Consider the following 115,343-nt stretch of genomic DNA (forward strand, 5'->3'; position numbering starts at 1 on the left):
TAATCCTGCTACAGGTAAGGTTTACAGTCAGATCCCGGATTCTGACGAGTCAGATGTAGAAAATGCAGTAAGAGCTGCTAAAGAAGCTTTTCCGCTTTGGAAGAACACGACAAAGCAGGAGCGTTCCAGGATTATGGTACGCATCGCGCAACTAATTTTTGAAAAGCGCGATGAATTAGCAGCAGCTGAATCTAAAGACAACGGTAAATCTTTGAAACTTGCCGAAACTGTTGATATTCCCAGAGCACGCGAAAACTTCGAATTCTTTGCATCAGGAATTTTACATTTTGCCAGCGAGTCGCATCAGATGGAAGACACAGCTATCAATTACACGTTGCGCGAACCGCTGGGAGTTGTTGGCTGTATTTCTCCCTGGAATTTACCGTTATACCTCTTTACATGGAAAATAACTCCGGCCATTGCAGCCGGTAACTGCGTAATAGCAAAACCTAGTGAGGTTACGCCAATGACGGCTTATTTGCTGAGTAAAATTTGCATTGAAGCCGGATTGCCAAAGGGTGTATTGAATATTGTTCACGGCTATGGCCACAAGGTTGGTAATGCCATCACTGAAAATGATGACATAAAAGCAATCAGCTTTACAGGAGGCACGAAAACCGGTCAGATTATCGCATCAAAAGCTGCTACTAAATTCAAAAAATTATCACTCGAGTTAGGTGGTAAAAACCCCAACATCATTTTTGAAGATTGTGATTTTGACAAGGCATTGAGCACATCAATGCTTAGCAGTTTTGCCAACCAGGGACAAATTTGCCTTTGTGGTTCACGCATTTTTGTTCAAAAGCCGATTTACGAGAAATTCAAAAAAGCCTTTATTGAAAAGGTAAATCAATTAAAAATAAGTTATCCGTCAGATCCTGATGCACAACTGGGTGCAATTGTTTCAAAAGAACATATGGATAAGGTTCTGTCTTATGTTGAACTCGCAAAAGAAGAAGGCGGAACAATTTTAACCGGTGGCAAAAAATATGAGATGGAAGGCGAATACAAAGATGGTTTTTACCTGGAGCCTACTGTAATTGAAGGCCTGTCATACACATGCCGAACAAATCAGGAAGAAATATTTGGACCGCTTGTTACTATAACTCCTTTTGAAACTGAAGAAGAAGTTCTCAAAATGGCTAATAGCGTTGAATACGGACTTGCAACAACAATTTGGACGCAAGATGTGACAAGAGCACACCGTGTAGCTCAAAAAATTGAATCGGGAGTTGTGTGGATCAACTGTTGGTTGATTCGTGATTTAAGGACTCCCTTTGGTGGAATGAAAAACTCAGGATTGGGACGTGAAGGCGGTTTTGAAGCTTTGCGTTTCTTTACTGAACCAAAAAATGTATGTGTGAATGTGAATATATAAAACAAAAAAAGCTCCCTCAGGATTGAGGAAGCTTTTAAATATATCGATTAATCAGAGCCTATTTTATTTATCTTCACCTTCTGTCATTTCGTTCCAGGCATCTTTCAAATCCATTTTCGTTTTCTTTAGAAACTCTTCCGTTTCATTTTTCATTTCTGTGAATTCTGTTTCACCAGAAGCTTTTACTTCTTTAATCTTTGCATCGAGTTCTTCAATTTCGTTCTCGATTTTCGTTTTTTGCATCTTCATCTTGTCTTTCGCATCATCGCTAGCATCAGCCATTTTTTCATCAATTTTACTCAATTGATTGTTAGCGTCAGACTTTAATGCTTCTAACTTTTCTACTACTTTTTGTTTTTGTTCTTTGAACTCTTTTTTAGCATCTTTTGCTTCTTTTTTCATTTCTTTTTTAGCTTCAGACTTCTCACCTCCATTATCAGAGTTTTGAGAATTTCCTGAACAACTAATAGAAAGTGCAGCGATTGCTAAAACTGGAATTAATCTTCTTGTCTTCATAATGTGTTAATTTTAATTAGTTAGTTACAAGTACATCTCCAAAGATACAAAACCTGACAAACAAGCATTTACACGATTGATTTATTGTAGCTGTTTAGCTTTTTACACACCAAATAAAATCAGCCGTGCAAAATAATTCACACATGGAGAAAACAATATGTAGCCTAGTCTATTCGAAGATAGCCAAACTGTCTACATTTTTAGAATAGGACTCAATTCTCTCACGACCTTCTAAAAACGCCAGTTCAACTAAAAAGCAATATCCGTAAACCTGAGCATTCATCTTTTTAGTAAGCTCGGCAGCTGCCATGGCTGTTCCTCCTGTCGCCAGTAGATCATCGTGGACTAGGACATTCCAGTTTGGTTTAAGAGCATCCTTATGCATTTCTACTTCACTTGAGCCGTACTCCAAATCGTATATAAAGGTAACTGTTTCATAGGGTAGTTTCCCCACTTTTCTAATTGGAATAAATGGTTTTTGAAGTCTCTCAGCTAACGCTGCTCCCAACATAAACCCTCTACTCTCGATCCCGATGATCGCGTCAATTGGTTCTGACCGATAAACGTTTTCCCAATAATCAAGAATTTCAGAAACCAGTTTAGGCTCTGATAAAATTGGTGTTATGTCTTTGAATTGAATTCCTTCCTTTGGAAAGTTGGGAACGTTCCTTATGGCTTTGCGTACTTTTTCAGATAATTCCATGCTCATAAAATGTTGAGCGAATTTACAAAATCATTGATTCGTCAAACAAAACAAGTTTACAGTTGCTAATTTTGTAGTATGTGTGAAAATAAAATCCTCGATGTTTTGATCATCGGAGCAGGCCCAATCGGTTTGGCTTGCGGAATTGAAGCAGAAAAAAACGGCCTCAGTTACCAAATTGTTGATAAAGGAAAACTGGTCAACTCTATATACAACTATCCGCACGGAATGCGCTTTTTCTCGTCCTCTGAAAAACTGGAAATTGGCGGAGTTCCATTCATTTCTCACACTCACAAGCCAACGAGAGCTGAGGCTTTGGAATATTACCGCAGGGTAGCTATGTCGTGGGATCTGAATATTACACTGTATAATAAGGTAGAATCTGTTGAGAAGAAGAACGATCTTTTTAGGGTTAAAACTGCAAAAGGAACTTACACCGCTCAATCGGTAGTAATTGCTACAGGCTTTTACGATTTGCCTCATAAAATGGGTGTCCCGGGTGAAGAGTTGTCCAAGGTGATGCATTATTATAAAGAACCTCATCCGTTTTTCGGTCAGAACCTTGCGGTAGTGGGCGCCAGCAACTCAGCTGTGGATGCAGCACTTGAGTGCTATCGCAAAGGTGCAAAGGTCACGATGATTGTGAGAGGTGAAGAAATTGGAAGAAGAGTGAAATACTGGGTGAAGCCTGATATTGAGAACAGAATAGCGGAAGGAAGCATCAAGGCTCTTTTCAACTCACAAATTGAAGAAATCAAAGAGGATTCGATCAAGGTTGACCACAATGGTGAAAAGATTGAGTTTGAAAATGACTTTGTGCTGGCTCTGACCGGTTACGAACCTAATTACTCATTTTTGGAAGAAATGGGAATTACTTTTTCAAAGGATGGTAAGCGCGTCCCCACTCACAATACTGAAACGATGGAAACGAATATTGATAACATATTCCTCGCTGGTGTTATTTGTGGCGGTATGGAAACCCACAAGTGGTTCATTGAGAACTCCCGTGTACACGCTGAGCAAATTATGAAGGTACTCAAGGAACGATCAAATAAAGTGATTGCTTAAATTGGTCGCGACAAAAAGCTAATTATGAATATCATTTCCTGGAATGTAAACGGTATTAGAGCCGTAATGCGCAAAGACTTTGAGCAGCAATTGAAAGATTTAAATCCTGATATCTTGTGTTTGCAAGAAACCAAAGCTCAAGATCATCAGGTTGAAGAAACTTTAGAAAAAATCAACGGATATCATATTTATTCAAATTCTGCAGAGCGTAAAGGATACTCCGGAACAGCTATTTTGTCTAAAAAGGAGCCCCAGAAAGTCACCTATGATATTGGTGTTGAGGAACACGATAAAGAAGGTCGAATCATCACTGCCGATTACGGTGATTTTTATCTCGTTACTGCTTATGTACCAAATTCAGGAAATGAGCTGGTAAGACTCGACTACCGAACAGACTGGGACAAAGGATTACGAAAATTTATTTTGAACCTGGAAAAAGAAAAACCAGTCATTTTGTGTGGCGACCTCAATGTTGCTCATCAGGATATCGATATCGCAAGACCAAAACCAAACTACAATAAATCAGCAGGTTTTACTCAAAAAGAAATTGACGGTTTATCAGCTTTGCTCGATGAAGGATTTATAGATGTGTGGCGCAGCCAACATCCTGATGAAGTCAAATATTCATGGTGGAGTTACCGTTTTGGAGCCCGCAAAAAGAACATCGGCTGGCGGATTGATTATTTCATAGCAAGTGAAAAGATTGCCGATAAAATTAAGAGTTCATCAATCATGAATGATGTGATGGGAAGTGACCATTGCCCGGTTTCAATCGAGCTCGATCTATAAAAACCAATAATCTTTCCCTTTCTCAAAATCATGTTTTTGGAGAAAATCTTCAATCTGTACTCGCTCTTTTTTTGGAGGATAAACAGCTATCAGGATTTTGGGGTTTTTAATTTCAGGGAGTGTGGAATAATGATAAATGTTTTCAGTTTCTTTTAAATCGAGCTGTGAATAACTTCTCTCTTTTTTGTTCAGAACCTCTTTAGCCAGATTAGCTTTCCGTCCCGATCCAAAAATCACCAATTGGTCATTATCATCAAGCACATTTTCGACAAAGAACGCCACCTTTAAATCAACAAATGCTTTTTGCTGATAATGTGAGCTGTTTCTGGATGTTCTTCCTGGATGTTCGCGCCATAAGTGCGTCACTTCTTTGACAGATTGAAACTCGACTCCTGCCTTCCAAAGTAAAAGCATCATGTGATAATCCTCAGGATACTCCAATCTCTCAAAAATTTCCAATTTCTCAAGAAGCTCTCTAGAAATCAACCAGTTTGGAGAAGCGACAACACACTCTCTAAACATGTTTTCTGTAAACTTTTCATTGGCTACAGTATCATTCAGCCACCTCTCGTAATCAAGATAACCGCTACTTACTTTGCCATCATCGCTAAAATATTTTACCAATCCGGTTGTCAGCGCTCCCTTATTTTTAACTGCGTTTTCAACCAACAATTCCAGTTTGTTTTCAGGCATAATATCATCTGCATCCATTCTGGTAATAAAATCACCTTCGGTTTTGGTCAGAGCCAGTTGCAAAGCCGGTATTATCCCCATAGCTGAGTTTTGGTAATACGTTATTGCTGGGACTGACTGTGAAAAGGACTGAAGAATTGAAAATGAGTCATCTGAAGAATGATCATCAATAGCGATCAATTCCCAATTTTCATAGGATTGATTCTGAATACTGCGGATAGAGTCACCGAGCCAGGCTGCGGCATTCTTCACCGGCATGATAATGGAAACCTTATTTTGACACTTAGTTGTCACAGATGAATTGTATTGTGGGCTTAAAATAAAAAAAGCCGATCAAATTTGATCGGCTTTTAAAGCTTGATATTACAAGAAGTTTAGAATCTTCTTTCTCTGCGAGGTCTTTCTTCAGCTTGTTTTACAACCATTTCGCGACCGTGGACTTCTTGTCCGTTAAGGTCAGCGATTGCTGAATTTGCTTCGTCATCGTTATCCATTTCAACGAATCCAAAGCCTTTAGAGCGACCAGTTTCGCGATCGATAATGATTTTAGCGCTAGTTACTTCGCCAAAGTTTTCAAATAGATCAAGTAATTCATCTTCCTGAAGTTTGAAGTTCAGGTTTGCTACAAAAATGTTCATAATAAAAAATAAAAAAGTTAATACTACTGAAATAAGAGAGAGGAAGAGCTAGATCGAAGATTACTTACAGGAAGATAACTACGGTCACAACAACCGTCTTTCAAATTTCATGACAAATGTAGAACAAGATATTGGTCATATAACCATTTGTATCTTAATTTTTTATTAGCTCATTATAAACTTTGTTCAAGAATACAAATAAAAAAAGCCGCAATCTACTGACTGCGGCTTGATACAATGATAAAAGTGAATCGCTTACATCACGACAAATTTGTGAGCAATTGTGTTTTCACTTCCTTTTATGAAATAAGTTCCTTTTGTAAGATCACTTACATCTAGCATAACAACATTTGAATTGAGCTCTGTTGAATTAACAACTTTCACAACCTGTCCAGAGATGTTCATGATTGTAAGTTGGTTTACATCTTCAGGAATATCAGTTATTCTGATGTTTGAAGTTGTTGGGTTTGGATAAACAGATAATTTACTTTCTACTAGGTCTTCTCTAATTGAAGTTGTAGTCGTATCAATTGGTTCATCACCTGTGTAAGTGATGCTTAAAGTAGGCCTAAAAAGTGTGTTCGAAGATTCGTATGAAAAAAACTCTCTCAGGTTTCCATTAGCTGGAGTAGCCTCTTTAAGAAGCACACCATAGTTTGTAGAAGGGCTATCTACCCAACTCTGTACAAGAGTAACAAACTGAGAACTATTAAATGAAAGGGTTGTTTTACTTGCTGAAAGGTTGTCTCCCTGATTATCGATTGGAGAAAAACTATATCCTGCTTCAATATTACTTCCATTAGGCCATGAGTCATTAGGATGAACAGCGTTATTATATGTTACATCTCCTGATGAAGCAGAAGCTCCTATAGTTATATCAGTTGGATTAGCACTCCCCTCACTCCATATATTCTCGACTACATGTAACAAATATGTAACTGAAGCTATTTCTGGATTATCAGCTTCAATTACCAGCTCTGCACTTGTTATTGAAGCATTAGCAGGTATTTCTACAAGGTCAAAATGTAATAAAGAATATGTTGCCTGTCCATTATCATCTGTACCACTAACAAGGTTTGCTTGCCCATTTGCATTATCAGGCTGACCTGCATATACTGATGCATCATTTAAAGGATAAACATCAATAGTATGTGATTGTGCAAAAGCTGTAATTGAAATAGCTACAGATGCTAAAACTGAGTAAATTTTTTTCATAATAACTGTGTTTTTAAGTTAATAAGGCTGCAATTTAAAAGTTTAATTATCAATTTCAAAGTAAGACGGGTTTCTTATTGCATAGTTGTTTCAATTGTTGATGCATTATTAAGTGTTTTGTGAACAGGACATTTATTGGCTATTTGCAAGAGTTTACGCTTTTGTTCATCATTTAAATCTCCTATAAATTCTATTTTCCTGTCAAATACATCAATTTTTGAATTTGAATCTTGTTCCTCTTTACAATCGTGAGCGTGATCTTTTGAGTGATCAATGTGTACTTTAACATCGGTCAGAGCCCAACCTTTTCTTTGAGCATACATTTTTACTGTCATTGCAGTGCAGGCAGCAAGCCCTGATGCTATTAATGCATAGGGGTCAGGTCCGTAATCATCACCTCCCACTTTTTCTGGCTCATCAGCAACGAGATCATGCCGTCCAGCTTTGATGTATGTTGTGAAATTATCTTCTACATCGAGTTCGGCTGCTACATGACTTTTGGATCTGACCGCTACTTTATCTTGCTCTTCAACATATTTTTTAACCCATTCGGCTACAATTCTCCCAGCGTACTGTGCATCGCTTTTTTTGGTGAGTAAGTGATCAGCTTTATTCAGTGTTATAAATGATTTAGGGTGATGTGCACTTTCGTATATCCTTCTAGCATTAGCTATTTCAACTACTTTGTCCTGGGGAGAGTGCATCACAAGTAGAGCTTTCCCCCTATTCCCTTTCATCACCTCTTCAATTGTTTTACGTTTTAGCGATTCTAAGAAGTGTTTTTCTATTTCAAATTCTCTTCCTGCTAAATTTACTTTAGCATATCCTTTTTCTTCTATCTCTGGTATTTTATCCTTTATAAGGTGTGTGACATGATCTGGAGTTGAAGGGGCTCCAATGGTTACTATTGCTTTTACTTTTTCGAGTTCTGCTGCTGCGTAAAGTACTGCCGCTCCTCCAAGTGAATGACCCAATAGAATTTCAGGCGCTTCGTATTCATCTTCCATGAATTGATATGCAGCTTTAAGGTCTTCAATATTGGTAGTGAAGTTAGTATCGCTGAATTCTCCTGTACTTTCACCAAGACCTGTAAAATCAAACCTCAGTACTGCGATTCCATTTTGCGTGAGTCCATGACTAACATTTCTAACTCCATTAAAATTCTTACTACAGGTAAAACAATGCGCTAATATTGCGTAAGCTGCCGGTTTTTGATCAAATGGAAAATCGATTACGGCTGCTATTTTTTCACCTTTAGAATTCTTAAACCCAATTTTAGTAGTAGACATTATTGAATGTATATTTACTGTTATGATTTATCTTTAAGCATGAAATGTAAGGATTGTTTATCATTTATTAACAAATCATAAAATCAAAACTCACGTATTATCTTACTCAATTAAACGCATCTATGAAAAAAAACCATGTTGTTAAATTTCCAGCAGGCCTGAGCGATATCACTCTCCCCCACTTTATAAGTGGCTTAGATGGTGAAAAAACTCGTTATGGGATGAAATTTGACAACGAGCTAGGGAGCGGTCAAATTGATAATATCAAACTATCAGATAGTCTAGAAGTATCTCTTCAAAAAGCATTATTCAACGAGCCTGTGAGGTTTATTCAAAATCCTAACCAGACTAAACCTTATTTTGCAGTATCATTTTGTAATTCTGCTGAAATAGGGCATAAAACACAGGATGTAGAAAAGTTTTTTGGTGCAAAATCAACTGATGGCGTATTCTTCAGTAATATAAAAGAGATTCAGGAGTTTAGTTTTCCCGAAAACCAAAATATAAATTACGTTTCATTTCGTTTTTATGGTGACTTTGCCGCCACTTTACCTCACTCACCCCATGCTGATGACGAGCTTTATAAGCTCATCAATCAACAGGATAACTTTGTGATTTATGAACATCTCAGGTTGGAAATGACTGAGTTGATGAACGATTTAGAAAAACTAAATCCTGAAGATTCAATAGACCTTCTTTCAATAAAAGGTAAGGCCTATGAATTGTTAGGCTGTTTTTTTAAAACATTCTACGAACGCAAACTTTCTTCGCAAGGTCCCAGATTACCAAAAGAAGATATTGAAGTTGCTTTCAAAGTAAAAGATGAAATATTGAGCGATCTCAGTCAATCACCAACTATAAATGAACTTGCAGAAAAGTACGGTGTGAGTCAATCAAAACTCAAACAAATTTTCAAACAGGTTTTTGGAAATACAATTTACCAGCTTTACCAGGGTGTGAGAATGGAAAAAGCAAAAAAGCTGCTCTCCACTAGAGAATACAAAGTTTCACAAGTAGGTTACGAGCTCGGGTACTCAAATTTATCACACTTTAGTGAAGCTTTTAAGAAACAATTTGGTATCTTGCCCACCCAATACATCGAATCTCTGTAGGTACAAACTTTTCGGGTACAAATAAGTCCTTTTCGGTTATTGTCATTCAAAATCTCATCATACATTTGCACTGTACTTAATCAATAGGACGTCCATCACGGGCGTCTCTTCATAGGTTAGGTTTTTTCATAGTGTAGGGTTAGGTTTGATTTTCGAAGGGGTTGCATCTGCAACCCCTTCGTTATTTTTATCCCTTTTGTCATACAACATCTCCTTCATTTCTTTCCATAAAGTCAAGTTGTCAGTTTCAAATGTCATGGCACATCCTTTGACATTAGTATTGTCAACTTTCAATCAGACTAAAATTAAAATTGAATAAAAATGAGTACTGGAAAAATTAATGTACAAACGGAGAACATATTTCCGATTATTAAGAAGTTCCTCTATTCTGATCACGAGATTTTCTTGCGTGAACTTGTATCCAATGCAGTAGACGCAACATCAAAACTTAAAACACTTCATAAATTAGGAGAATACAAAGAAGATCCGGGAAACTTAAGGGTCAACGTATCTATCGATAAAGACAAAGGGACTCTCACTATTAGTGATAATGGTGTAGGAATGACTGAAGATGAAGTGCAACGTTACCTCAACGATATCGCATTTTCAGGCGCTGAAGAATTCCTCAAAAAATACGATGATAAAGCTAAAGACTCTGGTATTATTGGTCACTTTGGACTCGGATTCTACTCAGCTTTCATGGTTGCCAAAGAAGTTGATGTGATCACGAAGTCATACACTGGCGGAGATGCTGTAAAGTGGAGCTGTAAAGGTGATCCTGAATATACACTTGAAAAAGCTGATCGGTCAGAACGCGGTACTGACGTAGTGCTGCACCTCGATGATGAGTCGCAGGAATTTCTCGAAGATAACCGCATCTCCGGGATTTTGGAGAAATACTGCAAATTCTTACCGGTAGAAATCAAGTTTGGAACAAAGACAATCAAGGTTGACGATCCTGACGGGAAAAAAGATGATGATGGGAATATCAAAAAAGTTGATAAAGAAGTCGAAAACATCATCAATAACCCCACTCCGGCCTGGACGAAGCAACCTGCGGATCTGACCGATGAAGATTACCATAATTTTTATCGCGAACTCTACCCGATGAGTTTCGAAGAACCGCTTTTCCACATTCACCTAAATGTAGATTACCCATTCAATTTGACCGGAATTCTCTACTTCCCAAAATTGAAGAATAACATTCAGATCCAGCGCAACAAGATTCAACTCTACTCCAACCAGGTGTTCATCACTGATTCGGTGGAGAATATTGTTCCTGAATTTTTAACCCTGCTACACGGTGTTATCGATTCACCTGATATTCCGTTAAACGTTTCGCGTTCTTATCTTCAGGAAGATGGAAACGTGAAAAAGATCTCTAACCACATCACGAAAAAAGTTGCTGATAAACTCTCTTCAATGTTTAAGAGAGATCGCGATGATTACCAGTCGAAATGGGATGATATTAAAGTATTCATCGAATACGGAATGCTCACTGACGACAAGTTTTTCGACAAAATGCAAAAAGCGTTATTGCTGAAAAACACTGAAGGTGAATTTTTCACGATTGATGAGTACCGCGAAAAAATTGAGGAAAAACAAAAAGACAAAAACGATGCTATCGTTCACCTCTACGCAACAGATGCTGATGAACAGGATGCATTTATTGAATCGGCTAAAAACCGCGGGTACGATGTACTTGTAATGGATTCTCCATTGACGAGTCACTTTGTTCAACAATTAGAATCAAAACTCGACAATGTAAAATTCGTTCGTGTTGATGCTGATGCGATCGACAAACTGATCGAAAAAGAAGAACAGCAAGAAGCAAACCTCACTGATGATCAAAAGAAAACGCTCCAGGAGGTTTACGAAGGTGTTGTTGAGAAAGACAAGTTCACCGTTCAGTTCGAAAACATGAATGAAAAGGATAATCCTGTAGTGATTACGCAACCCGAGTTCATGAGAAGAATGAAGGAACAGCAGCAAGTTGGTGGCGGAATGATGGGCATGAGTAATATGCCAGATATGTTTAACCTCATGATCAACGCCAATCATCCGCTTGTGAGTAAAATTCTTACTGAACAAGATCAGGACAAGCAAAAAAGCCTTGCTAAGCAATCAGTTGATTTGGCAATGTTGTCGCAAAATATGCTTAAAGGTAAGGATCTGACCGCGTTTATTAAGCGCAGTGTCAATATGATTGACTAAATTTCCAATTGAAAAATAATATAACATGAAAAGAATACTCCACATAGCGTTAATGATGACAGTTGTAATGAGCATGAGCTCATGCGGCTACAACTCCATGGTAAAAATGCGCGAGGAGGTTGACGAAAAATGGTCTCAGGTTGAAACGCAATACCAGCGTAGAGCTGACCTGGTCCCAAATCTTGTCAACACAGTTAAAGGCGCTGCAGATTTTGAAAAAGAAACGCTTACTCAGGTTATTGAAGCACGCTCAAAAGCAACTTCTATACAAATCAATCCGGGTGAGTTGAACGAGCAAAATATGCAGGCTTTTCAAAAAGCACAGTCGCAATTATCTGGCGCTTTATCTCGCTTGATGGTTACTGTTGAGCGTTACCCAGATTTAAAAGCGAACCAAAATTTTCAAACTCTTCAGGCTCAGCTCGAAGGAACTGAAAACAGGATTGCTGTTGCGCGCAAAAAGTACAATGAAGCAGTACGTAATTATAATACGAAGACACAAACGTTTCCTGAAAACTTAACTGCTTCGATGTTTGACTTTGAAAAGAAACCGTATTACGAAGCTGATAAAGGTGCTGAAGAAGCTCCTGATGTTGAGTTTTAGGTTTTTATGTTTTTAAACAAATTGAAAAGCCACTTCTGTTGAGGAGTGGCTTTTTTTGTTTAGTAATTAGGGTTTTCACTTGTTCCTACAACATCCATTATACAACTCTACTATCTTCTACTCTATATAATATCTTTTTCTGCCTCTTCAAGTCGTATTTTAAACTCTTCTTTTGAAATTGGTTTACCATCAGGTCTATAACCTACAACATTTTGATCTAAGAGTCTTTCAATTTCGTATATAACCACTCTCCTCTTCAACCTTCATAAGCTCCAGAATCAACTTATATTTCCTTTCTTGAACACTCATTCCCTATGCATTTGTATCAAAGTTAATAAAAATCACTCTCAAAAAATCTTTAATCCTTAATTTCAAGTGTAAACAACTCCTCGACTTTAACTTTTAGTTCTCTGCTAAGCTTTAAAGCAAGGACAGTGGACGGAACATATTTCTCCTTTTCAATCGCGTGAATTGTTTGCCTGCTGACTCCAATTAAATCTGCCAGTTGAGATTGCGTCATCTCAGAAAACTGCCTGTATCGTTTTACTTTATTCTTCATCAACCAGTTTCTTTTGACGCATTAGTACGAAGTTGAATCTCAGTATAAACAAGAGATAAAAGAAAAATAGCTCAGTGATCATGACAAAATAAAAGTCCAAATCGTAAATCAGCCAAACTGTTATAAAAATCAGGATTCCATTAACGATTGCAGACCACAATAGTGACTCCAATCTCAACTTCATAATCATTTCATCTTCATTCTTCTCTTTGGCTAAAATTGAGAGTAATCCACCAATTAATAATAATGACAAAGCAATTTCATCGAATAAGTTGTTCTTTCTCATTTGAGGCCAACCTGTCTCAGAGCTACTTCCATTATTTAAAAACGAGGAGTTCCCGAAAAAATCCGGAACTCTCACATCTAAAAAGACCGGTTCATAACTACTCAAGACCCCTATAGTTCCTAAAGTCAACCCTATTATAAACAAGGTTAGTCCTATTGGCTTCCATTTATGTGAAAATAAGTATTTAGCTTTCATATTGTAAAGTTTATTTTACCAAATGTAAAATAAACTTTACTCTGAATCAAATAAAAAAACCCTTCAATATTTATTAAAGGGTTTTCGTTACTATAATTTACAATGATATATAGATTGACTTACTAATCTTAGTTCGTTTAAACATATCTGAAATTGTAACAGGCATTCCTGAGAGCTCAATCATCAATAAATCATTTTCTAAAGCATGAACTTTACTTAAAGTTGGAACATAATTAAATCCAAGTTCATGTTTCAATCCCATTGAATTTGGAGGTACCATAGATAACTCTTCAAACTCACCATCAAAAACTGTCCCAACTTTAAACTCATGATCAGCGTTGTAAAAACCTAAAATTGGTCTATTTTTATTTCTAGAATATGATATTACAGATCTAACAGAGCCTCCACTTGCTCTATATTCTTTTTGATTTATCGTTTTTTCAAATTCAAGATTTCCATTTTCAATATTAACTCCAACAAAAGCGACTTCATACTCAATATTGTAAACTGTTGTACTTGAAGTGCTCCCAAAACCAACACCCATTGTAGCTCCTCCGGTTGATGTTCCACCTATAGCAGCACCACCTGCGCCTGCTCCTGCCATACCTGAATTATGATGATGGGTTTGCACGTACCTTTCATAAAATTCGAATGACATGTAAGCCACATCATCACAAATAACTATTTTAGATAGGTCTTTTAAATCCATTTCAAATTTACCATTCATAGATTTAACAAGCTTAAAGTCAATCAAATCAAAGCTGTTTTTCTTGAAGTATTGCTCACCTGATTTATCATACCGGGCAGCGAAAAAACCCTGCTCTTTCCTGAATTTCTTCAGGGACTTGAATAATCCAGTACGCCTTTCCCTATAAAAACCCGAAACAAAAAAGCCTTCATCAACTTTTTCAATTTGATAACCAGTATATGATGTCTTTTCTTGATTAGGTAAAATATATTGATTGATAAATTTTCCATCGTAGTCATACATTAGGAAATTAGTCCTCTCTTTATGACCATCACCAGACTTCATCAAAACACCAACAACATTACTTTCAGGATTTAAAGATACGTAAAAGTCAGGTACAACATGCTCTACCTCATATTTATGATATACTGGAATAGTTGATAGTTTTACATTTTTCGTTTTTAAATCAACAATCATCAATTCATTGTTGACCTTCTTTTTTAAAAGTCCTTTCTTCATATTAACGCTCAAAAACAACTTATCATCATCTTTTTTGACATCATTAATATCAAATTCAAAACCTACTGGGATCGTTGTATTATCAAATGTTTTTGATTCAATATCATAGGAGCTCAAATACATTTCTTCATCAGCTCTTGTAATTAGATGCATTTTTCCATTCTCGTACAAAAAATGTAATGGTTTGAAAGTTCCAAAGTAGAACCTCGCCATTAAATCTACCAGTGATTTGCGGTCTTTCTTCGACCTAAAATTCTTTTTGTCAAGAGGGTATTCTAGTACTTCAGCAGGTTTTTTCTCTCCATTCTCATATCGATAAGCATAGAGATAGTAATTTCCATTTTTATCAGAAAAAGGTCCTTCATTTTGGATAAAGTCCCCTTCTTCTTCTCCAGGCGTCAAATACAATTGAAACATACCATACTCTTCACAGTTCAAGGTATAGCTTTTTCTTACTTTAATATCAGGCGAATCAATTTTGTAATAGTTCTGAGCAAGGCTAACTCCGAAAACAAATAGTGAAACGAATAAAAATCCTAATTTCTTCATAGTGCAGTTTTAGATTTTAATAATTCTTACCGTGCCAAAATATAACTTTTTAAGCGCCATTGAAAATTTGGCCTAAAACAAAAAGTCCTTCCCGGGATATCGAGAAGGACTTTCATTCACTAAATATTTTGAAAAAAGTTTACATATTTCTGCGGTATTGACCTCCCACTTCAAATAGTGCTTCTGTGATTTCACCCAATGAGCAATACTTGCATGCTTCCACCAATTCTGCAAAGATGTTCTGGTTCTGAATAGCAGATTCCTGAACACGCTTGATCATTTCCTCAGATTTCGCTTTTTGGCGGTCTTTCAATGAATTTACTGTGTCGATTTGTGCCTCTTTTTCATCTTTGGTCGCACGAATGATCTCTCCGGGAGTTACTGTTGGTGAACCTTCAGAACTCAAAAATGTATTCACACCAATGATCGGGTAGTCGCCATTGTGCTTGAGTGTTTCGTAATAGAGCGACTCTTCCTGGATCTTACTGCGTTGGTACATCGTTTCCATCGCTCCCAGTACACCACCGCGTTCAGTGATTCTGTCAAACTCTGTTAATACGGCTTCCTCAACTAAATCTGTCAGTTCTTCAATGATAAATGATCCCTGAATTGGGTTTTCATTTTTGGTCAGACCCAACTCCTTGTTGATGATCAACTGAATAGCCATTGCCCTACGAACCGATGCTTCTGTTGGCGTTGTAATAGCCTCATCATAAGCATTGGTGTGAAGCGAGTTACAGTTATCGTAAATCGCGTAAAGCGCCTGTAGAGTTGTGCGAATATCGTTGAAATCAATTTCCTGAGCGTGGAGTGAACGACCACTTGTTTGAATGTGGTATTTCAACATCTGCGCCCTGGGATTTGCCCCGTATTTCTCTTTCAGAGCCTTCGACCAAATTCTGCGAGCAACACGGCCAATAACCGCGTACTCAGGATCTACACCATTCGAGAAGAAGAATGAGAGGTTCGGACCAAATTTATTGATATCCATTCCGCGGCTCAAGTAGTATTCCACGTACGTGAAACCATTAGCCAGTGTGAAAGCCAACTGAGTAATCGGGTTGGCACCGGCCTCAGCAATATGGTAACCGCTGATTGAAACGGAATAGAAATTTCGAACTTTTTGATCGATGAAGTATTCCTGAACATCTCCCATCAACCTCAATGCAAACTCAGTACTGAAGATGCAGGTGTTCTGAGCCTGATCTTCTTTCAAAATATCGGCCTGAACAGTTCCGCGAACTGTGGCGAGTGTCTCCGCTTTGATCTTTTCGTAAACATCTTGCGGTAGTACTTGATCACCGGTTACACCGAGCAACATCAATCCGAGACCATCATTACCTTCAGGCAAATCACCTTTGTATGTAGGACGTTCCTGATTGTTCTCTTTGTAGATGGCGTCAATCTTCTTATTGACCTCATCTTCCAATCCGTTTTCTTTGATGTATTTCTCACACTGCTGATCGATAGCTGCGTTCATAAAAAAGCCGAGCAACATTGGAGCCGGACCGTTAATTGTCATCGAAACCGATGTTGTTGGAGCTGCCAAATCAAAACCTGAATAGAGTTTTTTGGCATCGTCCAAACAGCAAATCGAAACACCTGAATTCCCAATTTTACCGTAAATATCTGGTCTGTGTTCAGGATCATTTCCGTAAAGTGTAACCGAGTCAAAAGCTGTTGAAAGTCTTGCAGCCGGCATATCTTTACTCACGTAGTGGAAACGCTTATTCGTGCGTTCCGGTCCGCCTTCTCCGGCAAACATCCTTGTAGGATCTTCACCTTTTCGCTTAAATGGATAAATTCCGGCCGTGTATGGAAATTCGCCAGGTACATTTTCCTGCTTGCTCCACTTCAATACATCACCCCAACCATTGTATTTTGGTAATGCAACTTTAGGAATTTTCGTGTGTGACAAACTCTCAACATGAGTATCCATGCGGATTTCCTTGTCACGAACTTTAAATACGTACTCTTCAGCTTTGTAACGAGCGCGCTTATCTTCCCAGTTTTTGATGATTTCCCAGTTGTGGGGATTGAGATCGAGTCTCATCGCATCAAAACGAGATTTTAGCATTTTAGCCGTAGTCAGTTGATCTTCAGCTAAACCTGCACTTTCAATTTCTTCATCCCAGTCAGATCCGTCATTCGCAATATCGAGCGTTGTTTCCGTAATCGTTTCCAAAGCGCTGTGCAAGCCAAAAAGCTTGTCCGCAACTTTTCGTTGCTTTTCAACTTCTTCATCGTAGCTTCTATTATTTTCAGAGATCTCACTAAGGTAACGCGTCCTTTTGGGCGGAATGATGAAAATCTTTTCACTCATTTCCTTTGTGATCATGAAATCTGACTTGAGGTCAACACCTTCTTTTTCGCTCATCAGATCCATAATCTTGCGGTAGAGCTGATTCATTCCCGGATCATTGAACTGTGAAGCGATTGTACCGATCACAGGCAAATCATCATCTTTAGCATCCCAAAGCTGGTGATTGCGTTTGTATTGTTTGCGAACATCGCGAATTGCATCGAGCGCACCGCGTTTATCGAATTTGTTGATTGCCACAACATCGGCAAAGTCGAGCATGTCAATTTTCTCGAGCTGAGTAGCAGCACCAAACTCCGGTGTCATCACGTAAAGCGATGAGTCGCTGTAATCCATGATCTCAGTATCGCTCTGTCCAATACCTGAAGTTTCGAGAATAATCATATCGAATCCGGCAACTTTCATCACATTGATCGCTTCCTCAACATATTTTGAAAGTGCCAGGTTACTCTGACGAGTAGCGAGCGAACGCATGTAAACACGCTTATTGTTGATCGCGTTCATCCTGATACGATCTCCAAGAAGTGCTCCTCCTGTTTTTCTCTTAGATGGATCAACCGATACAACGCCTATCGTTTTATCTTTTTGATCGATCAAAAACCTGCGGATCAATTCATCTACCAGTGATGATTTTCCGGCTCCACCGGTACCGGTAATCCCGAGAACCGGAACCTGGCTCTGACCAGCGAGTTTATCGATCTCATCAAAAACAGCTTTGTGTTCTTCAGGGAAATTTTCTGCAGCAGAAATCATGCGCGAAATCGCATTGACATCACGCTTTTTCACAGCTTTTATATCGCCTTCTAATTCTTTTCCAATCGGGTAGTCAGATTGCTTAACGAGATCATTGATCATACCCTGCAAGCCCATTTCACGGCCATCATCAGGATGGTAAATCCTGGTAATCCCGTATTTGTGGAGTTCTTCGATTTCATCAGGCAGGATAGTTCCGCCACCACCACCAAAAATCTTGATGTGACTGGCTCCTTTTTCCTGAAGAAGATCGTACATGTATTTGAAATACTCGGTGTGTCCACCCTGGTAAGATGTCATGGCAATGGCCTGTGCATCTTCCTGAATTGCGCAATTTACAACCTCGTCAACACTGCGGTCATGACCGAGGTGAATCACCTCACAACCTGTGCTTTGGATGATTCTGCGCATGATATTGATTGCCGCATCATGGCCGTCAAAAAGTGAGGCTGCTGTAACGATGCGAACGTTATTTTTTGGTTTATAGATCTCGTTGTTCTTCATAGATCGACTGACTTTTCTGGACTGCGAAATTAACGTTTTTGAACTTGTTACACGAATAACCAACGACAAGCTTAGTGTGTTCGCCTAAATGTTGTATTACATTTGCCGTATGGTGAAAAAACTTATCATCATTTATGTGATTCTATGTCCGCTGATCTCGCTATGTCAGGAACACATCGACTTGTTTTCTACGCACTACAAACTGGTTCCGACCGCAAACAGTGCAAACACTAAAAATCTCACTGAACGCTCTTTTACTATAAATGCGTTGCTTCCCATTCAACGCGAAAACGGAGATGCTTTCATTACAGGGTTTTCGCTGGAGCAGGCTACTATTTCATTTGATAATGACTCAACTAACTTTGAAGAGAGCTATCTTCCCACCCGACTTCAACTGGGGTATCAATTCAGTTTGCCAAATAATTCATCTCTGATGGTAATGGCGCTGCCCAAAATCAGTTCAAACTGGAAAAGCCTCAATGAAAAACATTTTCAGTTTGGAGTTTACGCGCTTTACTCTTTCAAACCCAATCCTGATTGGAAAGTTAAGCTGGGTGGTTATTACAACAGCGAGTTGTTTGGACCCTTTTTTGTCCCGCTCATCAGTGCCGAATATTACGGTTTTGAAAACTGGCTCTTCTACGGAACTATACCGGTCAATTACAACATCATGTATATAGCCGGTGAAAAATGGCGGTTTGGCTTTCGTTATCAGGGACTCGTGAACACTATTTACAACCAAACGCAATTTCAGAACACGTATTGGGAACGCAAGCCTCAGGAGGCACTTGGCGTAATTGAATACTATTTGCAACCAAATATGGTACTCCGCGGAATGGCTGGTCACACAGTGCTGAGAAGTATTGATCTCTACGGTCAGAACCAGGGTGTAGATGCCCGCGTATCAGCCGTTGGAATTGGCGACAACAGAGAAAGTCTGCTCACAGCCAAAGACGCCCCCGTTTTTCAACTGAGTTTTATTTACCGTTACAACCTGAAATAAAGCTGGCTCAAAGCAACTTCTTTAGAGCTATATCCCAACACTTTATATTAATTTGGTTTCGAATTATTTAAAAAAGATTTTTAATCAGGAATACCGTTATATATTCGCGTCAAATTTTTGAGCTATGCCAGGTATATCAACAAAAGGGCACCAAATGCCCGAGTCTCCAATAAGAAAGCTGGTTCCATTTGCTGAAAAAGCAAAAAAAGCCGGCAAAAAAGTACTTCACCTCAACATCGGGCAACCTGATATCGAGTCGCCAAAAGAGGCGATTGATGCGGTGAAAAACATGGATCTGAATGTGATTGAATATTCGCATTCTGCCGGTTTTGAAAGCTACCGTAAAGGATTGGCAGAGTATTACCGCGGTGTCAACATTGACGTCAACTTTGAACAGATCATGGTGACTACAGGTGGTTCTGAAGCGCTCCTTTTTGCGTTCATGAGCTGTTTTAATCCGGGTGATGAACTCATCGTTCCTGAACCGTTTTACGCCAACTACAACGGATTTGCTGTTAGTGCTGGTATTAATGTTGTTCCGGTTCCTGCTACAATCGATCGCGGTTTTGCGCTTCCTCCGGTAAGTGAATTCGAAGATAAAATCACTGAAAAAACAAAAGGAATTCTGATTTGTAACCCTGGAAATCCAACCGGTTACCTCTACTCTCGCGATGAGCTTGAAACGCTTCGCGATATCGTGAAAAAACACGATCTATTCCTCTTTGCTGATGAAGTGTATCGCGAATTTGTGTACGATGGCGAATACCATACTTCTATTATGGAACTGGAAGGAATAGAAGAAAATGCGGTTCTCGTTGATTCTGTTAGTAAACGTTACTCGATGTGCGGAGCTCGCATAGGAGCAGTTGTTTCGCGCAATCAAGAACTTATGTCAACGATGCTCAAATTCGGACAGGCACGTTTGAGTCCGCCAACACTTGCTCAAATAGCAGCTGAAGGAGCACTCAAAACACCTAAAAGTTATTTTGAAAAAGTAAGCAGGGAATACAATGACCGCAGAAACCTCATGGTTGACGGACTCAATGAAATTGAAGGAGTTCGTTGTCCTAAACCATCGGGATCTTTTTACTGTGTGGCTGAGCTACCGGTTGACAATACCGAGCGCTTTTGCCAGTGGATGCTCGAGTCATTTGAGTACGAAAACGAAACTGTTATGATGGCACCATGTGCCGGCTTCTACTCTACTCCCGGAATGGGCGAAAAAGAAGTGCGCATAGCGTATGTTTTGGAAAAAGAAAGTCTCAAGCGAGCATTAAAGTGTCTTGAAGAGGGAATCAAAGCATATCCTGGAAAAGACTAAACAATTTAGTAAATAAGTGGTTTAGTAAAATAAATAAGGTTGCCTGCCAACCTTTTACGATTAATATCGTCTTAGTAGAAAGCTGTTGGGACACACGTTATTTCCTTGCTCAAAAAATATTCGTGTCTCAGCGGCTTTTTTTATTCGTATAAAGTCCAGCTACTCGTCTCGGGCTGAGAAAGTTCAACATCAGGGTTCAACATTACTTTAATCGTATTTTGAAGCAACTCTTCAAAGCGTTCAAAGTGTTCTTTTTGCAGAATACTTTCATTGCCGACTTTGAGTTTTAAAAATCCGCCCGATATCTTTTTCAGCGAATAAATACCGCTCTCAATTTGCTCGTAACCCTTCGTTTTGTGCACGAGCCAGGCGTAAAACATCACCTGCCGGGCCTTGTCTTTTCCCTGTTTTTCAAAGTTGAACAAATCATCAATCGAAGATATTCTCAAATCCTTTTGCTCAACAGAGCCTGTTTTGTAATCAACAATTCGGTGATGCGTATCAAAAGAATCAATGCGGTCTGGAAAACCCTTTATTTTTATTTTCTCGCCATCAACTTCTAAAAACACATCTTCAGGTGATTCCTGATGAGCTACAGCAAAAGATTTTCCATTCTCGATCTCATCAGCCTGTAACGACAAAAACTGATCAATCATTTTTTGAGCTGCGTGAAACGTGAGGTAATTACTGCCGATGCTCAAATCTCCTTTAAATCTCTTTTTCATCTTTTCGGTCAGAGCCGAACGAACCTTCGGTTTCAAAGCCAACACATCGTCTTTTTTCAAAAGCTGTTTGGAATTCACAAAACGTTTGAATAATTCTTCGAGAGTTTCGTGGACGGCCGTACCAAACGTGCTGACTTCAATATCTTTCTCCAACTCCGCTTTCTCTTTAATTCCGAGGGGATGACGGAAGTAAAAATCAGCAGGTGAGTTGAAGTATTTGTTGAGTGCTGATGGAGACAAGCCTCTGTCTTTTGAGGTGAGGTAATGCCGGATCTGACCGAGAACATTCTCTGTTTTTTGAATGGAATTCACCTGAAATTCGAGCGGTTCACGATCAAATGATATATTTTCTCTCTTCCATTTTCGATCTCCCGAAAGCCCCCACTCCACTTCTAACTGCCTGATAAACCGGCTTTCCTCATTCATTCCCAAGTCACTCACAGAGGTGTCGTAAAGGAGCGTCACTTTTTTTGCACGCTGCAAAACACGGTAAAAGTGATAGGCGAAAATGGCATCTTTTTGAATGTGAGTTGGTAAATGGAATTTGCGTTTTACTTCAAACGGGATAAACGAATTGCCCTGTTTGCCCGCAGGCAAAGTTCCTTCATTCACCGATGTCATGATTAGGTGATCAAAATCGAGGCACCGCGTTTCCAGCATTCCCATAAGTTGAAGAAAATCGCTCTTTTCTCCTTCGATAGGAATTGTTTCGCCCTGTGCGCTCAAAATCACAAATCGCCACAGCTCCTCAAAAGATATTTTAACGGTCAGATCCTCAAGGTAGTCTGCGGTTCTGATCAATACCTCTACCAATCGTTCAAGATGAAACTGCTCCAGCTTGTCATTGATTTTATTCTCGTCATTAGCTGTTTTAGCGAGTAAATCTATAGCAAAACTCAACCAACTACCGGGCGACTGATTGGGATTGAGAATATTTTTGGTGAATGGTTCATCAAACAGTCCATTATCAAACTGTAGTAACTCGGTGTGGGTAAAAGCCATTTTTTGCGATTCGCGCAGTTTTCCCAGTTTTTCAGAAACTGTGTTATGATCTCCAAAATAGTGAAATGCAGGATGTGCGTAAACCGATAAAAGATCTTCAGTAAACAAAGTATTGTTTGATGCCCGTTTCGCGTTGACAAGTGCATTGAGTACACTCTCTGTAAAGCTGTAAGTAAGGCTCGTTTGTAATGAATACCCGAGTGTAATGTTAATGTTATCAACTGATTGAGGCAAGCTACTCAAAACCGGATTGAGCAGATTTTCATCAGCCAGTACAAGGGCAGTATTTTTGCGTTTCCCTTCTTTTTCCAAAAGGGCTCCTGCTACTTTTGACATTCCTACTTTTCCCGAAACCCCAAATGTTTCGATCTCTTTTTGCGGATTGCTAAATCCGTTTGATGAGTAGGGCTCTGACTGTTGTGGCCAACGTTTTAAATACTGTCTGATGAATCTCCCGGCTTCGTGTTTTGTATTGTCGAGATAGTAGGGATCAACATCAAAATGAAGTTGACAATTCAACTTTTCAATAAAATAATCGACCAGCTCCTCCTCGCAGGTGTTGAGAGCATTAAAGCCAAGCCAGTGAATGTTTTGAATGAGCGGAAAACGATCGCTCATCATGGAAGAAACATTCTCGGCCGCCTGGCGGTAAATGAATCCCTGATAGCCCATTTTGTGTTCCTCAAAATGATTGGTTAGTTTTTTGTAAAGTGGTTCAAGGTGCTCCCAAAAATCGAGGTAGCGCTTTTGAAAATCGGTCATTTCGCTACCGTCAATATTCCAGGATTTGAGAGCTCTTTCATCACGTAAGTATTCAAAGAGCTTTTTGATCTCAATTTTGTAGGCGTCCACTTCGTTGAAATCGGCCAGTAGGATGGTGATCCAGTTCAGGTAATCCCGAAATGTTTCAGATTCACTACCAAAAACTTCCCGGTAAAACGGATAAGTTTCAAGGATGAGCTCAGGTGTGGGTAAATTGCGAAAATTGGTGAGTCGCTCAACGAAATCCTCCACCGATATTATTTGGGGTAACCAGGATATTTCCGTTAGTTGATCTTTGATCGCTTCTTCAAAAAAGAAACATGCTCGCCTTGATGGTAAAAGCACAAGTGTGTTTTCCATCTTTTGGTTTTGACGCAAAATATTTTGAGCTACTTCATCGAGGAAAGTACGCGGTTTATTTCTCATTCCTGCTGTAATTGGAACGGGCTAAGGTAAAGAAATTTGAATTTGAATCGCAGTTTATGAAAGTAATCAAATCAAACCTTAAACCCATTCTTCACAAACTTCCAAAACTCTTTACGACCCTTCTCTGTAGCAACAGCTTTCCACATTTCATTAAAGAGTGAACTCTCTGGGTTTTTCGATTGCGTTTCTTGCTCCTCGCCTTCCAGTTCTCCCATTTTCACGAACTTATCAGTAAAGTTATCGTGCTGCTTTTGACCGGGAAAATAGTCGAATTTTTCTGCTAACTTGTCTGCTTTTGTGTAGCGTTTCTTCGCATCTGCCTGATACCCTAGCTTCTCCTCTATCAAACCAAGGTTGTTGTGAGCGATAGCATCATCCGGATCTAACTTAATAGCTACCTGATAATCTTTGTAAGCTCCCTCAGTATCACCACAGGCATCGCGGATATATGCCCTACTCGAATAGCGATAAGGGTTTTCGGGTTCCAGTTCTGCCGCTTTATCAAAATCGACCAAAGCCAGACTCAATTTATTGAGATGAAAATATGATATACCGCGCTGATAGTGTATTTCAGCATCATTTGGTGATACCTCAATCGCATTGGAAAAATGCTCTACAGCTTTTTCAAAATCCTTTTCTTTGTAAGCCTTTACTGCTTTTTCAAAATGTTGGTTCATATACTACTAAACAAAAATGAGTGACGTAAAGTTTCCCGTATTCCGTAAGTATTCTAACGAGAGGTCATTTTTTAAAATTGAATCTGACCGCAAATTTACTGAACGTCAATTGATTGGTGACAAATATACCGAGTTTAAAATCGAAGCTACTCAATATCCTGAAATGTTGATGATTATGGAATTGATCAGTCTCGGTCAGAGCCACATTCTAGCCAGCTCAGCGATAGAATTCGAATCGATTGCCAACTCGCGAAAATCAATTTGACCGCCTCAGCATCTCGATGTGCGGAATATCATCTTCTAAATACATCTCACTCACTTGCTCGAACCCGAGATCAGAATAAAATTGTTTCAGGTATTGTTGCGCTGATATTCTGATTGCTTCTTCATTGTATTGCTCTTCAATGAAATCGATGGTTTTGCGCATTACTTCGTTCCCAATTCCGCTCATGCGGTAATCAGCATGGACGGCAACTCTCCCTACTGACGGCTCTGAATAGGAAACACCGGGAGGCAGAATTCGGGCACAGGCCACGATTTCTCCATTTTGGATCTGACCAAAAAGATGGACCGCCTCTAAATCTTTATCATCACATTCCTGATACGGGCAATTCTGTTCCACAACAAAAACGGAGATCCTGAATTGCAAGATTTTGTGGAACTCGCGGGCAGATAACTCATCTAACTTCTTGTAAAACCAATTAATTTTTGACATTCTTTACAACCAAATTGAATAAGCGCTGTTACAATTGAAACAAAGGACTTAGACAGCATGCGAATATACACTTTGAAGCGCGAACAGGTTTTACCGATATCACTGGAAAACGCCTGGGAATTTTTTAGCACACCGCTCAACCTCAACGAGATAACACCTGATGATCTCAAGTTTGACATTTTGACCAAAGGACTTGAGGGAGAAAAAATGTATCCGGGCATGATCATCAATTATAAAGTTAGCCCTTTTGCCGGTATCAAATTCAGATGGACAACTGAAATTTCTCATGTTAAAACTCAGGAGTACTTTGTAGATGAACAGCGTTTTGGTCCTTACGCTTTTTGGCATCACAAACACTTTTTTGAAGAAGTTGAAGACGGAGTGAAAATAATTGACATTGTGGATTATGGATTGCCTTTTGGCTTTTTGGGAAAAATCGCACACGCATTGATCGTGAAGAGTAAACTCAAACACATTTTTGATTTTAGGCACGAGATACTGGCAAAGGAGTTTGGGATTGACAAAAAATAAAAAAGCTGCCAACAAAATGCTGACAGCCCTTAAAATCAACCACTATGAAACCTAACCCTAAAAATTACATTCCTAATCCGTAATAGCCTCTCAAGCCATTCGGGTAAATTCCTTCTAACAATACGCCTCCTTCTTTATTGGAAAGAATCTCATTCAACTCTTCGCGATTTTCAATCGGTTTTTTATCCACTTTTAGTATGATGAAACCTTCTTTGATTCCGGCACTTCTTATTTTTCCTGAGTTGATGTCTGTGATTTGAACACCACCTTCAATATTGAGTTTCTCTTTTAACTCATTGTCAACTTCATTAAACGAAGCTCCTAAAACTTTCACCAAATCTTTTTCACGCTTTTCGATCAATTCGGTGTTACCAAATCTATTGCGCAATTCGATCTGTTTTTCAAGCAGTTCATCATCACGAATCAATTTCACATTGACTTTATCGCCCGGTCTGTAACGACCGATTTTTTCCTGTAGCTCAGCCACGCTTTTCACTTTTTGTCCGTTGACCTCAACGATGACATCTCCTTCTTCAATCCCCGCATCTTCAGCAGCTCCATCTTCCATGAGAGCACTTACATAAGCGCCCTCAGTTGTTGTCAATTCAACTTTATCGGCTAATTCGCCATCGATGTTGCGAATTGAAACACCTATGAATCCGCGTTGCACAGCTCCGTATTTCACGATATCGTCAACTACTTTTTTGACAATATTTACAGGTACTGCAAAAGAGTAACCCGTATAGGAACCGGTTGGCGATTTAATCGCTGTGTTGATCCCCACTAATTGTCCATTCGCGTTGACAAGTGCTCCTCCGCTGTTTCCGGGATTTACAGCAGCATCGGTCTGAATAAAAGATTCAATTGGAGCTACTTTATTTCGTTCATCAGGCGGTAATATGTTGATATTTCGCCCTTTGGCCGATACAATTCCGGCTGTTACGGTAGAATTCAGGTTGAATGGATTTCCTACAGCCAGTACCCATTCACCGAGTTTTAGATCATCTGAGTTTCCGTACTGGAGCGGACTCAGGTTTTGGCTTTCCACTTTCAGAACCGCAAGATCAGTACTGGGATCACGCCCAATGAGTTTTGCTTTTAATGATTTATTGTCATTCGTGATAACCTCAATTTTATCGGCATCTTCAACAACGTGATTGTTCGTTACGATGTAGCCATCGTCAGAAATCAACACACCAGATCCTGATGCTGCTCTCTTTGGTCCTTGTTTCAATTGAGGCTCTCGCTCCCCGTGGAAGAAATAGCGAAACGGATCTATTTGATAGTACTGTTCGCCTTCCATCACCGTTTTTACGTGCACTACTCCGTGAACTGATCGCTCGGCAGCACTCGTAAAATCGGGAGCGGAAAATGGTTGAACATTGGTAGTCTTTCGGCTCGGCTCTGACCGATAAGTGTTTTTTGCTAAAAGAGTTTGAACACTGTCTTTTTGATTGACAAGTTGGTTAGCATTTGGTTGGTAAAACCAGGTGAATGCACCCAGCGAAATGAAGCCGCCCAAAATGGCAGCTACTGATAATCCGGCAATATTTTTTAATCGTTTCATAGGCTTTAATTGAATTATTTATCACTCAATTTTACGCCTACAACCGATATTTAGTTATTCGATCTCGGTTAAAAAATGTTAACCCCTAAGATGCTATAAGTCGGGCTATAGCTTGTGCACAGCCATTCCTAATTCTTTGAGTTTCTGTTGCCATTTCCATGCCGATGCCATCATATCTTCAATGTCAAACTTCGGTTCCCAACCGAGGACTTCCTTTGCTTTTTGCGGATTGGAATAGATTGACTCAACATCGCCATCTCTGCGATCACCAACTTTATAAGGTGCTCTAACTCCGGTCGCTCGTTCAAAGGCTTTTATAGCTTCAAAAACGCTTACACCTTCTCCGCTACCCAGATTGATTACATCGAAGAATTTCTCATCATCCTGCTTTTTCAAAAACTCGTAAGCCAGGGTGTGTGCAGAGGCTATGTCGCTCACATGAATGTAATCTCTAATGCAGCTTCCATCACGTGTTTTCCAGTCAGATCCAAAAACAGTAAAAGCATCGATTACTCCGGCAGCGCTTTGCGTGATAACCGGCACGAGGTTGTTGACACGCTTGGCCGGCAACTCTCCTATTTCACCAGAAGGATGTGCACCTACCGGATTGAAGTAACGAAGAGCCATTATTTTCACGTCTTTCACATCAGAGAAATAATGGAGCATTTCCTCCCCGTTTTGCTTGGTATAACCGTAAGGCGACTCTGGTCGTTTCAGTTGAGTTTCTTCAGTAACCGGTAATTGATCTGCTGTCACATTTCCGTAAACAGAGCACGATGATGAAAAAATGAAATGTTTTACGCCAAATTGCGAACAGGCATCTGCAAGGTTGAGAGTAGAATTGTTGTTGTTATCAAAACAAAAAATGGGGTTATCCACAGAATCGGGTACAGATTTCAAAGCAGCAAAATGCACGACAGCATCTATGTCTTTCTCACTTTTAAACAGACTAAAAACCGCTTTTTTATCGCGAAGATCGATGTTGTGGTGTGCGATTTCCTTTCCGGTTATTTGGGCAATACGCTTGTAAGTTCCTTCCTCAGAATTGAGGTAATTATCCACGCCAATAACTTCATAACCTGCGTTGTGAAAGTCGACAACGGCATGACTTCCGATGTAACCTGCTGCTCCGGTGATCAAAACTTTTTTCATCTGTTCAATTGATTGTGCTTGTTTCCTGGTTCAAAACTAAGTTTCCTGTCAAAATAATACTGATTGAGTAGAAACTTAATTTCGATTTGATTATGCACGGGTAGTGTAAATCATTTTGTCTGCCACAAAGGCTCCAGGACTCAAAGGTATTCCTTCGTGTTCATTGTGTCTTTGAAGCTTTCGTCTCAACTTCAACAAAACTGAAATAGTTTGTGGGCCGTGCTTACAGCACTCGTTGGTAACGATTTGGCATTGAGCTCTGGGCTGAAGCCCAGAGTTATGCGAATTCGTGCCTACGGCACTAAACTTCTTCCCAAGACCTGACAGGTTTCGGAAACCTGTCAGGTCTAACGGCACAAAGCTCCTCAAACTCAGCCCTGCACTTTTCAGTTGGCTGAAACAAACTATCAAACCTCCCAACCTTCAAATCTTAGAGATTCTTAATCTGACTCTTGGTCAGATTCTAGAAGCTCTTAGATCCCGGACTTGTTACGGGACCCTTAAAAACTTAAGAATTCAATAATCCCAAACGATCTCGGCCTCAGCCTCAACCTCCTAACTCCCTCCTACTTCGACTCAGTCACAGCTCCGCACTTCGACTTCATCCTTCGTCTTCGCTCAGTGCACCGCTCAGTATCCGGGCTTTACACTTCACAACAACACTCAAAATAACTGATAACCCGAAACTTAACACAAAATAAAATCTATCACTCTACTATCTTGGTAGATTTATAGAATTAAAGTATGTTTGCCAGCCAAATAAAATTTAAAATGACCCTGACAAACGAACTATTACAAACCGCAATAGATGCTTCAATCGAAGCCGGAAAAGCAATCCTGGAAGTTTACAACACTGATTTTAATGTTGAAACAAAGGATGATAAATCTCCACTGACTGAAGCTGACAAGCGTTCTCATAATATCATCAAGAAATACCTCGATAAAACAGAAATTCCTGTTTTGAGTGAGGAAGGCAAACACGATGATTACAGCACGCGAAAAGACTGGGACAGCCTGTGGATTGTTGATCCGCTTGATGGAACAAAAGAATTCGTAAAGCGAAATGGCGAGTTTACTGTTAACATTGCCCTGGCTGAAGGAAATACGCCTGTAATGGGGGTGATTTATGTTCCGGTCACGGGTGATCTCTACTTCGCTTCTAAAGATCACGGAGCGTATAAAGTAACGACTAAAGATTCGGCTGAAGTTTCGGTTCTGACCGATAAAGCTGATAAACTACCGATCGATCAAAACCGTGATAAATTTGTGGTTGTGGGCAGCCGCTCACACATGAGCGAAGAAACAGAAGCTTTCATCAACGACATCAAAGAAAAACACGGTGATGTGGAAATCCTTTCTCGAGGGAGTTCGCTTAAGCTGTGCATGGTTGCTGAAGGCTCTGCAGATTTTTATCCACGCTACGCTCCCACAATGGAATGGGACACTGCTGCCGGACACGCTATTTGTACTGCTGCCGGGTTCAAAGTAACGCAGTACGAAACTGAAAAGCCCGTTATTTACAACAAAGAGAACCTACTCAATCCCTGGTTCCTCGTTCACCGTTAATGGAAGAATTCAAGCCATACGCGGTACTTGCGATCATTATCGCCATTGTTATTCTGCTCGTTTTGGACAGGATCAGGACCGCTTTAGTCTTTTTTGCGGGAGTTATTCTACTCTACGTTTCGGGGATTGCTGACACTGCTCTATTACTGGAAAGTTTTTCCAACCAGAGTATCATCACGATATTTCTACTCATCCTGTTAACCGCTGTCGTTCAGGATAATTACAATTTGATCGGGGCGCTGGATGCGCTGTTTAAAAAAGCTCAGAGTCCGAGGAAGTTCCTCTTTCGCATGACACTTTCGGTGGGGTCCGTATCCTCCATCATGAATAATACACCTATCGTAGCGCTCATGATTCCGTACGTTTATCAGTGGAGCCGGAAAGCAAAGACAGCACCTTCAAAGCTGATGATCCCACTGTCGTTTGCCGCGATTTTAGGTGGAATGATCACGCCAATCGGGACGAGTACAAACCTTGTTTTAATCGGTTTTTTGAGATCAGCAGGTGATCCATTGCTCGGCCTTTCAGATTTTATTTTACCCGGCATTTTGGTTCTGATCGTTGGTGTTATTTTCCTGAGCACAATCGGAACCAAACTGCTACCGAGTCACGATGATGTGGTAGATGATATGCGCCAAAACATTCGCGAATATCTCGCGGAGACGGAAATACCAACTGGATCAGACCTACACGGAAAAACTGTTGCTCAAGCAGAACTGAGAAATTTGGACGGAATTTACCTGGTTGAAATTTTGCGAAATGGTGATGCCATAAGACCTGTAACCCCAGATGAAAAACTGAGACAGGGCGATCGCCTGTTTTTTGCCGGAGATACTTCGCGCGTAGTCAGTTTAGTTGAAGATGTAGAGGGTCTAACATGGTCCAAAAAAGATAAATTTCAACTGGGCGATGAAATCGATATACTGGAAGTTGTGGTTCCGTACAACTCAAAATTGGAAGGAAAAACACTCAAAGAATCAGAATTTCGCGAAAACTACGATGCAGCGGTAGTGGCCATTCACCGTAATGGTGAACGCGTATCGGGGAAGTTAGGTGAAATAAAACTCGCATCTGGTGACTTGTTGCTGCTGATTAGTGGAAAGCAATTCAGTCGATTATCCAATCAGGATAAAGACCTTTACACTGTTTCAGTAATCTCAAAACGCAACCGCCAGCCGGCCTGGAAAAGATGGCTTTTTGGTTCGTTTGTGCTGGGCGTTATCGCGATCATTTTAGCAGGATTAGTAAGCTTGTTTAAAGGTTTGATTATTCTGTTTACAGCTGCAGTTGTATTGAGGCTCATCAATGCTGAGGGTATTAAGAAAAACCTCAACTTCGATTTGTTCGTGATTTTGGGTAGTGCCCTCGTCCTTGGAAATATTTTCATCGAAACAGGAGCAGCTGAATTAGTTGCCAAACCATTTATCGAATTTTTAAAACCATTTGGTACAACATGGATTTTGATCGGGATATTTGCGCTCACCGTGCTGTTCACGTCATTTATCACGAATGTGGCTGCCGTGAGTATTTTATTCCCCCTGGTTTTTCAAATCATTCATGACCTCAATCTCAATCCATTACCTGTATATTTGACACTTGCTTTTGCAGCATCAGCTGCATTCATTACTCCCGTGAGTTACCAAACAAACCTCATGGTTTACGGTCCCGGGAACTATAAGTTTAAAGACTTTTTGCGCATCGGATTGCCGTTCACATTGATTTACGGAGCCGTTGTGATTTTATTTATGCTAAACTTTTACGAAATCAATGGCTAAGGAAAAACTACATATCATCCCGCACGACCACGACATCAGTCAGGCTGATAGAGAAAAACTCAACGGCCACAAAGGACTGCTGATCTGGTTTACCGGATTATCGGGATCGGGAAAGAGTACGGTTGCAAATTTGCTGGAACGCAAACTCTACGAAAAAGGGATTCACACTTTCATCCTCGATGGCGACAACATTCGCAGCGGATTGAACTCTGACCTCGATTTCTCATCAGAGAGCAGGAAAGAAAACATCCGCAGGATTGGTGAAGTGAGTAACCTTTTTGTGAATAACGGGACGGTTGCACTCAGTGCTTTCATTTCCCCGTTTCGGTCAGATCGCGATCAGGTACGCAACATCGTGGGCTCTGACCGTTACCTCGAAATTTTTGTGGATTGCCCACTCGAAGTGTGCGAAGAACGCGATGTAAAAGGACTCTACAAAAAGGCGAGAGCCGGAGAGATCAGTAATTTTACGGGAATTAGCTCTCCTTTTGAAGCACCTGAAAATCCCGATGTACATTTGCGTACGGATAAAGAATCAAAAGAAGATTGTGTAACCAAAATAATGGATGTGATACTGCCAAAAATGGCACTTAAATAAACCCTGAATTATGCAGAAATACACGCTCAAACACCTCCAGGAACTGGAGTCGGAGTCGATTTATGTGCTGAGGGAAGTCTTTGCTCAATTTGAAAATCCCGCTATTTTATTCTCTGGCGGTAAAGATTCAATTGTGTTGACTCACCTCGCACGCAAGGCCTTTTACCCGGCCAAAATTCCTTTCCCTTTATTTCACGTTGACACGGGACACAACTTCCCTGAAACGATTAATTTCCGCGACAGCTTAGTTGATAAGTTGGGCGTTAAACTGATCGTGGGATCTGTTCAAAAGTCCATTGACGATGGTCGTGTGAAAGAAGAAAGAGGTATTAATGCCAGTAGAAACCAATTGCAAACGACTACTCTTCTCGATACCATTGAGGAGCACCAAATCGATTGTGCTATGGGTGGCGCGAGACGCGATGAGGAAAAAGCTCGTGCAAAAGAACGTTTCTTCTCACACCGCGATGACTTTGGTCAGTGGGATCCTAAAAATCAGCGTCCCGAACTATGGAACCTGTTCAACGGCAGAAAAGTGATGGGAGAGCATTTCCGCGTATTCCCGATCAGTAACTGGACCGAAATGGATGTTTGGCAATACATTCTCGCTGAAAAAATCGACATTCCCGGCCTCTACATCGCTCACGAACGCGAAGTTGTTTGGCGCAATGATACCTGGATTCCGGTAAGTGACTATATCAATCTTCGCGATGATGAAGAAGTGGTTAAAAAGAAGGTTCGTTTTAGAACACTAGGTGATATAACGATTACCGGAGGTGTGGAATCTGAAGCAGATACACTTGAGAAAATCGTGGAAGAAGTTGCTGCAGCACGTCAAACTGAACGCGGTAACCGTGCTGATGATAAACGATCAGAAACTTCAATGGAAGACCGCAAGAAGGAAGGTTATTTCTAAACAACAAAATTGAGATTGAACTATGAGCTCTTATTTAGATATGGAATTGCTTCGCTTCACCACAGCGGGAAGCGTTGACGATGGAAAATCGACTCTCATCGGGCGATTGTTATTCGACTCGAAATCGATTTTTGAAGATCAAATGGATCAGGTGAAAAAGACCAGCCAAAAGCGCGGTCTCGATCACACTGAACTGGCTTTGCTCACTGACGGACTCAGAGACGAACGCGAGCAGGGTATTACCATTGATGTGGCTTACCGCTACTTTGCCACACCAAAACGTAAATTCATTATTGCCGATACTCCCGGACACATCCAGTACACGCGCAACATGGTTACAGGAGCTTCAACGGCAAACTTAGCTGTTATCCTGGTTGATGCCCGTAACGGAGTAATGGAACAAACGTGCCGCCACTCGATTATCGCTTCTCTCCTTCAGATCCCACACGTAGTTGTGTGTGTCAACAAAATGGATCTTGTCGATTACAGCGAAGAGGCATTTGACAAAGTGGTTGAAGAGTACGAAGCATTTGCAGCAAAACTCGATGTCAAAGACATCCGCTTTGTGCCAATCAGTGCACTTCACGGTGACAACGTTGTGAACAGATCAAAAAACATGGACTGGTACGAAGGGCCTACTCTTTTGAATACGCTCGAAACCATTCACATAGGATCTGACGAAAACCACATCGATTGTCGTTTCCCTGTTCAAACGGTTATTCGCCCGCACTCTGATGAGTTTCACGACTACCGCGGTTATGCCGGTAGAATTGCCGGTGGCGTTTACAAGCCGGGCGATGAAGTTACGGTACTGCCGAGTGGCTTCCAGTCGAAAATCAAGGAAATCACGACATTTGACGGTGCACTCGAAGAAGCTTTTGCTCCGATGTCTGTGACCTTAACACTCGAAGATGATATTGATGTGAGTCGCGGTGACATGATCGTGCGCACGAACAATCAGCCCGACATGGAACAGGATGTAGAATTCATGATGTGTTGGTTGCACAATGAACCACCGCGTCCGCGAGCTAAATACATCGTGCGTCAAACAACCAATGAAGCTCGTGCTATGATCAAGGATATTCAGTACAAAATGGATATCAACACACTGCACCGCATCGAAGATGATAAAAGCATCGAGATGAATGATATTGCTCGTGTAAAGATCAGAACCACCAAGCCGTTGTTAACTGATCCGTATCGAAGAAACCGCCATACGGGATCACTCATCCTCATCGATGAGGCTACAAACGACACGGTAGCGGCTGGTATGATTATTTGATCTTACAAGTACGATTTAAAACAAAAAATCCCCTGTAGAATATAATCTGCAGGGGATTTTTTATTTCAATAAAAAAAGCCCCACTCCAACACGGAAAATGAGGCTTTCGTTTTAGGGGTACGTTAAACGTTAAGGAATAACCTGAATGGTTCCACCATACGATTCTCGCTGTCCTTCGTAATAAACGACTGCCCGCCAAAAGAACACGAGTTGTGTCCTGTTAAAACTATCTATGTTGCGCGGACCTTCCCATTTCTTGGATGGATCTGAGGTTCTGAATACAACATTATTACTTTGATCGAGTACTTCTAACTCAAAGCGGTATGCCGGATTTTCCAGCGCAACCGGCAACCACGTATCGTTTTTACCATCTCCGTTAGGCGTGAATGCATCAGGAGCGAGCAAGTTATACGATTCTTCAACAAAGATTACCTGTTGATTGGTATCAGCACAACCCGCATCATTTGATGTGATAAGGCTCGCGTTGTAACTTCCTTTTTTCAATAAGAAAACAGAAGTACTTTCATCCTTTGATACAATTTCATCGTTGAGCAACCACTTGTATGAAGCACCACCCGAACCGGTATTTTCAAAGTTGTAATGTGGTCGGCCGCCATCAATAAGGTCTTTTGAATATGTGAAATTTGCTGTTGGTTTTCCTTTCACTTCAACTTCAATCGGTTCAGTTTCACCAGTTGAATAAACCGCTACGAGATTTTTCGTTCCTTCATCAGCAAAAGACAATGAATGTTCATCATAAACTCGTCCACGGCTGTCTTTCAATTTGAAATCTGTACCGTTACTCAATTCAAATGAAACCTTTTCACCTTTACACACAACAGATTTTGAAACCGTCAAAATTGGAGTTTCGGTCTCTGTTTGCTGTGGCGAGTTCTGCGTGTTTTCAGTAACTACCGAATTGTTTTCACGGTCAGAGCCAACTTCGTTTTCCGCCTGCTTTTCATTTTCAGAAACGGGCTCAGAGGTTTCAGTCGTTGATTTCGTCTCGCTGTTCACTTCTGATTTTTCATCAGTCTGCAATTTAGCTGGTTCTGACGATGAAGCAACATCATTTTCAATTGACTCTTCAACCTTGCTTTCCTGATTTTCAACTTCATCAGATTGCTGATTTATTTCAGCCACCTGCTCAGTTTGGGTATCAGGATTGGTGCTCGGTTCTGACCATTCATAATTCACTGCAAAACCAATTGCTGCAGCAACTAAGGCCAACAACCCGAATTTCAGTGCTGAAGAGCCGGCTTTAGGTCCTGCATTTCCAGAACCTGCGGCATCCATTCGCTGTTGAAGATCATCCCAGGCGTTATCCCTACGAGGCCCCTCGTAGTTCTCCATCGCCTTTCTGACTTCCTTTTCAAAATTATTTAGTTCGTTACTCATCTATGATGAATCGTTTTCAGTTGTTCTTTTAGTTTATGTTTCGCTTTTGACAGGTTCGATTTTGACGTTCCTGTACTAATTCCCAACAATTCTCCAATTTCCTTGTGGGAATAATCTTCGATCACGTACAAATTAAAAACGGCTCGATAAGCCGGTGGTAAATCCTGAATGGCTTCCATCACGCGTTCGCGTTCTGAAAAAAGTGTTTCGTTCCATTCAATTTCATCGTTGTCATCGGCCTCAAGCCAGTCGTAATCTGTATCATCAATACTTATGTGATCAAACTTTCTTTTTCGCACAACATCAATGGCCGTGTTGACGATTACTCGTCTTACCCAACCTTCAAAAGAACCGTTACCATCGTACTTTTCAAGGTTTAGAAAGACTTTTATAAATCCTTCCTGCAACACATCCCATGCCTTATCCTTATCACCAATATAGCGCAGGCAGCTACCGTACATTTTGGGATACAAAGACTCGTAAACCTTTCGTTGAGCTTGTTTATCTCCCTTACGGCAACTGTCGATAAGATTTGCATAATTTGGTTGCTCCACGCTCATTGTTGTTGATTTAATGACGCATTTTTGCTGAAGGGTTGCTTAAAGCGAAGGTTAATTTGTGACTAAATTAACATTCATTTCAGTAATCCGTTCGTTATGTGTTTTTAATAATTGGGGTTTTTACCTTTGCCTGCCATGAGTACTGAAGTTCAAATAGACGAAGAAGCTGAAAAAAAAGCAATCATCAGGGAATACCGCAGATTGCTGCGAGCTGCCAATGTGAAAAAGGGCGATAAAGATTTTTCCCTCATCAGGAAAGCTTTTGATATTGCCCGTGAGGCACACAATGATGTGAGGAGAAAATCGGGTGAGGCGTATATTTTTCACCCGCTCGCAGTTGCGCGAATCGTTGCTGAAGACATGGGCCTCGGTACAACTTCAATCGCCTGTGCGCTTCTCCACGATGTTGTGGAAGATACCGATCTCGAAATCGAGGATATTGAGGATTTATTCAGCGAAAAGATCGCGCGCATCATTGACGGACTCACAAAAATCGAGGAAGTATTTGAACAGGGCGCTTCGCTACAAGCTGAAAACTTCAGGAAAATCATCCTCACACTTGCCGATGATGTACGTGTTATTTTGATCAAGCTCGCTGACCGACTCCACAACATGCGCACACTCGATCACATGCGCAAAGACAAGCAGCTCAAAATTGCATCCGAAACGCTTTACATATACGCTCCGCTAGCTCATCGTCTCGGACTGTACAACATTAAAAGCGAGCTGGAAGATTTAGCACTCAAGTACAAAATACCGAGTGTTTACAAAGATATTTCCACAAAACTGCAAAAGACCAAGGCGGTCAGAACCAGATTCATCAACCGCTTTACTTTACCAATTCGCAGAGAACTGGATAAAATCGGTATAAAATACGAAGTGAAAAGTCGTACCAAATCGATTTACTCCATTTGGAATAAGATGCGCGGCAAGAATATTCCGTTCGAGGAAGTGTACGACTTATTCGCCATCCGCGTCATCATCAACACCCCACTCGACCGTGAAAAGGCAGATTGCTGGAAAGTGTATTCTGTCATCACCGATTTTTACCAGCCAAACCCCGATCGACTTCGCGATTGGATTTCAACTCCAAAAGCCAACGGATACGAGAGTTTGCATACAACGGTAATGTCACCAACCGGAAAGTGGGTTGAAGTGCAAATCCGATCAAAACGGATGGATGAAATTGCCGAAAAGGGATATGCCGCTCACTGGAAATACAAAGAGGACAGCCAGCACGAAGGTGCACTTGACGAATGGATTTCACGCGTGAGAGAAGTTCTTGAAAGTCCGGAGACAAACGCTGTCGATTTCATCGATGATTTCAAACTCAACCTGTTTGCCAAAGAGATATTTGTCTTTACGCCAAAAGGAGACATCAAGTCATTGCCTCACAATGCTACTGCCCTCGACTTTGCTTACGAAATTCACACAGAGCTGGGCAACAGATGTGTAGGTGCTAAGGTGAACCAAAAACTGGTTCCAATCAGTCACCCGCTAGACAGTGGTGATCAGGTACAAATTGTGACTTCTAAAGCGCAAACACCAAAATTCGAATGGCTCGATTTTGTGGTTACAGCAAAAGCCAAATCCTCGATCAAAGCTTCAATTCGCGAAGAGAAAAGGAAAGTTGGAAGGAAAGGGCGCAAAATGCTGGAAGCAACTTTCAAAGAATTAGGTATTGAATTCAACGATCAGAACCTGCACACCCTCACGCAAATTCACAAAATCAGCGGAAAACTGGAACTGTTCTACCGCGTTGGAAACGGTTCAATCGATCCGGCTGAAATTGGAAAACTGACAGTTCACAACGGATTTATTCAGCAGCGCAGCAAAACGAAAAAGAACGCGAAAAGCCTTGAGGAAATCGTACAAAAAACCCGCGGGAAGAAAGATCCACTGGTTCTGAGTACAAACCAAAAACAACTCAATTACAAGCTTTCTACTTGTTGTAATCCAATTCCGGGCGATGATGTGGTCGGGTTTATCACCAATGACGGAACCATCTACATCCACCGCACAAACTGCCCAAATGTGGTTCCGATCATGTCAAACTACGGTTACCGGGTTGTAAAAGCAAAATGGGACAAAAAAGAAGCTGTTTCCTTTCTTGCCGGTATCCAGATGAATGGTTTTGACAGAACGGGAATTGTCAACGACATAACGAAAGTGATATCAAATGAAATGAACGTGAGTATGCGTTCCATCTCATTTGACAACAATGACGGAGTATTTGAAGGGAAAGTATTCGTTTATGTGAACGACACGTCACATCTCAAAAACCTGCAGGATAAACTCCGTAATGTTGAGGGAGTTATGAAGGTCAACCGCATTGAGTAAGAATCGCAATAAAATCAATACCTTTGTCAACTGAAGTTGAAAGCATGTCAACACCAGAAGTAAAGGAAAAAGTAAAACAAATATTCTCGAGTTTCCTCGAGCAAAACGGACACAGGAAAACACCTGAGCGTTTTGCTATCCTGGAGGAAATTTACAGCAACGATGGTCACTTTGATGTGGAGTCATTATACCTCCTCATGAAAAACAAAAACTATCGTGTTAGCCGTGCCACATTGTACAATACAATTGAGCTGTTGCTCGCCTGCAATCTCATCCGCAAGCACCAGTTTGGCAAGAACATGGCACAATTCGAGAAATCGTACGAAAACAAACAGCACGATCACGTCATCGATGTTGATACGGGCGAAGTCCGCGAGTTTTGTGACCCGCGTATTCAGCTTATCAAAAACACCATTGCTGAGCACTTTGGAGCTGAAGTTTTACACCACTCGCTCAATCTCTACGCTCGCTTTCCTAAAGACGAAAACAAACAAAAAGACGACAAGGGAAATCAACCCGACTCAACAAAATAATCCCGAACGATAATGACAAAAGCAGACGTACTTCTCGGCCTACAATGGGGTGACGAAGGCAAAGGAAAAATTGTTGATGTACTCACACCTGAGTACGATATTATTGCCCGTTTCCAGGGCGGACCTAATGCCGGTCACACGCTGGAGTTCAACGAGATAAAACACGTTCTACACACAATTCCTTCCGGTATTTTTAGACCCGATACGCAGAATATCATCGGGAATGGTGTGGTGATTGATCCGGTTACACTGGCAATTGAAATCGACTCGTTGAAAGAACTCAACGTGGATGTGCAGGAAAGTATCCAGGTATCGAAAAAAGCACACCTCATTTTGCCAACTCACAGGTTGCTCGATGCTGCATCTGAACGAGCTAAGGGAAAAGAGAAAATCGGTTCTACGCTGAAAGGAATCGGTCCAACGTATATGGACAAAACAGGCCGTAACGGCTTGCGCGTGGGCGATATCATTGAAGAGAACTTCAAAGAGCGCTACGAAAACCTCAAATCAAAACACCTTGAGCTTCTCAAGAATTACGACTATCCGCTCGATGAGCTGGCCGATATGGAATCGGTATTTTTTGAAAGTGTGAACTCAATCCGTGAATTGACGCTGATCGACAGCGAGCATACTGTGAACAGGGCTATGACCGAAAACAAAAAAGTACTTGCAGAAGGTGCCCAGGGATCATTGCTCGATATCGACTTTGGTTCTTATCCTTTTGTGACTTCATCGAACACGATTTGTGCCGGAGCCTGTACAGGTCTTGGCATTGCGCCCAATAAAATCGGTGAGGTTTACGGCATTTTCAAAGCTTACTGTACGCGGGTTGGTAGCGGTCCGTTCCCTACTGAACTCTTTGATGAAGACGGAAAACGACTGGCGACTAAAGGTCACGAATTTGGTGCTACAACCGGCAGACCAAGACGTTGCGGATGGCTCGATATTCCGGCTCTCAAATACGCGATTATGCTCAACGGTGTAACGCAGCTCATCATGACGAAGGCTGATGTATTGAGTGCTTTTGACGAGATCAAAGTTTGTACACACTACAAATACAAAGGCGAAACGATCGATTATTTCCCTTACGATGTGCTCAACAATGAAGTAGAGCCAATTTGGAAATCGATGAAAGCGTGGCAAAAAGATCTCACAAATGTTACTTCAATTGATGAGTTGCCACAGGAGTTGATGGATTACGTAACCTATTTGGAACAGGAATTGCAGGTTCCGATCAAAATCATTTCTGTTGGCCCAAGACGTAGCCAAACACTATTGAGAGATTAATGACAAAATCGCGGTACATAGAATTTTGGAGCTTGCTTTTACTGGTAAGCTCCTTTTTTTTGACTGCATCGGTTCACGGTCAGAACCGGGAAAAGATCAAGCTCATTTACGCCAAAGAAGCGATTATCGATAAAACCGGTGGTAAATCGGTGCGGAAATTAATTGGTGAGGTGGAATTCAAACACAACCAAACCAAAATGTACTGCGATAGTGCCTACCTCTATCCTGAATCAAATTCACTGAGAGCATACAGCAATGTGCGAATTGTGAAAGGAGACTCGATCGACTTAACAGGTGATTCACTCTATTACGATGGTAATTCTTCCTTCGCTGAGTTGCGCGGAAATATTACGCTCAATGATGGCAGCCAAAATCTGAGAACACAATACCTCGATTACGATGTGAGTAAAAACTTTGGCTACTATCAGGGTGGCGGCCTGGTTACAAATCTGAATGACAGTTCAACGCTCAAAAGTGACATCGGGTATTACTATGCTGATAACGACAAATTCAAGTTTAAGAATAATGTGAAGATGGAAAGTGAGGATTACACGATTACATCAGACACGCTTGAATACGATCAAAAAGGAGATATCGTCTACTTTTTTGGTCCAACTGATATTGTTGGAGACTCATCGAGCATCTTTTGTAAACGCGGATTTTACAACCGAAAAACGGAAGACTCTGAGTTTGTTCGCGATGCTAAAATCGTCAACAAAGATCAGCAGATTGAGGGCGATAGCATTATCTACAACCAGGAAACACAAAACGGAGAAGTATTTGGAAATTCGGTTCTGACCGATACCGTGAACAACATCATGCTCAAAAGCGACTACGCCTACCTCAACGGAACAGACAGTATTTCGTACGCTACCGGTAACTTGCTGATGGAGCAACGCTACGAGGATGATACGCTGTACCTCCACTCTGACACGTTGTACACACTTTACGACTCTACCCGTGAACACCGCGTGATTCGCTCATACCACAAAGTGAAATTTTTCAAGAGTGACATTCAGGGAAAATGCGATTCGCTGCTATACTCCACTGCAGACAGCACGATCAAGATGTTTATCGATCCGGTTATTTGGTCTGATGCGAATCAAATGACGGGAACCACAATCACGATCAGAACCTTTGACGGCAATGTGGAGTCGCTTTTCATCGAAGATAAAGCGTTTATCGTATCAATGCAGGACAGCACGAAACAGTTTTTCAACCAGGTAAAAGGGCGTACGCTGCTGGCTCATTTTAGGGATAACAAAGTTTACAAAATCGATGTCAACGGAAATGGCGAAACCATTTATTACGCTGAAGATGACGAGGACAAGGAAGCGATGGGCATGAACAGACTCGCTTGTTCTGAAATGACGGTTTACATGGACAGCAACCAAATCGATAACATCAGGTTTTACAACAAACCCGAGGCTACGCTGTACCCGCTAAAAGACCTCACCGATGAACTGCAGTTCTTCCGCTATTTTCAATGGCGAGCTGCTGAGCGCCCCAAAAAACGCGAAGACGTTTTTATTTGGCGGGAGGAGTGAAGTCCTGGAATTTTGAATGATGGATTATGAGTTATACATCGAGAATTGAATATTTGACTAATCTAAATTTCCTTTGAAAACCAAATATAATGGATAAAGATTTGAAAATTCAGTAAGAACTTTGTCAGTAATATTTTCCTCAGAAAATGAAAGGTTATTTGGATCATAATCTCGACCTATAACAAAATACTTTTTATAGTCATCGTCACGAGTAATCTTATATAATTGTGATGATGAATTGATATTACCTATTAAGTATTTCCCTCCACTTAAATCACTTGGTTGAATCCAATAATCATCATTTAATTCATTTAATTTCATATAGAATAACTCCCTAAACTCTTTTTCTTGCATTAGCTTCTTAAACCTAACACGCTCAGCTATTCCTCCTTTTTTATCTTTTCCTACAACTAACCAAATACCAATCTTGTTTGGTCTTAAAATGATTTGAATTCTGGGGTGATTTAAAAAAGATCCTCCTTGTAGTTCATCTTTTGAAAAGCCATAATGCAACCACATAGAAGCTAAATCTTTATTCGTAAAGTTTTTCCTATAAATATGCGAAGAAACTATATTTTGAGGATGGTAATGTGGATGTAAATCATGAAGATGAAATTCATTGAACCTATCTACTATTGAATAATGAAGCTGTTTAAACTTCTCTTTTACCTTTTTCCTTTGTTCATTGGCTTTATCTCCATAGTCATTCCAGTAAATAGATTGATAGGCATCAAAGTGCTCTTGTTTAAAGAATTGATTATCATCAACCTGAGTGTTTGTAGTTAAGGGCTCTTTCGAAAGAAAGTCGTTTAAATCAGCCTTTTCACGATATGCTCTTTGTTTAGATCTATCGAAGAACTTTTTATAATCCTCTACAAATTGAGTGGTAATCGGTTTTGATGTAGAATACACTTCTTGAAACCAATCTACTAATAAATTACATTGATTTTGATCATCTACTCTTGCACTGACTTCTACATTTTTCTCTAGACCTCCATCTGTAGTATTGGCAGAGCCAATAAAGGCAACAAGCTTCTGATCAATTTTAAGGATGTAAACTTTAGGATGAAAAATGGTTGATCCCAGAACTACTCTACCAACCCTATAGTTATGAGCCATCAAAAATTGATTAAGAATGACTGGATCGGTTGGAAGATGAACACCGATAAGGTATTTTCTATAACAGTCCTCTGGCAATAAACCCTCAATAAAACTAAAAGCACCTTTTTTAATTAGAGCCGAAGCAACATATACTTGCTGTGCTTTAGGCAGTAATTGCTCTAGCTCTTTTTTAAGGTTTAAGATCATTCTTCATTCAAGTTATCCCGTACATTTTTGAAGTTTTCTAAAGCACTCTGAATATTTTCTATAATCTCGTCAAGAATGACATCCGGTTCGGGTAGATTGTCTAAATCAATTACACTGGCATCTCTCAGCCAGAAAATATCCATATTGGTTTTGTTCCTTGACACAATATCATCATAGGTGTATTTTCTCCAACGACCCTCCGGATTTTCTTCGTTCCAGGTTTCTTCCCGGTCATCAATCTGACCAACCTTGTAACAGTCAACAAAATCCTTCAAATCATTATAGGTTAAGGGATTCTTTTTCGGGGTGTGATGCACATTGGTTCTGTAATCGTAAAACCATATTTCATCGGTTCCTATTTCTTTTGCAGGTTCTTTTTCCTCAAAAAACAGCACGTTTGATTTTACTCCCTGGGCGTAAAAAATACCAGTTGGAAGCCTTAGAACTGTGTGAAGATTCATTTCTTTAAGTAGTTCCTTTCTAATGGTTTCTCCTGCACCTCCTTCAAACAAAACATTATCCGGAAGTACTACTGCAGCACGTCCTTTCTCATTAAGCATTGAAGCAATGTGTTGTAAAAAAGAAAGCTGTTTATTGCTCGTAGTTACCCAAAAGTCATCTCTGTAAAAATATCTTTCCTTTTTAGCTTGCTCTTTATCTATTGTTGGAACATCACTACTACTTTTTCCAAAAGGAGGGTTAGCTAAGACAATGTCAAAATGCTCTTTTGCTTTTCCATTTTCATCTATGAACTTCAGACTATCCGTTACTAAAATATCCGGTGTTTCTTCCAGGTCTCCAATACCGTGTAAATAAAGGTTCATTAAGCAAAGACGAGCTGTGGCATTTTCAATTTCCCATCCATGAAACATTTCGAATTTTATAAATTCCTTTTGCTTTTCTGATAAGCCAGAAATTGTCTCCAAAAACTCTAAAGCTCCCAGAAAAAAACCTCCCGTACCACATGAAGGGTCAGCTATTGTTTCACTTGGCCTTGGTTGCGTGCATTCCACCATTGCCTGTATTACAGGTCTTGGTGTAAAGTATTGACCTGCGCCACTGTTTTCTGCATTTTTTTGTAAAAGTGACTCGTAGATTTCACCCTTTATATCTACTTCTGTGGAAGACCAATCTTCATCATCAATAAGCTTAATCAATCTTTTCAACTTAGCAGAATCATGGATTTTGTTTCTGGCTCCAGAAAATATCTTTTTCAGCATGCCTCCAGATTCAGCTAGTTTTAAAAGTGTTTGTTCATACTTATCTTGTAACTCACCTCCAGTTAGCCTCTTTAGAGTTCTCCATTCGTATATGTCTGGTAGTTTATATTTAGACTGGTTTTCATCAGCCATTTTTAGAAACAGCAAATAAGTGAGCTGTTCTAAGTAGTCATTGTAGCCTAAGCCATCATCTCTGAGGGTATCACAAAATGACCATATTTTTTGTGCTATGTTATTTGTTGTCATAAGGTTCTTACAAGGTTTTTAAGCCATTCTTTATATCCACTTATTTCAGCATAAATCATGAGACATGCCTTTGCTGTACTGGTAAATGCTTTCCTTTCCGAATCAACGAGCTTTCTTAATTCTTTGTAACATTTCTTAATCAAACTTCTTCTTTCTGCTGCATTTTGAGCATTATCAATTGCCTCTTTAGCATCCATTATTTGTTCCACACAATCATCCCAAACGATTTTACGATCTTTATTGAGTTGATCTAATTCTAGATGATAGTAAAAAATGGATTGTTTTACCCTATCAACGTCTGCAGGATCGTTTGTAGCAGGAATTGGAATTCCTTTATCAAATGTGATTAAACAGGCATCATCTGGCTCAAGAGGATCCAACAAAACAGGGAATTCACAATTACAATTTTCCTCATCATCTGCGACTCTACCATTTTCTAGATCGAGAGGGAAATAATCACCTTTTCCTTTCACTTCATCACAATCACTTAGTCGATCTCTTCTACGCTTGTTTGCCAAAGCTCCTGAAAGTCTATAATTATCCCAGTTGTATGCTAACCACCAATAGCCATTCTCTTTGTGTGTTGTAGAATTACTTTTAGGATTCGTGTAATCCACTTTTTGCTTGGATTTGCTTTTAGGTCGAAAGTGATCTACTTCGAGATCTCCATTACCTATTGGAGCTTCCGAATACCAACACTTATTGTGTGAAAGGCTCAGCATTATTGGTTGTAGTTTATTCCATACTGCATGAGTTCTTATATATTCTTTCTTCTCAGTAATAGTCATCCCATTCATAGCATTAAACTGAGCCTCTTTGAGTTGCTCCCATGTCGACCCATCATCATCTCTGAAGTGAGAAACAGCGTCTCTAAACCTATTTTTATCGATGTGCCTCATTCGCCCTTTTTCTCTTCTTTTAGAATTTCGTCTAACACCTCTTTGGCAATCTTATCAAGTTCCTCTGCTTCCTCTTTCGTGTATTTTCTGTCAACATAAGCTTTATTTTGACTTGTAAGCTTTATGAATTGATTATACCGACTATCTGCTGTTTCGTCATTAAAACCGATATGGTCAAAATACTTTTTAAGCCTCTCGAATATATGCTGCTCTTTATCACCTAATTCACCCTGAGACAACTTGGCTTGCAGAAACCGTTTTTGATTTAATAAATCCTCTAATTTTTTGCTCATTAGGGATGGAATCCCAAACAATTCACTTGTAAGAATTTTGGAGACAGACATTTCCCGTGGACTCATGTAGGGGTTAAAGGCCTCTGTCTTTCCTTGCTCATTCTTTTTGAAAATCTGAACTTGATTTTTTTTCAGGTTGCCAATAACTAAAGGGTCATGAGTACAGAAAATGATTTGAGTATTACTTTTTCTCTTCACCACTTTATCCAAATAATCCAAATATTTCCACTTCCAAACTGGGTTTAAATGAGTATCTGGCTCGTCAAGAAGTACTAATGATTCTTCATCCTTGGTGAATTTCAAAAGACCTAAAACAGTGAGAAATTGCTTTTCTCCTTCAGAGAGTTCAGCCATTGAGAGTTCTCCATCTACACTCTTTTTTTGCACTTTTATTCTTACATCATTGTCTTCTAGAAAATCTGAAATGTAAAGGCTTTCAAGAGCGTTAAACAATTCAATATTATTGGTATATTTTTCTTTAATCAGTTTTTCAACGGTAGCTTTGTCTTTCAGGAATAAGTAAAGTCGACTTATTGTAGCATTCTTTTTGTATGAAACTTCCATCCTTGCTTTATGCTCTATAGGGGCATAAGAAACTTCCAACAAGTCCTCTAGAAAATTCCTTACCAAACCTGTTGATTTCCAGAGATTTGAGGGTTTACGGCTCGACTCTTTAGCCCAATCAGGCTCTTTTAACATAAAAAGCGCTGAACCAAAATCTTCAATATTGATTTCCTCTTTTAAAAACCGAATAGTCTCTTTGGCTTGATCCTCGAAAAGGTAAAATGCAATCAGTGCAAAGCTGGCATGTATATTTTGAGCCAGGAATATCCTTCTAATAGAATCAAAGTTTGATTCCGCTGCATCCTTTTCAATAATTTGCTTGTAGTATTCTCTTTGATGCGGTACATATAAGCTTTTAAGTCGCTCACTAATTCCCGAATAGTAGATAAACACATGCTTTGGTAGATAGTCCTCAATGTTTTTGGTTATCCTGGTGGTCTCAGATTTACCATTTACTTTGAATACATATTTACCATCATCCAGATCAATTTCAATATTATTTCCTCTACACTCATATTTAATGTAATAGTCAAAATCATGATTCTTAACCTTTTTATTGTGATTGTAGATTAGATCTAAATCTCGATAAATGATTACAAGCGCCTCGAGAAAATTCGATTTACCTGTAGCATTCAAACCAAGCAAAACGGTTTCCCAGGCATTCTCTTCAATGTTTATCTGGAAATTTTTTAGATTCTTAAAACGAGATTTAATATGTACTGTATCTATTCTCATTTAGATAGTGATAGTAGTGACTCAGTTCCTTTTTTGACTTCATTAACCTGATCTTGAATCTTTTTAAGTTCTGCATAGAATTCCTCTATGTTTTCCTTGTGCTTACTTTGCTGCCATACATCTTTAGCCAGCATAGGTTTTTTTGATACTCTGAGCACATCTTCGATATTTAGCTCTTTATTCATCTTCTTTGTATTTTTTGGCACCTTTTTCTTTTGGCGTTTCTGTTCTTCCAAATACTGCTTTTTCTCTTCTTGAATACGTTTGAGTAATTCAGAAGCAGATTCATCTTTTGGGTCTTGATCTATTAGTTTCCCTTCGAATGCTTTTTTCAGAATGCTTTGTCTTAAGGCTTTCGATTTTTTGAAATTAGAGTCAATCTCATTTTCAAGATTATCAATGATCGATAATTGAGATTCAATCTCTGATACAATTTGTTCTTGTTCTTCTAAACTCATGAATGGAAATGGTAACCCTTGAATGATACCTAAATTCAAAACATCCATAGTTGCACCATGAGTATGAGTAGAATACAAACTCTTGAGAAAATAGCTCTCAAAAAAATACTTGAATATAAATGGCAAATAGTACTTCTGATCAAGCGACAATTTGATCAATCGTGGGTTGATTATCCCTTTTTCGCAATCCTCTGGAAGAACTAATACCTTGCCCACAGTTCCAACAAGACTTATTAGAACATCTCCTGGCTTAATGCTACAAGAAATTAGCTCATCATATTTTTCTTGGTCAACGTAATAATCACCCATGTACGCATCACCTGAAATCACTTGCTCTTGGCCATATATTTTATACCCAGCTTCGACATAAGATTCCTTTTTAAGTGAAGAACCAAAAGGTCCAGCCTTAATCGAATACTGTCCATATTCTGAAAGTAAATCAATTTTAGACCAGCTCCATTGCTTAGGTAAAGAAGGAAAATCTTCAATTTCACTTAGTGAAAATGAACCCAAGTCCTTTATTTTTCTAGGCTTCTCTGGCCTCTTCACTTTTTTCCCATCTTTCTCCCATTCCTTGATAGCAGCTTTCCAATCTTTTAGCTCTAGCTCATATCTAGTTTGTCGTTCTTCTTTGATGCGTTCGAGCAACACTTCTCCGGTTTCTGGATTATTTTCTGTCCTCCAGTCTTCCGTAAGTTTACCTTCAAAAGCATTCTTTAAAATAGCTTGACGGTAAACTTTAATCTTTGACAAAGATAGCTCTAGCAAAGCTTGAATATTATCTAATTCACTAAAGACACTATCTATTTTCTCCAGAATCTTATATTGTTCATTGATTGGAGGGATAGGGATACGAATATTCCAGAAAATCAAGGGATCTACATGAGGTATTCCTGTACCCTTAGCATTTGACCTTACGTAATCGGTTTTTGACTGGAGGAAATAATATAGAAAATCACTAGGTATATTAAATAAGGTTATACTCATTAATGTTGACCCTAAACCTCCTTTAATTCCTTTTAGGATTAAGCCACTTCTAGCTCCATCCCAAACAACTGCTAAATTTCTTTTATCAATTTCCAGCACTGATTCTCTATCAGCAAATTTTTCAATTTCTCCAAGTTCTAATGCCTTAATATCTAAGTAAGGAACGAAGTTATTTTTCGCTTTTGGTTCTAAAGTTTTAGGTCGTTTACCTTTTTTATAAACTACTATTTCTCCAAGTGGAATTTCCACCCATCCCTTTGGTAACCTATATTTTGTCAAATCCTCTTTCACTTCATTAAGTTATATTATAAACATCGCTTAGCAAACACAATCTAGTTAAAATGAAAACAAATAATTTTAATACTGTTTCACAAGCACCCAATTTAAAGTCAGTTCATTTTAAATATAGGAAATTAAACAAACATTTAAGTGCAATATAAAAAACACTTTCGAGATTTAGGGAAACTCCATATCACAACAAAAAAAAGCCCCATCCTAAATAGAATGGGGCTTTGAATTATAATGATTTTTAAAAACTCAATTATCGATAAACTGGTTGTGCCAGCTCTCTTTGATCGGTAATAACCAGCGCTCTTTGAGCTCGCCTACATTTGCCACGAGATTGTTGAAGACTTTCGTATCCTCAGAAACTTCTTTTTTCTTGGAAAGCCCTTCGAGTTCTGACAGTGAACAAATGCTTATAGAGCCGCCATTTTTGAGGTAAGCTACCTGCATGCGGTCAAAGAAATCCACTTCGAATTTCTTTTCCAGCTCTTTCACAAAGTAAACTGACGAGTCGATGCTGCATCCTGTAGCTTTAACTTTTTCTTCATCAGCTGCTATGATTAGAAAATGATCGAGGAGGAAATCTCCGGCAGCGGTCATAGATGACCCGTGTGCTTGCCAGGACTCCAAAAATTCATCGAGTGCAGCTTTTAATTTCTTTTGTTCATTTTCTGAAAGTGGTTCTTTTGACTGATAAGCCCAAACACGTGCGTGATCGGGAAGTTGGAAAACAGGTGATTGTAATTTCGTCAAATTTATTTCACTCATACACTACAAATCTTCAGCTGTTGCGATTAATTCTGCTACATCGTACACCTGTACGTTATCTTCTCTTTCTTTGTTTTTAACTCCATCGGTCATCATTGTGTTGCAAAACGGACATCCCGTTGCAATGACATCAGGCTCAGTTTCGAGTGCCTGTTCAGTACGTTCAATGTTGACTTCTTTATTTCCCTTTTCAGCTTCTTTGAACATTTGAGCTCCTCCTGCTCCACAGCACATTCCGCGCTCTTTACAACGCTTCATTTCAGAGAGCTCAACATCCAGCTTTTCTATGAGTCCGCGCGGAGCTTCAAAAACACCATTTGCTCTTCCCAGGTAACACGGATCGTGGAAAGTAATGCGCTTTCCTTTAAAGGTTCCGCCACCTTCGAGTTGTAGTCTGCCATCTTTGATGAGACTATTGATGAATTGCGTGTGGTGAACCACATCGTAACTTCCACCCAAATCAGGATATTCATTTTTCATTGTGTTGAAACAGTGCGGACAACCCGTCACAATTTTCTTCACTTCATATCCGTTCAAAACCTGGATGTTTGCCATGGCCTGCATTTGGAAAATAAACTCATTTCCTGCACGCTTGGCCGGATCTCCGGTACAACTCTCCTCGGTTCCGAGTACAGCGAATTTAACACCCGCTTTGTTCAATATCTTGACAATTGCTTTGGTAATCTTCTTCGCCCTATCGTCAAAACTTCCGGCACAGCCAACCCAAAACAACACTTCTGGAGTTTCACCTTTGGCATTCATTTCTGCCATTGTAGGAACTTTCATTGCTTCACTCATACCAATAACTTTTAATCTGTTTCTTCAGCCCATTTTAGTCTGTCAGCCTGGGCAAACTGCCACGGTGCTCCGTTGTTTTCCACATTAGTAAACATTCCCGCCAACTCACTTGGAGCAGCACTCTCTTCCATAATGAGGTAACGTCTCATCTCCATGATAATTGAGAGCGGATTGATGTTTACCGGACAAGCTTCAACGCAAGCGTTACATGTTGTACACGCCCAAAGCTCTTCAGGTGTGATGTAATCGTTTAGTAGAGCTTTACCGTCTTTGTGATCTTTTCCGTTTTTATCGATTCCCTTGCCAACCTCAACAAGTCTGTCGCGTGTATCCATCATGATTTTACGCGGAGACAATAATTTTCCCGTTTGATTAGCAGGGCATTCAGAGGTACATCTACCGCACTCTGTACAGGAATACGCATCCATGAGGTTTTTCCAGGTCAAATCCTGAACATCTTTTGCTCCAAATGTCCCCGGTTCCTCAGCTCCTTCTTCAGGAGCCGGAGCTGCAAATGGATCAGCATTTGGATCCATCATCAACTCAACTTCTTTTTTCACTTTATCATCATTCGTAAACTTGCCCTGTTCTTCGAGATCAGAATAATACGTATTTGGGAAAGCCAAAATGATGTGGAAATGCTTTGAATAAGGCAAATAATTCAAGAACGCCAGGATACCAACGATGTGCAACCACCATGCTGTTCTTTCAATTGCCGCTAAAGTGGTCAGATCCTGAGGGAGCATTCCGGTAAGGAACTGGCTCGCTACAAATCCGCCCTGTAAATCTGAAGTATATTTTTCAAGTCCCAGGCTCGCCAGTTGATCAGCAGATGCCTGTAATAAAACGCTATCAGCAGCATTCATCGTAAGAAAAGCTGCCATCAACACGAGTTCTATCCACAAGATGTTTAGCGCATCAGTTGTGGGCCAGCCTTTCATCTCGGGTTTGTAAAAGCGTTGTATACGCATTACTAACCTTCTCAGTAAAAACACGACTACACCCAAAACAACGAGCAGAGCCAAAATCTCAAAAAAGTTGATGAGGAAATAATAGAAATCCCCAAGAGCACTTGAGAAAATGCGGTGCGTACCAAAAATTCCGTCAATGATAATTTCCAGAACTTCAATGTTGATTATGACAAAACCAACGTACACGAAAATGTGCATGATGCCGGCAATGGGTCTGACCGTCATTTTAGATTGACCAAGTGCGACACGCGCCATTGTTTTCCAACGCTCACCGGGGTTATCACTGCGGTCTTCATCCCTACCGAGTAAGATGTTTCTCCTTATTTTCCCGACATTTTTCGCAAAAAAAACGACCGCTGCGATGAAAATCACAGCGAAAATGATATTTGATATTCCCATAACTACCGCTCTTTCTTTTTAGGTTTCTCTGCCGGCTTCTCCTTCCTTCCAAACACAGAGAAATGTACGTAACGTTTAGGATTCACACGCATATCCTCTAACAGCTTATCCAGCTCAAGTGTTGCAGATTCGAGGTTGCGATAAAGCGTATCGTTGTTGACGAGTAACCCTGCAGAGCCTTTTCCTTCATCGATTTTCTTCATCACTGAAGCAACGCTTTCCATGGCAGTACCCGCTTTATCAATTGTCCCAACAATATCAGCTTTGACGAGTGAATCACTTATAGAAGAAAAATTGCGCAAAATTGTATCAATGCGCTCATTGTTTCCTTCAATATTAGAAACGATCGAATTCATATTACTGACAATCGTATCAAACTTTTGGCGCTCACTAATCACCAAAGTATCAACACGCTTGAGTGTTGTTTCAAAGGTCCTGAACGAACGGTTGATACTCTCAAAACTCTGTGTAAGGTTAGTTCGTGCATCCTCGTTGAGAATTGCCTGTACGATCGTCACAACAGAATCGATTGAACCGATTAAATCATTCGTCTTTTTCTCCAGTGGTTGAAGGCGCTTATCAACTTCAGCTTTAAGATCACCCTCAATTGCTGAGTTCAGTGTATCACCAGCCTTTGCAGGAGTTCCTTTCATTCCGCCCTGAAGTGTAATAGCCTTAGAGCCAAAAAGATCTAAACTTGAAATGCGGGCAACTGTTTGCTCAGTCACTTTCACAGTTTTGTTGGTAACGCGAAAGCCCACAACAATTTTTCCCGATCCGTTAGAATGGAGTTTAATCGAGTTCACCTTTCCAACATTGTAACCGTTGAGTTGTACGTAATTGTCCTGAGACAAACCATCAACCCTCTCATAAACAGCATAGTACTGTTTACCGGTTTCAAAAAGACTCGAACCCTGCAAATAACTGAATCCTACTACTGCAACGACAAGCGTAATAATTGTTACGATGCCTATTTTTATTTCTTTTGAGATAGCGGTAATATTTTAGTTATTAATAATATCTACAGCTTCACGCAAAGAAATACGTTTTCCGCGATAAATCGCAATAACAAACGCATCTTTATAACCCTTTTCCCTCACTTCATCCTGCACTTCAGTAATTGAGTCAACTGAATTCTCAGCTCCCACAACATACTTGTAAACACCATCTATTTTGACCTCCTCAACATCGCCTAAATTATCAAAATATCCTGATACATCATCAATCGGTTCGGGTAATGACGCTAATTGAACGTGAAACACAGGTTTTTCATCATCAGCTTCTTTTTCACGGTCAGAGCCTGATTCAGCTTCTTCCTCCACCTCTTGTTCATCGGTTTTTTCCGCTTGCTTTTCTTCTTTATCAGGATCAACAGAAGTATCTTCACCTTCCATCGCTATTTTGTAACGTTTAAAAGCTCTGTAAACAGCTGAGGCCATGTAAACTTTACCGTTTTCAGAATTGAGAAAGTCCTCTTCAGGCGGGTTGCTGATAAAGCCGAGCTCGATAAGCACACTCGGCATCACTACTCTACTGATAACCCAGTAACCGGCTTGTTTCACACCGCGATCTCTACGATTAACACGTTCCCTAAACTGATCCTGAACGAGATCTGCAAAATAAATGCTCTGCTCGAGAAACTCTCGCTGCATCATACTGAGAGCAATCATACTCTCAGGTGAAGTTGGATCAAAATTGCCGTAGTTCTCCTCGTAATCTTCTTCCATTAACATCACGCGGTTCTCACGTTTAGCTACTTCAAGGTTTGCTTCGGTTTTGTGCATTCCCAAAACAAAAGTTTCAGATCCGTGAGCGTGTGTACTCCCAATCGTATTGCAGTGGATGCTGATAAAAAGATCAGCATCAGCCTCATTTGCAATTTTTGTGCGTTCAATCAGTTTGAGAAAAACATCTGTTTCACGCGTCATGATCACTTTTACATCAGGAAAATACTTATTGATGTAATCGCGAAGTTTTAGCCCCACATCCAGGACAATATCAGCTTCAGTAGCATCGTAACGCCCCGTACCAATAGCTCCCGGGTCTTTTCCACCATGTCCCGGATCGATCACAATTGTTTTAACGCCAAAACTGTTTCGCTCTTGTGCAATGATAGTGGCACTGAATACGTTCAACAGGATTGTAGCTAAAAAAGTGATGAAAATGACGTTTAATGTGGACATATATCCTTTTGCCATCTCTGTTTTGAATTTTTGTTGCTTAGTTTTGCTGCCCAACTTCATTATCTTACAAATTTAACACGAAAGATTGGGGCGTTATTTAAGGCACATATATTTATTTCACCTCATTTTGTTGATAGCCCTTTTCCTTTTTACAGGAGCTAACCAACAAGTTTTCGGCCAAAGTGAAACAGGCACTCAGGATTCCGCCAAAGTTGAGCAGGTTGTCGAGGACTCAACAGGCTCTGACCGTGAGGATAACAGCTTCCTTGAATCAAAAGTAGACTACAATGCTGAAGACTCGATGATCATTGATATGCAGCAACAAAAAGCATATCTCTACGGGAATGCGATTGTTACTTATGAAGATTTAAAACTCGAAGCTGATTACATTGAAATAGATTTCAATTCGAACCTCGTGATGGCTAAAGGCCTTCCAGATTCTACAGGTGAAGTGAAAGGGAAGCCTCTTTTTACTGAAAAAGGCCAGCAATACGAAGCAGGTCAAATGACCTACAACTTTAAAACGAAAAAAGGAAAGATTAAAGATGCTCTTACTCAACAAGGTGATGGCTATATTCACGGGCAGGATATCAAAAAAGAGAACGACAATATTTTCTTTATTAAAAACGGCCGCTACACAACCTGCAATAAAGAAGATCCCCACTTTTATATACTTGCCTCAAAGCTGAAAGTCATCAACAATGAAAAGATTGTGACGGGTCCTGCCAATATGTGGGTCAGCGATATTCCTACTCCGCTCGCTATTCCGTTTGGTTTTTTCCCAAACAAACGAGGTAGACAAAGCGGTGTGATGATTCCCAGTTACGGCTTTTCTCCTGAGCGTGGTTATTTCCTTCAAAACGGAGGATTATATTTCGGGATAAGCGATAATTTTGATGCTTCCATACGAGGTGATATTTACTCAAATCTCTCATGGTCTACTAATACGCGAATCAATTACAAAAAGCGTTATAAAAGAAAAGGCTCTTTTGATTTTCAGTATACTGATGCAAAAGATGGGGACCCTGAAACAACAGACTTCACTAGAAGAGAGAGCTTTTTTGTCAAATGGAATCATTCTCAAGATCCAAAAGCATACCCAAACAGTGACTTTAGAGCCACAGTCAACTTTGGTAGTACTGATTTTTATCAAAACACATTTAATAGCGAAATCAGAAATGTGGTAAGGAACGACTTTGCATCGAATATTTCTTACACAAAGAATTTCGCTAACTCCCCTTTCAACCTTACATTTAACGGTAGTCATAGTCAAAACAGCAGACAGGAAAGTGTAACAGCTACACTCCCTCAGGCTACATTAACTATGAGCCGGATTTTCCCCTTTAAACGGAAAGTGCGTGTAGGAAGTGAAAAATGGTATGAGCGTATAGGTTTTTCGTACAGTACAGATATGAAAAACACAGTTACAACTTCAGCATCTGAATTCAATCTCCCCAATATTGAAGACCGAATGCGATACGGTGTTCGTCACAGTATTCCTATTTCAACATCGATTAAAGCAGGACATTTCACATTTAGCCCAAACATCAACATCAACGAGGTGTGGCAGTTTCAAACGATCAGGAAACAATACGACCCTGAGCTGGAAAATAACGTGAGACAAGATACACTCCAGGAGTTTAGAAGATTCGGTAATTATTCTGCATCTATGGGACTCGCTACAAAGCTATACGGTATGTACAGCTTTGGTGAAAACAATAAAGTTGAAGCAGTGAGACACACATTCACACCAAACGTAAGCCTGCAATTCACTCCTGATTTCAGCAGCAGCGAAAGTGGTTACTTTGAAGAATATCAGGTTGACTCTTTGGGAAACACTCAACAATATTCTGTATTTGAAGGTGGTATTTACGGAGCTCCAAATCAGAACCAGAGAGCTGTCATCAATTTCGACTTGCAGAACAATGTTGAAATGAAATATAAATCTGAAAATGATAGTGGCGATGTTGAATTCAAAAAAGCTCCTATCCTTGAAATGTTGAGTGCCAACTGGAACTATGACTTACTGAGCGACTCACTCAATTGGTCACCAGTTAACCTCCAATTAAGAACGACAATTGCTAAAATCATAAATCTTCGCGGAGATTTGCGGTTAGATCCTTACGCCCTCAATGAAAATGGTCAACGCATCAATGAGTTTCAATGGGATGAAAACCAAAGACCATTCAGAATGACACAAGGCTCTGTTAATGTTGGATTCCAATTTCAAAGCAGTAATGTCAAAAACCGCTCAACTGATAAGGGCACAGAGGCTGAAAAGGAAGACGTAGAAAACAATCCTGACGCCTACGTCAACTTTAATATTCCGTGGCGTTTATCAGTGAATTATAATTTTCAGGTTCGCAAAACAGGAAACAGAACAAGCCAAATAAACAGTGTCAATTTCAACGGTGAAGTCAACCTCACTGAGAACTGGAGAATCTCATTCAGGAGTGGTTACGATATTGAAAACAAACAGCTCAATATCACATCATTTGATGTGTACCGCGATCTTCACTGCTGGCAAATTCGCTTTAATATCATACCGTTTGGTTCGCGTCAATCTTACAACTTTAACATTGGTGTGAAAGCTCCTATGTTACAAGATTTAAAGCTACAACGTAAACGTAGTTGGTTCGATAATCAGTAAATTTACAACATGAAATTTTCATTTATCGGTCAGATCCAATTTCGGTTCCTCATCATTTTGGGTTTATTTCTAACCAGTTGCGGAAATCAATCTGAAAAATCATCAGCTGAGAAATCTGATTCCACAATCAAAAAGCCAACTATTCAGCACAAACTGATCGAACGAACAGTTGACAACTGCAACACACAAAGCGATACGTGTACATATGCCAGCGTTAAGTACCCGGTTTTTTCCGGCTCTGACCGAGACAAAGAACTCAATAAATTTATTTTTGATTCAATCCTAAATGTCAATGACACTAGTGAATTGAGAAGTTCTTTGGATTCGTTCCTAATTCAATGGCGCAAAACTTATGAAATGATGGATGAAGCAATGCCATGGGTTAAGGAAAGTGCATTTATGGCTTCATTTGAAGATTCGTTGCTTCACATCGAACAGAGTCATTATTTGTACAGCGGAGGCGCTCACGGGAACTACGGAGAGTTTCACAGCTACTTTTCATGGCCTGAATTAAGACATTTAAGCTGGAAAAATTTCATTGATGAAAGTGAAAATGAGCTCATTGCTAAACTCAAAACTAACCACGCAAAAGCGATGAAAAGCAAGAGCTATAATGATTTGATAGACAAAGGATATATATTTGACGATTCGCTATATGTTCACAATAATTTCGTGATTGGGAAAGACAGCATTTCATTCCTTTACAATCCATATGAAATAGCCCCATACTCTGAAGGAATTGTAAAGATTAAAGCCGAGAGAACGAACAAATGAATATTATTCTTATCTTGGACTCGCTCAAAATACTAACCTCATTAAGATGTGCATTTTAGTTGTAGATGATGATCCAATTGCTCGCCTGATCATTGAACAGAATTTGAAATTAGCTCAAATTGACAATGAAATCCTTTCTGCTGAAAACGGAAAAGAAGCATTGAACATGATAAAATCTTCGAAACCTGAAATTGTTTTACTCGACCTGAACATGCCTGTCATGAACGGGTTTGATCTTCTCGATTCTATGACTGAAAATGGCATTGAAACCGATGTGTACATCATCACTTCAAGCACATTGCAAAACGATAGAACCAAGAGCTACAAATACCAATCGGTAAAAGGTTTTTTTGAAAAACCGATCAATAAAACAGATATCGATCAGGTGAAAAAATCGCTCAAAGGTTAAACATGTTCCTTTTTCTTCTCAAACGGCCTTATAATCAATCGGGCTCCTTTGTCGTATTTGACATAAGCATACGTCCAGTTAATTAAAGTCACCATTTTGTTGCGAAAGCCAACGAGCGCAATCAAGTGAATAAACATCCAAATAAACCAGGCTAAAGCTCCACCAAGGCTGATGTTATTCAGATCCACAACCGCTCTGTTTCGTCCAACAGTTGCCATTGACCCCAGATCTTTATATTTAAACGGTGTTGTCTTTTTGCCCTTTTCGAGTTTAAATAAATTCTTTGCGAGATGCTCGCCTTGCTGAATTGCCGGTTGAGCAACCTGCGGATGTCCGTTCGGGTACTGATCGGTTTGCATTGCCGCCACGTCTCCCAAAGCAAAGATGTTTTGGTAACCATCAACACGACTAATTTCATCCACTTTGTAGCGTCCATTTTTGAGTAGGCTCTCCCCATTTATTCCTTCAATAGGACGAGCCTGAACACCTGCTGCCCAAATAAGCGTTTTGCTTTCGAGCTCACCTTTTGATGTTTGAGCAACGTTTCCGTCAAAATCTTTCACCATGGTATTCAGCCAAACCTGAACACCTAATTCTTCGAGATAGTTTTCAGCTTTCTTTGCCGAGTATTTACTCATTCCGGCAAGTAATGAATCTCCCGCTTCTAAAAGGTGAATTTGCATCAAGCGCAAGTCGAGATCGGGATAATCGTTGGGAAGCACGTGTGATTTCAACTCTGCCAAAGCTCCGGCCAATTCGGTTCCGGTTGGTCCACCGCCAACAATCACAAAATTCATCAGCTTTGTGCGTTCCTCAATATCTTTGGTGAGAAGTGCTTTCTCAAAATTCTCGAGTATCAAGCTTCTCAGGTTGAGCGCCTCGGGAACAGATTTCATCGGCATCGCATGCTTTTTGATTTTCTCGTTCCCGAAAAAATTGGTTCCGGTTCCGGTCGCAATGACGAGGTAGTCGTAATGGATCGGACCAATACTCGTGTTTACGATTTGCTCATCAGTATTGACTTTTTCCACTTCAGCTACTCTAAAATGAAAGTGCTTTTTGCTGCTGAAAATTTTACGGAGTGGATAAGCGATGCTATCGGGTTCTAACCCTGATGTAGCAACCTGATAAAGAAGTGGTTGAAAAGTGTGGTAATTGTGTTTATCGAGTAAAACGGTTTGGAAATTTTTATCTCTGATTTCTCTGGCTATTGCCATACCACCAAAACCTCCACCAATGATAACGACACGAGGGAGATTTTTAACCGGAATGTTCATGAGACTACCTTTCTGATTTACTTTTTAATAATTCGATGCGCAATGAATCTGCCTCTTTTTGAGCTTTGTACTTATCGAGAAGCAGATTTTGCCTGTGTTGTGCCTGCTTGAGAATCTCGTTGTTCAACACGTCAATTATCGTGTTTTGATGATACGAGAAAAAGGCAAAGGCCACAATAATCAGCGACATAAAAAGGATGAGAATATTTTTTCTATCGCTCAGCATCCTTATTTTGCTTCTTTTGAAAGTTCTTCGAATAACTTCAATAACTTAGCCTTCATATCTGCACGAAGATTATTGAAGTATTCTGATTTTTCGTGATTGTGCTTGCCTTCATTCACACGAATGATGAGTTCATCGTATTCATTAACTGCTTTATCGATGATAGGCTCTAGCTTCGATCGCTTTTTAGGATATTGCATAATGCACTCATAGCACTCGTCAATAAAATCTGCAAATTGAAAATTGATCTCCTTTTTTAAACCGCGAATGTTTGCCATGGCCTTGATATTGAAATAAAAATAATTTTGTTCAAATTTAGCAATTCAATTGTAGCGTTCATGCAAAATGAAGAAAACAACGATATTTTAGGAAAAGCATTGATGGATTTCCTTCATAACAGGGATCCTGAGGATGTAGTTGTGATCAATGACCTCAACCATACAGACCTCTACCCTATCGATTACTTTTTCCGTGATTACGCCAGCTTGCCCGATTTAGAAAAAACAGCGCTCAAATACTGTGAGGGAAAAGTCCTCGATATTGGAGCCGGAGCCGGTGTTCATTCACTCATCTTGCAGGAGCAGGGATTTGAAGTAAGAGCCATTGACCGATCTAAAAACGCGTTTAAAGTGATGCGGTATTTGGGAGTTGAGAAATGCAGGCAAATGGATTTTTTCGAAATCGACAAAGAACGCTACGACACGCTACTCCTACTCATGAACGGAATTGGAATTGTGGGAAAGCTCAATCGACTCCCCGAGTTTTTTGAGAAAGCTAAAGAAATGCTGCATCCGGGCGGACAAATAATCCTGGACTCAACTGATATCGAATACATGTACAAAGAGCCCGATGAAAGTATCAGGATCGACAACAGCAAAGATTATTACGGGGAAATTGAGTACACCATGAAGTACAAAGGTGAAACCGGAGATCCTTTTCCGTGGCTTTTTATTGATTTTCGCACACTTTGTCAATACGCCAAAAAGAGTGGATTTACCTGTGATATCCTGAGCATGGAGGGCAAAAACCACTACCTGGCCAAACTAATTTTTCGAGCTTAGATACGGTTTAAAAGGCTCCAAATCTTTACTTCGCTGTTTTAAAACCTCCAAATAAGATTTAGCCAATCGGGAATCGTAATTTTCAATACAGCGCTCAGCCCATGTAATTGCTAGATCTAAATCACCGGCCATTTCGCTGGCAAGTGCCATGTTGTAACTCGCTTTTTCGGCAATTTTTTCACGGTCAGAGCCGGCCAACTCAAACCACAAATCGGTAGCTTGCGGCCAGTCGCCTTTAATTGCCAGGTTTCCCGCTTCAACGAGTTCATCATTGCCGTACAAATACATAGTCCGCTGTACATCTCTCCAGTGCAAGCTCACCATTTTAGCGATGTTACTCCCCACAAACAGAGCCGTTTGTTCGAGCATTGAAGCTTCATCTGGCATGTTGAAATGAACTTCCTGGGGCGATTCACCAGAAGCCATGCTCGTGAGTTGATCACTCACCTGACTTTGAGAGAGCACTTCTCCATTTCGGTTGTAAATTCTAAAAAAGATTGTCATGCTCACCGTTTGTGATCCATCAAAATACGGAACGCGCACAGTGCCGTATGATCTATCAACGGGAGCGCTGTAAGTGACCTGTCCGTTTGCATCAATCGAAGCATCATAACCTTCAAGAACGAGAACTAAATCAGCTTCAATTTTATCGAAAATCGCATCCAGCGCTTTCTTGGGAAGAGGCCCGCTTTTCATTCTGCTGAGCGGATTTACCTTAAACGAATCTGCAATTTGAGGCGTGTAGTAATTGACCTCCTTAAATGCTTTGCTTATTCCGACTAAAGTATAATGCTGGATGTAATTGTTTTGAGCATTGATTTGCTCGATGAAAGTTCCATTCCTGTAGAACTCAGTAAGCGCGAACTCACTATCGATGTTGTTGAAGAGCGCCATCGGTTGTGGGAGCTTCACCAACCCCGATTGGGGCGGGTGAAGCACCTCAATTTCCAATTTTGTTGTAGCGCAACTACCAAATAAAAAAAGACAAACCGCTAAACACGTAAAAAACCTCATTTACGCAATCGGTTTGTTTTCCATTTAGATACTGACGGATTATCATTTTCAGCCGTAACAGTAGATTTACGTCTGTTTTCAATAGCCGCACGCGTCCCGAATATTGCCGCAACTTTTTCAATAGCCGGATCTGACTGTTGTTCAAACTCTTCAGGATTCCAGTGTTCTTTCACAAAGTGCGTATCGAAATTTCCCGAGCGGAAAGCTTCGTGTTGAACTGCGTATTTGCAGAATTCCATTGTTGTAGTCACACCTGAAATACGGTATTCATCAATAGCCCTCACGAGACGATCAATCGCTTCATCGCGTGTCCTTGCGTGAACGCTCAGTTTACTGATCATTGGATCGTAATAAATAGGAATATCCATTCCTTCAACAAACCCATCATCAACTCTGATTCCCGGACCTTCAGGCGACCTGTAGGTCAACAGCTTACCAATATCGGGCAAGAAGTTATTCATTGGATCTTCAGCGTAAACGCGAGCTTCCAGAGCGTGACCGTGAATTGAAAGATCATCCTGCTCAAAGCTCACTTTTTCACCACGTGCAATGTTAATTTGTTCTCTAACGAGATCAACTCCTGTTATCAATTCAGTGACAGGATGCTCAACCTGCAAACGCGTATTCATTTCGAGGAAATAGAAGTTGTCATTAGCATCGTAGAGGAACTCAACCGTTCCGGCACCTACATAATCACAAGACTTTGCCACATCGATTGCACACTGTCCCATCTCTTCTCTTTTCGCATCAGTGAGAACCGCAGATGGCGCTTCCTCAATTACTTTTTGGTGCCTGCGCTGAATACTACATTCACGCTCAAAAAGGTGACGGTAATTCCCGTGCTTATCAGCCAAAACCTGGATCTCAATGTGACGTGGGCCTTTTACATATCGCTCGATAAAGACAGAGCCATCACCAAAAGAACTTTCTGCTTCGCTGACAGCCATTTTCAATTGTGACTCAAATTCATTTTCTTCTTCAACGATACGCATTCCTTTCCCGCCACCTCCAGCAGAGGCTTTGATCAAAATAGGAAAACCGATTTCACCGGCAATCTTTTTCGCTTCATCGATGTCATCAACAGCCTCATCAGTTCCCGGTACGAGCGGAATATCGTATTTCTTAACTGCAGCCTTGGCAGCGAGTTTTGATCCCATGATTTTCATTGCCTCAGCAGACGGACCAATAAAAGTGAGTCCGGCTTTTTCTACTGCATTGACAAACTCAGGGTTTTCAGATAAAAACCCATAACCAGGATGAATTCCATCAACATTCAATTCTTTAGCGAGATCGATAATCTCATTTATCTTCAAGTAAGATTCATTAGATGGTGGCGGACCAATGCATACAGATTGATCAGCAAATTGCACAAAAGGCGCATTGCGATCTGCCTCAGAAAAAATTGCCACCGTTTTAATTCCCATTTCTCTGCAAGTACGCATTACACGCAATGCAATCTCTCCTCTATTTGCTACAAGTATCTTGTTCATCTATTCAAGTTTATTTTCGATGATTCTAGTGGAATTCAATTATACATATTAATAGAGCGCTAAAATACGAGTTCGATATTCAATTTGAAAACGACAAATAAATTAAGTAAAGATTAAACCATAACAGTTCATAACATTAGCTTAACATAGGGTTCATGATTTTAAAACTATTGAATAATGATTGATAACAACTCTAACAATTATGTAACAATTTTGGAGTCATTCAAAAAGGCCTTTAATTCGTTTTAGGGGTTAGATTGATTAATTTTCAGTGGTTTAGTTTGTTAGGTTAAGGGAGCTACTAAGCTCCCTTTCTTTTTTGGTCTAAATTTCATCCAAAATAATTCAATTCCTCCACATTAACCCGAGTTTGGTTATCAAATACCACTGAATAAAATAGTACCTTTGCCAGCCCATTTAGCGCGAGTAACCGATAACGAACATTCATGGGCTCAATCAAAAAAAACTTTACGTCTCAACTCGAACTTTCTCTCTTTGGATATATTGCCAAAGCAGCTGAGGAAATAGATCAGCCGGCTTATGTTATTGGTGGTTGGGTTCGTGACTTACTCCTCGAAAGACCTTCTAAAGATATCGATATCGTTACGGTAGGCAGCGGAATTGAACTAGCTAAAGCAGTAGCCAAACAAAGTAAACGATTCACTGAAGTTTCACAGTTTAAAAACTTTGGTACTGCTATGATCAAGTTTGATGAATATGAGGTTGAGTTTGTTGGAGCAAGAAGAGAGTCTTACAGCAGAAACTCGCGCAAACCTGTAGTTGAAAACGGCACTTTACAGGATGACCAAAACAGACGCGACTTTACAATTAATGCTTTGAGCATTGGTCTCAATCGTGACGATTGGGGAAAAATCTACGATCCGTTTGACGGGTTAAAAGATCTAGAAAACAAAACGATCAGAACCCCGCTAGCTCCAGGTCAAACCTACTCTGACGACCCGTTGCGTATGATGCGAGCCATCAGATTCGCTTCTCAACTCAACTTTAAAATCGATACTGATTCTTACGAAGCGATAGCCAAAAACAAGAACCGAATCAAGATCATCAGTAAAGAGCGAATTTCAACCGAACTCAACAAAATATTATTGAGCGACCAGCCATCTGTTGGGTTGGAACTTTTGTATAAAACAGGTCTGTTGGAAATCTTTTTCCCCGAGCTTGTCGCATTATCTGGAGTTGAAGAGATTGACGGGCAAACACACAAAGAAAACTTCTACCACACTTTAGAGGTTGTCGACAATATTTCTCGTGAAACTGATAATCTGTGGTTGCGCTACGCGGCCCTTTTACACGACATCGGAAAGCCGGTTACTAAACGCTTTGACAAAAACATCGGGTGGACATTTCACGGTCACGAATTTGTGGGATCAAAAATGGTTCCCAAGATTTTTAAGCGACTCAAGTTACCGCTCGATGACAAGATGAAGTACGTTAAAAAACTCGTAGCCTTATCTTCAAGACCCATTGTTTTAGCGACTGAAAAAGCGACTGACTCTGGGGTAAGGCGCTTACTTTACGATGCCGGAAACGATGTGGAAGACCTGATGACACTCTGCGAAGCTGATGTTACCACGAAAAGTGAAAAGCGGAAAAAACGCTACCTCAACAATTTTAAAGTGGTGCGCAAAAAACTCAAAGAAGTTGAAGAGAAGGATCATGTTCGCAATTTCCAGCCACCGGTTGACGGAAAAGAAATTATCAAACGATATAACTTGCAACCCGGTAAAGAGATCGGGAAGTTGAAAAATGCTGTGAAAGAGGCTATACTCGATGGTCAGATCCAAAATGATTACGACCAGGCAATCGAATTCCTCGATCAGCAAGCTATGGAAATGGGGCTTTTAGCGGGCTCTGACCGAAAAAATTAAAACCGATATTTGAGCACTTAATTCATACAATATGGAAATCAATCATTCACTCCTGGCAATTTCACCTATTGATGGACGCTACGCTGGTAAAACGAAACAACTAGCTGATTACTTCTCAGAATACGCGCTTTTCAAATACCGTGTTTGGGTTGAAGTGGAGTATTTTATCGCGCTGTGCGAATTGCCTTTGCCGCAATTGAAGAACTTTCCAAAAGATCAATATGAAACGCTGAGAAATCTTTACAGGAATTTCAATCCGCAAGATGCTCAAAAGATTAAAGATCATGAGGCCATCACAAACCATGATGTAAAAGCTACTGAGTATTTCATCAAAGATGTTATGGAAAAAGAAGGTTTGGGTGATTATCTCGAATTTGTTCATTTTGGATTGACCTCACAGGACATCAACAACACCGCTGTCCCGATGAGCTTGATGCACGCTTTACAGGAAGAAACGATTCCGCAATTTGAAGAACTCATCGAGCAAATTGACGAACTAGCATCTAAGTGGAAAAATATACCGATGTTAGCCCGCACTCATGGTCAGCCCGCTTCACCAACAAACCTGGGCAAAGAATTACAGGTTTTCAGCGAAAGACTTACTATTCAGCTCAACCAACTTAAAAACATTCCTTTTTCGGCTAAATTTGGCGGAGCTACTGGAAACTTCAATGCTCATCAGGTTGCTTACCCACAAACTGATTGGGTGGCATTTGCTAATAAGTTTGTGAATGAATCACTCGGTTTGAACAGAAGCCAAACAACAACTCAAATTGAACACTACGATAATTTAGCTGCTACTTTTGATGCATTGAAAAGGTTGAATAACATCGTTCTCGATTTGGATAGAGATATATGGACTTACATCTCTATGGACTACTTTAAGCAAAAAATCAAAAAGGGTGAAGTAGGATCCAGCGCGATGCCACATAAAGTCAACCCAATCGATTTTGAAAACAGTGAAGGAAACATAGGCATTGCAAACGCAATTTACGAACATTTAGCTGCAAAACTTCCTGTTTCACGTTTGCAACGAGATCTTACCGATTCTACTGTTCTCCGCAATGTTGGAGTTCCGGTTGCTCACACAGCTATCGCACTAAAAGCCACAGCAAAAGGACTTAGCAAACTTGTGATCAATGAAGAAAAAATCGCGGCAGACCTAGAGCAAAACTGGGCTGTTGTGGCGGAAGCGATTCAAACGATTCTCAGAAGAGAGCAATTCCCCAAGCCTTATGAGGCGCTCAAGGATCTGACCAGAAAAAACAGTGTCATTACGAGCGAGAGTATAAGGCAGTTCATTGAAACGCTTGATGTAAGTGATGATGTAAAGAAAGAGCTCAAAACGATAACACCTCAAAACTATACTGGAGTAAATCTGGTTAAAAAATAACAGATCGCACAGTTAGAGTTCAAATTAGACTTATTAAATAATTTGCAAGAAGCGCTTTTTGCCAAATATTATTTTAAATAGACGGTTGTTTTTAATTAAAAAAGCACCAGAAGTACAGATAATACAAACTCATACTTTAAATTAGGCCTCAAAACCACAATGAGCTAATCGATGGTTAAGTTATTTAAAAGGGGAAAATATTTACTGACCATTGTAATTTCTTGTTTCGCCTTTATTTCTTCAGTTTTTGGTCAGAGCCAGGACTACTACATAGAATATTGGAACAGTCTCAACGGATTACCTCAAAATAGTGTGAACGACATCACACAGGACTCTGTAGGTAACATTTGGATAGCCACCTACAACGGTATTGTCAAATTTGATGGTGTAAACTTCAAGACCTTTAACTCTAAAAGTTTTCCAAACCTAAGGTGCAACAGATTTGAGTCAATTGTTAAAGGAAACGGCAACGAAATCTATGCTTTTTCAAGTGTTGGTTGCCTGGTTCACATTATAAATGACGATTCTATAAAAACGAGCGAAATTGACGTCAACTCTGTCAACACGCATGCCATTAGCTTCACAAAAAATTACGGCCTCGTTTTCAATGAATTTGAAAAGTTGAGATCTTTTAATAACGGAGAGAAAAAAACACTTTTCAACCTCAAAGGAAACATCAGGATTCAAGGTGCTACAATTTCAAATGATAGTGAATTTTATTTAGCCACTGAAAAAGACTTGTTCTTGCTTGATGGACAAAAAGAAAAGGTCATCAAGAACAATGATGACTCACCTATCATAGCTCTAGATTTGGTATCAAGAAATGACACCATTTTTGCCAATACTACTTTGAGTATTCTGTTTATTAAAGGTGATGAGGTTATTAAAGAAATCCCAAACAGCACAGATGCAAGCGTTTCAAATGAATTAATGCTTGATGGTGATTACCTGTGGCAAACAACCTCAGAGGGCTTGAGGAGGATCAACATCAACACTGGGAAAATCCATGTCATCACAGAAAAAGACGGATTGAGCGATAATATCGTTCGGTCCATTCATAAGGATCAGGAAGGAAACCTTTGGGTTGGTTCAATCATCAACGGAATCAATAAACTTACTCCCACATTTTTTCAAACGTTCAACAAGAAAAATGGACTCACGGGTAAGATTGTAAACCCAGTTTTTTATGACCGGGAAACAGGTGATATTTATGTGGGAGGTAATTGCACAGGTTATGATGTTATTCACCCAGATGGAACTGTTGAAAATACAAACTGTCAGCACGGAAACTATTTAGATCGGTTAGATCCCGGCCACCGTAATGATTGCATTTGGGCCATATTCATTGATAGTAAGCGCAATAAGTGGTTTGGACTCGCTACTGAGGGAGCTATGAAAATCAATAATGACGGCTCTAAAGAGTTTTTTTATAAAAATTTAGAAGGAAGAATTGTAAAAGCTATTACAGAAATTGATAGCTCTGTGTATCTAGGTACTTCAAATGGAATACACAAGTATATCGAAGAAGACGGTTCTCTTGAGCAAATTGCTCCTCACAACAATGCACTTGCACAATCAACTGTTACAACAATTCACCAGGATAAAAAAGGCAATCTACTTGTAAGCACGGCTAATAAAGGTTTCTTCATCATCAAAGAAAACAATAGCATTGAAAGGCTAACAACAAACAATGGTCTCCAGGTCAACCACACCAGAGATGTGTTCATCGATGAAAAAAACAATTACTTCATTGGCACATACGGTGGTGGAATCGTTTTTCACAATGATTCTATCACTAAAACCATCTCGATAGATGATGGCCTTTTCAACGAAGTAGCTTCAACGATTATTCTGCATAAAGGAAGGTTTTGGGTCACCTGCAATCAAGGACTCTACAGCATTGAAGAAAAAGAGATGTACGATTTCATCTTTGACAAAACAGATCGAATACACTGCTCCTATTTTGGTCATTCTGCCGGCCTTGAATCCATAGAGTTTAATGGTGGATTTCAACAAAGCGGGACTGTTGATGAAAATGGAAACTTGCTTTTACCAACTTTCAATGGATTAGTGAAATTCAACCCTGATGACATTCCCATTTTACCAATGCCAAATATCTTAATAGATGAGATAACTGTAGATGGTGAAAAAATCAAAAACTCAGGTAAACCGCTCAATTTAAGTAATGACTTTTTCAGGTTCCAGGTGCAACTATCTTCGCCCTCATTTTCTTTTCAAAAAAACAGGATAGTTGAGTATAAAGTTGAAGGTTATGATGACGTTTGGCTCCCAGTACCGGATGATTTCAAGCTGTCGTTCACATCATTCCCACCTGGTGATTATACGCTATTGGTCAGAACCAGACATTTGTTCTCTAATGACGCTGAACCCAATACGACACAACTATCCTTTTCTGTCCAGGCTCCATGGTGGCAACAAGCTGATTACATTCTAATATTACTACTGGTAGTTGTGGGGCTTTCGGTTTTGATCGTGATTATACTCAGGAGATCAAACAAGCTGCGAGAACGCAATATGCAGCTCAAGATTAACCAACAAACTGAGGAACTTCAAACGAGTAGAGCCAATTTACAGGCTATTATTGAAAATACTGATCAACTTATTTGGTGTGTCGATAACGAATTCAACCTCCTTGTAGCAAACGAAAATTACCTAAAAGTTCACCACAAAAAATATGGTAAATCTCTTGAGCAGGGAGAAAGTATTTTCGAATACAGCGATGAAGAAATCCGGAGTTTTTGGATGCCGTATTTTGAACAGGCCCTAAAAGGAAAAGCTGTAAAAGCTGAAGTTGAATCAAAATCTACCAAGCGCTTTAGAATTAATGAAGTTTCTTTTTACCCGATCATTAAAAATGATCAGGTTACTGGTATTGCAGGATTTACAAAGGATATTACAAAAAACAAATTGAGAGAGCGCGAATTGCGTGAAGCCAGAGATTTGGCTCAGGATGCAGCACAATCTAAAAGTGAATTCCTGGCTACAATGAGCCATGAAATTCGTACTCCAATGAATGCTGTCATTGGTATGACGAGTCTTTTGAGAGATACAGCTATAGATGAAGAACAGCAGGAATACATAGAAAACATTAGAATAAGCGGCCAAACTCTTTTAACCATAATCAATGATATTCTAGACTACTCCAAAGCTGAAAGCGGAAATATGGAGCTCGAAGAACATCAGTTTAGAATTGACAAATGTGTGAGGGATGCAATTGGGCTTGTTCAAAATCATGCCAGGCAAAAGAATATAACGCTTGAATACCACATTGATAAAAATGTTCCGGCTTATGCAAATGGTGATGAAACAAAACTGAGGCAGGTGCTTCTCAACTTGCTCAGCAATGCTGTGAAATTCACTAGAGATGGCGAAGTCACTGTCAATGTTGATCTTGTTAGCGATAAAAACGGATTCGTTATTTTAAATTACGCTGTAAAAGACACAGGAATTGGGATTGAGTCGGAAAAAATAGATCAGTTATTTCAGCCTTTTAAACAGGTGGATGCCAGTACAACAAGGAAGTTTGGAGGAACAGGACTTGGACTTGCAATAAGTAAGAAACTGGTTGAGTTGATGAATGGTAATATATGGGTTAATAGCATTTTAGGTGAAGGCTCTACATTTCAATTCAATATTGAACTCCAAAAAGTTGAAAAGGCTCAAATTGAAGAAAACCACTTTAGTCTTTTTTCAAAAATCTATGTACAGCTTGAAGATAAAGACGTTCAAGAAAAAATCTGCCAGGAACTTAGTTCACTACACCTTCACTTCGAGCAAGTTGACGATTTAAAAAACGCGATCAACCCGTCTCACGAATCACTTTTAATCACTGATAGTGAAACGTATGCAAATGTATTTTTGGATCTGACCAATGACATATCTTACTTATTGCTCTACAAGGTTGATAGTACCAGAATAGCAGAACAGCATCCCAAAAAGGCTATTTTCACCAATATTGAAGAAATTTCAAAAACCTCTCTCGATAAGGCATTTGGAACGATATTCAAGAAAGCCAAACCTGTTAATAATGAATTTGGTGTACTGGCTGAAAAATACCCTCTGAGAATATTAGTTGCTGAAGATAACCTTGTCAACCAAAAACTCATCAATATGATTTTGGGTAAACTCGGTTATGACTGTGATTTAGCGGCAAATGGTATTGAGGTTATTCAGGCACTCGACAGGATCAATTACGATCTCATTTACATGGATTGTCAAATGCCAGAGCTCGATGGTTATGAAACAACTTTAAAAATAAGAGAAGAGAACGATCACCAGCCGATTATCGTTGCTATGACTGCAAATGCAATGAAAGGTGATAAAGAAAAATGCCTTAGCGTAGGAATGGATGATTACCTTCCCAAACCGATTGACATGGAACTTGTTAAAGCCAATATCAATAAGTGGGGAAGCAGAATAATAAACGGGGAAGAATGAAAAACTTACTAATTGGAGTCTTAGCATTTTCATTAATTGGTTGTGCAGAAAGTGAAAATGTAAACTGTTCTAAGTTTAAAACCGGTGAATTTACATTTAGCGAAAAGAGCAAGGTGAGAATCCTACGATCTGATTCTATTCAAAAAGAATACAGCCAAAATTCTGGCGAAGAATTCATCGATGAATACTCCATCAACTGGATTGATAGCTGTACTTACAGCGCTAAACTCATCAAAACAAACCATCCTGAAGGTACATCGATGAGCATTGGCGACAGCATGGTTGTCACTATCATGCGTTCAAAAGATAACAAGTACGAATGGCAGGGAATGGTAAACGGAGAAATGAAAAAGGGCATCATGATCAAGCTCGATGAGTAATGGTCAGATCCATAAACCCGCTATTTCAATTGACCTCAGCTCGAAATCTGTTCGTTTTGCATAATAATCATTCCATCAGCCAGCCCGATTTTTGGAACGTGCATAATACTGCTATCACTCCACTTCATCGCGTTGAAGTAAATATCACTTGCCGGAACAATCACATCTGCTCGATCAGGGTTTAACTTGAGATTCTGCATTCGTTCCTCATAGCTCATTTTACTGAGCGACTGACGTGTGATTTTCAGCTCGTGATACAAGAGTGGTCTGGGATATTTTTTATCTGTGAGCTTGTATATTTTATTGATATTCCCCCCGGATCCGATCATTTCAACATGATTCAAATGACTGGTTTTTTCCTTGATCCATGATTTCATCTCCTTCCAGTCTGCATCTTTTGAAAGACCATTCAAAAGTCGCAATGTGCCCAGGTTAAAAGACTTTGCATCGTAAATCTCACTGTTTGATAAAATACTGATTTCAGTACTTCCTCCTCCAACATCAACATAAACATAGTTTGAATCTTCATCGATGTTTTCTTTGAAGTGCCCATTGAAAATGATCTCCGCCTCACGCTTACCATCAATGATTTCAATATCAATTCCGGTTTCATCTCTCACTCTTTCAGCGATGGCTCTACCGTTTTTAGCCTCACGCATTGCTGATGTTGCACAAGCTTTAAATGATTCTACATTATGAACTTTCATCAGATAAGAATAAGCCTTCATTCCATCGAGAAATCGCTCTTGTGTTTCATCGCTAATCTCTCCTTCAACAAAGGCCTCTTTACCCATTCGTATTGGAAGCCTGATAAGAGCTACTTTTTTGTAGTTGTGGTCTTTTGGATTTCCTATTACACCGCAAATCAAAAGTCTAATAGCATTTGATCCGATATCAATTGCTGCCAGTTTCTTGTATATCACCTATTTTCCCTCCTTAAGCTTGCCTTTGTAGTATTCGTACAACTCGAGTTGCGATCTTATTGGTTTATCTTTTTCTTTCCGTTTTCTCAACTTATTCTTCAGCGTTCCATCAAGAATTCTAGCCTTTACATTATCACGCCATTGAATATCAATAAAGTCTTTTATTTCTTTTTGTATTTCGCTGTCATAAATAGGGCAAGTCACTTCTACTCTAGCATCAAGATTTCGCCCCATCCAATCGGCTGATGAAATATATATTTTTTCATCACCTCCATTGGCGAAGATAAAAACTCGGGAATGTTCTAAAAAACGATCGAGAATACTAATAGCTTCAATGTTTTCGCTGTATCCTTTTCTACCTGCAACCAGAGAACAAATTCCTCTCACGTTCAACCTTATTTTAACCCCGGCATTACTGGCTTCATAGAGTTTGTGAATCAATTCCGGATCTACCAGGCTATTCATTTTTAACGTGATAGAAGCGTCTTTTTTCTTCTTAGCATTTTTGATTTCATTATCGATCAGATCCTTGAGTTTACCCCGCAGTGTCATCGGTGATGGTACGATATGTTTCAGGTTCTGAATGTTACTCTCCTCTCCTTCCAAATAGTTGAAGACCTCATCGATTTCACGTGTAATTTTCTGCTTTGAAGTAAACAGTGCAAGATCGCTGTAGAGTTCAGCAGTACTTTCATTGTAATTCCCCGTCCCTATGCTGGAATAAAAACGCGTTCCTTTCTCAGATTCGCGCTCGATCAAGCACAATTTGCTGTGAATCTTCAATCCCGGCATTCCAAAAAGAACCTTAACTCCTTCATCTCTCAAAACGCCAGACCATTTAATATTGGCCTCTTCATCAAAGCGAGCCTGAAGTTCTAAAATCACCGTCACTCTTTTGCCATTCTTAGCAGCGTTGATGAGTGCGTTAACCACTTTTGAGCGTTTTGCCAAACGGTAAATCGTGATTTTTATGGAGCGTACCTTTGGATCAATTGCTGCTTCTCTCAACAGTGAGATAAAGTAATTGAACGTTTGATAAGGATAATGCAGTAAAACGTCTTTCTTCCTAACTACATCCAGTATGCTCTGATATGGTTGAAGGTCCCTGTGAAGGAGCGGTTTTACATCATCATATTGTAATTGCCCACTGTCAAAATGCGGGAACTTCATGAAATCCTTGAAGTTGTGATACCTACCTCCCGGAATGATGTTATCGTTTTTATCCACTTCCAGGCTTTCAATCAAGTATGTGAGAAGGTCTTTGGGAATTTTACGATCGTATATAAACCTAACAGCCTCAGCTTTTTTTCGCTTTTTGAGGCTTTTTTTCATTTTTTCTAAAAAGCTTTTTGATACATCTCTGTCGAGATCGAGCTCAGCATCACGCGTGATCTTGATTGTGTAAGCTTCAATGATATCATAATTGAGAATTGCGTAAATCTCTCGTAAGCAATAGCGTATAATATCATCCAAAATAATGATATACCGCTTATTACTGATACTCGGGATAACTAAAAACCTGGGTAAAACAGATGATGGGACTTCTAAAATTGAGTACTGAACATCTTTTTTATTTGAACTTTTTGAGAGTTTAATAGCGAGATAAATAGACGCATCACGAAGTGTGGGAAAGCGGTTCGTTCCATCTAACATAATTGGAACCAAAGCCGGATAAACGTGTTGATGAAAATATTCTTTCACATATGCTCCCTGATCTTCCGTGAGCTGCTCTTCATCAACGAGATTAATTCCTTCTTCTCTCAACTCGTTTATTATTCCCCGGTAAATACGCTGAAAATCCTTTTGCTGCGAAAGCACAGTATCCTGAATTTTAGCCAACAACTCTTGCGGATTTTCCATGATGATTTCCTTCATGTACTTTTTCAGTGTCACCATCCTTTTAACTGTAGCTACACGAACACGAAAGAATTCATCGAGGTTATTGGAGAAGATACCGAGAAACCTCACTCTCTCCAACAGAGGATTTTCAGGGTCTTCAGCTTCCTGTAAAACACGTGCATTAAAAGCAAGCCAACTTATTTCCCTGTTGATAATGTGAATTTCATCATCGACTTTATTGCGCTGAATGTACTCTAAAACTTCAAGCATATCGGCTATTTCAATTCTTTGGGTTTGATGAAAAATTTGAGCTGGCTTTTAGCTTTTCCAATTTCCCGCCAGTTTTCAGCTTCAATTTCAATAGCTACCACAGCACATGTTGGAATCTTTTCTACTGAATTGTGCAATAACATATTGAAAAGATTGGTCAGAGCCGGATCGTGTCCAAAAATCATGAGACTCGATGCATCATTGCGCTGGTTGGCAATTACTTCGAGGTAGTGATGTGCTGATGATGCGTACAGATCGTCCTGAAGAGCAATATGCTGCAAGGAGTAATCCATTTTTCTGGCAATAATGACAGCGGTGTGGAAGGCTCTGACCGCGACACTGCTAACAATTAAATCTGGACAAATTTTATCTTTTCGCAAATGCTCGCCAATTAAATAAGCATCCTGCACCCCTCTTCTTTTGAGAGACCTGTCAATATCGCTTAAGTCTGTGTCTTTCCAACTAGACTTACCATGTCTTACAAGATAAATGGTTTTCATAGCTCAAATTCATAACGTTTATTAATTAGGACAAAAGTGTTACGGCAAGTTGGCTTGAGTTCTATTAAATCGTTACGTTAAAATTAAATTACCTCCTTCACATTCAGTATAAAAATAGTTGAAAACTTTGTTAACAAATGGTTCATTGTTGTTAATAAGTGCATTTTGATGCTTATTAAGTTTGCAATTAGAATTAGTGTAAAATCGGGGGGTTTAATGTTTCGTACGCTTTTTAAACGAAAAGTCTCAGAAGAAAAGTTAGTTGTTTACTTTATCAACTCAACTATTGAAATGGTTGACAACGGCTTTGGTGATGTGGCTGAACTGATCAATCAGGATCCTTGTTTTGTGGAATCACCAAACATTCAACCTAACCAAAACGATCAGTTTTTACTGATTGTTTTAGCAGGTAATATCAAACTTATCAGTAATAATTTTGAAAGTATCCAGGACAGGAGATTGTTGAATAAAGCGTACAATGTACTATCTCACACTTTCGACTTACCTGCTGATGAAGTTCAAAAGTTAATTTCAAACTACCAAAGTTATATCAGTAAGGTTAATTTCCCCTCAAAGAATACGCTTTATGGAATGTCTAAAGCTGTATTTCACAAATATGGCCTCAACGAATTCCAGGAACCTTACTTCAGGAATATGAAAGCCCCCAATCCATTATTCATAAAGCGGTTAGACTCAATCATTGAGAAGTTCATTTGGGACTGGACCGAGTTCCAGGAGAAGTATAAAATTGTAGAGCGTTAATCTTTTAATCCAAAGTGTTCAACGGCCATTTGGCTAACATCTTCTCCAATTGCAAGTGCTGCTGTTGCTGCCGGTGATGGCGCATTTAAGACGTGAATACTCCTGTCATTATACATGATCCTGAAATCGTCCTTAGTATCACCATTATCTTTTAGCAAAAGAGCTCTAACGCCACTTCTTCCTTCTTTGATATCATCCATGGTCAGATCCGGAATCAGGCGCTGAAGGGTTTTGAGGAAGAGTTTCTTTGAGAAAGCTCTGCGGTATTCATTAATACCAAAACTCATGTTTTTCATGAATAGATTCCATGTTCCTTTGTAAGATAGAGCATCAATAGTATCCCTGATATCGAAGTCTGTTTTTCCGTAGCCTTCTCTTTTAAAAGTGAATACAGCATTAGGTCCACATTCAATTTCACCGTTTGTCATCCTTGTGAAGTGAACACCCAGGAATGGGAAATCGGGATTAGGAACCGGGTAAATCAAGTTGCGGACTTTGTGTTTCGCTTGATCGGTTAATTCATAATAATCACCTCTAAAACCAACAACCTTTTCGTCTAAATCTACTTTATCTTTTCTCGCAAGTCTATCAGCCTGAAGTCCGCCACAAAAGATCAAGTGTTTCGCCTTGTATTTTGCTTTGCTGGTGTGCACAATATTACATTCAGAACCGCCCTCAATATCCTCTACTTTCTCTCCTAAAACGATCTTGCTGTTTTCCTGAATTTTTGTGACCAATTCAGCCATTTTCTCAGTAGCGGCACGGTAGTCAATTATTCCGGTAACCGGAACCCAAATTCCTTTTATTCCGGCACAATGAGGTTCAATTTCTCTCACCTGGTGACCATCAATTTTCTCAATCCCCTCAATACCGTTTTGCTGACCGATGTTAAAGATTTTATCCAAATGAGGAAGCTCTTTTTCATCAGTGGCAACCACGACTTTACCACATACATCATGTGGAATGTTGTGCTCTCGCGCAAATGTCACGAGCTCTTTTCTTCCTCTCACACAGTTGATAGCCTTTTTACTACCCGGCTTGTAGTAAAGTCCTGAGTGAATGACACCACTATTGTTTCCAGTTTGATGATCAGCCAAATGCTTTTCTTTCTCGATCAGAACTATCTTCTTATCAGGAAATTTCTTTTGTATCTTATATGCACTCGCTGTTCCAACAATTCCTCCACCGATTACAGCAACATCGTAAGTCGTATCCATTTCAAATAAATTTGGGGTGCTAAATTAAAGTATTCTACATTGATATTCGTTCACTTGACTTCAGGTAGAACATAGCTAAAAGGGCTAGCAGAAAAAATACACCTAAAGTCAATGCACTATAATGCATATCACCAGTCATTTGTTCAATAAAACCATAGGCGAATGTTCCCAGGACTATTGCCATTTTTTCTGTTACGTCAAAGAAACTAAAGTAAGTTGTGTGCTCGCCTTTTTCGGGTAGCATCTTGGAATAAGTACTTCTAGCGAGAGATTGAATTCCGCCCATGACCAATCCAACCGTTCCGCCAAGCATGTAGAACTTGATTGCTACATTTGGATCTGACCGTTGAAGTAAAAAAGCAGCTCCACATATCCCCAGCCATATTATTATGGCCAAAACGAGTCCTTTGAAGTTCCCAATTTTCTCAGATATTTTCGAGAACAATACGGCTCCTAAAATTCCCAAAAACTGGATGATTAAAATCGTGCTGATAAGCTGAAGTGTACTCAAACCCAAAGCTTTTTGACCAAATACGCTAGCTAACAAAATAACGGTTTGTACTCCCATGCTAAAAAAGAAAAAGGCAACGAGATATTTACGTAAGACGCCCAGTTTTTTAAGTTGAATCCAAAACTTTCTCAATTCTCTATACCCGTTAGTGAGTGTACGCCACTTAATAGATTTTCGCTCTACTGGCTCGGGCAGGTTGCGAAATGTAATTTGGGCGAAAAGTGCCCACCATGCACCAACTAGCAAGAAAGAAAGCCGGGTAGCAAAACTTTTTTCCAAACCGATAAATGAATGACCTTCAATCAAAGCAAGACAAAGAATTAGCAACAATGAGCTCCCTAAATATCCCAGGCTATAACCTCTGGCACTGACTTTATCCTGTAACCTTCTTGGTGCTATTTCAGGCAAATAGGCGTTGTAAAAAACCTGAGAGCCCCAAAATCCAACACTAGCTAAAATTGAGGCTAGAAGTGCCAGCCAAATCATATCGACATCATCAAAAAAGAATAACCCAGCACAACTGATTGCTCCCACGTAACAGAACCTTCTCAAAAAGGACTTTTTTCTTCCGCTGAAATCTGCTACACCTGAAAGCAGCGGACTCATAAGCGCAACGAGAAAAAAGCTTGTTGATAAAGCGTAAGAGTAGAGTGATGTATTGGTGAAAGTGGCACCTAAAAATTCTATTTGGTCAGATCCGTTAACTGTTGTAACCGAATTGTAGTAAATAGGGAAAATGGCAGTGGATATCACGAGCGAGTAAACAGAGTTTGCCCAATCATAAAAAGCCCATGCCTTGATAACTTTAGGCTTATACTGGTAGTGTGCCATGATGCAAATAAAAAGAAAAGGTCAATAGGAATTCCTATTGACCTTTATTCTTTGAAAAGATTGTCTGTTTATCTAGCTTCGAACGTAACTCTTCGGTTTTTAGCTCTAGCTTCATCAGTGCCGGCATCGTCCACTATTTGTGAATCGCCAACACCTTCAAAGGAAAGCCTCGATTCATCAATTCCCCTTTTGATAAGGTAATCGTGAATGTATTTAGCTCGCTTAGCGGAAATATCTTCAGAGATTTTTTCAGCTTCTTTTGCTGAACTGTGACCTATTACTTTTACCTGAAGGCCTTCATTTTCTTCGAGCAAGCGAATTACTTCAATAATTGCTGCTGGTGTACTTGGGCTTGTAGAGTTATAATCGAAGTAAACCTTTTTGAGACTCAGTTTTTTGGCTGCATCCATGTCTGCGTCTTCACTAACATTTTCGCTGTAAACAACCTGCATTTCATCACTTTTCTTTTCCTCTTCACATGTGCATGAAGAAATTTCTTCCATGTTGTAAACAGATACATCATCTACAAAATAATAAGCATCGTTTGTTTGGAGTTGATCGTATCCTTTTACTCGTCTCATCGATTCGTAATCGTCCCGGTCAGCTTCCTCAGGATTTGTAAAGTTCCCGATTGTCAGGTATTTCTCACCACCTTTTGCAGTGTAAGTTCCGCAAATTGTTTTCCACATATATTGATCCATGAAGATTTTATTTTCAGGATGCATGATTTGTGGCTTGATTTCCCAGTCATCGATTGTATTACCTCTTACTTTTCTATCACTCAAGTAACCACCAATGTTATTAGTCGCATATCGCGATATTTTAGATAGTACTATGTTGAAGTTTACACAATAGGTTTTGCCTTCAATCATATCATCTTTAAGGCGAACCTGAATAAAAGTGTTTTTTGTTCTACCTCTGTATCCAAACATGCGAACACCGGCATAATTTTGACCATCTAGAGGCATTTGGTATCCCATTTTATTTTCTGGAATTCCCCATTCGTCTTTTGCTTCTTTTGAATAAACATCTGCTCCATTTTCTTCATCTGGAGAAAACCACTCAATTACATCTTCTATTGCTTTGTCGCCTTTTCGTATGCGACCATCAGTTTGTTCAAAACTCCCGTTTGGAACGAGGTTGTTTTGCGCACTGAGCGAAAGAGTAAAAAAAGTACCAACCGCAAGGGTTAAAACTGCTCGAATATTCCTTTTCATAATTTTAGAATTGATGTTTCTTAACTGTTTCAATAAATAATTTCACCTTTTCCGGATTTGTATCCGGGTAAACTCCGTGGCCTAAATTAGCAATATATCGCTGACTACCAAAGTCTTCAAGCATTTGCTGAGTTTCTTTTACAAGAACCTCATCGGGTGCATAAAGCGTACAGGGATCTAAGTTACCCTGTAATGTACGCTCATTACCAACTAGTTGCCTGCCTTCTTTACGGTCCATATTCCAATCTAAGCCTACTGTATTGCAATTTAATTTTGCAATTTCACTGATGGAGCGGTAAGCACCTTTTGAAAAAACGGTTTTGGGCACAGTGTCAATGCTATCGCAAATTTCTTTGATGTATGGCAAAGCAAATTCCTCGTATTGTTTTTTGGGAAGTATGCCTGCCCAGCTATCAAAGACTTGTACCATATCAGCACCCGCTTCAATTTGTGCTTTAAGGTAAGTTATTGTGGTTTGTGTTATCTTATTAAGCACAGAGTGTGCCAAAGTTGGATTTTGATATAAAATCTTTCGTGCGTTACTGAATGTTTTTGAGCCGCCACCTTCTACTATATATGAGAATATTGTCCACGGAGCTCCAGCAAATCCAATTAATGGAACACGACCATCGAGTTCTTTTTTCGTGAGTGATATGGCATCGCTAACATATCTCAACTTGTCGTGTGGATCAGGGATAATGAGTGACTCGGCATCGCGCTCGGTTCTGACCGTTGTTTCAAAAATAGGTCCTACTCCCTTTTTCATTTGATAGGTAACGCCCATCGCCTCGGGAACTACAAGTATATCAGAGAAGATGATAGCGGCATCAACTCCCAAAATATCGACCGGCTGCAAGGTAACTTCACAAGCTAGCTCAGGTGTTTCAACCAGTTCTTTAAACCCTGATAATGAATTGCGAACAGCTCTGTATTCGGGCAAAATCCTGCCTGCCTGGCGCATTAGCCAAACGGGCACTCTCTCAACTTTCTCGCCTCTTGCGGCTCTGAGTATTAAATCGTTTTTCAATTGTAATTTCATTTGAGGTGTTCAAATATACAACTTGCTCACTTCTGTTAAGTCAATAAAAAACCCCGACAATTTTGCCGGGGTTTTCTGTTAAGCTCTAGTGTGAATTAGTTCGCATAGATCTTTTTGATGAGATTCAATGCAGAACCTTCTTTGAACCATTTAATTTGGTTCTCATTGTATGTGTGGTTCACTTTAATGGTATCAGTTGATCCATCTTTGTGTTTGATCTCAACAGTAAGCTGCTTATCTGGAGCAAAATCTTTAAGATCAACAAAGTCGAATCTGTCGTCTTCCTGGATTTTGTCATAATCAGCTTCATTGTCAAATGTCACAGCTAGTACACCTTGTTTTTTGAGGTTTGTTTCGTGAATACGAGCAAATGATTTTACGATCACTGCTCTCACACCGAGGTGACGTGGCTGCATTGCTGCGTGCTCACGAGATGATCCCTCTCCGTAGTTGTGATCTCCAACTACAACTGAAGGAATACCTTTAGCTTTGTATTCGCGCTGTACATCAGGAACTGCTCCGTACTCACCTGTGATTTGACTTTTGACTTTATCAGTCTCCTTATTGTAAGCATTTACAGCTCCTGTAAGTGTATTGTTTGAAATATTGTCGAGGTGACCTCTATATCTCAACCATGGACCAGCCATTGAAATGTGGTCAGTAGTACACTTACCATAAGCTTTGATAAGAAGAACAGCATCAGTTAAGTTTTCACCGTCCCACGCGTCAAATGGTGTAAGAAGTTGTAAACGGTCAGATCCGTCTTTCACTTTTATATCAACACCGCTTCCGTCTTTAGCCGGCTTTTGGTAACCTGAATCTTCAACAGCAAATCCATCAGATGGAAGCTGAATACCTTGTGGTTCATCGAGTTTTACTTCTTCGCCATCTTCATTGGTAAGCGAATCTGTCAATGGGTTAAACGCCAAGTCACCTGCAATAGCCATAGCTGTAACGAGCTCTGGAGATGCTACAAATGCGTGAGTATTTGGGTTTCCATCATTACGCTTAGCAAAGTTTCTGTTGAATGAAGTAATGATCGAGTTTTTCTTTTCAGGATCATCAGTGTGACGAGCCCACTGACCGATACATGGCCCGCATGCATTCGCCAGAACTACTCCGCCCATTTTATCGAACTTTTGGAGAATTCCGTCACGTTCTGCTGTGAATCGAACCTGTTCAGATCCAGGAGTAATTGTAAACTCAGATTTAGCCTTAAGATTTTTGCTAACCGCCTGATCAGCAATTGAAGCTGAACGAGTAAGATCCTCGTAAGATGAGTTTGTACATGACCCTATAAGTCCAACTTCAAGCTTTTGTGGCCAACCTTCTTCTTTTACTTTCTTGGCAAATTCAGAAATTGGTGTTGCTAGATCTGGAGTGAAAGGACCATTAATGTGTGGCTCAAGTTCACTGAGGTTAATTTCAATTACCTGGTCAAAGTATTTTTCAGGATTATCGTAAACATTGTCATCAGCGCGAAGGTGTTCTCTAACACTTTCAGCGAGTTCAGCTACATCTTCTCTATCGGTATTCTTGAGATAAGTAGCCATTGATGTATCGTAATTGAAAAGCGATGTTGTGGCTCCAATCTCAGCACCCATGTTACAGATTGTACCTTTACCAGTACAAGACATAGATTCAGCACCAGGTCCAAAGTATTCTACAATGTGGCCTGTACCACCTTTTACAGTAAGGATACCAGCAACTTTGAGGATGACATCTTTAGCTGATGTCCATCCGCTCATTTCACCGGTAAGCTTAACACCAATAAGTTTAGGGAACTTGAGCTCCCATGGCATTCCGGCCATCACATCAACTGCATCAGCACCACCAACACCAACTGCGAGACTACCGAGTCCGCCTGCGTTAGGAGTGTGAGAATCGGTTCCGATCATCATACATCCAGGGAAAGCATAGTTTTCGAGAACTACCTGGTGAATAATACCCGCACCCGGCTTCCAAAAACCGATACCGTATTTGTTAGATACAGATTCGAGAAAGTTGTATACTTCGTTGTTCTTATTGATCGCTTCCTGTAAATCTTTATCAGCTCCAACTCTTGCCTGGATCAGGTGATCACAGTGTACAGTTGAAGGAACTGCTGTTTTATCTCTTCCCGATTGCATGAATTGCAAAAGAGCCATTTGAGCAGTAGCATCTTGCATCGCTACACGATCTGGTCTAAAGTCAACGTAATCTTTTCCTCGCTTGTACTCTTTTGTTGGGTCACCTTCATCGAGATGAGAATATAGGATTTTCTCTGCCAGCGTTAGTGGGCGTCCCACTATTTCGCGGGCTTTCTCAATCCTACCAGGCATATTTTTATATGCTTCTTTAATAAGATCTAAATCAAAAGCCATAGATAATGTTATTGTTTAGTTGTTCAATTTTAGACAATTGCGAAAATAGTAATTTGTTGGGAGCTTTAAAAGCCGCGACAGCACTTTGATCACAACATTTTTTATTGGCCGCAAATCGATCATTAGCTCCGATTATCATAATTATTTTTCGTCCTTATAAAATTAAGCATTCTGCTCATATATTAACTTACTTTTGAAAGTGATGTCAAGTTTCATAAAACAGAACACAATTATCAGCCTTAAGGCGATAAAAGGTCAAAAGCTGCGTTCTTCACTTACCGTTTTGATCATCGCATTTGGTATTATGGCACTGGTTGGGATTTTGACAGCCACGGATGCTCTCAAAGCTTCAATCAGTGATCAGTTTTCCTCTATGGGTGCTAACTCCTTCACGATTGAACAACTACCGAATACCAGAATAAGAAGGGGCGGTGAAAGAATTGAGGGCTCAAGACCAATCTCGATTAAGGAGGCTAGTCAATTTATTTCTCGTTTTGATCATCCTTCTATTTTATCTGTCAGTTTCAGAGCCAATTCCAGTGCAATTGCCAAAAGAAAAGACTACGAGACGAACCCTAACATTCAGGTCACCGGTTCTGACGAGAATTATCTCTCAGTAAAAGGTTATGACCTTGAGTACGGAAGAAACTTTACCCATACTGAAGTTGAACAGGGCCGTCATGTTTGCATAATTGGATCTGAAATTAAAGAGAAATTATTTCCAAACTCTCAGGCTACAGGAAATGAAATAAAGATTGAAAACGTAAAATACGAGGTGGTTGGGGTTCTGAAAGAAAAAGGAAGCTCGATGGGTTTTAGTGGAGACAGAAATATTTTCATTCCGCTCAAAACTGCCAGAATGTATTTTGCGAGTGGATACACATCTTTTGATATTCATGTAATGTCTTCGTCTCCTGTTGAAATGGAGGTAGCTGTGCAAGAGGCAATGGGAACAATGCGTATCATCAGAAAAGACGACCTCAAAAGTCCTGAGAGTTTTAGAATTAGACGAAGCGACAGCTTATCTCAACGGCTTATTGAAAACATTCAGGTTGTGACAATTGTAGCCTCAATTATCGGAATCATCACGCTTTTTGGAGCTGCGATTGGATTGATGAATATTATGCTGGTTAGTGTTACTGAGAGAACGAGAGAAATTGGAGTAAGGAAGGCACTTGGCGCAAAAGCTTCTATTATTCTTCAACAATTCCTTATTGAAGCATTGACCATTTGCTTACTCGGTGGGTTTGTTGGTATTCTTTTTGGTGTTGGGGCCGGAAATGCTGTTACTGTTTTAACGGAAGCTCCTTTTGTTATTCCGTGGACATGGATTTCACTCGGAATTATACTTTGCCTTTTCACAGGTGTGATAGCCGGGTTTTATCCTGCAAAGAAAGCCTCTTCACTCGATCCTATTGATGCGCTGAGATACGAATAAAAAAACCCGAACTCTAAATAGAATTCGGGTTTTAAATATTGATTTTCGTTATTGATTACTCACCAACAACTTCAAACTTCACAGTTTCAACCACATCTTTGTGGAACTTGATAGTAGCTTCGTATTCACCAACAGATTTAATTGGCTCCTGATTGATCGAGATGTTTTTACGATCGATATCTACACCTAATTTCTTGATGGCTTCAGCAACCTGGATAGTGTTCACAGAACCAAATATCTTGCCCTGATCTCCAACTTTAGCTCCAATTTTCAATGACATATCATTGAGTTTGGCTGCGTTACTCTTAGCTTCTTCAATAATTTTCTCTTCCTTGTGAGCTCTTTGACGTTGATTTTCTTCAAGCATTTTCTTTGCTGAAGCTGTCGCCAAAATTGCCTTTCCTTGTGGAATAAGGTAGTTTCTTCCGTACCCTGGTTTTACAGTTACTAATTCACCTGCATCACCGAGGTTTTCTACGTTTTCTTTAAGTATAATGTCCATTTGATTACCCTCCTTATTTTAACATATCACCAACATACGGTAAAATAGCCAGGTGGCGTGCTCTTTTCACAGATGTAGCCACTTTCTTCTGGAACTTTGTAGAAGTTCCTGTAACCCTGCGAGGAAGAATTTTACCTTGTTCATTAACAAATTTCAAAAGGAACTTGTAATCCTTGTAATCAACGTATTTGATACCAGCTTTCTTAAAGCGGCAGTACTTTTCTTTTTTTACTTCAATGTTGATTGGTTGAAGATATCTGATTTCTGATTCAGCCATAATTATAATGCTTTAAAGGATTCTTAATTTGATGCTTCAGCGGCTTTGTTACGCTGCTTTTCAGCAAACTCAATGTGATTCTTGTTCATCTTAACAGTCAAGAAGCGCAACATGCGCTCATCACGTTTCAGTTCAAGCTCAAACTTTGAAATAAAGTCACCATCTGCTTCGAATTCAAAAAGCTGGTAAAAACCGGTAGACTTATTCTGGATAGGATAAGCGAGCTTTTTAAGCCCCCAGCTTTCTTGATGCTTCACTGTAGCACCGTTTTTCTTTAAGAAGTCCTTTACATTGGTAACTGCTTCCTTTACCTGATCATCAGATAAAACGGGAGTTAAAATGAAAACAGTTTCGTACCTTGTACTCATAACTATTGTTTTAATTAAAATAAAAATTGGCCTGCAAAAATACAGAAACCCTGACATTTACAAAACTGTATCCCATTGATTTTTTGGTCAGAACCAAAATTAGCTAAGTTTCAGTCAAAACTTCGAGCCCAAATTAATTCTCACATCGCATCAAAGGGCTATATTTGTACCACTCATGGATAACTTCATAGTATCAGCACGAAAATATCGCCCAACCGACTGGGATTCGGTTGTTGGACAGGGTTCTATCACAGACACTCTGCAGAATGCCATCGATAAAAACCATTTGGCACAGGCTTTCTTATTTTGCGGTCCAAGAGGTGTTGGTAAAACGACAACAGCCCGTATTTTGGCTAAAGCCGTAAACAAAGAAGCACTATCAAAAGATGGTGATGGTGTTGATGAAAATGAAGATTTTGCCTTTAATATTTTTGAGCTCGATGCAGCCTCAAACAACGCGGTTGACGATATTAGAAACCTGATCGATCAGGTTCGCATCCCCCCGCAAGTGGGAAGTTACAAAGTGTACATCATTGACGAGGTGCACATGTTGTCAACAGCCGCTTTCAATGCTTTCCTCAAAACACTTGAAGAACCCCCGGCACACGCTATCTTTATTTTAGCGACAACCGAGAAGCATAAAATAATACCTACTATATTATCGAGATGTCAGGTTTTTGATTTTCACCGTATTCAAATTAAGGATATGGTTGAGCACTTGAAAGATGTTGCTCAAAAAGAAAACGTGACTGCGGATGAAGATGCTCTCCACCTCATCGCTGAAAAGGCTGATGGCGGAATGCGAGATGCCTTATCCATTTTTGACCAAATGGTAAGTTATTCAGGTAATGAAATCTCATATCAGGATGTTATTCAGAACCTGAATATCCTCGATTACGATTACTATTTTAAAACTACAGACCTCATCCTCGATGGAAATGTTCAGGGACTGTTGAATTTATTTAATGAGGTTCTGGATAACGGGTTTGACGGACACATTTTCATCAATGGCTTGTCTGCTCATTTCCGTAATTTACTTGTTTCAAGTAGTGACGAAACTGTAAAACTTCTCGAAGCGGGTGACAGTATAAAGCAACGCTACCTCGATCAAGCGAAATCCTGTGATCAGGATTTTTTAATGGCTGCTATTAAACTATGTACCGAATGTGACTTCAGGTATAAATCCAGTAAAAATCAGCGATTACTGGTCGAGTTAACACTCATGCAGCTTGCTTCAATTCAAAAGCATCCCGAAAAAAAAAATTACTAGACCCTGAGTTATCACTTCTCGACTTCCCTATTTTAGCTAATAGCGACCGTGTGTCAGGTAAAGCCAATCCCCAAAATCAGTCTCAAGGTGAGAAAATAAGGCGGGAAGTTCGCAACAATGCTCAAAAAGGATCTGACCAAAACAGTCCTAAAAGGGTAGTTAGACCTTTGCAAGATAAGTTCAGGAGCAAAAGTGTTATCAGAATTAAAAAGCAAGAGTCTGAGAATTCTTCAAACTCTAACGATAATAAGGATGAATCTGTAGTATCGGGTGAAACGAGAAACTTCACTAAAGAAGAGTTTGATGCAGCGTGGGAAGAAACTACAGTTGAATTCCTGAATGATGGGAAAAAGTCGCTTGCCAGCATGTTGAAGCGCAGAGACCCAGAAGTGGATATTGATAATGCTACTGTCCATATTAAACTCGATCATAAAGCTGCAAAACTGGAATTTGATGGTTATCGATCAGATTTACTGGGAAAGCTCAAGAGCAAGCTACGCAACGATAATATTCAATTATCATTTGACATCTTGAAACAAAAAGATGATGCTGATAAAGGGAAATTATTCACTAACTCAGACAAGTTCAACAAATTGGCTGATAAAAATCCGGCATTAAAAACACTGAGAAAGAAACTTGGGTTAGATTACGATTTTTAATCTATTTTCTTTTGACGATGTTTACCATTTTGGTAACTGACTCACTGTCTATTGTTAAATGCACAATATAATTTCCTGATGAAAATTGATTGGTGTTAATTGAAACGATTTGACTTGGACTTGTCAACCCGATTGAGCGATCTATTAATAGCTGACCAATTGAGCTGTAAACTCTAAGTGTTAAATCTTTATTAGAAAGATCAGATAGTAATAATTTAATTTCATTCCCCTGAAGAATTGGATTAGGGTAAAGCTTTATTGATTCTTCGTTAAATATCTCCTCAATTCCAGTGGATGTGTAATTGATTACTTGAGAAAAATTAGACTGGCCACAAATATTGAAAGTAGTTAATTCAACTTCATAATCACCTGATTCATCATAAGAGTGAGTAGGAGAATTTTGGATTGATAATTGACCATCTCCAAAATTCCAAAGCAAACTATCAAAGTTCCTAGTCAGGTTATTAAAATTAACATTTGCACCTCCTACTATAAAATCAAAGTTAGTTTCAGGAACAGTTTTAGACTGTACTGAAAGTGTATCTTTATTTATGCAGCCGTGTTTTCCCTCTACAGTAAAAATATAATCCCCGGGCTGAGTAATAAACCTTTCGTGATTTGAAAAACCATCTTCCCAAAATGATATGAAACCAGAATCAGGTGAAACACTAAACCCATCGCCTTCGCACAAAATGGTGTCTGACTCTATGTTATTAGCAACTATCTCATTTTGTACAATAACACTTTCATCGTTCATGCATCCGTTGCTATCCAGAGCGGTAACATGATAAGTGCCTTCTTCCTCTACGAGAATACTCATTCCATTCTCTCCTGAATCCCAGGAGTAAAAAATAGAAGAGCTTCCCTGAATTGAAACTAATTCAGGTGTGCCATTACACATCCAGGAAGTATCAGGTAATTCTATAGATGGCAGAGATCTTAGATCAACAAAAACACTATCTGATGAAGCGCATCCTTCAACATTTTCAACTGAAACTTTATAAACTCCTGAATTTGTCACCTCTATCTGATGGCCCTGGGTTCCGTCATCCCATTGATAATATAGGGACTGAGAGCTACCATTATCAGCATTAATATGAATTGAATCGCCCTGGCACCCTTTAATTACATCAGGAAGCGATGGTTGAGGTAGGGGTATTTCATCAATGACTATTTCATCAGAAAAATCACAACCATTAGTGTCTTGAATATTTACTGTATAAATACCTGAATCTGAAATAATTTCTTTTGGTCTGCCTGACTCAAGCTCAACCCAATCGTAAGAAATGAAAGATGTATCAAGCATTAACTCTATTTCATCACCTTCGCAAATAAAAGTATCAGCAGGCAAAATAGTTGATGGACCAGCATAATCATTAACCTGATAAGTTTCATTGTTCTCACAACCATTCGTTCCAGTTATTGAAACAGTGTAGCTTCCTTCACTGGAAAAAGAAGGGATTGAAGAGTAGCTTCCATTACTCCACTGATAAGTATTGATAGAGGTTGAACTCACATCAATTTGTATTGTATCCTCTTCACACTTGTAAAATGGTGAATAATCAGGTAAAGATGGAGTTTGTAAAAGACTCAACTCGAGCACCATCGTGTCATTTTGAGGATTTACATCTACATTTCCCGGTTCGAGTTCACTACTTATTAATATTTCATAAGTTCCAAAACCTGAAAAATTAAAATCAGAAATATAAAAGTGCCCGGTATTTCCAGGTGATAAATTGCCTGACCATGATGCCACATCAGTAGGGTCATTTTCATTTATATCTTCAAACGAAAAATCAACTTGAGATAAAGTGCTTTGCCCCATGTTGTGAAAAGGAATTTTCACGCTATCCAAATCATTGATGGTACTCAAGCAGATTGAAACTTTAAATGTTGAATCTAAAGCGACATCATAACTTCCATTTTGTTGAGAACTCGAATATTCTTGTGCTGAAAAACGCAAGGGCGTAAACAACATAAATACACAGAGTATAGAAATTGATATTTTATAAGCCTTACCCAACAAAATTTCGTTTTAGGTCACCTAAATTATGTAATCTTTTGGAAACAATTGTAATAAAGTTCAAAAGTTTATGAATATTCATTCTAAACAATATCTCCAAACACCTCTCTAGTAAACAATTAAGGAGTGTTTACAAAGTAAACTAAATCAGTAGCTCTCGTTACCGCAGTGTAGAGCCATCTCAAATAATCCTGATCCAGCCATTCTTCCTGGAAGAACGATTGATCTATAAAAACTACAGGCCATTGTCCGCCTTGAGATTTATGACAGGTAAAGCTGTAAGCAAACTTTATTTGCAAGGCATTATAAAGTGGATCAGACTTAACAGCAAGTAAGGCTTTTTTCTTGTGACCAAACTCTTCGTAAAAATAACTCATCCTTTCATTGAATAGTTTTTTTTGGTCTTCTTGATTCAAATTTGAACTCGCTTCCTTGAGCGTGTTCAAGAGTAAAACAGCGTCAATTTGTTTGTCCTCAGCACTATTTATAAATGTAATAGATGCTTCAGCAAATTTGAAGTCTTCAATACTTTCAAAATTTGTAACTCTATCTACCTGAACAATATCTCCATTTGCTATGAAATCTTCACGGTCAGAGCCCAGCCAGAAATAATTATTGCGTACAATCATAATCAAATCACCGGCATCGATCTCGTTCTCTCGAAAAAGTACAGTTTTTCTCAGCTGTTCATTGTACATATTTGCAAGCTTGTTTGACCGTGTGACCACAATAAACCCATCTTCTCCGTACTGACTCATGACACTCTGTACTACATCACTCATTTCATTTGAGTTAATGCTAAATACATCCTCATTATTAATGATGAACTCTGGTAACTCCTTAACTCCGTCTTCAATATTTTTCCTGATTAGAGTAGCGTTTTCTAGTATCCCTGAGAGTTCCTCTTGTCTCACAACCTCCTTTAATTCCGCTCCGTCAATGGATAGTTTGTATCGACCCAACATATCTTTGGGAACTAAAGCTGGGCTTAAGTTCGTGCCAACCGGAGGAAGTTGAGCAATATCTCCTACCAGTATTAATTGATTAGACAAATTCTCGTAAACGAAATCTACTAAATCATCGAGCAAATTACTTTCACCTGCAGTTAACTCACCAGATATCATTGAAGCCTCGTCCACTATGAAAATGGTGTTTTTTAATTTATTTTCTTTCCTTGAAAAATGATAACCCTGCTCTCCTAAATCGAGTAATCGGTAGATGAATTTATGAATTGTAAATGCCGGCTTTTCACTGTAGTTTGACATCACTTTTGCAGCTCGACCTGTTGGTGCAAGCAATATCGTGTTCTGACCAATAGCATTACTCCATTTCACTAAAGCTGAAATACAGGTTGTTTTACCAGTGCCTGCAAATCCTCTTAAAATGAATAGTTGCTTTTTATCATTAAGAGTAAATTGCTCAAGCCTTGACAAACAATTCACCTGATCTTTAGTAGGCTCGTGATCGATGTAATCAAAAAGTGTTTTCATTGAAAGAGTTCTGCATTCAATTTGGCTTTTCAATATTAAGGAAATGAATGAGTATTTGTCATTTAAAAAAAATTGTAAGTTTGTTGGCATTCAAAATTCACACAAACCGTACAGAATAAGCAAAAGATGAAAGAAACAATATCTCGTTTCGCACCGGCAATAATCTTATTTCTTGCAGGATTAACAGTTATCATTTTTGGAGGTGTAACAGGTCAGGATATGCGCTTCATGCTAGGTGGAGGCAGCATTATATTGATTGCAATTTTTGTTACTCTCAACGCTATGGGTATTATCAATGCTAAAATTAGTGCAGTTGCTTCTATTGTACTCGCTATTTTGAGTATTGTACTACTCTATTTCAATTTTATTAGTATTAAAGAACCTATAGATTTTCGTAAAGAGAAATCAAAGCGCTACTCTGCCGTTATTCAACGTCTTAAAGATATAAGACAGGCTGAAGTAGAATACAAAAAACAACACGGTGGTTACACTGGTGAATGGGATACACTTATCAATTTCCTCGTACAGGACAGCATTGCTGTTGTCAAGAAGTTTGGTACAGTTCCAGATTCACTATCAGAACTAGAAGCCATTAAAAGAGGAATTATTTCTCGTGATACATCTCTTGTACAGGCTAAAGAATACGTTTACGATGAAGATTACATGGATATAAGAGATAACAAGCATGACCTTGTAATTGACTCGTTGATGTATATTCCATTTACAAATGGTTCAAAATTTGAACTAGAAGCTGATACTCTTACAAGAGAAAGCGGTATGAAAGTTAGTGTTTTCCAGGTTACTGATACTGATCCTTTCGATCCTGAAGATGTCCTTCAGGTAGGTTCACTTTCTCAGCCAACAACATCAGGTAACTGGAGTGAAGAAAAATAAATCAGTTGAATAGATCAACGACTTTAAATACTATTGAGCATTATGGAAGCAGCCCTTCAAAAGAGGCTGCTTCTTTGTGTTCAGGTGTGGCTGTTTTAGATGTACACCACCTAACAGTTGCTTCATTCAATTCTTCAACGAATGAGTTTCAGGAATACTTTGTTTTTGATGTTCCTGAAAACACATCATCACTAAAGGAATTGATGAATAAGCTACAGCTAAAAAAGCTGTATGTAGCAGTTCAAAACAACCAATTCACTGTTGTGCCTACTGGTGTTATCACCCCTGAAAATAACACGGAGTACCTCAACTTTATTTTGGGAGAAAAACGCAATCAAAAGGAAAGCTCAATGGTGATTAATAATCTAACAGCTAACCTTTTGTATCGGATTGATCAATCAGTTTTCAAGGATCTGACCAAAAATGGTATTACTGTATTACACCCGGCAGGAAGCGCTTTAGCTTATCACTCTGTTTTTAATGATGACAAAGCTCATCATGCGGTCTTTCTTCACATTTTTGACGAAGCATTTCACATCTATTTTTTCAAAAATGGCTTGTACCACTCTAACTCATTTAAAATTACATCTGATGCTGATATAGCGTACTACACACTATATTCAATGGAGCAGTTAGAGATTTCAGTTGAGGATACCCCAGTTCATTACACCGTGCAAACAAGTAAGCAACTGAATCAACTCGATTCTTTGAAAAATTATTTACCAAAACTTGCACCTATTGAGCTCGACACATCTTTTGAACTGAACAAAGATCTTCAAGAGACACTTCCAAATGGTGTGGGCATAACACTTTTAAGTACATTGTTGTGCGAATAATCAGTGGTAAATATAAAGGTAGAAAGATAAACACTCCCCGAAATCTTCCAGTAAGGCCAACAACAAATTTCGCGAAGGAGTCACTGTTCAATATACTTACTACTCAATACAGCGTTGAGGATAAAGTAGTACTCGATTGTTTTGCCGGATCGGGAAATATGAGTTTTGAGTTTTTGTCAAGAGGAGCAAAGGATGTTTACGGAGTTGACATGAGCACTAAATGCATCAAGCATCTGATTCAAACATCTAAGGAATGGGAAACTGATAACTTCAAGGCCATCAAGCGCGATGCTATTAAGTTCGTGAAAAATGCAAAAATTAAATTCGACATTATTTTTGCTGACCCACCTTACGACTGGCCTAATTACAACGAGCTCATCAATACTGTTTTTGAAAAAGAGCTCTTAACTGATAAAGGATTACTCATTATAGAGCACGATAAAACGCATCAATTCAAAACGGTTCCTAACTTTGTTGAAGAACGGATATACGGACATGTCCATTTTTCAATATTTGAATTATGAGTAAAAATAAGGTTGCAGTTTTTCCAGGATCATTTGATCCAATTACTGTTGGTCACGAAGATATCATCAATCGCGGTAGTGAGCTTTTTGATAAAGTAATTGTGGCAATTGGTGTCAACAGCAGTAAAGAGTACATGCACAGCCTTGATGAAAGGTTAGAAATGCTACGCAAAACATTCAAAGACAACGACAAGGTTCAAGTTGACACCTATCAAGGACTTACCGTTGAATACTGCAAAGAAAAAAAGGCAAACTTTTTGCTCCGTGGATTACGAACAACCGGAGATTTTGAATTTGAACAGGGCATTGCAACTATGAATGCGAAGCTCGTTCCTGAGGTGGAAACCATCTTTTTGATGAGTAATCCACAGCACTCGGCAGTTTCCTCAACAATAGTTAGGGATATAATTCGTAATAACGGAAATGCCCGTCAATTTCTCCCGCAAAATATCCGTTAATGAAGCGATTAATCTTCCTTTTCACAGTTCTTTCCCCTCTATTGAGTACCGCACAATTGAGTGGTTCAATAGAAGGTTTTTACGGTCAAAAAATCTATCTGCTCAAAACAGTTGAAGCACTCTCGGGGACTTACGACAAACTCGACTCAGGCCTTATTAGTGAAGATGGAAGTTTTTCATTTCGGTCAGAGCCGGAATCAGGCTTTTATTACCTCAAAATAGAAGATCGGTACACTCCGTATTTTCACGATCAACGGTGCGATAAACCAATTACTTTAAAAACACCTGAAGACCTCAACAACAAGCTCATCCCAGTAGAGGTTGAATATGCATGCTCTTCAAAAAACTATCAATTCTTACATGAAGCAGCTATGTTACAGGATAGTGCAGTAGCTGATTTTATTGAACGCAATCCAGCACCAAAAAAAGACACGCTATTTCCCAAAAACTTACGTGATTTTAACGACTCACTCACTTCGGTTCTGACCGAAGCACATGAGAAATTCCCGCAACTCAAACAGGACTTAAAATTGAGAGTCACATCGCTCAAAGTACTTTCAGGCGCTAATCGTGATAGTGTCAAAAAGAGTATTTTCAAGTCTGAGCCAATAAAACCGGAATCAGCAGATTACCTGTCTTTATTCCTGCAGGTGTACAATCGCGACATCGATCATTTCCTGCTCGTCAACAAATCTCGCTACACAGATTCATTGATTGTTTACAGCGGATTTAAAGCTGTAGTGAACTTATTCCTTTCTGATTCACTTTTTGAAAGAAGAGACATGGCTGAGCTCGCCCTGATTACAAAACTACATTTCAACGAGCTGCCCAATGTGAAACCATCTCGCAAGAAAACACTGCTCAAACAAGCTATTGAAGATGCTGAAACACCAATTATCAAACGTATTGCTTCGAGTATCTTAGCTGACATGTCTCATCTAAAAAAATCGAGTAAAGCACCGGCTATCAATTTGCGTGATACCCTGGGAAATTTGGTTACCCTCGATCAATTTAAAGGTTCATACGTTTACATCCAGTTTTGGGCAACCTGGAATGAAGCATCTGTTGAGGATCTGGTTTTCATGAATCAACTCTACGCAAAATACAAGAATAAAATTGCTTTCCTTAGTATTTCAGGCGATCGCAATCAGGAAGACTTTTACAGCTTTGTTCAGAACCACAGTTATCCCTGGCAGATTCTCCATTACAACAAAAAATTCAGCCTGATTGAAAAGTATTCTGTCAGATCCTATCCGATGTATTTCTTAGTTGATCCTGATGGAAAATTAGCCCTTTCTCCCGCTTACGAACCGAATAGAATGATCGGTTATTTTGACGCTATTATCAACTCAGGTGAGGATGCCGTAAAAGATTTTGAAATTATTCGCGATTATAAGGAAGATTAGGATTGTTGAATATTTCCATTACATCGTTTATCGCTCTGTAAGTGTTTTCACTCACCGCATTTAAGTCGCCTTGCTTGAGCCATTTAACATCTGTGATATCTTCTTCTAGCTGAGGAATTAGTCGTCCCTCATAGTTTGTTTTCATTGTAAACCAATAGGTCTTTTTCAAAACTCTTCGATCATCTTCCCAATATGTGTGATAGGTATCGCAGAGCTTTTTCTCAATTCTGAGTCTGCCCACTCCACATTCCTCCTGCACTTCACGTAAAGCAGCTTCCCTGGGATGTTCATCACCATCGAGTTTGCCTTTTGGCAAGTCCCATTTTTTCTTTCTAAAAATAAAAAGCAATTCATCATCTTTATTTTGAACAACACCACCCGCAGCTTTAACGAATCGACAAATCCTTCTGAAATAATAAAATAACTCATCAAGATCGTAGTGAAAAACCATTAAACCAATAGCCGTTTTATCGTGTTCAAAAGCTTCAATTTGCAGTTCCATTTTTTTCTTTGACACAAATCGATGCTTCCCAAAAGAGGTCTCAATAAATTGGTCTGGCCTATCTGTTAAGATAACAGGCCGGTTTGTAACGAAAACTTTATACATTTGTTAGTATGAATATTCTTGATGATTCGGCCCTCAAAGTAGCGGAATTTTTATTGCAAATCAAAGCAGTTGTTTTGAACCCGAACGACCCTTTTCAATGGTCGAGTGGTTGGCAATCGCCTATTTATTGCGATAACCGCAAAACGCTTTCTTATCCTAAGATCAGAAATTTCATCAGGCAAGAGTTCGTCAAAACCATTGATGCTCACTTTGGCCGACCTGATGTTATTGCGGGTGTCGCCACGGGCGGTATACCACAAGGCGTTCTGGTAGCACAGGAAATGGGACTACCATTTGTTTATGTGAGGCCTGAAGCTAAAAAGCACGGGATGACGAATCAAATCGAGGGCGTTCTGGGAAAAGATCAAAGTGTAATCGTCATAGAAGATCTCATCTCTACCGGAGGTAGTAGTATGAAGGCTATCAAGGCTCTGAAAGAAAATGGAAGTGCTGTAAAAGGCATGGTTGCTATTTTCTCTTATGGCTTTGATTTGGCAAGGAAAAATTTGAGAGAAGCTCAATGTCCTTATTACACGCTATCGAATTACGATGCACTCATCGAAAAAGCTCTCGAAACGAATTACATCAAGCAAGAAGATGTTGAAGTATTGAGAAACTGGAGAGACAACCCATCTGAATGGACACCTAAAAAATAATCATGGCTAAGATAGAAAGCAAAGAAGTTACGATAAACGAAAAATCAACTACTCTCTCAAAGTTTTTAGGCAATTTGAATAATCTTCAAAAACTGATGCCTGAAGATAAAATTTCAGACTGGGAATCAGACGAAGATTCTTGCCGTTTTCAAATAAAAGGTCTCGCAAAAATTGGGATGCGTAAATCATCTGAAGATTCATCCAAAGTTGTTATGGAATCTGAAGGGAAAAATCCATTTGATTTTACGCTTACGATCAATCTCGATGAAAAGGGTGACGACACTACTGCTAAAATCCTTTTTGACGGAAAGATGAACCCGTTTATGAAAGCGATGGTTGAAAAGCCTTTGACGAATTTCTTCAACATGCTCGCTGATAAGCTAGCTGCTAATCACGGATAAGCGCTATTTCTTTAATTTCAAATTTCATCGGGTTGCCGAGTTTATCCTCAACCATGAGTCTGCCCTGCTTACTCACTCCTGTAACTTTAAGCACGGCTTGTTCTCCGTTTACTTCGTAATTTTTCCACTGGTTAAGACCAAAAAGACTGCGCTCAAACTCTTTATCTAATGATTGAGGGTTTTCTTTCAATCTGATGTAAAGGTGTTCTAGAATTTGACAAAACTCTTCTAATAGAAATCTCAACTCAAAAAACTTTCCTGTTTGTTGTTTGAGTGATGTCGCGTTACTAGCTGTATCACCAAATTCAATCTGATTAACATTTAACCCCACTCCTATCACGCTACTTCCAATACGATTTCCTTTCCAGGAATTTTCGATTAAGATCCCTGCTGTCTTGAGGTTCTGAATGTAAATATCGTTAGGCCATTTTATTTGAACATCTTCATATAGCTTGTCTCGCAATAATCGCTTAAGCGCTACCGTAACCAGCTTATTCAAAAGAAAGTGATCATCGGGTGCTAAAAAACGCGGATACAATACCACGCTAAAAGTGAGGTTTTGATATGCCTGACTCATCCAGTTGTTTCCGCGCTGCCCACGACCCTTATATTGTTCATCAGTCCAAATTACTGTTCCTTCGGGAACATTTTGTTTTGATAGGAGTTGTAGAGCGTAACGATTGGTTGAATCGACACGCTGGAGGTGAACAATATTTTGACCTGTAAACAATGTATTCATATCTATTCAAGAGATATCATAATATGAAAGTCTGTCATCAATCGAAATTCCTATTTTTGCAGGCTGAACACAACAAGAATGACGAAAGAAAACGAAATTACATCAACCCAATTAGCTGAAACAGCCGTTTTAGGGCTTAAAGAACGCAAAGGAAAAGAAATTAAATTACTTGATTTGCGTGAGATCAGTAACTCTGTAAGTGATTATTTCGTTATATGCCACGGTTCTTCGAACACTAATGTTGCTTCACTGGCTGAATCTGTACAGGATGAAGTTCGTGAACATCTCGCTGAAAAGCCCTGGCATGTAGAAGGAACTCAAAATGCTGAATGGATAATTATTGATTATTTCAATGTTGTGGTTCACATTTTTCAGGAAAGCGTTCGTGAGTTCTATAATTTGGAAGACCTTTGGGCTGATGCCAAAGTTTCAACTATTGAAGATTAACAGAAACAATATTGAATGAGCAAACAACAAGATTCTAAGCGCTCTAATAGAGTTAAGGGTAATATTCCCAAGCCGCCAAACAAGAACAACAAAAAGAAAAACAATTTCAATTTTTATTGGATCTACGCTATCATAGCTGTAGTGCTCATTTCTTTGAACTTGTTCAACTGGGGGCCTTCTCTAACGCCTACTACATTTCCAAAATTCAAGGAAATGGTTCAAAGTGGTGATGTAAATAAGGTCATCATTTACAATTATGAAAAGGCTAAGGTTTTTATCAAACCTGATTCCCTTGAGAAATATGAAGGAAAACTTCAGCAACCTTTAATTGGTGAGAACTCTCAAAAAGGACCTCACTTTGAATTCACCCCTCCAAAAGGAGATTTCTTTACTCAACAACTCGATGAGTGGCAAACGGAATACGATTTAGCATACGATTTCATTCAACAGGACAACTGGGGAAGAGATATTCTCGGCTGGTTGATTCCAATTGGGTTGATGTTTGGCCTTTGGATACTGATCATGCGCAGAATGAGCGGTGGCGGTGGTCCTGGCGGACAAATATTCAACATCGGGAAATCAAAAGCTACCCTATTTGACAAAGAACAGGGAGTTAAAATCAACTTTAAAGATGTTGCCGGTCTAGAAGAAGCTAAAGAGGAAGTAATGGAAATCGTTGATTTCCTCAAAAACCCCAAACGCTACACTGCCCTTGGAGCTAAAATCCCTAAAGGTGCATTACTGGTAGGCCCTCCTGGTACAGGTAAAACATTGCTCGCAAAAGCTGTTGCCGGTGAAGCGCAGGTTCCATTCTTCTCACTTTCAGGGTCAGATTTTGTTGAGATGTTTGTTGGTGTTGGAGCTTCTCGTGTTCGTGACCTCTTTAAACAGGCGAAAGAAAAAGCTCCTTGTATCGTATTCATAGATGAGATTGATGCAATTGGTCGTGCTCGTGGTAAAAACGCGATGCAGGGATCAAATGATGAACGCGAAAACACATTGAACCAACTCCTTACTGAGATGGACGGTTTTGGAACAAATAGCGGTGTTATCATTTTAGCAGCTACTAACCGTGCTGATGTTCTGGATAGAGCATTACTTCGTCCGGGACGTTTTGATCGTCAAATCAATGTTGATTTGCCAGAAAAAGAAGAGCGTAAAGCAATTTTCAAAGTTCACTTGAAGCCTTTGAAGCTTAAAGACAATGTGGATATCGAATTCTTAGCGAGCCAAACTCCAGGGTTTAGTGGTGCTGAAATCGCAAACCTCTGTAACGAAGCAGCGCTTATTGCCGCTCGTAAAAAGAAAAAAGAAATCGATAAGCAGGACTTCTTAGATGCGGTTGATAGAATCATTGCCGGGCTCGAGAAGAAAAGCAAGATCATTACTCCTGAAGAAAAGAAAACAATCGCTTTTCACGAGGCTGGTCACGCAACAGTGAGCTGGTTGTTAGAACACGCTTCACCACTTGTGAAAGTAACTATTGTGCCGCGTGGTAGAAGTCTGGGTGCAGCCTGGTATCTACCGGAAGAGCGTCAAATCACAACCAAAAAACAGCTCTTTGATGAAATGTGTGCTGCGCTTGGTGGTCGTGCTGCTGAGGAAATCACATTCAACGAAATTTCAACCGGTGCATTGAGTGATTTGGAGAAAATCACCAAACAAGCTTATGCGATGGTCAAGATGTACGGACTCAATGATAAAATCGGAAACATTAGTTACTACGATTCATCAGGTCAAAATGACTACAACTTTACTAAGCCATACAGTGACACAACTGCTGATGTTATTGATAAAGAGGTTAGTAAGCTCATTGAATCCATGTATGTTCGTACGAAGAACCTTCTTATCGAAAATCAAGACAAACTGAATGAATTGGCTGAGTTACTTCTCGAAAAAGAGGTTATCTTTAGAGAAGATTTGGAACGCATTTTTGGTAAACGTAAATTTGAAACCAAAGCTGACAAAACAGCTGAGCAAATTAGGTTGACTGAAAAGCAAGCTCAGGAAAAAAGCAGTGATAACGGTCAGAGCCAAAAAGAGCTCCCGTCAAAAGACAAAGATTCTGAGGATAAGCCGAAAAGCGATTCCGGATCTGACCAAAAAACTGATGAAAAGAAAGACTCTGATAAGAGTGATAAAAAAGAAGAAAGCACTTCAGATAATACGTCTAAATAACCCGAATTATGAACCCAAAAGATTGGAATTTAGTTTACGAAACAAATGACAAGTTTGATGCTGAATTAATTCAGGCACATTTGAAAGAAATGGACATTGAAGCTTATGTTTTTGACCATCAAGCGTCTATGTTTAAATCTCTCAATCAAACGAACTACGCTGTAGGCGTTTATGTTCACCCTGAAAATGTGGACAAAGCAAAAGCTTACATTGAGGAGCATAACAAAAAGTCTTGAGTGAATTAACGGTACGCGCATTATCTGGAGGCGTATTTGTAGCGGTATTAATCACCGGTGTACTTTTGGGTTCAACTTTTTTTGTTCCGCTTTTAGCATTTTTTTCATTGATTGCGGCAAGCGAATTTTCTAAACTGGTGAAGTTTGGAAACAAGGATCTTGTACGCGTATTTATTTTGGGCGCCATTGCATTTTGGATAAGTGCTATATCCTGGCAATTCTCAATAATTGATATTAACTCGGTTTTCGGAATTGCTATTTTCGTCCTCTTAATCATGTTAGTGGTTGTCCTGTTTAGTAAAACTCCAACCCCATTTCTTGATTCATCAGGCGTTATTTTAGGCTTCGTTTACACACAGCTGGGCTTTCTGGGAATCTTCCTTTTTGGGCTATCTCTCGACTCAACATTCAATCCTCATAAAGTACTTTTCATTCTTATTTTGATTTGGACTAACGATACAATGGCCTACTTAACAGGCAGGGCAATGGGGAAAAACAAACTAAATGAGAGACTCTCTCCAAAAAAGACCTGGGAAGGAACGCTTGGAGGTGCAATCGCTTCATTAGCCGGTGCTTTTATTCTTTCAAAATTCATTTTTCACTTCGATAGTAAAGCATGGATCATGGTAGGCCTTGTTGTCTCAATTTTTGCCACCCTAGGTGATCTTTTTGAATCTATGCTAAAACGCAATGCCGGAGTAAAAGATGCCGGAAACATCATTCCCGGTCATGGTGGAATACTGGATCGGTTTGACGCTGCACTCTTTGCTATTCCAGCAGCATGGGCATTTATTTTAATTTTCGCTTAAAGAATGCTGCAATACGTTATATTTGAAGCCGCTTATGAAATTTCACAAAGAAGGTAGAGTATCCATAACAATTGCTGTAATTGTAGGTTTTATCCTCATTTACCTGGGTACTCAAACATTTGGTCACATCGTATGGCTAAAACTATTGCTGGTATTACTGGCGCTATTTATTCTTATTTCAATTCTGCAGTTTTTCAGAAAACCAGATCGCTCATTAGCAGCGTTACATCCAGATCTTGTTTATGCACCTGCTGACGGTAAAATCGTTGCTATTGAAGAAGTTGAAGAAACTGAATACCTGAAGCGAAAATGCATACAGGTTTCAATTTTTATGAGTCCGCTCAACGTACACATCAACTGGAATCCGGTTAGCGGGATCGTGAAATATTTCAAATATCACCCGGGCAGGTTTTTAGTTGCCTGGCACCCAAAATCTTCGACAGACAACGAGCGTACAACGGTTGGTGTTCAAACCAAAAACGGAACTGATGTTCTCTACCGCCAAATTGCCGGTGCTATGGCCAGGCGAATTGTTTGGTATGTTGACGAAGGTGACGAAGTAACGCAGGGACAAGAGTTTGGGTTTATCAAATTCGGATCACGCGTTGATATTTTCCTTCCAACAACGAGCGAGGTTCGGGTTAATCTCAATGAAGAAGTTCGCGGTAACCGATCGATTATCGCTGAGATTTAAGAAAATCAACCATGTGATCGTGGTGACCGACTTCAATCAACCCTTCATCTGTTCTATCATTGAGCATTTCAATTTGAGGGCTGTAAAAGCATTGCTTCATACCCACTCCTCTGGCTCCAATAATATCTGAGTTCCAATCGTCACCGACCATTAAAGAGTTTCCAGCTTCTGCTTTTGCTTTGGTCAGAGCCTGAAAGAATATTCGCTCATCGGGCTTTTTGTATCCAGCACTATCTGATGTTATAACAACATCGAAAAAATGATCTAAACCACAATTTTCAAGTTTGAAATGCTGAACCTCATCAAATCCGTTTGTGATGATATGAAGCTCATAATGATCATTGAGTTCTTCCAACATTTCAGCAGTTGATGGTAACAGCTTTTTCTGTTTGGGGCTCTCCTGGATATAGAAGTCTCCCAAATCCTTTGCTACCGGTTCTGACAAGCAACCTGCCTGTTTCAAAGTATCACCAAACCGTTTTGTACGCAAAACACTCTTTTCAACCTGTCCTTTTCTGTAAAGTGCCCACAGTTGATCGTTGATTGCTTCGTATTTTTTGATAAACTGCATAGAATCATCAAACCATTGTTGCAAACCAAAATGCTCATAAGCCATTAATAGAGCTTCACGAGAGTTGGTTTCAAAATCCCAAAGCGTTCTATCTAAATCGAAAAATATGTGTTGTACGTTCTTCAAAATAACTCCTTTATTGAGTTGATTACTGGATTGGAAAAATAGGTGAGAACAAAACTCCAAAATACGACTGACATTATGTAAGCAGGAATGGATTTTCGGTCGTTACGGAAATACTTGGCCGAGATAAGTGCGCTTACCGGAATGGAAATAACTGGAATCAAAAGTGCCATTCCCACTACTCCAAATCGGTTTTTAAATCTGATAATCAGCCTGTTTTTTCTGGTGAATTTCCTTTTCGGCCTTTTGCGCTTTTTTCTAAAACTCCTTTCAATCCAACTAAAGAACCAGGCACCAAAATAGAAGAAGAAAAGTGAACCTAGTATTCCTCCAATGATGTTGATAATGATTGCCTCTGAAGCTGAGTAGCCAGAGGCTAATATAGTTCCCGGGCCCATTAAGAATTTTGTACCGCTCACGACAAGGAGCACCAGAATTTTTGAAAACTCTCCCCACATGTTCCCTTACTCTACTCTTTTTCTCCGTATGCTAAATCTCCTGCGTCTCCAAGTCCGGGTACGATGTATGCCTGAGCTGTGAGTTCTTCATCGATAGCGCCCATGTACAACTCTGCATTCTTCCCTATTTTTTCCTTTATGTACTCCACACCTTCATTACTGGCAATAACTGAAACGATGTAGGTTTTAGCAGGTTTTCCAAATTGCTTAACCAGCGATTGATAGCTTAAATACATAGAGCGGCCTGTCGCCAGCATTGGATCAACGAGAATGAGTGTGCGGTTTTCAATATCAGGACAAGAAACGTATTCAACCTCAACTTCAAATTCATCGCCACTGTGATGTTTTCTGTAAGCAGAAATAAAAGCGTTATCAGCTTTGTCAAAAACACTTAAAAAACCTTCGTGGAGAGGAAGTCCGGCTCTGAGTACAGTACCTAAAATTGGCTGACTTTTTAAATCGAAACCACTGGCTTTACCCAAAGGAGTAATGACTTCTCGCTCACTGAAATCGAGCTTTTTCGATATCTCGTAAGCCATCAAACTACCTATGCGCTTTAAATTGGCTCTAAAACGCATCCTGTCTTTTTGAATCGTGTTGTCCCTTATCTCATTAAGGTACGTATTGATGATTGAATTTTCTTTTTGAAACTCGCGAACCATTTCTCAATTGAATTTCAACAAAGTTAGGTTTTAAATTAATCTTCGTAAATGTATTCCAGCATATCCTCGTACACTTTTCGCCATCCTTTCCATTCTCCGTACTCGCTGAGTGAATCGTTGTGCCACAAAGTGCATAACAACCCATTTACACTTTTCACACGATCGATTATTGGTTTGAAATAATTCATGGCGTCCTCTGGGTTTTTACCCATATAGTATTTCAGCGTTGCCTCCATTAAACTGTAAGGATAAACGCGAAGTCGGGTTTGCCTGTTTTGCTCGAGATCAAAAAACAGAAAAGGGGTGCACGTTGAAGCTCTAAAACCGAGTTCAGATGCGTAGCCCATTGAATAATCGTTGTAGACTTCAATCTCTAAAAGTTCCCTATAAGATCGCGGAATATCGATTTTTAAAAAATGCTGCCGGCTATCAGCTACCGGCATGTGAATTATTTCTTTCAACCTGTTGGCTTCCATCTGTAAAAGCTCGGGATCATCAGTTGAAGCATAAGATGGATGAATCCCAACTTTGCAATAATCATTGACCGATTTAATAAGCGATCTAAACTTTCGGCTCGTGTGGGGAACGTTTTTATCGTTCACGCCATAGTTGGCCAGCAGAAAAAAGAAAACACTTTTAAAGCCGTATTTTTCAGCTTTCTTCAACACAAAATCGAAAGTGTTAAATGGATCTGACCGTTGACCTATCAACGTTTTCAATCTATCGGTCAGATCCGAAAAGTTTAGCTGGATTACTGACCGCAAAATAGCTCCAGTGGATCTCAGCAAACCCTTTTCCATAAAAGCGTAAGCATTGTCAACATCAATTGTATTGAGATACCTGAACTTCCTGATTGGCGGAGCGCCTCCTTTTTTCCTCAACACATTTGTCACTTCCTGCATCCACATATCAATGAGCGGAAGATTCAAAAAACTTTCTCGAAATGCGATGCTTTCCTCAGGTTTGAATCTGCCGTGCTTATCCTTTCCGTGAGGCAAATACTCTTCATAGCGAGTCACTAAATAAAAAGCGGCCGAAAACAGATCAAATGGAATATCACGACCTCCGGTTCCGAAAAAAACAGGCAACTCTTTCCACTTGAAAAAAGTCATTTCCTGCTTCTCGATAATTCGTTCCTTCAAGAGAGCAGCCGGTTGAATGTGGATCGATTTTTCAACCACAGCACGGTGACTGTAGCAAATTGTAAAAACACCATCTTTCAGGTCATTTTCATGGTAAACGATGTCCACAGCATATTGCAAAATATCGCCAAAAAGGAAGTTTGCAATGTACTTGAAGCGGCTCGTTTGAACCTCTGAAAATATTTGGATATGTTTTTTCTCAGGCATTTATAGCAATCCGTCATCAGCAAAGCTAAGGTAATTTTCATCACCGATAATAAGATGATCAAGGACTTGTAAATCGAGTAACGATGCTCCTTCTTTCAGTTTTTCAGTGAGCTGGATATCAGCCTGACTAGCTGTGAGGTTACCACTTGGGTGATTGTGTGCCAGTATAATACTGGAGGCCAGTTTCTCCAAAGCAATTTGAAAAATAATTTTGGCATCAGCCACTGTTCCGCTCACTCCTCCTCTGCTTATGGTTTTATGAGTCATGATCTTGTTACCGCGGTTGAGCAAAACCACAACAAATTCTTCATGAGGAAGATCAGCCAATAGCGGGTACAGGTATTGGTAAGCGTCCTGACTAGAAGTGACCTTTTTCTTTTTGATCAATTGGTCAGATCGCCTCCTGCGAGCTAGCTCCATAGCCGCTGAAATCGTAATGGCTTTGGCATCGCCAACACCTTTGAATTTTTTGAGATCTGATATTGAGAGTTTTCCCAACTCATTGAGGTTTTGATCGCAGGAATTGAGAATTTGTTTTGATAGATCAACAGCTGATACTTTCGCTGTTCCCGAGCCTAAAATGATGGCTAATAGTTCAGCATCGCTTAAAACACTTTTGCCTTTTAGGAGTAATTTTTCACGCGGGCGATCATCCTCAGCCCAGGCTTTAATCGCGGAGTAAGGTTCATAGTTAGGGTCATTCATACAATTAAATTAACGCGTTTAATTGTATAAAATTAAAAAACCCTTACAGAAAATCTGTAAGGGTTGAATATTTTTAAGTCTTGTCCAGAGACGGCTCTTACATATTGTTCACCTGACGGTAAAGGCTAGACTTCAAGTTAGCTGCTTTGTTGTTGTGAATAATGTTACGTTTAGCAACACGATCAACAAGCGCAACAACCTTTGGCAATTGTTCTGTAGCTTCATTCTTATCTGTTAATTGACGAAAAGCGTTAACAGCATTACGCATAGTTCTTGCGTAATAACGGTTGTGAACACGTCTTTTCTCTGAACTTCTGATTCTCTTTAATGCTGACTTGTGATTTGCCATAATACTTTAATAATTAGCCCTGTGGGCATTCAAAATTATACCTGTAGTCCGTACGGGAATCGAACCCGTGTCTCCACCGTGAAAGGGTGGTGTCCTAACCCCTAGACGAACGGACCAAAAATAATTAAAATAACGTTACAAAACTTAGTAGTCCGTACGGGAATCGAACCCGTGTCTCCACCGTGAAAGGGTGGTGTCCTAACCCCTAGACGAACGGACCATTGTACAACCCTAAATTTTTAGGGACTGCAAAGGTAATAAAAATGTGAACTGGTCAAAGTGTTTCAAATAAATTACTTCAAATTTATTTTGCGCTCTGCGTTCAGTTTAAAGCCGAGCCTTTTCCCTGTTTTCAATTTTAAATTGTTGGAGAGTTGCTGCATCTGACTTACTGAAACAAGCTGTACTTTTTTGAAAGGAGGTGTATACAATTCAAAGTTGAGTGCGTACAGAATTGAGCTTTCAACCACGTCAACTATTTTCTCTTCATCCAAAATATCTTCACCAAAATCCCTGTAGAGTGTATTGAGTTCTTTATTTCCTTCAACATAAAAATGGTTCTCTTTATTGATGAAAATCCTTGAAACGAGGTAGCCCAAATCGTTATCGCGATTGTACCTGAACGAATCTGAAAGAAAATTGTAAATGTTAATCACACCACAGTAAGCTCTCAAAGGATCTTCTTCGACATAACCTGTTTTCCAGATATAATTGGATTCATCAAATGAAAACACGTTTGAGTGCATGTGAAAAATGAGCGTATCACCTCCAAACCGAATCCTGGCTTCGTATTCACCTTCCGATTCAAACTCGACTTTCACCCGCTCATCGAGCGCACAAACTTCTTCCTGATATGAATCAACAACCTGTTTGATAACCTCTTTAAACTTCTTGAATTGAGCAGTTGTGTTTTCAAAAACATCCTGTTTCGTGCAGGATCTCTCTTTAAAAAGGTCAAATATTCTCTCGCGTTTTGTCATAATAATTAATAAGCTTTTGCAAAAAGTACTCGTTCTTTTGACGGATTACCTGAGAATACGCATTTTCCGTCTTCCTTTTTGTTGTTTAATGGAATACAACGAATGGTGGCTTTTGTTGACTCTTTAATTTTGTTTTCTGTCTCTGCTGTACCGTCCCAGTGAGCACTCACAAAGCCACCTTTCTTTATCGCCTTTTTAAAATCTTCCCAGTTATCAACTTCAGTTGTATTCTCGTCTCTGAATTTTTTAGCTCTATCGAAAAGGTTTTCTTGAATTTCATCCAAAAGGCCCGGGATAATATCAGCAACCTCATCCATAGGTACAAACTGCTTTTCGAGTGTATCTCTACGAGCTAACTCAACCGTGCCTTTTTCCATATCTTTTGGTCCGATCGCGATTCGGGTTGGTACTCCTTTAAATTCGTACTCGGCAAATTTCCAACCGGGCTTGTGTGTATCACGATCATCAAAACGAACGATGAATCCTTTATCCTCGAGTTTTTCTTTTATCTCTTTCGCTTTCTTTGAAATGGCCTCAAATTGCTCATCATTTTTGTAAATAGGTACAATAGCAACGTGAATGGGTGCTAACTTTGGAGGTATAACCAATCCATTATCATCGCTGTGGGTCATGATCAGAGCCCCCATCAATCTGGTAGAAACGCCCCATGAAGTTGCCCAAACGTATTCCTCTTTTCCTTCTTTAGATGCGTATTTCACATCAAAAGCTTTGGCGAAATTTTGACCAAGGAAATGAGATGTTCCGGCCTGTAGTGCTTTACCATCTTGCATAAGTGCTTCGATGCAATATGTTTCAAGTGCTCCGGCAAATCGTTCACTCTCAGTTTTGATTCCTTTCACAACCGGAATAGCCATATATTTCTCAGCAAACTTCGCATACACTTCCAGCATTTGCTCAGCTTCTTCAATAGCTTCGTCTTTTGTCGCGTGAGCCGTGTGACCTTCCTGCCACAAGAACTCTGCAGTGCGAAGGAATAGTCGGGTTCGCATTTCCCAGCGAACAACATTTGCCCACTGGTTCAATTTAATGGGGAGGTCACGATAACTCTGAATCCACTTGCGGTAAGAGTTCCAAATAATCGTTTCAGATGTTGGTCTAACGATTAGCTCCTCTTCCAGTTTAGCTTCAGGATCAACTACAACTCCTTTTCCATCTTCATCATTTTTGAGTCGGTAATGGGTTACAACAGCTGCTTCTTTTGCAAATCCCTCAACGTGATCAGCTTCTTTACTCAAATAAGATTTTGGAATGAAAAGCGGAAAATAGGCATTGCTGTGACCTGTTTGCTTGAACATCTTATCGAGTTGTGATTGCATATTTTCCCAAATGGCATAACCGTGCGGCTTGATGACCATGCAGCCTCTAACGTCACTCGATTCGGCTAAATCGGCTCTGACCACTAACTCATTGTACCATTTTGAATAATCCTGCTCTCTTGTCGTGAAATCTTTTGCCATCGTTTTTCGTTGTATTTTGTAGAGGCAGCAAAAGTAACGAAACACTTTTCAAAACTTTAAAGAGTTTGTTAATACATTGAACTGCTTTGAGCATTTGTTTATATTTGAGTATTATGAAGATTAACAGAAAACACCTATTATTTTTATTTGCTATCAGTTCTTTGGGATTGATTACTAGCTGTTCTTCAAGTAAGTTCAGCAGTACAGGTTCCTATGAATACGATGGCGTATATTTTGCCTCTAACGACTACGAGACTCCTGTTAAGCCACAAAACAGGGCTGATGAGTCTGTCGATTACTACTCTTCCAGCGCTGATAGCTCAGGCAGTATTTCCAATTATGATTACTACGATCCAGAATTTGCCACGAGAATAAATCCGGCTAGAGGTGGAATTGGTTCTACTTTGCCCAATTATTACCGTTCACCGGCATCGGGATTTAACAATTATTCGAGCTTTAATACTTCACTCATGTTTGGAGCCGGATCAGCTTTTTATTCTCCTTCATGGAGATCGGGGCTGTACTATCAAAGTAACATGTATGGATCACGTTTTTATGATCCATATGGCTCTTATTACGGTGGTTTTTCTCCTTACTCTCCGTACTCTTACGGAAATACTTTTTACAACCACTATTCTCCATTTTACAATCCTTACGGATTATATTCAGGATTTGGACCAAACTATTTTGGACGTGGATCTTACTTCAATCCATCTGGTACAGCTGCTCCCGTAGAGAGCAAGCCTACTTTCAACAGGCCACGCAATACAGCCGTTCGCTCTTCAAGAACCGGAGTTTCTCAACGGTCAGAGCCACAGAGAAAGCCGAATTTTGATCGCAACTCACCATACTCGGCCGGAAAGCGTAGCTCTGCGTCAGGTTCATCAAACCGTTACAATCCAAATGACAATAGAGGTAACCTGAACAAACCGAACTTTAACAGGGATAACTTCAACAAAATTTCGAGAACGAGGAGTTCACGTACCGGTGGATCTGACCGATACACACCAAACAGATCAGGAAATAACCGTTACACTCCATCGAGAGATAGAAGTAATTCGAGGGATTATACACCTGACAGAAGTAATCGCAGATATACTCCCAGCAGAAGTTCATCACCGAGCAGGAATATCTCTCCAAGTCCACGAAGCTCTTCGCCATCGTCATCACCGAGCCGAAGTAGATCGCGTTCACGTCAATATTCACCGCGAAGATGATTTGGAGAAAATCTGCACTACTCTTCTTTCTTGTACTTATTAACGCTGTGGGGTTTTCACAAAATGAAACCGATGCCCTCCGTTTAGGCCGTTTAGATTACTCTGGAACAGCTCGTTTCAATGCACTTGGTGGAGCAATGGGAGCGCTTGGTGGCGATCCGTCAGTTGTGAGTACAAATCCGGCTGGGTTGGGAGTTTTCAGGAGATCAGAGGTGAGTTTAACGCCATCTTACTACATCAACAACAGTTCTACTACTTTTAACGGAAATACCAGTGATGCCAACTATAACAACCTGGGGTTAAACAACCTTGCAATGGTCTTTTCTAAGGAACAGGACAATGTATCGGGGTTGCTTCAAACTTCGTGGGGAATCGCTTACAACAGACAGGCTAACTTTTTCTCTGAAACGAATCATCAAACGGATAATCCTTATTCGTCACTACTCGATATTTTTCGATATGATCTCGAAAATCCAAAGCCGGTAGTTATGCCAAATGAAATTGGCGAATTTGGCATATTTGATTATGACGTAAAACCGGCTTATGATGCCCGCCTGTTAAATTACGACAGTGCATTTAACGGATATGTTCACGCGAACGAAGGTTATGAAGGAGAACAGCGGAAAACCTATCAGGAATCGGGGTCTTTGAGTGAGCTCAACATTGGATATGGCGGAAATTACAACAACCGCATTTATTTTGGAGCCTCTCTCGCCATAACGCTCTACCAATTCACTCAAAGGACGACATACAGCGAGTACGATTTGCCAGACTCTGCCCAATTCACAACTTTAAAACAATACAGTTTTGAGGAAGAACTCGATATTTCAGGTAGTGGTTTCAAAGGGAAATTCGGACTTATTTACAGAGTTAATGATTATTTGAGACTAGGACTCGCCTACCACACACCATCACAAATTACAATTGATGATCAATATTCTACTACTGTTGAATCATCTTTCCAAAGTAACGACTTCCAGGCCAGTTCTCCCATAAGTAACTTTGGCTACACAATAAGGCAACCCGGGAGATTACAGGCATCGGCCGGAATCATTTTGGGTAAAGCAGGCCTGATCGGTATTGAATATGAATATGCTGATTTCCGTAAGCTCGAATTGCGCGAAGCTGAATCAGGCTTCTCCTTTGATCCTGTCAACAATACTATTCAGGATATTTACCGTCAAACTCATCATTTGCGAATTGGCGGTGAAGCCAGGTTTAGCCAGTATTTTGCAAGAGGCGGTTTTCGATATGATCAGGATCCCTATGTCAATGGTATAGAAAATGATTCTCCGGTTTTCACCTACAGCTTTGGTGCAGGATTGAGACAAGCAGGATTTTATGTTGATATAACCTGGAGGTGGAGACAGTATTCTGAAAACATGTGGATTTACGATCCAGCCTTTATTGAGAAATCTGAAATCACTTATAACTCACACGCTATAATGGTGAGTGCCGCTTATCGCTGGAAATAAAGAAAATAAAAAAGGCGAAAACTTAACGTTTCCGCCTTCATTATCTTTTTACAAAAAAGCGTGATTACTTAATCACATCTTTTAAGTTTTCTGCTTCTTCGTTAGCGAGTTCTTCGTCAACGAGAATACGTCCACTGTGCTCATCAACGATTACTTTCTTGCGAGCAGCAATATCGAGAATACGTTGTGGAGGTATGCGGATGAATGATCCACCCGCAGACTCACGCTCGACAGGAACAACGGCCATACCGTTCTTCACTTTTTGACGAATACGCTTATAAGCCTTTAACAAACGATCTTCGATACTCTTTTCAGCATCTTTAGATGCTTTTTCGAGTTTTTTCTCGTCCTTCTCAGTATCAGCAACGATTTTGTCTAACTCACCTTTTTTGTGGTCCAGTTCTTTTTGACGATCGTTCATATCCTCAACTGTGGCTTCGAGAATTTCAGTCTTGTTTTCAATTCTCGACTTGAATTCTTTGATGCGTTTTTCAGCAAGCTGAATCTCGAGAGACTGAAATTCGATCTCTTTAGAAAGTGAATCGAACTCGCGGTTATTGCGAACATTCTTTTGCTGCTCTTCATATTTCTTGATGAGCGCTTCACTTTCTTTGATCGCATTTTTCTTGGCAGAAACATGACCTTCGAGATCAGAAATTTCTTCCTTGAGTTTTTCGATTCTTGTGTTGAGGCCTTCAACCTCATCTTCTAAATCCTGAACCTGAAGTGGTAATTCACCTCTAACAGTTCTGATTTTATCGATTTGAGTATCGATCAACTGAAGCCTGTAAAGTGCTCTCAGCTTTTCTTCAACACTCAAAAGTTTTGGATCTTTCTCCGCTTTTTTAGCCATAAATCAGAGATATGATATTGGATTGGTATTTACTTTTGACAAATGGATGGCAAAGGTAGAAAAATTTTGCTGAAGTAATTCCACAAATAATTCTGCTGTAAACTGCTCACTCTCAAAATGACCTACATCCGCAATGATAATTTTGCCGTCAGCATCAAAAAACTGGTGGTATTTGTAATCTCCCGTGATGAAAACATCGGCCTTTGCTTTTATTGCGTCATTCAATAAAAAACTCCCGGCACCGCCACAAATAGCGACTTTTTCAATTTTTTCAGATACGATATCAGTATGACGAATCAAGTCTGTTTGGAGTTTTGTCTTGAGCGATTTCAAAAAACTCATCGCTTCAACCGGCTGCGGTAAAAATCCTACCATTCCACTTCCAACTTCCTGATGTTCCTTCGTCAACGGATACACATCGTAAGCCACTTCTTCGTAAGGGTGAGCATTTTTCATTTCGGTCAGAACCGAACCGAGCTTCGGCTTTTCAACAATTACCTCAACCCTTGTTTCCGGCTCTGAATGTAGTGTTCCTATTTCACCAACGTGCGGATCTGCATCCTCTCCGGCTCTGAATGTGCCCTCACCTTTTAGATTATAACTGCAGGAATCGTACTCGCCAATTGAGCCGGCTCCGGCTCTGAACATTGCTTCTCTCACATCATTGACGTTGTCGTGAGGAACAAATACAACTACTTTGCTGAGTATTGAGTTTTTTGGCGACAATATTTCGAGTTTTTCCAGCCCGATTTTTTCTGCGATCTTTTTGTTGACTCCGGTATGAACATTATCCATGTTGGTGTGAGCAGCAATGATGGCAATGTCGTTCTTAATCGCCTTGATCACCGTTCTTTCAACATAATTAGCACCGGTTAGGCTTTTGAGTCCGCCAAAAACGATTGGATGATGGGCCAGAATCACATTGCAATTTTTTTCAATCGCTTCCTGAACCACATCTTCAACACAATCGAGACTGCAGAGAACTCCTTTTACCTCATCGTTCACATTTCCTGTAATCAAGCCCGAGTTATCATAACTTTCCTGATATTGGAAAGGTGCCGATTCGTTGATAAAGCCTACTAAATCTCCTATTTTCATACCTGGACTTTTGCTGCAAAATTACGCTATTGAAAAAACTCATGAAATTTGGAACTCAATGTTGTAATTTCGCGCTTAATGAATCCGATTAGATTGTTGTTATTTCCGTTCGCACTCCTCTACGGAGCCGCGGTTTGGTTGAGAAACCAACTTTACAACATTGGTGTATTTCACGAACACACTTTTGATGTTCCCACTATTGTTGTTGGGAATTTAACTGTTGGTGGCACAGGAAAGACTCCACATACTGAGTATTTAATCAGATTACTATCAAAAGAATACAACATTGCCACACTCAGCAGAGGATACGGCCGAAAAACAAATGGATTTTTGCTTGCTGATATCAACTCAACTCACAAGGATATTGGTGATGAACCCAGGCTTTTCAAACACAAATTTCCGGATCTGACCGTGAGTGTTGATGGAAACAGGGTTCGGGGAATTCAATCGCTATTGGCTCATGACAGTGGTCTCGACATCATTTTACTCGATGACGCTTTTCAGCACAGGAGAGTAAAGCCAGAAGTTAGCATTCTACTTACCGAGTACAGCAAAACATACAAGGAGGATTTCCTTTTGCCGGTTGGGAATTTGCGCGAGCAGGCTTCTAACAGTCAACGCGCTGATGTCATTATCATCACGAAATGTCCGCCTGTTCTTTCTCCGTTGGACAGAAGGGCATTGAGAGACAAAATCGCTCCTCAAACTTATCAAAACGTTTATTTCTCTTACCTCGATTACGGAATTTTACAACCTGTAAACCCAAACCTGAATTCACTACACCACAGGACGGTTTCAAAAGCGCTGCTCTTTACTGGAATTGCTAATTCAGAGCCGCTACTCTATTTTTTAAAATCTCAAAAAATTGAAATTACTCACCTCAAATACGGAGATCACCACAATTTTACTGAAACGGATATTGAACAATTAATCGAGGAGTTTGAACGAATTAACAGAAAGAACGATGCTGTCATCATCACGACTGAGAAAGATTACATGCGCATGATTGGCGAAGAAAAATTTGAGCCTGTTCTTTCAAAACCGCTCTATACTCAGCCAATTGAAGTGAAGTTTCACGGTGATGACCGGGAGGAATTTAATGAGCAAATATTGAATTATGTTAGACGAAATAAAGTCCACAGCGACCTTTCTAAAAAAGAAAATAAATCAAACGCCTGATATTGTTCTCATTCTTGGATCTGGACTGGGAGAATTAGCAACTATCCTCAAAGATCCGGTTGAAGTACTTTACAGCGATATTCCACATTTCCCACAAACTACTGTAGCAGGGCACACTGGCAAATTGACTTTTGGAGAATTGCACGGCAAAAAGATTCTTATCTTCCAGGGAAGATTTCATTACTATGAAGGCTATTCAATGAACGAGGTTATTTTCCCCATTAGAGTTGCCGGATACATGGGCGCTAAAAACTTAATCGTCACCAATGCGGCCGGAGGGTTAAATCCTCAATTTGAAGTTGGTGAAATCATGCTCATTACTGATCACATCAACCAGATGGGGGATAATCCATTGATCGGAAAGAATATTGATGAATTGGGTCCTCGTTTCCCTGATATGACAAAGACTTACTCTAAGGAAATGAACAACTTACTCGTTGATGTAGCCAACAACACTTTTGTATCGTTACAATCGGGAGTGTATGTTGCAGTAAGCGGTCCTACTTATGAAACACCGGCTGAGTTTAAATACCTGCGCATAATCGGTGGTGATGCTGTTGGGATGTCAACTGTTCCTGAAGTCATTGCCGCAAAACACATGGGTATGAATGTCATGGGAATTTCAGTAATTACAGACATGGGAACTGATGAAAATATTGAGCCAATATCACACGAAGAAGTTCAAAGAGTAGCCCAAAACACTGGTAAGACCTTAACTAAATTATTAGAAAACTGGATTAAACAAGTTGATTTGGCGAGCTTACCTGCCAACGAAAACCATTAATTTTGCGTCATTATTTGAATTGACTATGTACGATAAATACGAAGCAGTAATAGGACTTGAAGTCCACGCACAATTAAAAACGAAGACAAAGGCATTTTCGTCAGATCCCAATGCATACGGTGAATTACCCAACCATTTGGTTACACCAGTATCATTAGGGCATCCCGGTACATTACCACAATTCAATGAGAAGTCGCCAGAGTTTGCGGTGAAACTAGGATTGGCGTGTAACTCAAAAATCACGGCTGAAAACCGCTTTTCAAGAAAGAAC

Annotated in this window: 105 protein-coding genes and 2 tRNA genes (2 of these 107 only partly in view); 48 read left to right on the top strand and 59 right to left on the bottom strand. The window is 39.7% G+C overall.

Annotated features, from left to right (window positions below):
- A protein-coding gene (locus F3059_RS01100; protein ID WP_151166084.1) for an aldehyde dehydrogenase crosses the window boundary here: on the top strand, positions 1–1,378 show its 3' portion. Its footprint begins 71 nt before the window's first position; only the last 1,378 of its 1,449 coding nucleotides appear in the window; the start codon falls outside the window, past its left edge; its stop codon occupies positions 1,376–1,378.
- A 63-nt stretch (positions 1,379–1,441) separates the two neighbouring features.
- On the opposite strand, the gene F3059_RS13640 is transcribed toward F3059_RS01100, so the two are convergent.
- Both F3059_RS13640 and F3059_RS01110 read right to left on the bottom strand, forming a co-directional pair.
- Positions 1,442–1,894 (bottom strand): hypothetical protein, encoded by a 453-nt coding sequence (locus F3059_RS13640; protein WP_170264969.1) that lies wholly within the window; start codon positions 1,892–1,894, stop codon positions 1,442–1,444.
- 169 nt (positions 1,895–2,063) lie between these two features.
- Positions 2,064–2,597, bottom strand: coding sequence for an adenine phosphoribosyltransferase (locus F3059_RS01110; RefSeq protein ID WP_151166086.1), 534 nt, complete (start codon positions 2,595–2,597; stop codon positions 2,064–2,066).
- Between the two features lie 78 nt (positions 2,598–2,675).
- Between F3059_RS01110 and F3059_RS01115 the strand changes: the two genes are divergently transcribed.
- Together F3059_RS01115 and F3059_RS01120 are read left to right on the top strand one after the other, a co-directional pair.
- Positions 2,676–3,665 carry a YpdA family putative bacillithiol disulfide reductase gene (locus F3059_RS01115; RefSeq protein WP_151166087.1) on the top strand — a complete coding sequence of 330 codons (990 nt, stop codon included), beginning with the start codon at positions 2,676–2,678 and terminating at the stop codon, positions 3,663–3,665.
- Between the two features lie 24 nt (positions 3,666–3,689).
- A complete protein-coding gene (locus F3059_RS01120; RefSeq protein WP_151166088.1) occupies positions 3,690–4,454 on the top strand; it encodes an exodeoxyribonuclease III in 765 nt (254 codons plus the stop codon).
- On the opposite strand, the gene F3059_RS01125 is transcribed toward F3059_RS01120, so the two are convergent.
- The 4 genes from F3059_RS01125 to F3059_RS01140 all read right to left on the bottom strand — a co-directional run bounded on the left by F3059_RS01125 (position 4,449) and on the right by F3059_RS01140 (position 8,289).
- The gene (locus tag F3059_RS01125; RefSeq protein WP_151166089.1) at positions 4,449–5,441 is read right to left on the bottom strand and encodes a glycosyltransferase family 2 protein; all 993 of its coding nucleotides are present in this window, start codon (positions 5,439–5,441) and stop codon (positions 4,449–4,451) included. The two genes, F3059_RS01120 and F3059_RS01125, sit on opposite strands and share 6 nt — an antisense overlap.
- A gap of 80 nt (positions 5,442–5,521) precedes the next feature.
- Entirely contained in the window at positions 5,522–5,785 is a 264-nt protein-coding gene (locus F3059_RS01130; RefSeq protein WP_151166090.1) for an RNA recognition motif domain-containing protein, read from the bottom strand.
- Between the two features lie 255 nt (positions 5,786–6,040).
- On the bottom strand, positions 6,041–7,000 hold the full coding sequence (locus F3059_RS01135; RefSeq protein ID WP_151166091.1) for a T9SS type A sorting domain-containing protein: 960 nt from the start codon (positions 6,998–7,000) through the stop codon (positions 6,041–6,043).
- A 74-nt stretch (positions 7,001–7,074) separates the two neighbouring features.
- Complete coding sequence (locus F3059_RS01140; protein ID WP_151166092.1) at positions 7,075–8,289, bottom strand: bifunctional alpha/beta hydrolase/OsmC family protein; 1,215 nt, start codon at positions 8,287–8,289, stop codon at positions 7,075–7,077.
- A gap of 122 nt (positions 8,290–8,411) precedes the next feature.
- Between F3059_RS01140 and F3059_RS01145 the strand changes: the two genes are divergently transcribed.
- The 3 genes from F3059_RS01145 to F3059_RS01155 all read left to right on the top strand — a co-directional run bounded on the left by F3059_RS01145 (position 8,412) and on the right by F3059_RS01155 (position 12,219).
- Positions 8,412–9,401 carry a helix-turn-helix transcriptional regulator gene (locus F3059_RS01145; protein ID WP_151166093.1) on the top strand — a complete coding sequence of 330 codons (990 nt, stop codon included), beginning with the start codon at positions 8,412–8,414 and terminating at the stop codon, positions 9,399–9,401.
- A 321-nt stretch (positions 9,402–9,722) separates the two neighbouring features.
- Positions 9,723–11,615 (top strand): molecular chaperone HtpG, encoded by a 1,893-nt coding sequence (gene htpG, locus F3059_RS01150; protein WP_151166094.1) that lies wholly within the window; start codon positions 9,723–9,725, stop codon positions 11,613–11,615.
- A 25-nt stretch (positions 11,616–11,640) separates the two neighbouring features.
- Positions 11,641–12,219, top strand: a complete 579-nt coding sequence (locus F3059_RS01155; protein ID WP_151166095.1) for a LemA family protein — start codon at positions 11,641–11,643, stop codon at positions 12,217–12,219.
- A gap of 358 nt (positions 12,220–12,577) precedes the next feature.
- On the opposite strand, the gene F3059_RS01160 is transcribed toward F3059_RS01155, so the two are convergent.
- The 4 genes from F3059_RS01160 to F3059_RS01175 form a co-directional block, all read right to left on the bottom strand.
- Positions 12,578–12,778: a helix-turn-helix transcriptional regulator gene (locus F3059_RS01160; protein ID WP_151166096.1), complete on the bottom strand. Its 201-nt coding sequence runs from the start codon at positions 12,776–12,778 to the stop codon at positions 12,578–12,580.
- Positions 12,768–13,259: a hypothetical protein gene (locus F3059_RS01165; RefSeq protein WP_151166097.1), complete on the bottom strand. Its 492-nt coding sequence runs from the start codon at positions 13,257–13,259 to the stop codon at positions 12,768–12,770. Before F3059_RS01165 ends, F3059_RS01160 begins: the two co-directional genes overlap by 11 nt.
- Before the next feature lie 97 nt (positions 13,260–13,356).
- A complete protein-coding gene (locus F3059_RS01170) occupies positions 13,357–15,015 on the bottom strand; it encodes a hypothetical protein (protein WP_151166098.1) in 1,659 nt (552 codons plus the stop codon).
- 139 nt (positions 15,016–15,154) lie between these two features.
- On the bottom strand, positions 15,155–18,592 hold the full coding sequence (locus tag F3059_RS01175) for a methylmalonyl-CoA mutase family protein (protein WP_151166099.1): 3,438 nt from the start codon (positions 18,590–18,592) through the stop codon (positions 15,155–15,157).
- Positions 18,593–18,701: 109 nt separating this feature from the next.
- On the opposite strand from F3059_RS01175, the gene F3059_RS01180 reads away from it, so the two are divergent.
- Complete coding sequence (locus tag F3059_RS01180; protein ID WP_151166100.1) at positions 18,702–19,595, top strand: hypothetical protein; 894 nt, start codon at positions 18,702–18,704, stop codon at positions 19,593–19,595.
- A gap of 124 nt (positions 19,596–19,719) precedes the next feature.
- A complete protein-coding gene (locus tag F3059_RS01185) occupies positions 19,720–20,916 on the top strand; it encodes a pyridoxal phosphate-dependent aminotransferase (protein ID WP_151166101.1) in 1,197 nt (398 codons plus the stop codon).
- Between the two features lie 140 nt (positions 20,917–21,056).
- Here F3059_RS01185 and F3059_RS01190 read toward each other — a convergent pair whose 3' ends face one another.
- Together F3059_RS01190 and F3059_RS01195 are read right to left on the bottom strand one after the other, a co-directional pair.
- Entirely contained in the window at positions 21,057–23,831 is a 2,775-nt protein-coding gene (locus F3059_RS01190) for a PD-(D/E)XK nuclease family protein (RefSeq protein ID WP_151166102.1), read from the bottom strand.
- Positions 23,832–23,902: 71 nt separating this feature from the next.
- Complete coding sequence (locus tag F3059_RS01195; protein WP_151166103.1) at positions 23,903–24,508, bottom strand: tetratricopeptide repeat protein; 606 nt, start codon at positions 24,506–24,508, stop codon at positions 23,903–23,905.
- A 16-nt stretch (positions 24,509–24,524) separates the two neighbouring features.
- Between F3059_RS01195 and F3059_RS01200 the strand changes: the two genes are divergently transcribed.
- Positions 24,525–24,773 (top strand): hypothetical protein, encoded by a 249-nt coding sequence (locus tag F3059_RS01200; RefSeq protein ID WP_151166104.1) that lies wholly within the window; start codon positions 24,525–24,527, stop codon positions 24,771–24,773.
- Here the strand turns inward: F3059_RS01200 and F3059_RS01205 are convergent.
- A complete protein-coding gene (locus F3059_RS01205; protein ID WP_151166105.1) occupies positions 24,765–25,223 on the bottom strand; it encodes a GNAT family N-acetyltransferase in 459 nt (152 codons plus the stop codon). The two genes, F3059_RS01200 and F3059_RS01205, sit on opposite strands and share 9 nt — an antisense overlap.
- 57 nt (positions 25,224–25,280) lie before the next feature.
- On the opposite strand from F3059_RS01205, the gene F3059_RS01210 reads away from it, so the two are divergent.
- Positions 25,281–25,754, top strand: a complete 474-nt coding sequence (locus F3059_RS01210) for an SRPBCC family protein (RefSeq protein WP_151166106.1) — start codon at positions 25,281–25,283, stop codon at positions 25,752–25,754.
- A 64-nt stretch (positions 25,755–25,818) separates the two neighbouring features.
- Here F3059_RS01210 and F3059_RS01215 read toward each other — a convergent pair whose 3' ends face one another.
- Positions 25,819–27,321, bottom strand: a complete 1,503-nt coding sequence (locus F3059_RS01215) for a Do family serine endopeptidase (protein WP_151166107.1) — start codon at positions 27,319–27,321, stop codon at positions 25,819–25,821.
- A 105-nt stretch (positions 27,322–27,426) separates the two neighbouring features.
- On the bottom strand, positions 27,427–28,473 hold the full coding sequence (galE, locus tag F3059_RS01220; protein ID WP_151166108.1) for a UDP-glucose 4-epimerase GalE: 1,047 nt from the start codon (positions 28,471–28,473) through the stop codon (positions 27,427–27,429).
- Positions 28,474–29,244: 771 nt separating this feature from the next.
- Between galE and cysQ the strand changes: the two genes are divergently transcribed.
- Genes cysQ through cysN form a run of 5 tightly spaced genes read left to right on the top strand, consistent with a single transcriptional unit; the run spans position 29,245 to position 34,610 of the window.
- On the top strand, positions 29,245–30,039 hold the full coding sequence (gene cysQ / locus F3059_RS01225; protein ID WP_151166109.1) for a 3'(2'),5'-bisphosphate nucleotidase CysQ: 795 nt from the start codon (positions 29,245–29,247) through the stop codon (positions 30,037–30,039).
- Entirely contained in the window at positions 30,039–31,814 is a 1,776-nt protein-coding gene (locus tag F3059_RS01230) for an SLC13 family permease (protein ID WP_151166110.1), read from the top strand. The genes cysQ and F3059_RS01230 overlap by 1 nt, the downstream gene beginning before the upstream one ends.
- Positions 31,807–32,412 (top strand): adenylyl-sulfate kinase, encoded by a 606-nt coding sequence (gene cysC, locus F3059_RS01235; protein WP_151166111.1) that lies wholly within the window; start codon positions 31,807–31,809, stop codon positions 32,410–32,412. The genes F3059_RS01230 and cysC overlap by 8 nt, the downstream gene beginning before the upstream one ends.
- A 10-nt stretch (positions 32,413–32,422) precedes the next feature.
- Positions 32,423–33,328: a sulfate adenylyltransferase subunit CysD gene (cysD, locus tag F3059_RS01240; protein ID WP_151166112.1), complete on the top strand. Its 906-nt coding sequence runs from the start codon at positions 32,423–32,425 to the stop codon at positions 33,326–33,328.
- 22 nt (positions 33,329–33,350) lie between these two features.
- Entirely contained in the window at positions 33,351–34,610 is a 1,260-nt protein-coding gene (gene cysN, locus F3059_RS01245) for a sulfate adenylyltransferase subunit CysN (protein WP_151166113.1), read from the top strand.
- A gap of 129 nt (positions 34,611–34,739) precedes the next feature.
- Here cysN and F3059_RS01250 read toward each other — a convergent pair whose 3' ends face one another.
- Together F3059_RS01250 and F3059_RS01255 are read right to left on the bottom strand one after the other, a co-directional pair.
- Positions 34,740–36,008 (bottom strand): T9SS type B sorting domain-containing protein, encoded by a 1,269-nt coding sequence (locus tag F3059_RS01250; protein ID WP_151166114.1) that lies wholly within the window; start codon positions 36,006–36,008, stop codon positions 34,740–34,742.
- Positions 36,005–36,568: an RNA polymerase sigma factor gene (locus tag F3059_RS01255; protein ID WP_151166115.1), complete on the bottom strand. Its 564-nt coding sequence runs from the start codon at positions 36,566–36,568 to the stop codon at positions 36,005–36,007. Before F3059_RS01255 ends, F3059_RS01250 begins: the two co-directional genes overlap by 4 nt.
- A 135-nt stretch (positions 36,569–36,703) precedes the next feature.
- Between F3059_RS01255 and F3059_RS01260 the strand changes: the two genes are divergently transcribed.
- Genes F3059_RS01260 through F3059_RS01275 form a run of 4 tightly spaced genes read left to right on the top strand, consistent with a single transcriptional unit; the run spans position 36,704 to position 42,275 of the window.
- Entirely contained in the window at positions 36,704–38,908 is a 2,205-nt protein-coding gene (locus F3059_RS01260; protein WP_151166116.1) for a RelA/SpoT family protein, read from the top strand.
- 44 nt (positions 38,909–38,952) lie between these two features.
- The gene (locus F3059_RS01265; RefSeq protein ID WP_151166303.1) at positions 38,953–39,441 is read left to right on the top strand and encodes a Fur family transcriptional regulator; all 489 of its coding nucleotides are present in this window, start codon (positions 38,953–38,955) and stop codon (positions 39,439–39,441) included.
- A gap of 12 nt (positions 39,442–39,453) precedes the next feature.
- Positions 39,454–40,728: an adenylosuccinate synthase gene (locus F3059_RS01270; protein WP_151166117.1), complete on the top strand. Its 1,275-nt coding sequence runs from the start codon at positions 39,454–39,456 to the stop codon at positions 40,726–40,728.
- Entirely contained in the window at positions 40,728–42,275 is a 1,548-nt protein-coding gene (locus F3059_RS01275) for an OstA-like protein (protein WP_151166118.1), read from the top strand. The genes F3059_RS01270 and F3059_RS01275 overlap by 1 nt, the downstream gene beginning before the upstream one ends.
- A 57-nt stretch (positions 42,276–42,332) precedes the next feature.
- Here the strand turns inward: F3059_RS01275 and F3059_RS01280 are convergent, their stop codons facing one another.
- The 10 genes from F3059_RS01280 to F3059_RS01325 form a co-directional block, all read right to left on the bottom strand.
- Entirely contained in the window at positions 42,333–43,583 is a 1,251-nt protein-coding gene (locus tag F3059_RS01280) for a restriction endonuclease PLD domain-containing protein (RefSeq protein WP_151166119.1), read from the bottom strand.
- Positions 43,580–45,049 (bottom strand): type I restriction-modification system subunit M, encoded by a 1,470-nt coding sequence (locus F3059_RS01285; RefSeq protein WP_151166120.1) that lies wholly within the window; start codon positions 45,047–45,049, stop codon positions 43,580–43,582. The genes F3059_RS01280 and F3059_RS01285 overlap by 4 nt, the downstream gene beginning before the upstream one ends.
- Positions 45,046–45,948: a hypothetical protein gene (locus F3059_RS01290; RefSeq protein ID WP_151166121.1), complete on the bottom strand. Its 903-nt coding sequence runs from the start codon at positions 45,946–45,948 to the stop codon at positions 45,046–45,048. The genes F3059_RS01285 and F3059_RS01290 overlap by 4 nt, the downstream gene beginning before the upstream one ends.
- On the bottom strand, positions 45,945–47,540 hold the full coding sequence (locus F3059_RS01295; RefSeq protein WP_151166122.1) for an AAA family ATPase: 1,596 nt from the start codon (positions 47,538–47,540) through the stop codon (positions 45,945–45,947). The genes F3059_RS01290 and F3059_RS01295 overlap by 4 nt, the downstream gene beginning before the upstream one ends.
- Positions 47,537–49,276 carry a restriction endonuclease subunit S gene (locus F3059_RS01300; protein WP_151166123.1) on the bottom strand — a complete coding sequence of 580 codons (1,740 nt, stop codon included), beginning with the start codon at positions 49,274–49,276 and terminating at the stop codon, positions 47,537–47,539. Before F3059_RS01300 ends, F3059_RS01295 begins: the two co-directional genes overlap by 4 nt.
- Positions 49,277–49,522: 246 nt before the next feature.
- Positions 49,523–50,038: an ABC transporter ATPase gene (locus F3059_RS01305; protein ID WP_151166124.1), complete on the bottom strand. Its 516-nt coding sequence runs from the start codon at positions 50,036–50,038 to the stop codon at positions 49,523–49,525.
- 3 nt (positions 50,039–50,041) lie between these two features.
- Positions 50,042–50,836 (bottom strand): (Fe-S)-binding protein, encoded by a 795-nt coding sequence (locus F3059_RS01310; protein WP_151166125.1) that lies wholly within the window; start codon positions 50,834–50,836, stop codon positions 50,042–50,044.
- Between the two features lie 11 nt (positions 50,837–50,847).
- Positions 50,848–52,206 carry a (Fe-S)-binding protein gene (locus F3059_RS01315; protein ID WP_151166126.1) on the bottom strand — a complete coding sequence of 453 codons (1,359 nt, stop codon included), beginning with the start codon at positions 52,204–52,206 and terminating at the stop codon, positions 50,848–50,850.
- Between the two features lie 2 nt (positions 52,207–52,208).
- Complete coding sequence (locus F3059_RS01320) at positions 52,209–53,126, bottom strand: MlaD family protein (protein WP_170264970.1); 918 nt, start codon at positions 53,124–53,126, stop codon at positions 52,209–52,211.
- Positions 53,127–53,210: 84 nt separating this feature from the next.
- Positions 53,211–54,404: an N-acetylmuramoyl-L-alanine amidase family protein gene (locus tag F3059_RS01325; protein ID WP_170264972.1), complete on the bottom strand. Its 1,194-nt coding sequence runs from the start codon at positions 54,402–54,404 to the stop codon at positions 53,211–53,213.
- Between the two features lie 115 nt (positions 54,405–54,519).
- Here F3059_RS01325 and F3059_RS01330 point away from each other — a divergent pair, with 115 nt between their 5' ends.
- Genes F3059_RS01330 through F3059_RS01340 form a run of 3 tightly spaced genes read left to right on the top strand, consistent with a single transcriptional unit; the run spans position 54,520 to position 58,222 of the window.
- A complete protein-coding gene (locus F3059_RS01330) occupies positions 54,520–57,039 on the top strand; it encodes a putative LPS assembly protein LptD (protein WP_151166129.1) in 2,520 nt (839 codons plus the stop codon).
- 9 nt (positions 57,040–57,048) lie between these two features.
- Positions 57,049–57,813: a DUF3298 and DUF4163 domain-containing protein gene (locus F3059_RS01335; protein WP_151166130.1), complete on the top strand. Its 765-nt coding sequence runs from the start codon at positions 57,049–57,051 to the stop codon at positions 57,811–57,813.
- Between the two features lie 46 nt (positions 57,814–57,859).
- Positions 57,860–58,222, top strand: a complete 363-nt coding sequence (locus F3059_RS01340; protein WP_151166131.1) for a response regulator — start codon at positions 57,860–57,862, stop codon at positions 58,220–58,222.
- Here F3059_RS01340 and F3059_RS01345 read toward each other — a convergent pair.
- Genes F3059_RS01345 through F3059_RS01355 form a run of 3 tightly spaced genes read right to left on the bottom strand, consistent with a single transcriptional unit; the run spans position 58,219 to position 60,000 of the window.
- A complete protein-coding gene (locus F3059_RS01345; protein WP_151166132.1) occupies positions 58,219–59,499 on the bottom strand; it encodes an NAD(P)/FAD-dependent oxidoreductase in 1,281 nt (426 codons plus the stop codon). The genes F3059_RS01340 and F3059_RS01345 overlap by 4 nt on opposite strands.
- A 4-nt stretch (positions 59,500–59,503) precedes the next feature.
- The gene (locus F3059_RS01350) at positions 59,504–59,725 is read right to left on the bottom strand and encodes a hypothetical protein (protein WP_151166133.1); all 222 of its coding nucleotides are present in this window, start codon (positions 59,723–59,725) and stop codon (positions 59,504–59,506) included.
- A 2-nt stretch (positions 59,726–59,727) separates the two neighbouring features.
- Positions 59,728–60,000 carry a hypothetical protein gene (locus F3059_RS01355; protein WP_151166134.1) on the bottom strand — a complete coding sequence of 91 codons (273 nt, stop codon included), beginning with the start codon at positions 59,998–60,000 and terminating at the stop codon, positions 59,728–59,730.
- Positions 60,001–60,060: 60 nt separating this feature from the next.
- On the opposite strand from F3059_RS01355, the gene F3059_RS01360 reads away from it, so the two are divergent.
- Positions 60,061–60,783 (top strand): class I SAM-dependent methyltransferase, encoded by a 723-nt coding sequence (locus F3059_RS01360; protein WP_151166135.1) that lies wholly within the window; start codon positions 60,061–60,063, stop codon positions 60,781–60,783.
- On the opposite strand, the gene F3059_RS01365 is transcribed toward F3059_RS01360, so the two are convergent.
- Together F3059_RS01365 and accC are read right to left on the bottom strand one after the other, a co-directional pair.
- Positions 60,766–61,722: a DUF6340 family protein gene (locus tag F3059_RS01365; RefSeq protein ID WP_151166136.1), complete on the bottom strand. Its 957-nt coding sequence runs from the start codon at positions 61,720–61,722 to the stop codon at positions 60,766–60,768. The genes F3059_RS01360 and F3059_RS01365 overlap by 18 nt on opposite strands.
- Positions 61,723–61,793: 71 nt before the next feature.
- The gene (gene accC / locus F3059_RS01370) at positions 61,794–63,287 is read right to left on the bottom strand and encodes an acetyl-CoA carboxylase biotin carboxylase subunit (protein ID WP_151166137.1); all 1,494 of its coding nucleotides are present in this window, start codon (positions 63,285–63,287) and stop codon (positions 61,794–61,796) included.
- Positions 63,288–63,733: 446 nt separating this feature from the next.
- Between accC and F3059_RS01375 the strand changes: the two genes are divergently transcribed.
- From F3059_RS01375 to F3059_RS01390, 4 genes are all read left to right on the top strand, one after another.
- Positions 63,734–65,176 (top strand): CCA tRNA nucleotidyltransferase, encoded by a 1,443-nt coding sequence (locus F3059_RS01375; protein WP_151166138.1) that lies wholly within the window; start codon positions 63,734–63,736, stop codon positions 65,174–65,176.
- Between the two features lie 31 nt (positions 65,177–65,207).
- Positions 65,208–66,569 (top strand): adenylosuccinate lyase, encoded by a 1,362-nt coding sequence (purB, locus tag F3059_RS01380; protein WP_151166139.1) that lies wholly within the window; start codon positions 65,208–65,210, stop codon positions 66,567–66,569.
- 171 nt (positions 66,570–66,740) lie between these two features.
- On the top strand, positions 66,741–71,027 hold the full coding sequence (locus tag F3059_RS01385; protein WP_151166140.1) for a hybrid sensor histidine kinase/response regulator: 4,287 nt from the start codon (positions 66,741–66,743) through the stop codon (positions 71,025–71,027).
- A complete protein-coding gene (locus F3059_RS01390; protein WP_151166141.1) occupies positions 71,024–71,407 on the top strand; it encodes a hypothetical protein in 384 nt (127 codons plus the stop codon). The genes F3059_RS01385 and F3059_RS01390 overlap by 4 nt, the downstream gene beginning before the upstream one ends.
- A 35-nt stretch (positions 71,408–71,442) precedes the next feature.
- Here the strand turns inward: F3059_RS01390 and F3059_RS01395 are convergent, their stop codons facing one another.
- The 3 genes from F3059_RS01395 to F3059_RS01405 are packed head-to-tail and all read right to left on the bottom strand — an operon-like array spanning position 71,443 to position 74,939.
- Entirely contained in the window at positions 71,443–72,330 is an 888-nt protein-coding gene (locus F3059_RS01395) for a Ppx/GppA phosphatase family protein (RefSeq protein WP_151166142.1), read from the bottom strand.
- Positions 72,331–74,439, bottom strand: coding sequence for a polyphosphate kinase 1 (ppk1, locus tag F3059_RS01400; protein ID WP_151166143.1), 2,109 nt, complete (start codon positions 74,437–74,439; stop codon positions 72,331–72,333).
- 5 nt (positions 74,440–74,444) lie between these two features.
- The gene (locus F3059_RS01405) at positions 74,445–74,939 is read right to left on the bottom strand and encodes a SixA phosphatase family protein (RefSeq protein ID WP_151166144.1); all 495 of its coding nucleotides are present in this window, start codon (positions 74,937–74,939) and stop codon (positions 74,445–74,447) included.
- A 216-nt stretch (positions 74,940–75,155) separates the two neighbouring features.
- Here F3059_RS01405 and F3059_RS01410 point away from each other — a divergent pair, with 216 nt between their 5' ends.
- Positions 75,156–75,701, top strand: coding sequence for a hypothetical protein (locus F3059_RS01410; protein ID WP_151166145.1), 546 nt, complete (start codon positions 75,156–75,158; stop codon positions 75,699–75,701).
- Here F3059_RS01410 and lhgO read toward each other — a convergent pair.
- The 5 genes from lhgO to F3059_RS01435 form a co-directional block, all read right to left on the bottom strand.
- Entirely contained in the window at positions 75,698–76,918 is a 1,221-nt protein-coding gene (gene lhgO / locus F3059_RS01415; RefSeq protein WP_151166146.1) for an L-2-hydroxyglutarate oxidase, read from the bottom strand. The two genes, F3059_RS01410 and lhgO, sit on opposite strands and share 4 nt — an antisense overlap.
- 34 nt (positions 76,919–76,952) lie before the next feature.
- Positions 76,953–78,260: an MFS transporter gene (locus F3059_RS01420; RefSeq protein ID WP_151166147.1), complete on the bottom strand. Its 1,308-nt coding sequence runs from the start codon at positions 78,258–78,260 to the stop codon at positions 76,953–76,955.
- 68 nt (positions 78,261–78,328) lie between these two features.
- On the bottom strand, positions 78,329–79,477 hold the full coding sequence (locus tag F3059_RS01425; RefSeq protein WP_151166148.1) for an OmpA family protein: 1,149 nt from the start codon (positions 79,475–79,477) through the stop codon (positions 78,329–78,331).
- 4 nt (positions 79,478–79,481) lie between these two features.
- Positions 79,482–80,516 carry a uroporphyrinogen decarboxylase gene (gene hemE, locus F3059_RS01430; protein ID WP_151166149.1) on the bottom strand — a complete coding sequence of 345 codons (1,035 nt, stop codon included), beginning with the start codon at positions 80,514–80,516 and terminating at the stop codon, positions 79,482–79,484.
- A 95-nt stretch (positions 80,517–80,611) separates the two neighbouring features.
- Positions 80,612–82,879 carry an aconitate hydratase gene (locus tag F3059_RS01435; RefSeq protein WP_151166150.1) on the bottom strand — a complete coding sequence of 756 codons (2,268 nt, stop codon included), beginning with the start codon at positions 82,877–82,879 and terminating at the stop codon, positions 80,612–80,614.
- A 202-nt stretch (positions 82,880–83,081) separates the two neighbouring features.
- Between F3059_RS01435 and F3059_RS01440 the strand changes: the two genes are divergently transcribed.
- The gene (locus tag F3059_RS01440) at positions 83,082–84,317 is read left to right on the top strand and encodes an ABC transporter permease (RefSeq protein ID WP_151166151.1); all 1,236 of its coding nucleotides are present in this window, start codon (positions 83,082–83,084) and stop codon (positions 84,315–84,317) included.
- Positions 84,318–84,372: 55 nt separating this feature from the next.
- Here F3059_RS01440 and rplI read toward each other — a convergent pair whose 3' ends face one another.
- The 3 genes from rplI to rpsF are packed head-to-tail and all read right to left on the bottom strand — an operon-like array spanning position 84,373 to position 85,464.
- Entirely contained in the window at positions 84,373–84,819 is a 447-nt protein-coding gene (gene rplI, locus F3059_RS01445) for a 50S ribosomal protein L9 (RefSeq protein ID WP_151166152.1), read from the bottom strand.
- Between the two features lie 13 nt (positions 84,820–84,832).
- Positions 84,833–85,096, bottom strand: a complete 264-nt coding sequence (gene rpsR, locus F3059_RS01450) for a 30S ribosomal protein S18 (RefSeq protein ID WP_151166153.1) — start codon at positions 85,094–85,096, stop codon at positions 84,833–84,835.
- A 23-nt stretch (positions 85,097–85,119) separates the two neighbouring features.
- Positions 85,120–85,464, bottom strand: a complete 345-nt coding sequence (gene rpsF / locus F3059_RS01455) for a 30S ribosomal protein S6 (protein ID WP_151166154.1) — start codon at positions 85,462–85,464, stop codon at positions 85,120–85,122.
- A 175-nt stretch (positions 85,465–85,639) separates the two neighbouring features.
- On the opposite strand from rpsF, the gene dnaX reads away from it, so the two are divergent.
- Both dnaX and F3059_RS01465 read left to right on the top strand, forming a co-directional pair.
- Entirely contained in the window at positions 85,640–86,734 is a 1,095-nt protein-coding gene (dnaX, locus tag F3059_RS01460; RefSeq protein ID WP_151166155.1) for a DNA polymerase III subunit gamma/tau, read from the top strand.
- 50 nt (positions 86,735–86,784) lie between these two features.
- The gene (locus tag F3059_RS01465) at positions 86,785–87,393 is read left to right on the top strand and encodes a hypothetical protein (protein ID WP_151166156.1); all 609 of its coding nucleotides are present in this window, start codon (positions 86,785–86,787) and stop codon (positions 87,391–87,393) included.
- A gap of 1 nt (position 87,394) precedes the next feature.
- On the opposite strand, the gene F3059_RS01470 is transcribed toward F3059_RS01465, so the two are convergent.
- The gene (locus tag F3059_RS01470) at positions 87,395–89,371 is read right to left on the bottom strand and encodes a PKD domain-containing protein (protein WP_151166157.1); all 1,977 of its coding nucleotides are present in this window, start codon (positions 89,369–89,371) and stop codon (positions 87,395–87,397) included.
- A gap of 164 nt (positions 89,372–89,535) precedes the next feature.
- Positions 89,536–90,906: an ATP-dependent DNA helicase gene (locus tag F3059_RS01475; protein ID WP_170264974.1), complete on the bottom strand. Its 1,371-nt coding sequence runs from the start codon at positions 90,904–90,906 to the stop codon at positions 89,536–89,538.
- Positions 90,907–91,032: 126 nt separating this feature from the next.
- Between F3059_RS01475 and F3059_RS01480 the strand changes: the two genes are divergently transcribed.
- From F3059_RS01480 to F3059_RS01500, 5 genes are read left to right on the top strand one after another with little or no spacing between them, the layout of a single operon-like run.
- Positions 91,033–91,800 (top strand): hypothetical protein, encoded by a 768-nt coding sequence (locus tag F3059_RS01480; protein WP_151166159.1) that lies wholly within the window; start codon positions 91,033–91,035, stop codon positions 91,798–91,800.
- Between the two features lie 5 nt (positions 91,801–91,805).
- On the top strand, positions 91,806–92,636 hold the full coding sequence (locus F3059_RS01485; RefSeq protein ID WP_151166160.1) for a DUF3822 family protein: 831 nt from the start codon (positions 91,806–91,808) through the stop codon (positions 92,634–92,636).
- On the top strand, positions 92,627–93,160 hold the full coding sequence (rsmD, locus tag F3059_RS01490; RefSeq protein ID WP_170264976.1) for a 16S rRNA (guanine(966)-N(2))-methyltransferase RsmD: 534 nt from the start codon (positions 92,627–92,629) through the stop codon (positions 93,158–93,160). Before F3059_RS01485 ends, rsmD begins: the two co-directional genes overlap by 10 nt.
- Entirely contained in the window at positions 93,157–93,618 is a 462-nt protein-coding gene (gene coaD, locus F3059_RS01495; protein ID WP_151166162.1) for a pantetheine-phosphate adenylyltransferase, read from the top strand. Before rsmD ends, coaD begins: the two co-directional genes overlap by 4 nt.
- Entirely contained in the window at positions 93,618–95,024 is a 1,407-nt protein-coding gene (locus F3059_RS01500) for a TlpA family protein disulfide reductase (protein ID WP_151166163.1), read from the top strand. Before coaD ends, F3059_RS01500 begins: the two co-directional genes overlap by 1 nt.
- Here F3059_RS01500 and F3059_RS01505 read toward each other — a convergent pair.
- Positions 94,999–95,526: an NUDIX hydrolase gene (locus tag F3059_RS01505; protein ID WP_170264978.1), complete on the bottom strand. Its 528-nt coding sequence runs from the start codon at positions 95,524–95,526 to the stop codon at positions 94,999–95,001. The two genes, F3059_RS01500 and F3059_RS01505, sit on opposite strands and share 26 nt — an antisense overlap.
- Before the next feature lie 113 nt (positions 95,527–95,639).
- Between F3059_RS01505 and pyrE the strand changes: the two genes are divergently transcribed.
- Both pyrE and F3059_RS01515 read left to right on the top strand, forming a co-directional pair.
- Positions 95,640–96,287, top strand: a complete 648-nt coding sequence (gene pyrE, locus F3059_RS01510; RefSeq protein WP_151166165.1) for an orotate phosphoribosyltransferase — start codon at positions 95,640–95,642, stop codon at positions 96,285–96,287.
- Between the two features lie 2 nt (positions 96,288–96,289).
- Positions 96,290–96,688: a hypothetical protein gene (locus F3059_RS01515; RefSeq protein ID WP_151166166.1), complete on the top strand. Its 399-nt coding sequence runs from the start codon at positions 96,290–96,292 to the stop codon at positions 96,686–96,688.
- On the opposite strand, the gene F3059_RS01520 is transcribed toward F3059_RS01515, so the two are convergent.
- On the bottom strand, positions 96,675–97,427 hold the full coding sequence (locus tag F3059_RS01520) for a biotin--[acetyl-CoA-carboxylase] ligase (RefSeq protein WP_151166167.1): 753 nt from the start codon (positions 97,425–97,427) through the stop codon (positions 96,675–96,677). The two genes, F3059_RS01515 and F3059_RS01520, sit on opposite strands and share 14 nt — an antisense overlap.
- Positions 97,428–97,505: 78 nt before the next feature.
- On the opposite strand from F3059_RS01520, the gene rsfS reads away from it, so the two are divergent.
- Genes rsfS through F3059_RS01545 form a run of 5 tightly spaced genes read left to right on the top strand, consistent with a single transcriptional unit; the run spans position 97,506 to position 101,791 of the window.
- Positions 97,506–97,874, top strand: coding sequence for a ribosome silencing factor (gene rsfS, locus F3059_RS01525; protein ID WP_151166168.1), 369 nt, complete (start codon positions 97,506–97,508; stop codon positions 97,872–97,874).
- A gap of 15 nt (positions 97,875–97,889) precedes the next feature.
- Positions 97,890–100,052 (top strand): ATP-dependent zinc metalloprotease FtsH, encoded by a 2,163-nt coding sequence (gene ftsH, locus F3059_RS01530; protein WP_151166169.1) that lies wholly within the window; start codon positions 97,890–97,892, stop codon positions 100,050–100,052.
- Positions 100,053–100,060: 8 nt separating this feature from the next.
- Positions 100,061–100,288 carry a putative signal transducing protein gene (locus F3059_RS01535; protein WP_151166170.1) on the top strand — a complete coding sequence of 76 codons (228 nt, stop codon included), beginning with the start codon at positions 100,061–100,063 and terminating at the stop codon, positions 100,286–100,288.
- A complete protein-coding gene (locus F3059_RS01540; protein ID WP_151166171.1) occupies positions 100,285–101,097 on the top strand; it encodes a phosphatidate cytidylyltransferase in 813 nt (270 codons plus the stop codon). Before F3059_RS01535 ends, F3059_RS01540 begins: the two co-directional genes overlap by 4 nt.
- A gap of 34 nt (positions 101,098–101,131) precedes the next feature.
- Positions 101,132–101,791 (top strand): phosphatidylserine decarboxylase family protein, encoded by a 660-nt coding sequence (locus F3059_RS01545; RefSeq protein ID WP_151166172.1) that lies wholly within the window; start codon positions 101,132–101,134, stop codon positions 101,789–101,791.
- Here F3059_RS01545 and F3059_RS01550 read toward each other — a convergent pair.
- The 10 genes from F3059_RS01550 to proS form a co-directional block, all read right to left on the bottom strand.
- Positions 101,775–102,488: a YjjG family noncanonical pyrimidine nucleotidase gene (locus F3059_RS01550; protein WP_170264979.1), complete on the bottom strand. Its 714-nt coding sequence runs from the start codon at positions 102,486–102,488 to the stop codon at positions 101,775–101,777. The two genes, F3059_RS01545 and F3059_RS01550, sit on opposite strands and share 17 nt — an antisense overlap.
- Entirely contained in the window at positions 102,485–102,904 is a 420-nt protein-coding gene (locus F3059_RS01555; protein ID WP_170264981.1) for a hypothetical protein, read from the bottom strand. The genes F3059_RS01550 and F3059_RS01555 overlap by 4 nt, the downstream gene beginning before the upstream one ends.
- Positions 102,905–102,954: 50 nt before the next feature.
- Positions 102,955–103,605 carry a uracil phosphoribosyltransferase gene (gene upp, locus F3059_RS01560; RefSeq protein ID WP_151166175.1) on the bottom strand — a complete coding sequence of 217 codons (651 nt, stop codon included), beginning with the start codon at positions 103,603–103,605 and terminating at the stop codon, positions 102,955–102,957.
- 35 nt (positions 103,606–103,640) lie between these two features.
- A complete protein-coding gene (locus F3059_RS01565; protein ID WP_151166176.1) occupies positions 103,641–104,954 on the bottom strand; it encodes a polysaccharide deacetylase family protein in 1,314 nt (437 codons plus the stop codon).
- The gene (gene radC, locus F3059_RS01570) at positions 104,955–105,659 is read right to left on the bottom strand and encodes a RadC family protein (RefSeq protein ID WP_151166177.1); all 705 of its coding nucleotides are present in this window, start codon (positions 105,657–105,659) and stop codon (positions 104,955–104,957) included.
- A 97-nt stretch (positions 105,660–105,756) separates the two neighbouring features.
- Positions 105,757–106,008 carry a 30S ribosomal protein S20 gene (gene rpsT / locus F3059_RS01575; protein ID WP_151166178.1) on the bottom strand — a complete coding sequence of 84 codons (252 nt, stop codon included), beginning with the start codon at positions 106,006–106,008 and terminating at the stop codon, positions 105,757–105,759.
- A gap of 44 nt (positions 106,009–106,052) precedes the next feature.
- Positions 106,053–106,124, bottom strand: a tRNA-Glu gene (locus F3059_RS01580).
- A 32-nt stretch (positions 106,125–106,156) separates the two neighbouring features.
- Positions 106,157–106,228 (bottom strand) — tRNA-Glu (locus tag F3059_RS01585).
- A 73-nt stretch (positions 106,229–106,301) separates the two neighbouring features.
- Positions 106,302–106,988: a hypothetical protein gene (locus F3059_RS01590; protein WP_151166179.1), complete on the bottom strand. Its 687-nt coding sequence runs from the start codon at positions 106,986–106,988 to the stop codon at positions 106,302–106,304.
- A gap of 5 nt (positions 106,989–106,993) precedes the next feature.
- A complete protein-coding gene (gene proS, locus F3059_RS01595) occupies positions 106,994–108,466 on the bottom strand; it encodes a proline--tRNA ligase (protein ID WP_151166180.1) in 1,473 nt (490 codons plus the stop codon).
- Positions 108,467–108,579: 113 nt separating this feature from the next.
- Here proS and F3059_RS01600 point away from each other — a divergent pair, with 113 nt between their 5' ends.
- Both F3059_RS01600 and F3059_RS01605 read left to right on the top strand, forming a co-directional pair.
- Positions 108,580–109,683: a hypothetical protein gene (locus tag F3059_RS01600; protein ID WP_151166181.1), complete on the top strand. Its 1,104-nt coding sequence runs from the start codon at positions 108,580–108,582 to the stop codon at positions 109,681–109,683.
- Positions 109,680–111,158, top strand: coding sequence for an OmpP1/FadL family transporter (locus tag F3059_RS01605; RefSeq protein ID WP_151166182.1), 1,479 nt, complete (start codon positions 109,680–109,682; stop codon positions 111,156–111,158). Before F3059_RS01600 ends, F3059_RS01605 begins: the two co-directional genes overlap by 4 nt.
- 64 nt (positions 111,159–111,222) lie before the next feature.
- Here the strand turns inward: F3059_RS01605 and F3059_RS01610 are convergent, their stop codons facing one another.
- Both F3059_RS01610 and F3059_RS01615 read right to left on the bottom strand, forming a co-directional pair.
- Positions 111,223–112,011 carry a zinc ribbon domain-containing protein gene (locus F3059_RS01610; RefSeq protein ID WP_151166183.1) on the bottom strand — a complete coding sequence of 263 codons (789 nt, stop codon included), beginning with the start codon at positions 112,009–112,011 and terminating at the stop codon, positions 111,223–111,225.
- A 3-nt stretch (positions 112,012–112,014) separates the two neighbouring features.
- Entirely contained in the window at positions 112,015–113,109 is a 1,095-nt protein-coding gene (locus tag F3059_RS01615) for a Nif3-like dinuclear metal center hexameric protein (protein WP_151166184.1), read from the bottom strand.
- Between the two features lie 78 nt (positions 113,110–113,187).
- Here F3059_RS01615 and lpxK point away from each other — a divergent pair, with 78 nt between their 5' ends.
- The 3 genes in view from lpxK to gatB are tightly spaced (at most 25 nt apart) and all read left to right on the top strand, a layout consistent with a single transcriptional unit that may run on beyond the window.
- The gene (lpxK, locus tag F3059_RS01620) at positions 113,188–114,288 is read left to right on the top strand and encodes a tetraacyldisaccharide 4'-kinase (RefSeq protein WP_151166185.1); all 1,101 of its coding nucleotides are present in this window, start codon (positions 113,188–113,190) and stop codon (positions 114,286–114,288) included.
- Positions 114,227–115,072: a purine-nucleoside phosphorylase gene (locus F3059_RS01625; RefSeq protein ID WP_151166186.1), complete on the top strand. Its 846-nt coding sequence runs from the start codon at positions 114,227–114,229 to the stop codon at positions 115,070–115,072. Before lpxK ends, F3059_RS01625 begins: the two co-directional genes overlap by 62 nt.
- Positions 115,073–115,097: 25 nt before the next feature.
- Positions 115,098–115,343, top strand: partial view of an Asp-tRNA(Asn)/Glu-tRNA(Gln) amidotransferase subunit GatB gene (gatB, locus tag F3059_RS01630; protein WP_151166187.1) — the 5' portion only. 1,197 nt of this gene lie beyond the right edge of the window; the window shows 246 of its 1,443 coding nt (coding positions 1–246); the start codon lies at positions 115,098–115,100; the stop codon falls past the right edge of the window.

The organism is Salibacter halophilus, from assembly GCF_008806325.1.
Lineage (GTDB): Bacteria > Bacteroidota > Bacteroidia > Flavobacteriales_G > Salibacteraceae > Salibacter > Salibacter halophilus.

Bases quoted from the DNA above. Each gene is read 5' to 3' on its own strand.
- F3059_RS01590 (WP_151166179.1), bottom strand. From the start codon at position 106,988: ATGACAAAACGCGAGAGAATATTTGACCTTTTTAAAGAGAGATCCTGC.
- F3059_RS01420 (WP_151166147.1), bottom strand. From the start codon at position 78,260: ATGGCACACTACCAGTATAAGCCTAAAGTTATCAAGGCATGGGCTTTT.
- F3059_RS01480 (WP_151166159.1), top strand. From the start codon at position 91,033: ATGAAAGAAACAATATCTCGTTTCGCACCGGCAATAATCTTATTTCTT.
- F3059_RS01315 (WP_151166126.1), bottom strand. From the start codon at position 52,206: ATGGGAATATCAAATATCATTTTCGCTGTGATTTTCATCGCAGCGGTC.
- F3059_RS01140 (WP_151166092.1), bottom strand. From the start codon at position 8,289: ATGTCTACTACTAAAATTGGGTTTAAGAATTCTAAAGGTGAAAAAATA.
- F3059_RS01360 (WP_151166135.1), top strand. From the start codon at position 60,061: ATGCAAAATGAAGAAAACAACGATATTTTAGGAAAAGCATTGATGGAT.
- pyrE (WP_151166165.1), top strand. From the start codon at position 95,640: ATGAATATTCTTGATGATTCGGCCCTCAAAGTAGCGGAATTTTTATTG.
- F3059_RS01165 (WP_151166097.1), bottom strand. From the start codon at position 13,259: ATGAAAGCTAAATACTTATTTTCACATAAATGGAAGCCAATAGGACTA.
- F3059_RS01145 (WP_151166093.1), top strand. From the start codon at position 8,412: ATGAAAAAAAACCATGTTGTTAAATTTCCAGCAGGCCTGAGCGATATC.
- dnaX (WP_151166155.1), top strand. From the start codon at position 85,640: ATGGATAACTTCATAGTATCAGCACGAAAATATCGCCCAACCGACTGG.
- F3059_RS01520 (WP_151166167.1), bottom strand. From the start codon at position 97,427: ATGAATACATTGTTTACAGGTCAAAATATTGTTCACCTCCAGCGTGTC.
- F3059_RS01175 (WP_151166099.1), bottom strand. From the start codon at position 18,592: ATGAAGAACAACGAGATCTATAAACCAAAAAATAACGTTCGCATCGTT.
- F3059_RS01350 (WP_151166133.1), bottom strand. From the start codon at position 59,725: ATGCTGAGCGATAGAAAAAATATTCTCATCCTTTTTATGTCGCTGATT.
- F3059_RS01275 (WP_151166118.1), top strand. From the start codon at position 40,728: ATGACAAAATCGCGGTACATAGAATTTTGGAGCTTGCTTTTACTGGTA.
- cysD (WP_151166112.1), top strand. From the start codon at position 32,423: ATGCAGAAATACACGCTCAAACACCTCCAGGAACTGGAGTCGGAGTCG.
- hemE (WP_151166149.1), bottom strand. From the start codon at position 80,516: ATGAAATTACAATTGAAAAACGATTTAATACTCAGAGCCGCAAGAGGC.
- F3059_RS01185 (WP_151166101.1), top strand. From the start codon at position 19,720: ATGCCAGGTATATCAACAAAAGGGCACCAAATGCCCGAGTCTCCAATA.
- rsfS (WP_151166168.1), top strand. From the start codon at position 97,506: ATGACGAAAGAAAACGAAATTACATCAACCCAATTAGCTGAAACAGCC.
- rpsT (WP_151166178.1), bottom strand. From the start codon at position 106,008: ATGGCAAATCACAAGTCAGCATTAAAGAGAATCAGAAGTTCAGAGAAA.
- F3059_RS01405 (WP_151166144.1), bottom strand. From the start codon at position 74,939: ATGAAAACCATTTATCTTGTAAGACATGGTAAGTCTAGTTGGAAAGAC.
- F3059_RS01605 (WP_151166182.1), top strand. From the start codon at position 109,680: ATGATTTGGAGAAAATCTGCACTACTCTTCTTTCTTGTACTTATTAAC.
- lpxK (WP_151166185.1), top strand. From the start codon at position 113,188: ATGAATCCGATTAGATTGTTGTTATTTCCGTTCGCACTCCTCTACGGA.
- F3059_RS01250 (WP_151166114.1), bottom strand. From the start codon at position 36,008: ATGAGTAACGAACTAAATAATTTTGAAAAGGAAGTCAGAAAGGCGATG.
- cysC (WP_151166111.1), top strand. From the start codon at position 31,807: ATGGCTAAGGAAAAACTACATATCATCCCGCACGACCACGACATCAGT.
- F3059_RS01545 (WP_151166172.1), top strand. From the start codon at position 101,132: ATGAAATTTCACAAAGAAGGTAGAGTATCCATAACAATTGCTGTAATT.
- cysN (WP_151166113.1), top strand. From the start codon at position 33,351: ATGAGCTCTTATTTAGATATGGAATTGCTTCGCTTCACCACAGCGGGA.
- rpsF (WP_151166154.1), bottom strand. From the start codon at position 85,464: ATGAGTACAAGGTACGAAACTGTTTTCATTTTAACTCCCGTTTTATCT.
- F3059_RS01625 (WP_151166186.1), top strand. From the start codon at position 114,227: ATGTTAGACGAAATAAAGTCCACAGCGACCTTTCTAAAAAAGAAAATA.
- htpG (WP_151166094.1), top strand. From the start codon at position 9,723: ATGAGTACTGGAAAAATTAATGTACAAACGGAGAACATATTTCCGATT.
- F3059_RS01375 (WP_151166138.1), top strand. From the start codon at position 63,734: ATGGGCTCAATCAAAAAAAACTTTACGTCTCAACTCGAACTTTCTCTC.
- coaD (WP_151166162.1), top strand. From the start codon at position 93,157: ATGAGTAAAAATAAGGTTGCAGTTTTTCCAGGATCATTTGATCCAATT.
- F3059_RS01345 (WP_151166132.1), bottom strand. From the start codon at position 59,499: ATGAACATTCCGGTTAAAAATCTCCCTCGTGTCGTTATCATTGGTGGA.
- F3059_RS01355 (WP_151166134.1), bottom strand. From the start codon at position 60,000: ATGGCAAACATTCGCGGTTTAAAAAAGGAGATCAATTTTCAATTTGCA.
- F3059_RS01265 (WP_151166303.1), top strand. From the start codon at position 38,953: ATGTCAACACCAGAAGTAAAGGAAAAAGTAAAACAAATATTCTCGAGT.
- F3059_RS01475 (WP_170264974.1), bottom strand. From the start codon at position 90,906: ATGAAAACACTTTTTGATTACATCGATCACGAGCCTACTAAAGATCAG.
- F3059_RS01410 (WP_151166145.1), top strand. From the start codon at position 75,156: ATGTTTCGTACGCTTTTTAAACGAAAAGTCTCAGAAGAAAAGTTAGTT.
- F3059_RS01130 (WP_151166090.1), bottom strand. From the start codon at position 5,785: ATGAACATTTTTGTAGCAAACCTGAACTTCAAACTTCAGGAAGATGAA.
- F3059_RS01155 (WP_151166095.1), top strand. From the start codon at position 11,641: ATGAAAAGAATACTCCACATAGCGTTAATGATGACAGTTGTAATGAGC.
- F3059_RS13640 (WP_170264969.1), bottom strand. From the start codon at position 1,894: ATGAAGACAAGAAGATTAATTCCAGTTTTAGCAATCGCTGCACTTTCT.
- F3059_RS01325 (WP_170264972.1), bottom strand. From the start codon at position 54,404: ATGGCAAAAGGATATATGTCCACATTAAACGTCATTTTCATCACTTTT.
- lhgO (WP_151166146.1), bottom strand. From the start codon at position 76,918: ATGGATACGACTTACGATGTTGCTGTAATCGGTGGAGGAATTGTTGGA.
- F3059_RS01305 (WP_151166124.1), bottom strand. From the start codon at position 50,038: ATGAGTGAAATAAATTTGACGAAATTACAATCACCTGTTTTCCAACTT.
- F3059_RS01505 (WP_170264978.1), bottom strand. From the start codon at position 95,526: ATGGAACTGCAAATTGAAGCTTTTGAACACGATAAAACGGCTATTGGT.
- F3059_RS01295 (WP_151166122.1), bottom strand. From the start codon at position 47,540: ATGAGAATAGATACAGTACATATTAAATCTCGTTTTAAGAATCTAAAA.
- F3059_RS01385 (WP_151166140.1), top strand. From the start codon at position 66,741: ATGGTTAAGTTATTTAAAAGGGGAAAATATTTACTGACCATTGTAATT.
- F3059_RS01280 (WP_151166119.1), bottom strand. From the start codon at position 43,583: ATGATCTTAAACCTTAAAAAAGAGCTAGAGCAATTACTGCCTAAAGCA.
- F3059_RS01470 (WP_151166157.1), bottom strand. From the start codon at position 89,371: ATGTTGTTTACGCCCTTGCGTTTTTCAGCACAAGAATATTCGAGTTCT.
- F3059_RS01215 (WP_151166107.1), bottom strand. From the start codon at position 27,321: ATGAAACGATTAAAAAATATTGCCGGATTATCAGTAGCTGCCATTTTG.
- rpsR (WP_151166153.1), bottom strand. From the start codon at position 85,096: ATGGCTGAATCAGAAATCAGATATCTTCAACCAATCAACATTGAAGTA.
- F3059_RS01290 (WP_151166121.1), bottom strand. From the start codon at position 45,948: ATGAGGCACATCGATAAAAATAGGTTTAGAGACGCTGTTTCTCACTTC.
- F3059_RS01310 (WP_151166125.1), bottom strand. From the start codon at position 50,836: ATGAGTGAAGCAATGAAAGTTCCTACAATGGCAGAAATGAATGCCAAA.
- F3059_RS01115 (WP_151166087.1), top strand. From the start codon at position 2,676: ATGTGTGAAAATAAAATCCTCGATGTTTTGATCATCGGAGCAGGCCCA.
- F3059_RS01565 (WP_151166176.1), bottom strand. From the start codon at position 104,954: ATGCCTGAGAAAAAACATATCCAAATATTTTCAGAGGTTCAAACGAGC.
- F3059_RS01425 (WP_151166148.1), bottom strand. From the start codon at position 79,477: ATGAAAAGGAATATTCGAGCAGTTTTAACCCTTGCGGTTGGTACTTTT.
- F3059_RS01190 (WP_151166102.1), bottom strand. From the start codon at position 23,831: ATGAGAAATAAACCGCGTACTTTCCTCGATGAAGTAGCTCAAAATATT.
- F3059_RS01335 (WP_151166130.1), top strand. From the start codon at position 57,049: ATGAAATTTTCATTTATCGGTCAGATCCAATTTCGGTTCCTCATCATT.
- F3059_RS01600 (WP_151166181.1), top strand. From the start codon at position 108,580: ATGAAGATTAACAGAAAACACCTATTATTTTTATTTGCTATCAGTTCT.
- F3059_RS01390 (WP_151166141.1), top strand. From the start codon at position 71,024: ATGAAAAACTTACTAATTGGAGTCTTAGCATTTTCATTAATTGGTTGT.
- F3059_RS01170 (WP_151166098.1), bottom strand. From the start codon at position 15,015: ATGAAGAAATTAGGATTTTTATTCGTTTCACTATTTGTTTTCGGAGTT.
- F3059_RS01160 (WP_151166096.1), bottom strand. From the start codon at position 12,778: ATGAAGAATAAAGTAAAACGATACAGGCAGTTTTCTGAGATGACGCAA.
- rplI (WP_151166152.1), bottom strand. From the start codon at position 84,819: ATGGACATTATACTTAAAGAAAACGTAGAAAACCTCGGTGATGCAGGT.
- F3059_RS01610 (WP_151166183.1), bottom strand. From the start codon at position 112,011: ATGGCTAAAAAAGCGGAGAAAGATCCAAAACTTTTGAGTGTTGAAGAA.
- F3059_RS01270 (WP_151166117.1), top strand. From the start codon at position 39,454: ATGACAAAAGCAGACGTACTTCTCGGCCTACAATGGGGTGACGAAGGC.
- F3059_RS01340 (WP_151166131.1), top strand. From the start codon at position 57,860: ATGTGCATTTTAGTTGTAGATGATGATCCAATTGCTCGCCTGATCATT.
- ppk1 (WP_151166143.1), bottom strand. From the start codon at position 74,439: ATGCTTGAAGTTTTAGAGTACATTCAGCGCAATAAAGTCGATGATGAA.
- F3059_RS01515 (WP_151166166.1), top strand. From the start codon at position 96,290: ATGGCTAAGATAGAAAGCAAAGAAGTTACGATAAACGAAAAATCAACT.
- F3059_RS01200 (WP_151166104.1), top strand. From the start codon at position 24,525: ATGAGTGACGTAAAGTTTCCCGTATTCCGTAAGTATTCTAACGAGAGG.
- F3059_RS01440 (WP_151166151.1), top strand. From the start codon at position 83,082: ATGTCAAGTTTCATAAAACAGAACACAATTATCAGCCTTAAGGCGATA.
- F3059_RS01285 (WP_151166120.1), bottom strand. From the start codon at position 45,049: ATGACAACAAATAACATAGCACAAAAAATATGGTCATTTTGTGATACC.
- F3059_RS01255 (WP_151166115.1), bottom strand. From the start codon at position 36,568: ATGAGCGTGGAGCAACCAAATTATGCAAATCTTATCGACAGTTGCCGT.
- F3059_RS01615 (WP_151166184.1), bottom strand. From the start codon at position 113,109: ATGAAAATAGGAGATTTAGTAGGCTTTATCAACGAATCGGCACCTTTC.
- F3059_RS01205 (WP_151166105.1), bottom strand. From the start codon at position 25,223: ATGTCAAAAATTAATTGGTTTTACAAGAAGTTAGATGAGTTATCTGCC.
- F3059_RS01135 (WP_151166091.1), bottom strand. From the start codon at position 7,000: ATGAAAAAAATTTACTCAGTTTTAGCATCTGTAGCTATTTCAATTACA.
- F3059_RS01195 (WP_151166103.1), bottom strand. From the start codon at position 24,508: ATGAACCAACATTTTGAAAAAGCAGTAAAGGCTTACAAAGAAAAGGAT.
- ftsH (WP_151166169.1), top strand. From the start codon at position 97,890: ATGAGCAAACAACAAGATTCTAAGCGCTCTAATAGAGTTAAGGGTAAT.
- galE (WP_151166108.1), bottom strand. From the start codon at position 28,473: ATGAAAAAAGTTTTGATCACCGGAGCAGCAGGTTACATCGGAAGTCAT.
- accC (WP_151166137.1), bottom strand. From the start codon at position 63,287: ATGAACAAGATACTTGTAGCAAATAGAGGAGAGATTGCATTGCGTGTA.
- F3059_RS01500 (WP_151166163.1), top strand. From the start codon at position 93,618: ATGAAGCGATTAATCTTCCTTTTCACAGTTCTTTCCCCTCTATTGAGT.
- F3059_RS01210 (WP_151166106.1), top strand. From the start codon at position 25,281: ATGCGAATATACACTTTGAAGCGCGAACAGGTTTTACCGATATCACTG.
- proS (WP_151166180.1), bottom strand. From the start codon at position 108,466: ATGGCAAAAGATTTCACGACAAGAGAGCAGGATTATTCAAAATGGTAC.
- radC (WP_151166177.1), bottom strand. From the start codon at position 105,659: ATGAATGACCCTAACTATGAACCTTACTCCGCGATTAAAGCCTGGGCT.
- F3059_RS01110 (WP_151166086.1), bottom strand. From the start codon at position 2,597: ATGGAATTATCTGAAAAAGTACGCAAAGCCATAAGGAACGTTCCCAAC.
- F3059_RS01535 (WP_151166170.1), top strand. From the start codon at position 100,061: ATGAACCCAAAAGATTGGAATTTAGTTTACGAAACAAATGACAAGTTT.
- F3059_RS01435 (WP_151166150.1), bottom strand. From the start codon at position 82,879: ATGGCTTTTGATTTAGATCTTATTAAAGAAGCATATAAAAATATGCCT.
- cysQ (WP_151166109.1), top strand. From the start codon at position 29,245: ATGACCCTGACAAACGAACTATTACAAACCGCAATAGATGCTTCAATC.
- F3059_RS01230 (WP_151166110.1), top strand. From the start codon at position 30,039: ATGGAAGAATTCAAGCCATACGCGGTACTTGCGATCATTATCGCCATT.
- F3059_RS01180 (WP_151166100.1), top strand. From the start codon at position 18,702: ATGGTGAAAAAACTTATCATCATTTATGTGATTCTATGTCCGCTGATC.
- F3059_RS01120 (WP_151166088.1), top strand. From the start codon at position 3,690: ATGAATATCATTTCCTGGAATGTAAACGGTATTAGAGCCGTAATGCGC.
- F3059_RS01260 (WP_151166116.1), top strand. From the start codon at position 36,704: ATGAGTACTGAAGTTCAAATAGACGAAGAAGCTGAAAAAAAAGCAATC.
- purB (WP_151166139.1), top strand. From the start codon at position 65,208: ATGGAAATCAATCATTCACTCCTGGCAATTTCACCTATTGATGGACGC.
- upp (WP_151166175.1), bottom strand. From the start codon at position 103,605: ATGGTTCGCGAGTTTCAAAAAGAAAATTCAATCATCAATACGTACCTT.